The sequence below is a fragment of the Chryseobacterium sp. CFS15 genome (assembly GCF_031118795.1).
In the GTDB taxonomy this organism is placed as follows: domain Bacteria; phylum Bacteroidota; class Bacteroidia; order Flavobacteriales; family Weeksellaceae; genus Chryseobacterium; species Chryseobacterium indoltheticum.
The window spans coordinates 1-115,343 of sequence record NZ_JAVHYL010000013.1; the positions used below are offsets into that span (position 1 = coordinate 1).

General features: G+C 34.6%; 103 protein-coding genes (1 of these 103 running past the window's edge). 40 read left to right on the forward strand and 63 right to left on the reverse strand.

What is annotated here, in order from left to right:
• Positions 1 to 64: 64 nt before the first annotated feature.
• The 4 genes from OH814_RS17635 to OH814_RS17650 all read right to left on the reverse strand — a co-directional run bounded on the left by OH814_RS17635 (position 65) and on the right by OH814_RS17650 (position 4,212).
• Entirely contained in the window at positions 65 to 778 is a 714-nt protein-coding gene (locus tag OH814_RS17635; protein ID WP_308829069.1) for a hypothetical protein, read from the reverse strand.
• A 151-nt stretch (positions 779 to 929) separates the two neighbouring features.
• Complete coding sequence (locus tag OH814_RS17640) at positions 930 to 2,459, reverse strand: hypothetical protein (RefSeq protein WP_308829070.1); 1,530 nt, start codon at positions 2,457 to 2,459, stop codon at positions 930 to 932.
• An 88-nt stretch (positions 2,460 to 2,547) separates the two neighbouring features.
• Positions 2,548 to 3,048: a M15 family metallopeptidase gene (locus OH814_RS17645; protein ID WP_308829071.1), complete on the reverse strand. Its 501-nt coding sequence runs from the start codon at positions 3,046 to 3,048 to the stop codon at positions 2,548 to 2,550.
• A 402-nt stretch (positions 3,049 to 3,450) separates the two neighbouring features.
• Positions 3,451 to 4,212, reverse strand: coding sequence for a LexA family transcriptional regulator (locus tag OH814_RS17650; RefSeq protein ID WP_279195628.1), 762 nt, complete (start codon positions 4,210 to 4,212; stop codon positions 3,451 to 3,453).
• Between the two features lie 61 nt (positions 4,213 to 4,273).
• Here OH814_RS17650 and dinB point away from each other — a divergent pair, with 61 nt between their 5' ends.
• The gene (dinB, locus tag OH814_RS17655) at positions 4,274 to 5,422 is read left to right on the forward strand and encodes a DNA polymerase IV (RefSeq protein WP_076561324.1); all 1,149 of its coding nucleotides are present in this window, start codon (positions 4,274 to 4,276) and stop codon (positions 5,420 to 5,422) included.
• 16 nt (positions 5,423 to 5,438) lie between these two features.
• Entirely contained in the window at positions 5,439 to 8,507 is a 3,069-nt protein-coding gene (locus OH814_RS17660) for a DNA polymerase III subunit alpha (RefSeq protein WP_308829072.1), read from the forward strand.
• Here OH814_RS17660 and OH814_RS17665 read toward each other — a convergent pair.
• The 4 genes from OH814_RS17665 to OH814_RS17680 form a co-directional block, all read right to left on the reverse strand.
• A complete protein-coding gene (locus OH814_RS17665; RefSeq protein ID WP_308829073.1) occupies positions 8,504 to 9,121 on the reverse strand; it encodes a YdeI/OmpD-associated family protein in 618 nt (205 codons plus the stop codon). The genes OH814_RS17660 and OH814_RS17665 overlap by 4 nt on opposite strands.
• A 152-nt stretch (positions 9,122 to 9,273) precedes the next feature.
• Positions 9,274 to 10,407: a serine hydrolase gene (locus tag OH814_RS17670; RefSeq protein WP_308829074.1), complete on the reverse strand. Its 1,134-nt coding sequence runs from the start codon at positions 10,405 to 10,407 to the stop codon at positions 9,274 to 9,276.
• Positions 10,408 to 10,487: 80 nt separating this feature from the next.
• Positions 10,488 to 12,029, reverse strand: a complete 1,542-nt coding sequence (locus OH814_RS17675) for a glycine--tRNA ligase (protein WP_279195621.1) — start codon at positions 12,027 to 12,029, stop codon at positions 10,488 to 10,490.
• A 97-nt stretch (positions 12,030 to 12,126) separates the two neighbouring features.
• Positions 12,127 to 12,639: a hypothetical protein gene (locus tag OH814_RS17680; RefSeq protein WP_123886324.1), complete on the reverse strand. Its 513-nt coding sequence runs from the start codon at positions 12,637 to 12,639 to the stop codon at positions 12,127 to 12,129.
• Between the two features lie 340 nt (positions 12,640 to 12,979).
• Here OH814_RS17680 and OH814_RS17685 point away from each other — a divergent pair, with 340 nt between their 5' ends.
• The 3 genes from OH814_RS17685 to OH814_RS17695 all read left to right on the forward strand — a co-directional run bounded on the left by OH814_RS17685 (position 12,980) and on the right by OH814_RS17695 (position 15,721).
• Positions 12,980 to 13,675, forward strand: coding sequence for a pseudouridine synthase (locus OH814_RS17685; RefSeq protein ID WP_308829075.1), 696 nt, complete (start codon positions 12,980 to 12,982; stop codon positions 13,673 to 13,675).
• A 331-nt stretch (positions 13,676 to 14,006) separates the two neighbouring features.
• Complete coding sequence (locus OH814_RS17690; protein WP_308829076.1) at positions 14,007 to 15,044, forward strand: quinone-dependent dihydroorotate dehydrogenase; 1,038 nt, start codon at positions 14,007 to 14,009, stop codon at positions 15,042 to 15,044.
• 29 nt (positions 15,045 to 15,073) lie between these two features.
• The gene (locus OH814_RS17695) at positions 15,074 to 15,721 is read left to right on the forward strand and encodes a DUF4253 domain-containing protein (protein ID WP_308829077.1); all 648 of its coding nucleotides are present in this window, start codon (positions 15,074 to 15,076) and stop codon (positions 15,719 to 15,721) included.
• Here the strand turns inward: OH814_RS17695 and OH814_RS17700 are convergent, their stop codons facing one another.
• Together OH814_RS17700 and OH814_RS17705 are read right to left on the reverse strand one after the other, a co-directional pair.
• On the reverse strand, positions 15,722 to 16,966 hold the full coding sequence (locus OH814_RS17700; RefSeq protein WP_201132662.1) for a DUF445 domain-containing protein: 1,245 nt from the start codon (positions 16,964 to 16,966) through the stop codon (positions 15,722 to 15,724).
• Positions 16,967 to 17,080: 114 nt separating this feature from the next.
• Entirely contained in the window at positions 17,081 to 18,817 is a 1,737-nt protein-coding gene (locus OH814_RS17705) for an APC family permease (protein ID WP_308829078.1), read from the reverse strand.
• Positions 18,818 to 19,103: 286 nt separating this feature from the next.
• Here OH814_RS17705 and msrB point away from each other — a divergent pair, with 286 nt between their 5' ends.
• Together msrB and OH814_RS17715 are read left to right on the forward strand one after the other, a co-directional pair.
• Complete coding sequence (msrB, locus tag OH814_RS17710; RefSeq protein WP_076557163.1) at positions 19,104 to 19,547, forward strand: peptide-methionine (R)-S-oxide reductase MsrB; 444 nt, start codon at positions 19,104 to 19,106, stop codon at positions 19,545 to 19,547.
• A gap of 111 nt (positions 19,548 to 19,658) precedes the next feature.
• Positions 19,659 to 20,420, forward strand: coding sequence for a murein L,D-transpeptidase catalytic domain family protein (locus OH814_RS17715; RefSeq protein WP_201132659.1), 762 nt, complete (start codon positions 19,659 to 19,661; stop codon positions 20,418 to 20,420).
• 139 nt (positions 20,421 to 20,559) lie between these two features.
• Here OH814_RS17715 and fabF read toward each other — a convergent pair whose 3' ends face one another.
• The 9 genes from fabF to OH814_RS17760 form a co-directional block, all read right to left on the reverse strand.
• Positions 20,560 to 21,801, reverse strand: coding sequence for a beta-ketoacyl-ACP synthase II (gene fabF, locus OH814_RS17720; RefSeq protein ID WP_308829079.1), 1,242 nt, complete (start codon positions 21,799 to 21,801; stop codon positions 20,560 to 20,562).
• Between the two features lie 88 nt (positions 21,802 to 21,889).
• A complete protein-coding gene (locus tag OH814_RS17725) occupies positions 21,890 to 22,315 on the reverse strand; it encodes a PaaI family thioesterase (protein ID WP_123886315.1) in 426 nt (141 codons plus the stop codon).
• 10 nt (positions 22,316 to 22,325) lie between these two features.
• Entirely contained in the window at positions 22,326 to 22,931 is a 606-nt protein-coding gene (locus OH814_RS17730; RefSeq protein WP_115620561.1) for a TetR/AcrR family transcriptional regulator, read from the reverse strand.
• Between the two features lie 181 nt (positions 22,932 to 23,112).
• Positions 23,113 to 23,532 (reverse strand): OsmC family protein, encoded by a 420-nt coding sequence (locus OH814_RS17735; RefSeq protein ID WP_076557172.1) that lies wholly within the window; start codon positions 23,530 to 23,532, stop codon positions 23,113 to 23,115.
• A 146-nt stretch (positions 23,533 to 23,678) separates the two neighbouring features.
• On the reverse strand, positions 23,679 to 26,372 hold the full coding sequence (locus OH814_RS17740; RefSeq protein ID WP_308829080.1) for a TonB-dependent receptor domain-containing protein: 2,694 nt from the start codon (positions 26,370 to 26,372) through the stop codon (positions 23,679 to 23,681).
• A 106-nt stretch (positions 26,373 to 26,478) separates the two neighbouring features.
• Positions 26,479 to 26,805, reverse strand: coding sequence for a hypothetical protein (locus tag OH814_RS17745; RefSeq protein ID WP_308829081.1), 327 nt, complete (start codon positions 26,803 to 26,805; stop codon positions 26,479 to 26,481).
• Between the two features lie 58 nt (positions 26,806 to 26,863).
• Positions 26,864 to 27,502 (reverse strand): hypothetical protein, encoded by a 639-nt coding sequence (locus OH814_RS17750; RefSeq protein WP_308829082.1) that lies wholly within the window; start codon positions 27,500 to 27,502, stop codon positions 26,864 to 26,866.
• A 158-nt stretch (positions 27,503 to 27,660) separates the two neighbouring features.
• A complete protein-coding gene (locus OH814_RS17755) occupies positions 27,661 to 28,347 on the reverse strand; it encodes a response regulator transcription factor (RefSeq protein WP_074230805.1) in 687 nt (228 codons plus the stop codon).
• Positions 28,348 to 28,382: 35 nt separating this feature from the next.
• Complete coding sequence (locus tag OH814_RS17760; RefSeq protein ID WP_115620557.1) at positions 28,383 to 29,927, reverse strand: sensor histidine kinase KdpD; 1,545 nt, start codon at positions 29,925 to 29,927, stop codon at positions 28,383 to 28,385.
• A 181-nt stretch (positions 29,928 to 30,108) separates the two neighbouring features.
• On the opposite strand from OH814_RS17760, the gene OH814_RS17765 reads away from it, so the two are divergent.
• Positions 30,109 to 30,609 (forward strand): SRPBCC domain-containing protein, encoded by a 501-nt coding sequence (locus OH814_RS17765; protein ID WP_279195610.1) that lies wholly within the window; start codon positions 30,109 to 30,111, stop codon positions 30,607 to 30,609.
• Between the two features lie 90 nt (positions 30,610 to 30,699).
• On the opposite strand, the gene OH814_RS17770 is transcribed toward OH814_RS17765, so the two are convergent.
• The 5 genes from OH814_RS17770 to OH814_RS17790 all read right to left on the reverse strand — a co-directional run bounded on the left by OH814_RS17770 (position 30,700) and on the right by OH814_RS17790 (position 35,009).
• On the reverse strand, positions 30,700 to 31,041 hold the full coding sequence (locus tag OH814_RS17770) for a hypothetical protein (RefSeq protein ID WP_066676445.1): 342 nt from the start codon (positions 31,039 to 31,041) through the stop codon (positions 30,700 to 30,702).
• Positions 31,042 to 31,081: 40 nt separating this feature from the next.
• The gene (locus tag OH814_RS17775; RefSeq protein WP_308829083.1) at positions 31,082 to 31,441 is read right to left on the reverse strand and encodes a four helix bundle protein; all 360 of its coding nucleotides are present in this window, start codon (positions 31,439 to 31,441) and stop codon (positions 31,082 to 31,084) included.
• A gap of 10 nt (positions 31,442 to 31,451) precedes the next feature.
• Positions 31,452 to 33,497, reverse strand: a complete 2,046-nt coding sequence (locus OH814_RS17780; RefSeq protein ID WP_308829084.1) for a S9 family peptidase — start codon at positions 33,495 to 33,497, stop codon at positions 31,452 to 31,454.
• 90 nt (positions 33,498 to 33,587) lie between these two features.
• Positions 33,588 to 34,328 (reverse strand): uroporphyrinogen-III synthase, encoded by a 741-nt coding sequence (locus tag OH814_RS17785; RefSeq protein ID WP_076558022.1) that lies wholly within the window; start codon positions 34,326 to 34,328, stop codon positions 33,588 to 33,590.
• 12 nt (positions 34,329 to 34,340) lie between these two features.
• Positions 34,341 to 35,009: a DUF4271 domain-containing protein gene (locus OH814_RS17790; protein ID WP_076558023.1), complete on the reverse strand. Its 669-nt coding sequence runs from the start codon at positions 35,007 to 35,009 to the stop codon at positions 34,341 to 34,343.
• 76 nt (positions 35,010 to 35,085) lie between these two features.
• On the opposite strand from OH814_RS17790, the gene OH814_RS17795 reads away from it, so the two are divergent.
• From OH814_RS17795 to OH814_RS17810, 4 genes are all read left to right on the forward strand, one after another.
• Complete coding sequence (locus OH814_RS17795) at positions 35,086 to 35,802, forward strand: polyprenol monophosphomannose synthase (RefSeq protein ID WP_115620554.1); 717 nt, start codon at positions 35,086 to 35,088, stop codon at positions 35,800 to 35,802.
• On the forward strand, positions 35,799 to 36,173 hold the full coding sequence (locus OH814_RS17800) for a DUF4296 domain-containing protein (protein ID WP_123886307.1): 375 nt from the start codon (positions 35,799 to 35,801) through the stop codon (positions 36,171 to 36,173). The genes OH814_RS17795 and OH814_RS17800 overlap by 4 nt, the downstream gene beginning before the upstream one ends.
• 41 nt (positions 36,174 to 36,214) lie before the next feature.
• Entirely contained in the window at positions 36,215 to 37,345 is a 1,131-nt protein-coding gene (gene tgt, locus OH814_RS17805) for a tRNA guanosine(34) transglycosylase Tgt (protein WP_308829085.1), read from the forward strand.
• Between the two features lie 72 nt (positions 37,346 to 37,417).
• Positions 37,418 to 38,530 carry an LptF/LptG family permease gene (locus tag OH814_RS17810; protein WP_308829086.1) on the forward strand — a complete coding sequence of 371 codons (1,113 nt, stop codon included), beginning with the start codon at positions 37,418 to 37,420 and terminating at the stop codon, positions 38,528 to 38,530.
• Here the strand turns inward: OH814_RS17810 and OH814_RS17815 are convergent.
• The gene (locus OH814_RS17815) at positions 38,524 to 39,237 is read right to left on the reverse strand and encodes a biotin--[acetyl-CoA-carboxylase] ligase (protein WP_308829087.1); all 714 of its coding nucleotides are present in this window, start codon (positions 39,235 to 39,237) and stop codon (positions 38,524 to 38,526) included. The genes OH814_RS17810 and OH814_RS17815 overlap by 7 nt on opposite strands.
• 86 nt (positions 39,238 to 39,323) lie before the next feature.
• On the opposite strand from OH814_RS17815, the gene rsfS reads away from it, so the two are divergent.
• The 5 genes from rsfS to OH814_RS17840 all read left to right on the forward strand — a co-directional run bounded on the left by rsfS (position 39,324) and on the right by OH814_RS17840 (position 44,056).
• The gene (gene rsfS / locus OH814_RS17820; protein ID WP_076557194.1) at positions 39,324 to 39,692 is read left to right on the forward strand and encodes a ribosome silencing factor; all 369 of its coding nucleotides are present in this window, start codon (positions 39,324 to 39,326) and stop codon (positions 39,690 to 39,692) included.
• A 16-nt stretch (positions 39,693 to 39,708) separates the two neighbouring features.
• Positions 39,709 to 41,724, forward strand: a complete 2,016-nt coding sequence (ftsH, locus tag OH814_RS17825; RefSeq protein ID WP_279196567.1) for an ATP-dependent zinc metalloprotease FtsH — start codon at positions 39,709 to 39,711, stop codon at positions 41,722 to 41,724.
• 137 nt (positions 41,725 to 41,861) lie between these two features.
• The gene (locus OH814_RS17830; protein WP_076557197.1) at positions 41,862 to 42,443 is read left to right on the forward strand and encodes an LUD domain-containing protein; all 582 of its coding nucleotides are present in this window, start codon (positions 41,862 to 41,864) and stop codon (positions 42,441 to 42,443) included.
• A gap of 23 nt (positions 42,444 to 42,466) precedes the next feature.
• Positions 42,467 to 43,339 carry a phosphatidate cytidylyltransferase gene (locus OH814_RS17835; protein WP_123886304.1) on the forward strand — a complete coding sequence of 291 codons (873 nt, stop codon included), beginning with the start codon at positions 42,467 to 42,469 and terminating at the stop codon, positions 43,337 to 43,339.
• Between the two features lie 63 nt (positions 43,340 to 43,402).
• Positions 43,403 to 44,056: a phosphatidylserine decarboxylase family protein gene (locus tag OH814_RS17840; RefSeq protein ID WP_308829088.1), complete on the forward strand. Its 654-nt coding sequence runs from the start codon at positions 43,403 to 43,405 to the stop codon at positions 44,054 to 44,056.
• 112 nt (positions 44,057 to 44,168) lie between these two features.
• On the opposite strand, the gene OH814_RS17845 is transcribed toward OH814_RS17840, so the two are convergent.
• The 4 genes from OH814_RS17845 to OH814_RS17860 all read right to left on the reverse strand — a co-directional run bounded on the left by OH814_RS17845 (position 44,169) and on the right by OH814_RS17860 (position 48,035).
• Positions 44,169 to 44,516, reverse strand: a complete 348-nt coding sequence (locus OH814_RS17845) for a DUF1801 domain-containing protein (RefSeq protein WP_308829089.1) — start codon at positions 44,514 to 44,516, stop codon at positions 44,169 to 44,171.
• Between the two features lie 22 nt (positions 44,517 to 44,538).
• Positions 44,539 to 46,377: an ABC transporter ATP-binding protein gene (locus tag OH814_RS17850; protein ID WP_076557204.1), complete on the reverse strand. Its 1,839-nt coding sequence runs from the start codon at positions 46,375 to 46,377 to the stop codon at positions 44,539 to 44,541.
• Between the two features lie 50 nt (positions 46,378 to 46,427).
• A complete protein-coding gene (locus tag OH814_RS17855) occupies positions 46,428 to 47,351 on the reverse strand; it encodes a M28 family peptidase (RefSeq protein ID WP_115620541.1) in 924 nt (307 codons plus the stop codon).
• 294 nt (positions 47,352 to 47,645) lie between these two features.
• Positions 47,646 to 48,035: a DUF4293 family protein gene (locus tag OH814_RS17860; RefSeq protein WP_308829090.1), complete on the reverse strand. Its 390-nt coding sequence runs from the start codon at positions 48,033 to 48,035 to the stop codon at positions 47,646 to 47,648.
• Positions 48,036 to 48,179: 144 nt separating this feature from the next.
• Between OH814_RS17860 and rho the strand changes: the two genes are divergently transcribed.
• Together rho and OH814_RS17870 are read left to right on the forward strand one after the other, a co-directional pair.
• The gene (rho, locus tag OH814_RS17865; RefSeq protein ID WP_308829091.1) at positions 48,180 to 50,060 is read left to right on the forward strand and encodes a transcription termination factor Rho; all 1,881 of its coding nucleotides are present in this window, start codon (positions 48,180 to 48,182) and stop codon (positions 50,058 to 50,060) included.
• A 259-nt stretch (positions 50,061 to 50,319) separates the two neighbouring features.
• Entirely contained in the window at positions 50,320 to 50,916 is a 597-nt protein-coding gene (locus OH814_RS17870; protein ID WP_066676498.1) for a superoxide dismutase, read from the forward strand.
• Between the two features lie 54 nt (positions 50,917 to 50,970).
• On the opposite strand, the gene OH814_RS17875 is transcribed toward OH814_RS17870, so the two are convergent.
• Positions 50,971 to 51,390: a DUF6146 family protein gene (locus OH814_RS17875; RefSeq protein ID WP_308829092.1), complete on the reverse strand. Its 420-nt coding sequence runs from the start codon at positions 51,388 to 51,390 to the stop codon at positions 50,971 to 50,973.
• A 48-nt stretch (positions 51,391 to 51,438) separates the two neighbouring features.
• On the reverse strand, positions 51,439 to 52,638 hold the full coding sequence (locus OH814_RS17880; RefSeq protein ID WP_308829093.1) for an endonuclease: 1,200 nt from the start codon (positions 52,636 to 52,638) through the stop codon (positions 51,439 to 51,441).
• 242 nt (positions 52,639 to 52,880) lie between these two features.
• On the opposite strand from OH814_RS17880, the gene OH814_RS17885 reads away from it, so the two are divergent.
• The 9 genes from OH814_RS17885 (at position 52,881) to OH814_RS17925 (ending at position 66,632) form a co-directional block, all read left to right on the forward strand.
• Positions 52,881 to 55,619 carry a TonB-dependent receptor gene (locus OH814_RS17885; RefSeq protein WP_308829094.1) on the forward strand — a complete coding sequence of 913 codons (2,739 nt, stop codon included), beginning with the start codon at positions 52,881 to 52,883 and terminating at the stop codon, positions 55,617 to 55,619.
• Between the two features lie 12 nt (positions 55,620 to 55,631).
• Positions 55,632 to 57,710 carry a DUF5689 domain-containing protein gene (locus OH814_RS17890; RefSeq protein ID WP_308829095.1) on the forward strand — a complete coding sequence of 693 codons (2,079 nt, stop codon included), beginning with the start codon at positions 55,632 to 55,634 and terminating at the stop codon, positions 57,708 to 57,710.
• Positions 57,711 to 57,841: 131 nt separating this feature from the next.
• Positions 57,842 to 58,471: an NAD(P)H-dependent oxidoreductase gene (locus OH814_RS17895; protein WP_115620533.1), complete on the forward strand. Its 630-nt coding sequence runs from the start codon at positions 57,842 to 57,844 to the stop codon at positions 58,469 to 58,471.
• 29 nt (positions 58,472 to 58,500) lie between these two features.
• Positions 58,501 to 60,078, forward strand: a complete 1,578-nt coding sequence (gene nadB, locus OH814_RS17900) for an L-aspartate oxidase (protein ID WP_308829096.1) — start codon at positions 58,501 to 58,503, stop codon at positions 60,076 to 60,078.
• 20 nt (positions 60,079 to 60,098) lie between these two features.
• Positions 60,099 to 60,959: a carboxylating nicotinate-nucleotide diphosphorylase gene (nadC, locus tag OH814_RS17905; protein ID WP_308829097.1), complete on the forward strand. Its 861-nt coding sequence runs from the start codon at positions 60,099 to 60,101 to the stop codon at positions 60,957 to 60,959.
• A gap of 212 nt (positions 60,960 to 61,171) precedes the next feature.
• The gene (locus tag OH814_RS17910; protein WP_308829098.1) at positions 61,172 to 63,820 is read left to right on the forward strand and encodes a TonB-dependent receptor domain-containing protein; all 2,649 of its coding nucleotides are present in this window, start codon (positions 61,172 to 61,174) and stop codon (positions 63,818 to 63,820) included.
• A 90-nt stretch (positions 63,821 to 63,910) separates the two neighbouring features.
• On the forward strand, positions 63,911 to 64,342 hold the full coding sequence (locus tag OH814_RS17915) for a hypothetical protein (protein WP_076557229.1): 432 nt from the start codon (positions 63,911 to 63,913) through the stop codon (positions 64,340 to 64,342).
• 78 nt (positions 64,343 to 64,420) lie between these two features.
• On the forward strand, positions 64,421 to 65,413 hold the full coding sequence (locus OH814_RS17920) for an aspartate-semialdehyde dehydrogenase (protein ID WP_115620530.1): 993 nt from the start codon (positions 64,421 to 64,423) through the stop codon (positions 65,411 to 65,413).
• A 223-nt stretch (positions 65,414 to 65,636) separates the two neighbouring features.
• Entirely contained in the window at positions 65,637 to 66,632 is a 996-nt protein-coding gene (locus tag OH814_RS17925) for a cation diffusion facilitator family transporter (RefSeq protein ID WP_308829099.1), read from the forward strand.
• A gap of 362 nt (positions 66,633 to 66,994) precedes the next feature.
• On the opposite strand, the gene OH814_RS17930 is transcribed toward OH814_RS17925, so the two are convergent.
• Together OH814_RS17930 and xrtF are read right to left on the reverse strand one after the other, a co-directional pair.
• Positions 66,995 to 67,444, reverse strand: coding sequence for an exosortase F system-associated protein (locus OH814_RS17930; protein WP_115620529.1), 450 nt, complete (start codon positions 67,442 to 67,444; stop codon positions 66,995 to 66,997).
• Entirely contained in the window at positions 67,431 to 67,961 is a 531-nt protein-coding gene (gene xrtF / locus OH814_RS17935) for an exosortase family protein XrtF (protein WP_279196597.1), read from the reverse strand. The genes OH814_RS17930 and xrtF overlap by 14 nt, the downstream gene beginning before the upstream one ends.
• A gap of 50 nt (positions 67,962 to 68,011) precedes the next feature.
• Here xrtF and OH814_RS17940 point away from each other — a divergent pair, with 50 nt between their 5' ends.
• From OH814_RS17940 to OH814_RS17960, 5 genes are all read left to right on the forward strand, one after another.
• A complete protein-coding gene (locus OH814_RS17940; RefSeq protein ID WP_308829100.1) occupies positions 68,012 to 69,034 on the forward strand; it encodes a phosphotransferase in 1,023 nt (340 codons plus the stop codon).
• A 179-nt stretch (positions 69,035 to 69,213) separates the two neighbouring features.
• The gene (locus tag OH814_RS17945; protein WP_115620526.1) at positions 69,214 to 69,624 is read left to right on the forward strand and encodes an RNase adapter RapZ; all 411 of its coding nucleotides are present in this window, start codon (positions 69,214 to 69,216) and stop codon (positions 69,622 to 69,624) included.
• Between the two features lie 82 nt (positions 69,625 to 69,706).
• Positions 69,707 to 70,420 carry a nucleotidyltransferase family protein gene (locus OH814_RS17950; protein ID WP_308829101.1) on the forward strand — a complete coding sequence of 238 codons (714 nt, stop codon included), beginning with the start codon at positions 69,707 to 69,709 and terminating at the stop codon, positions 70,418 to 70,420.
• Positions 70,421 to 70,425: 5 nt separating this feature from the next.
• Entirely contained in the window at positions 70,426 to 71,178 is a 753-nt protein-coding gene (locus OH814_RS17955) for a TIGR00730 family Rossman fold protein (protein ID WP_181898871.1), read from the forward strand.
• 57 nt (positions 71,179 to 71,235) lie between these two features.
• The gene (locus OH814_RS17960; protein ID WP_076557244.1) at positions 71,236 to 71,706 is read left to right on the forward strand and encodes a DUF6702 family protein; all 471 of its coding nucleotides are present in this window, start codon (positions 71,236 to 71,238) and stop codon (positions 71,704 to 71,706) included.
• Between the two features lie 301 nt (positions 71,707 to 72,007).
• On the opposite strand, the gene OH814_RS17965 is transcribed toward OH814_RS17960, so the two are convergent.
• The 12 genes from OH814_RS17965 to OH814_RS18020 form a co-directional block, all read right to left on the reverse strand.
• The gene (locus OH814_RS17965; RefSeq protein ID WP_308829102.1) at positions 72,008 to 74,278 is read right to left on the reverse strand and encodes a T9SS type B sorting domain-containing protein; all 2,271 of its coding nucleotides are present in this window, start codon (positions 74,276 to 74,278) and stop codon (positions 72,008 to 72,010) included.
• 183 nt (positions 74,279 to 74,461) lie between these two features.
• Complete coding sequence (locus OH814_RS17970) at positions 74,462 to 76,717, reverse strand: T9SS type B sorting domain-containing protein (protein WP_308829103.1); 2,256 nt, start codon at positions 76,715 to 76,717, stop codon at positions 74,462 to 74,464.
• Positions 76,718 to 76,873: 156 nt separating this feature from the next.
• Positions 76,874 to 77,350: a ribonuclease HI gene (gene rnhA, locus OH814_RS17975; RefSeq protein WP_308829104.1), complete on the reverse strand. Its 477-nt coding sequence runs from the start codon at positions 77,348 to 77,350 to the stop codon at positions 76,874 to 76,876.
• Positions 77,351 to 77,428: 78 nt separating this feature from the next.
• On the reverse strand, positions 77,429 to 79,006 hold the full coding sequence (gene dnaB, locus OH814_RS17980; protein ID WP_123886282.1) for a replicative DNA helicase: 1,578 nt from the start codon (positions 79,004 to 79,006) through the stop codon (positions 77,429 to 77,431).
• 155 nt (positions 79,007 to 79,161) lie between these two features.
• Positions 79,162 to 81,234, reverse strand: coding sequence for a gliding motility-associated C-terminal domain-containing protein (locus tag OH814_RS17985; RefSeq protein ID WP_308829105.1), 2,073 nt, complete (start codon positions 81,232 to 81,234; stop codon positions 79,162 to 79,164).
• Between the two features lie 111 nt (positions 81,235 to 81,345).
• Entirely contained in the window at positions 81,346 to 83,424 is a 2,079-nt protein-coding gene (locus OH814_RS17990) for a gliding motility-associated C-terminal domain-containing protein (RefSeq protein WP_308829106.1), read from the reverse strand.
• A gap of 91 nt (positions 83,425 to 83,515) precedes the next feature.
• On the reverse strand, positions 83,516 to 84,751 hold the full coding sequence (locus OH814_RS17995) for an MFS transporter (protein ID WP_308829107.1): 1,236 nt from the start codon (positions 84,749 to 84,751) through the stop codon (positions 83,516 to 83,518).
• A 94-nt stretch (positions 84,752 to 84,845) separates the two neighbouring features.
• Positions 84,846 to 85,208, reverse strand: a complete 363-nt coding sequence (locus tag OH814_RS18000) for a hypothetical protein (protein ID WP_201132618.1) — start codon at positions 85,206 to 85,208, stop codon at positions 84,846 to 84,848.
• 113 nt (positions 85,209 to 85,321) lie between these two features.
• Complete coding sequence (locus tag OH814_RS18005; RefSeq protein ID WP_308829108.1) at positions 85,322 to 85,621, reverse strand: hypothetical protein; 300 nt, start codon at positions 85,619 to 85,621, stop codon at positions 85,322 to 85,324.
• Complete coding sequence (locus OH814_RS18010; protein ID WP_308829109.1) at positions 85,599 to 87,101, reverse strand: GH3 auxin-responsive promoter family protein; 1,503 nt, start codon at positions 87,099 to 87,101, stop codon at positions 85,599 to 85,601. The genes OH814_RS18005 and OH814_RS18010 overlap by 23 nt, the downstream gene beginning before the upstream one ends.
• A gap of 125 nt (positions 87,102 to 87,226) precedes the next feature.
• Positions 87,227 to 87,484 carry a hypothetical protein gene (locus OH814_RS18015; protein WP_076557265.1) on the reverse strand — a complete coding sequence of 86 codons (258 nt, stop codon included), beginning with the start codon at positions 87,482 to 87,484 and terminating at the stop codon, positions 87,227 to 87,229.
• A gap of 147 nt (positions 87,485 to 87,631) precedes the next feature.
• A complete protein-coding gene (locus OH814_RS18020; protein ID WP_076557267.1) occupies positions 87,632 to 88,021 on the reverse strand; it encodes a hypothetical protein in 390 nt (129 codons plus the stop codon).
• Positions 88,022 to 88,264: 243 nt separating this feature from the next.
• Between OH814_RS18020 and mfd the strand changes: the two genes are divergently transcribed.
• The 4 genes from mfd (at position 88,265) to pth (ending at position 94,343) form a co-directional block, all read left to right on the forward strand.
• Entirely contained in the window at positions 88,265 to 91,627 is a 3,363-nt protein-coding gene (gene mfd / locus OH814_RS18025; RefSeq protein ID WP_308829110.1) for a transcription-repair coupling factor, read from the forward strand.
• Between the two features lie 125 nt (positions 91,628 to 91,752).
• A complete protein-coding gene (locus OH814_RS18030) occupies positions 91,753 to 92,664 on the forward strand; it encodes a hypothetical protein (RefSeq protein ID WP_123886276.1) in 912 nt (303 codons plus the stop codon).
• A gap of 100 nt (positions 92,665 to 92,764) precedes the next feature.
• Positions 92,765 to 93,691: a hypothetical protein gene (locus tag OH814_RS18035; RefSeq protein WP_308829111.1), complete on the forward strand. Its 927-nt coding sequence runs from the start codon at positions 92,765 to 92,767 to the stop codon at positions 93,689 to 93,691.
• An 88-nt stretch (positions 93,692 to 93,779) separates the two neighbouring features.
• Complete coding sequence (gene pth, locus OH814_RS18040) at positions 93,780 to 94,343, forward strand: aminoacyl-tRNA hydrolase (protein WP_115620516.1); 564 nt, start codon at positions 93,780 to 93,782, stop codon at positions 94,341 to 94,343.
• A 61-nt stretch (positions 94,344 to 94,404) separates the two neighbouring features.
• Here the strand turns inward: pth and OH814_RS18045 are convergent, their stop codons facing one another.
• The 11 genes from OH814_RS18045 to OH814_RS18095 form a co-directional block, all read right to left on the reverse strand.
• Positions 94,405 to 95,040, reverse strand: a complete 636-nt coding sequence (locus OH814_RS18045) for a carbonic anhydrase family protein (protein WP_115620515.1) — start codon at positions 95,038 to 95,040, stop codon at positions 94,405 to 94,407.
• A 62-nt stretch (positions 95,041 to 95,102) separates the two neighbouring features.
• Entirely contained in the window at positions 95,103 to 96,698 is a 1,596-nt protein-coding gene (locus OH814_RS18050; protein WP_115620514.1) for a SulP family inorganic anion transporter, read from the reverse strand.
• A gap of 147 nt (positions 96,699 to 96,845) precedes the next feature.
• Entirely contained in the window at positions 96,846 to 97,145 is a 300-nt protein-coding gene (locus OH814_RS18055; RefSeq protein WP_076557280.1) for a hypothetical protein, read from the reverse strand.
• Positions 97,146 to 97,167: 22 nt separating this feature from the next.
• Entirely contained in the window at positions 97,168 to 97,836 is a 669-nt protein-coding gene (locus OH814_RS18060; protein ID WP_115620512.1) for a carbonic anhydrase, read from the reverse strand.
• A gap of 154 nt (positions 97,837 to 97,990) precedes the next feature.
• The gene (locus OH814_RS18065; protein ID WP_308829112.1) at positions 97,991 to 98,545 is read right to left on the reverse strand and encodes a serine acetyltransferase; all 555 of its coding nucleotides are present in this window, start codon (positions 98,543 to 98,545) and stop codon (positions 97,991 to 97,993) included.
• Between the two features lie 54 nt (positions 98,546 to 98,599).
• A complete protein-coding gene (locus OH814_RS18070; protein WP_308829113.1) occupies positions 98,600 to 99,745 on the reverse strand; it encodes a glycosyltransferase in 1,146 nt (381 codons plus the stop codon).
• Positions 99,745 to 100,752: an acyltransferase gene (locus tag OH814_RS18075; RefSeq protein WP_308829114.1), complete on the reverse strand. Its 1,008-nt coding sequence runs from the start codon at positions 100,750 to 100,752 to the stop codon at positions 99,745 to 99,747. The genes OH814_RS18070 and OH814_RS18075 overlap by 1 nt, the downstream gene beginning before the upstream one ends.
• A 13-nt stretch (positions 100,753 to 100,765) precedes the next feature.
• Entirely contained in the window at positions 100,766 to 101,737 is a 972-nt protein-coding gene (locus tag OH814_RS18080) for a glycosyltransferase family 2 protein (RefSeq protein ID WP_308829115.1), read from the reverse strand.
• Between the two features lies 1 nt (position 101,738).
• Positions 101,739 to 102,878, reverse strand: coding sequence for a glycosyltransferase (locus OH814_RS18085; RefSeq protein WP_308829116.1), 1,140 nt, complete (start codon positions 102,876 to 102,878; stop codon positions 101,739 to 101,741).
• A gap of 2 nt (positions 102,879 to 102,880) precedes the next feature.
• Positions 102,881 to 103,777 carry a glycosyltransferase family A protein gene (locus tag OH814_RS18090; protein WP_308829117.1) on the reverse strand — a complete coding sequence of 299 codons (897 nt, stop codon included), beginning with the start codon at positions 103,775 to 103,777 and terminating at the stop codon, positions 102,881 to 102,883.
• The gene (locus OH814_RS18095; RefSeq protein WP_308829118.1) at positions 103,774 to 104,928 is read right to left on the reverse strand and encodes a glycosyltransferase; all 1,155 of its coding nucleotides are present in this window, start codon (positions 104,926 to 104,928) and stop codon (positions 103,774 to 103,776) included. Before OH814_RS18095 ends, OH814_RS18090 begins: the two co-directional genes overlap by 4 nt.
• Before the next feature lie 93 nt (positions 104,929 to 105,021).
• Between OH814_RS18095 and OH814_RS18100 the strand changes: the two genes are divergently transcribed.
• Positions 105,022 to 105,798, forward strand: a complete 777-nt coding sequence (locus OH814_RS18100; RefSeq protein ID WP_308829119.1) for a class I SAM-dependent methyltransferase — start codon at positions 105,022 to 105,024, stop codon at positions 105,796 to 105,798.
• Between the two features lie 33 nt (positions 105,799 to 105,831).
• Here the strand turns inward: OH814_RS18100 and OH814_RS18105 are convergent, their stop codons facing one another.
• The gene (locus OH814_RS18105) at positions 105,832 to 106,638 is read right to left on the reverse strand and encodes a glycosyltransferase family 2 protein (RefSeq protein WP_308829120.1); all 807 of its coding nucleotides are present in this window, start codon (positions 106,636 to 106,638) and stop codon (positions 105,832 to 105,834) included.
• Between the two features lie 323 nt (positions 106,639 to 106,961).
• Between OH814_RS18105 and OH814_RS18110 the strand changes: the two genes are divergently transcribed.
• Positions 106,962 to 107,960, forward strand: a complete 999-nt coding sequence (locus OH814_RS18110; protein ID WP_308829121.1) for a glycosyltransferase — start codon at positions 106,962 to 106,964, stop codon at positions 107,958 to 107,960.
• Position 107,961: 1 nt separating this feature from the next.
• Here OH814_RS18110 and OH814_RS18115 read toward each other — a convergent pair whose 3' ends face one another.
• Positions 107,962 to 108,972 carry a glycosyltransferase family 2 protein gene (locus tag OH814_RS18115; RefSeq protein ID WP_308829122.1) on the reverse strand — a complete coding sequence of 337 codons (1,011 nt, stop codon included), beginning with the start codon at positions 108,970 to 108,972 and terminating at the stop codon, positions 107,962 to 107,964.
• A 128-nt stretch (positions 108,973 to 109,100) separates the two neighbouring features.
• On the opposite strand from OH814_RS18115, the gene asnB reads away from it, so the two are divergent.
• Positions 109,101 to 110,924, forward strand: coding sequence for an asparagine synthase (glutamine-hydrolyzing) (gene asnB / locus OH814_RS18120; RefSeq protein ID WP_308829123.1), 1,824 nt, complete (start codon positions 109,101 to 109,103; stop codon positions 110,922 to 110,924).
• 1 nt (position 110,925) lies between these two features.
• Here the strand turns inward: asnB and OH814_RS18125 are convergent, their stop codons facing one another.
• The 5 genes from OH814_RS18125 to OH814_RS18145 all read right to left on the reverse strand — a co-directional run.
• Positions 110,926 to 111,831 carry a glycosyltransferase gene (locus OH814_RS18125; protein ID WP_308829124.1) on the reverse strand — a complete coding sequence of 302 codons (906 nt, stop codon included), beginning with the start codon at positions 111,829 to 111,831 and terminating at the stop codon, positions 110,926 to 110,928.
• A 56-nt stretch (positions 111,832 to 111,887) separates the two neighbouring features.
• On the reverse strand, positions 111,888 to 112,568 hold the full coding sequence (locus OH814_RS18130; RefSeq protein WP_308829125.1) for an NAD-dependent epimerase/dehydratase family protein: 681 nt from the start codon (positions 112,566 to 112,568) through the stop codon (positions 111,888 to 111,890).
• Positions 112,565 to 113,644 (reverse strand): non-hydrolyzing UDP-N-acetylglucosamine 2-epimerase, encoded by a 1,080-nt coding sequence (wecB, locus tag OH814_RS18135; RefSeq protein WP_308829126.1) that lies wholly within the window; start codon positions 113,642 to 113,644, stop codon positions 112,565 to 112,567. The genes OH814_RS18130 and wecB overlap by 4 nt, the downstream gene beginning before the upstream one ends.
• A gap of 97 nt (positions 113,645 to 113,741) precedes the next feature.
• Positions 113,742 to 114,521, reverse strand: a complete 780-nt coding sequence (locus OH814_RS18140) for a glycosyltransferase (protein WP_374990587.1) — start codon at positions 114,519 to 114,521, stop codon at positions 113,742 to 113,744.
• 175 nt (positions 114,522 to 114,696) lie between these two features.
• A protein-coding gene (locus tag OH814_RS18145) for a glycosyltransferase (protein WP_308829127.1) crosses the window boundary here: on the reverse strand, positions 114,697 to 115,343 show its 3' portion. 142 nt of this gene lie beyond the right edge of the window; the window shows 647 of its 789 coding nt (coding positions 143-789); the start codon falls outside the window, past its right edge — the gene reads right to left on this strand; it ends in the stop codon at positions 114,697 to 114,699.

The window sequence follows — 115,343 nt, forward strand, 5'->3', positions numbered from 1 at the left end:
GAAAATAATAAACTAAAAAAAAATATCGAGATAAATGGTGCTATTGTTTTCATATCGTAAGCAATTATTTCGACTGATTCTCATTTCTATATTCTGTTATTTGCAGCGTATCATCAAAAATCACAATGCGGTAGTCATTTTTCTCATCTTTTTTATCTAAAACATAGATGTCATAATAAACCTGCGTTGGATCTTCGTATCTATGGTTTACTCTTCTTGCAATGGCTTGTCGGGTATCATAGATGTCTATTCCTTTGGTTTTTAACAGAAACTCTCTAATGTCTGCAAAGCTGTGCTTGAATTTTTCTTCATAGTTGGTTATTTTAATAATCTTTCCACTCTCATCATATTCATAGCTTTTGTTTATAGATTCTTGCCGAAATGTGGTAGACCATCTTCTGAGCTGTCCCTTATAATCATATTTTTTTCTGATTACAAAAGGGCTCCATTTTTTTGAAATTTCTTCTGCATATTCTTGTGTGTCTTCTTTTTCTTGTTCAGGAAAAACAGTCCATTGTCGAACGGTTCTGTCATCAGCTATCTCTTCTTCGTATTGAGCATCAAACCCTGATTTTTTAAAATTTTCTTTAAATAATTTTTGTTTGTATGCATTTGCCTCAAACTTCTTTATATCAAAACGAGAACTATCTAGTGCAGGTTTTTCTTCTACTATTATTTTTGCATTTTTACTTTCTGGTTTTTCTACCGTTTTCGCGATACAGGAAGATAATAAAAAGCTGTAAATAATTAACGAAATGAATGGTGCTATTGTTTTCATATTGTATTTTATACTTTCAAAAGTAATTAAAAAAAATATACATTTATTATATTTCAACATCTGAAAATTTATTGATGAAAATGCGCTCAATATAATAAACAAGCATGAGTTGTCATATTGAAAGGATCTTGATGAGATGCGGTAAATGCTTCTATTTCGGATCACTTTCTATTTCTGGAATATTCTTATTGGCAATTTTCCATTGCCATCTCCAGAGAGTCTCTCTTTCTCCTCCTTTTACTGTGCCGTCTGGATCTACTGCTCTGTAAGACATGTAATTATCTGTTGATTTTTCCTCGAAAGTACACAAGATTTTTGATGTAGGAATTGGGTTTTCGTCTATATGAGTATGATAGATCCCTAATCCGTGCAAAACTTCATGAGCCAGAGAAGTATCATTTGCTCTTTTGGCGCTATTCAGGCTGTTGAAGAGCATTGCCGTATTTTCGCCGATGTTTTTTACCTCTCCTTCTACAGCATGATTATCAAAAAAATAAGAGGAACGATAGGTCTGAAATGAATCTTCCCGAAAGGCAAATACCGTAAAAATATTATCAGTAAGATACTGCTCATCAACTGTTTCTTTGGAATTTTTATAGAAAGTCCTTTTTAAAAGATTTTGGTTTTTTGAGATATAAAGTTTTTTCACATAATCGTGGCAGTCGCTATAGGTATAGCTGTGGAATATCCCGCCATCTGTCCATTTAACAGTCGGAATGGTTTTATGAAAAATATACTTTCCGTATTGATCATTACCAAAATTATTTTTTATAATTTTAAAGTTATCATTATCCGATAAATCTAATAATGGAGCCTCTAAAATATTTGGAAGTATCAAGCATTGATACATTGCTTTTCTTAAGGCATCAATTTCTGTGGGCTCTATTTTACCTGTAACATCTTCATCTCTTATTTTAGTCCTTATATTTACCAACGCAAAATTCACATTTTTTCTTACTTTTTCGTTGTTTTGCAATACTGTAATTTTTCCTGCAAGAGATCTCTTGTACTTTCTATCCTGTGGATAGGCGTAGATTTTAATTTCCTTATTGCTGTCCAGATCTTTTTTGCAGATAATGGTAATTTCTTTTGTTTTAGAGTGATGTATTCCTCTATCTGCAGATTTATCGGCAAGTATTTGCGGTGTAATGTCGAAAAGAGTGGTGTCATATTCAAACTTTAGAATAGAGTTCCTTGCAATTTCCACTATAGCAGAAAGTGTAATACTAAACTGGGGTTGTACAAAATCTTTTGGAAGTTTCATCGCTTCTACTGTTTCTTTTGAAAACATAGAGAGATACGGAACCTGATAATTTTTTTCTTCCCTTTCTTTTTGGCTTTTCCTGGATGACAGATTAATTGAGATCTCTTCATACATATCTAAAAATCGGTTTATTGCTTCATCAGGCTTTAAGTTTGTTTTTCCGTCTTTGTACCCGCTTTCAATAAAAGATTTATACATTCCGCCATAAGATTGCCCATTATCATTTTTCCGATACCAATCGTACCCAAAACTTCCGTCGTATGTTTTATATACGGTTCTGAATTCTACGACCGCATGCAGAAAAGGCTTTTCTTCCGCTGCGTTTTCTAATAAACTTTTTCCGATTGTACTTGTTCCTGTGGGGTTATTAAGTGATAGTGCTTTCACAAAAGTAAAGCCGTTGTAAATATTATTCATTTGTGTTTATTTTATTTATTTGTTCTTAAATATTACTTTTGTTATAAAGAAATTATACTAACACGCCAAAACTCGACGTATAAAAACTTTAAAAAATAACATAGTTTTCTTCATCTCTTTTCAGCTTTGCAAGCACTCTCCAGGTCGTTTTTACCAAACCTTTCTTAGTTGGGAAATTTTTCTTTTCAAAGTGGGGAAGGTCTTTAAAGGTTTTCCAGTTTCCACCCCAATCCCAGCCGTATTTTGCGAAAATTTTTACACATTCGTACCAGTCGGCAACTCGATCATTATCCCAGTCTTTTACAGTATCCCAACTTGCTGTTTTTCTGTCAATAATCAAACAGATATCAACGGCTAATCCGTAATTGTGAATGCTTTGTCCGGCTTTGGCGTTCGTCACTTTTTTGCCATTTGTGATTCTTCCGATCGCATACAATTTTTCCTGTTCTTCAAAACTTCTTAACCCTTGAGTAATTCTGATTTTTGCTTTTCCGGTTAATGCTTCATCACATTCTTTAATGATTTGTTTTACTTCCTCTCTCACAGATGGATGTAGTTTTTCTATTCTCTGTAAAGTAATTTTATCCATGGTTTTTTTAATTTTAATTTCTTAGGAAAAACAAATATAAAACCGAGATACGACAAAACTTGACGTTTGTTTAAATATTTAAAATATTGATTTTTAGTTGATTGTGTAGATTATTGGAAATTTAATTAAATAATTAATCTGTCTTGAAAAATGATTGTTTGATCTTCAAGAATGAATATTTTTCATGTAAATGATGATAAAAAAAGAGCACAAATAAAAAAGGATTAACTATTATTAATCCCAATTGAAGCAGATGTGAAAATGAAAGAATATTCTTTATTTATTGGTAATTAGTAATGTGATTTTACAAAAGAAGTAATGTAACAAGAGAAGAGATCTTTCTGACTATTTAAGTCAAAATATTTCATTTATTGTTGCTGAATAGTTTTTAAAATTAAGAATTTACAGCTTACTGTTCAATACTTTAATGTCTTTTCTTAATTCCTGTATTATTTGGTGAAGATCGACTTCATTTGAGTAACCAAGATTATAATCTTTGGGCAAAATTCCGTTAATATACTTCCATATTTCTAAGATATTTTCGGAAGCAATATCATAAGGTTCATAAAAAGAATTGTCGGCAGAAACGGTAATTGTATTTCCTTTTTTCTCAACAAAGGTTTTAAACGTAATGCCTTCTAGTGTAACAAATATATATTTATTTCCTTTTTTTAGATCCTCAAGTTTTTCCACATATTCACCTATAACTTTAGTTTTATCAACAAAAGGCGGCATCGAATCTCCGTCAGCCACAAACGCTCTATATTTACCATGCCCTAAGAAAGGCAGCGACATCCGAGAAAGACCTTCAATATATTCTGGATCACTAAAGCCTTTTAAATAGCCCATTGAAGCTGTTTGAGTTACAATTTCGATATAATTATTTCCTTGTTGATCGACAACGATCGGCAAGATAATTCTGTTATTTGGAAGATTAATCATTTCTTCTAACGGGTACTTCCCAATGTCGACAGTGAGCAAAAGATCTATGCTGATGTTAAAATATTTTGACATTTTAATTAAAATATCCGGTCCAGGTTGAATCCTTCCGCTTTCGTATGCAGCATATGCCGAACGAGTAATAATTAATTTGGCGGCCAACTCTGCTTGACTAATTTTTTTCTTCCCTCTTAAAAGCCTGATGTTATCTGCAAAAAATGACATTGTTTCAATTTGTAACAACAAATATATAGATTTTGTTTCAAATTGTATCTAATTTTGTAACGTGAACCGATCAATTGTACATATGGATTTGGATGCGTTTTTCGTGTCGTGCGAAAGGCGTCAGAATAGAGAGCTCAAAGATATCCCGCTTATCATAGGCGGCGGCGACCGTGGAGTCGTTGCATCATGTTCTTATGAAGCAAGAAAGTTCGGCGTGCGTTCTGCAATGCCTATTCGGATGGCATTAAGGCTTTGCCCCGATGCGAAAGTCATTAAAGGAGATTACGAATTGTACTCTCAATTATCCCATACCGTTACAGAAATAATTCAGGAAAAGGTTCCGGTAATGGAAAAAGCAAGCATTGATGAGTTTTATCTGGATCTTTCCGGGATGGATAAGTTTTTTGGATGTTTTCAGTGGACGCAGGAAATAGTTTCGGCGGTTACCAAAGAAACAGGGCTTCCTATAAGTTTTGCATTATCAGGTAATAAAACAGTTTCAAAAATAGGAACGGGAGAATCAAAACCCGAAGGAAACCGCCACATTATAGAGTCGGAAGTAAGACCATTTCTGAATCCATTATCGGTAAAAAAAATTCCGATGGTGGGTGATAAAACCTTTCAGCTACTTTCAAGAATAGGCATCCGCACTATTCATACTTTATCCGAAATGCCGGTTTTGGTTCTTCAGCAGATGATTGGGGCAAATGGTAAAGAGCTCTGGAAAAAAGCAAATGGCATTGATGAAAACCCTGTAATTCCTTATTCCGAAAAGAAGTCAATTTCTACAGAAAAAACGTTTGCTGTTGATACAATTGATGTTCATGAGCTCAAAAGAATTCTGAGCGGGATGGCAGAAAAGTTAGCTTATCAACTCAGACAGGAACAATGGCTTACTTCAACGGTTGTCGTGAAGATTCGCTACGCCAATTTCGATACGGAAACAAAACAAATGAGAATTGCCTATAATTCGGCAGATCATACGTTATCAAGGGTTGCGCTGGAGCTTTTCAATAAATTATATACCCGTAGAATGAGAATCAGGCTCATTGGGTTGCGATTTACGGATCTCGTTCATGGGAATCATCAAATGAACTTGTTTGAAGATACAGAAGAGCAAATGAGTCTGTATCAAACGATGGATTATCTGAAAAATCGATTTGGAGCCGATGCGGTAGGAAGAGCTGTCGGTTTTGATTTTGGTAAATAAAATTAAACTTTTCAGCATGTTTTTAAATTGTCATTCTTTTCACAGCCTCCGTTATGGAACTTTAAAAATTAAAGAATTGGTAGCACAAGCTAAATGCTCGGGAGCTAAAAATTTGGTTTTAACAGATATCAATACCGTTACAGCTATTTATGACTTCAAAAAAGAATGCGAAAATGAAGGAATAAAGCCTCTTGCCGGTATGGAAATCAGAAAAGAAAATAGGCTTTTATACATTGCAATTGCCAAAGAATTTTCGGGAATTGGTGAGGTTAACAAAATGATTACTGCACACAACTGCGATGGGGAAGAGCTTTCTGAAACCGCCCCGGAATTTAAAAAGGTATTTATTATTTATCCGATCGATAATATTCCGTCGACACTTAAAGAAAACGAATTTGTAGGAATCCGGGAGGAAGATTTGAGCCTTTTGGTGCGTCCTGAATTTCATGAGCTGATTCCGAAAATGGTAATTCTTCATCCGATCACATTCAGTACAAAAAAAGAATATAACCTGCACAGAATTTTAAGGGCAATTGATAACAATACCATTCTGTCAAAACTCACCGAAGAAGATATTTGCCGAAAATCGGAATATTTTAAACCTGAAAAAGATATTATAAAATCATTTCAGCAATATCCCGAAATTATTAAAAATACAAAGAATATTCTTGATGAGTGTACTTTTGAATTTGATTATAAAGAACGTGGAAGCACCGAAAACAAAAACAAAAAATATTATAAAGAATCTCAGGAAGAAGATATAAAGCTTTTGACCAAATTGGCTTATGAAGGCTTAAAAAAAAGATATGGTGAAAACGAAACTGCCCGGATGAGAGTAGAAAAAGAGTTAAACGTTATTGAGGAACTCAAATTTTCTGCCTATTTTCTTATTACTTGGGACATCGTTCAGTACAGCAACAAAATGGGATTTATGCATGTAGGAAGGGGAAGCGGGGCCAATAGTATTGTAAGCTACTGTTTGGGGATCACAGATATTTGCCCGTTGGAACTTGATCTCTATTTTGAACGGTTTTTAAATCTTAACCGGACTTCTCCACCCGATTTTGATCTCGACTGGAGCTGGCAAAATCGCGATGCCATTCTTGAGTATGTTTTTGAACTTTACGGAAAAGATCATGTCGCTTTCTGTGGAACCAATGTTGAATTTAAGTACAAATCGATTTTCCGTGAAGTAGGAAAGGTGTTTGGTTTGCCTAAAGAAGAGCTAGACGACCTTTCCGGAAGTCCTATAAAAAATCACGACAGAAATTCTGTTGTAAAACTGGTTCATGAATACGGAAAATTGATGGAAAAATTTCCGAATCAGAGAAGTATGCACGCTTGTGGAATTCTGATTTCTGAAGAGCCTATTTATAACTATTCAGCACTCGAGATGCCGCCAAAAGGATTTCCTATCGTTCAGTTTGATATGAATGTAGCAGAAGATATAGGGCTTGAAAAATTTGATATCCTTTCCCAAAGAGGGCTCGGAACTATTAATGATACAGTAAAGCTCATCAAAAAAACCAGAGGAATTGACGTTGATATTCGTGATACCTCAATCTCGAAAGATGAAAAAATTTGCAATGAATATTTATCTGTCGGAAAAACAATCGGCTGTTTTTACATAGAATCTCCTGCCATGCGAGGCTTGTTGAGAAGACTTAAATGTGATAATTATAAAATTCTGGTGGCTGCTTCCTCCATTATCAGACCGGGAGTTGCCCAAAGCGGTATGATGCGGGAATATATTTTCAGGCACAATCACCCCAATCAGTTTGAATATTTTCATCCGGTATTTGAAGAAAATCTGAAAGAAACTTACGGAATCATGGTGTATCAGGAGGATGTCATTAAAATAGCACAGTATTTTGGCGGTCTTAGCCATGCCGATGGTGATATTCTGAGACGTGCCATGAGCGGAAAAGAGAGATCTATTCAAAAGCTGAATGAAGTAAAAGCCAATTTTTTTAAATCTTGTATGGAAGATCAAGGGCATTCTCATGAGCTTACTGCAGAAGCGTTCAGGCAAATAGAATCTTTTGCGGGATATTCTTTCTGTAAAGCGCACTCGGCTTCTTATGCAGTAGAAAGTTATCAAAGCTTATATTTAAAAGTGTATTATCCTTTAGAATTCATGGTTTCGGTAATCAATAATCAGGGTGGTTTTTACCGTACAGAGGTTTATATTCATGAAGCGAGAATGTCGGGAGCAATTGTGCAGAATCCCTGTGTGAATACAAGTGAATTTCAAACAATTTTAAAAGGAAAAGAAATTTATCTGGGATTCATGGTTTTGCAGTCACTCGAAACCAAAATTGCCCAGATTATTTCTGAAGAACGGGAAAATAATGGAGACTACAAATCTTTGGAAGACTTTATCAGACGTATTCCGATCGGCATTGAAACCATTCAGATTCTTATTTTCATTGGCGCTTTTAGATTTACAGGAAAACAGAAAAATGAATTGCTGGTAGAAGCGAGATTGATGTTGATTAATTTTAAACCTGAAAACCGGAACTTAATGCTTATTGAAGAGCCCGTGCAGGATTACAAGCTTCCTGAGCTCAAAAGAGAATACTTTGAAGACGCCTTTGATGAATTGGAGATTATTGGATTTCCCGTTTCCTGCAGTCCGTTTGATTTGTTAGAAACAAAATACAGAGGTTCTGTATTTGTAAAAGATTTGTTGAAATTTCACAAAAGACAGGTGAAAATGTTGGCCTATCTTATTTCAAGAAAACATGTTCCCACCAAGAAAGGAGCGATGTTTTTCGGAACGTGGATCGACGTCAACGGAGATTATTTCGATACCGCTCATTTTCCGGATAGCCTGAAAGAGTATGATTTTCAGGGTGGCGGATGTTATCTTCTGTTGGGGACTGTGGAGGTAGATTATCATTTTCCGACGCTTACAATTCATAAAATGGCAAAAATGCCGATGATTGCTGACCCACGTTACGCTTATGACGAGCAGAAAAGGTATGATGCACATCGTCTGGTTCGCGAAGATGTAAGCATGACTTCAAGAAAGCCGTATCCACAAGCACATGAGATTGGTTTGCCAAGACAGAAATTTAGTTAATTACTTCTTTTCTCGTACTTCCAGTTTCTGCCTTTTCCTTCTGAGATCCATTCTATGGCTTGTTCTATTCTTTTATTTCGGGTTGCTTCTGTTTTAGCTTCTGTGATCCAATTGATATATTCTTTTCGGAACGAAGGTGATGCTTTTTCAAAAATATCTAAAGCTTTTTTATTTTCTTTTAATGCTTTTTGAAAATAATCAGGAATTGCAATTTCAGTTTTAGAAGGAGCTGCTTTTTTCAATGTAACGCCCATGTCGGTTAATTCCATTGCCTCAAGAATAATTTTCTTAAGCTGAGGTTTCGTAGGAAGATCTTCGAGTTTGGTGATTTTTCCTAAACTGAACATATTAGTTTTCTCTACGTCCGTTTCGAGATTTTTTATCGTCTGCATTTCACCGTGCAGCCAAAATCCCATGCTGCAATATTGTTTAAATGAAACCATTGAACAAAGAATTTTTCCTTTGTACATAAACGTCGGAAATTTCCATTTGATCGTTTCTTCTGCAGCGGGGGAAAACTCGTGAACAATCTCTCGAATGTAATTTAAAATTGGCTTGGCAAAATCAGCTGATTTATCAATATATTCATCAACCAAAGGATTGTATTTTATCATAATTCAATTTAAAAATGAAATTTTAAAGATTTAGTTTAAGAAATCTGAGTTAGTATCAAGCTAAATAAAAATCTTTGACATTTCTTTAATTTTATCAACTTAATTGATCGGTTAAAAAAAAATATTTTCAACCTCAATCTTAGTCTCAACCTTTAAGCAAAATGCTTAACCGTTTCATTCACCAAAAATTTCACCTGATCTGGTCTTCCTCGGTCGGTTTTTGGTAAATTGTTGTAGCTTCCGGTTCTTACAATCACCATTTTATGTTCCGGAATCATAATGATATATTGACCTTGAAGACCCAGGAAATAATAATGTTTAATAGGATTGTCATGGTTAATCCAAAAGCCCATGCCGTAGATCTCATCAGACTTTTTGGTGGGTGTTCTCATCTGTTCGATAAAATCTAAATTCAGGATTTGCTGATCACCAACTTTTCCGTCGTCTAAAAATAATTGTCCAAGTTTTGCAAAATCCCGTGAATTGGAGTGAATACAGCAATATGTTTTTTCCATTCCGCTTTCATCAACGCTCCAATCTGCGTTTTGTTCCATTCCCAACGGAATCCAGAATTTTTCAGATAAATAACTTGATAAAGATTGATTGACTGCTTTTTTTACCGCAAATCCTAAAAGTTGGGTAGAGCCGCTTTGGTATTCAAATCTTTCACCCGGTTTTCCCTTAAATCTTCTTGAAAAAGTTGCTTTTATCAAGCTTCTTCCGTAATACGCTCGAGCGTTTGGAAGAAAAGGATTTTTGTAATTTTCATCCCAATTTAAACCAGATTCCATCTGAGCCAGATGTTTTAAAGTTAAATCTTTACCGAAAGGTTTTAATTTAAATTCATCATAAAATTCAGAAAATTTTTGGTCAGCATTATTAATTTTTCCTTCTTCCAAAGCTTTTCCAAAAAGCATAACCGTTACTGCTTTTGCCATAGAAAAAGAATTGGTTTTTGAAAGCTCATTGTAACCGTTCCAATATTGCTGATGAAGTAATTTTCCATCTTTTATCACCAGAAATGATGCTGTGTTTGATTGAGTTAAATCATCGACTATATTTTTAGGTAAATCTTTTTTGTTGTAATCAGGATGTTCATCCCAAAGAACAGGATTCGTTGTATGAATGATATTACTAGTGAAAAATTTGCCGTCATCGATATTGGCGCTCGATTTTCCACGCAGGTAGGTTTTAGAAATTCCGCTGAAGAGATAAGCATATCCGAAAATATAGAATAAAATCGCTACCGTAATTAGAAACAGGGAAATGTAAAAAAGAATAATCATAAGAATTTGGTCTTAAACAAATTTAGAATAAATTTAAAACCAAGCATCAAAAAAGCCCTGAAAAAATCAGGGCTCTTTAATTATATCTTAGAAAGTAAATTTCTGAAGTTTGTTTTCTCGTCGATAATTCGTCTCAACTCAGAAACAGGAACTCTTTCCTGCTGCATCGTGTCTCTGTCTCTTATCGTTACAGTGTGATCTGTTAGAGAATCGTGATCGATGGTGATACAGTAAGGTGTTCCGATCGCATCCTGTCTTCTGTAGCGTTTTCCGATCGCATCTTTTTCTTCGTAGAATAAATTGAAATCATATTTCAGATCATTAAAGATATTCTCAGCATATTCGGCTAAACCATCTTTCTTCATTAACGGAAGAATCGCTGCTTTTACTGGTGCTAAAGCGGGAGGTAATGATAAAACTGTTCTTTCTGAACCGTCTTCCAAAACTTCATCTTTTAAACAAGTTGAGAAAATAGAAAGGAATAATCTGTCAAGACCAACCGAAGTTTCTACTACATAAGGAACGTAGTTTTCATTTCTTTCAGGATCAAAAAACTGAAGCTTTCTTCCTGAATGCTTTTCATGCGCTTTCAAGTCGAAATCTGTTCTTGAATGAATTCCTTCCAATTCTTTAAATCCAAATGGGAAATTAAATTCAATATCAGCTGCAGCATTTGCATAATGCGCTAATTTCTCATGATCGTGGAATCTGTAATTGTCATTTCCTAAACCTAAAGCCAAATGCCAGTTTAGACGTTTTGTTTTCCATTGTTCGTAGAATTCAAGTTCAGTTCCCGGAGCAACGAAGAATTGCATTTCCATCTGTTCAAATTCACGCATTCTGAAGATGAATTGTCTTGCAACGATTTCATTTCTAAATGCTTTACCAATCTGAGCGATACCAAACGGAAGTCTATGACGTGAAGTTTTCTGTACATTCAGGAAATTAACGAAAATACCTTGCGCGGTTTCTGGTCTTAAATAAAGATCCATTGCAGAATCTGCAGAAGCTCCCAATTTAGTTCCGAACATCAGGTTGAATTGTCTTACTTCCGTCCAGTTTTTAGAACCAGTATCGGGATCGGCAATTTCCAACTCTTCAATTAAAGCTTTTACATCAGCAAGATCTTCATTTTCTAAAGATTTAGCTAATCTTGAAAGAATTTGCTCTCTCTTTGCTCTGTATTCTAAAATTTTAGGATTGGTTGCTTCAAACTGCGCTTTATCGAAAGACTCACCGAATCTTTTCGCAGCTTTTTCAATTTCCTTATTTTCTTTATCTTCAATTTTCAAACAATAATCTTCTACCAAAACATCTGCTCTGAAACGTTTTTTAGAATCTTTATTGTCGATCAAAGGATCATTAAATGCATCAACGTGGCCTGAAGCTTTCCAAGTAGTCGGGTGCATCAGAATCGCCGAATCAATACCCACAATATTTTCGTTAAGCTGTACCATCGCTTTCCACCAGTATTGTTTGATATTGTTTTTTAATTCTGCACCATTCTGTCCATAATCATAAACAGCGGATAAACCGTCATAGATCTCACTTGAAGGGAAAATAAAACCATATTCTTTAGCGTGAGAAATCACTTTCTTGAAAACATCTTCTTGCTTTGCCATAATTTTTTTACGTCTGAACTGCAAAAATATGAAAATGGAATCCAAAATCAGGGAATTCAATAAAAAAAGCAGTTAAAAAACTGCTTTTCAATATTTTTTAGAAATTATAACTTAATCCGACTCCGTTTCCGCGGATATCTAATCTATATGAAGTGGTTTTTGATGCTTCATTAGAATCTGCTTGATTTTGAGTTTTAATTGCTTTCTTAAGATTTTTTCCGCTGCTTACTGCAAATGGAATTCCGATTCCGACTGCTCCCAAGCCGAGTCCTATAAATCCCCAACCGCCAGCTTCTTTCTTCTTAATAGTGACACCATTGTAATACACTGTTTTATTCCGTGTAACTTCTTTTACCAATCCATAACCGATTAACCCGCCACCGATGGCTGCGAAAATCTGAGAAACCGTACTATTGGTGTTTGCTTTTTTCATGTAATTCAAAGCTTCAGTATTGGTAAAAACCTTCTTGTATTCTGAGAATTTAAATTTTTGGTCGCCTTTAATAAAAAATTCCCGGTTAGATTTCCCCAACGTCAGAGAATCAGAATTCTGAGCAAAAGAAATTAATGGAATAATGCTTAAAATTAACGAAAATAATAGTTTTTTCATATTTGTAAATTTTCACTAAAATAAGAAATAAAGTTTTTTGAGCAATATTTAATATGTTAAAATTTTTAGGAGCCGGGAACCTGCTTTCCGCTATATCTTTTTCGCCTCCGCTTTTAATCCCTCGCAAGAAAAAGGATGCCGCTCCAATCAGGGCTATGAACAAAAGTACTTTTATAAATATACAAACCTCATAAGTTTCAAAAACCTATGAGGTTTAGCAATAATCACAAAAGGCAGCCACAAAATTTTTTTATCTGCACTATGACAAAACCCGTTAAGTTTACATTTCCGCGTCATCAAAATACATTAAAACTCAGTCAGAATTCTCTACTTTTGTCCCATGTTAGAAATTCTTTATCACGACGAAAATCTTATTGCCATCAATAAACCAAGCGGCTTATTGGTTCACAAATCTTTCTACTCCGGAGAAGCAGATACGTATGCAATTCAGGAACTGAGAAAACAGATTGGGCAAAAAGTGTATCCTGTGCATCGTTTAGATCGAAAAACTTCGGGTGTTTTGTTGTTTACTTTAGATAAGGAAACCTTGAGAATGATGAGTGAACAGTTTGCGACACGACAGGTCGAAAAAAAGTACATCGCAATTCTACGAGGCTGGGCGAAAGATGAAGAAACGATTGACTACGATTTGATCAACGAAAACGAAGTCAAACAAAATGCAGTTACTTATTATCAACGTTTGCAGACTTCGGAAATAGATCTGCCTTTTTTAAAGCATCAAACTTCGAGATATTGTTTGGTAGAAGCCATTCCGGAAACAGGAAGATTTCATCAGCTGAGAAAACATTTTAAACATATTTTGCATCCGATTTTGGGATGTCGTAAACATGGCTGCAACAAGCAAAATAAATTGTGGCTTCAAACATTTGGGATCAACAAAATGACGCTTCACGCCCATCAATTGATTTTTAATCATCCTGTTTCTCATGAAAGAATTACGGTAAATGCTACGATAGATGATGAGTTCAAAAGAGTAGGGGATATTTTAAGTTTTGACTTGAGTTTGTATAGTTGATTTTTTAAACGCAAAGATTTATTTAGCATACTTCTCATTTTTAGAGGCAAAGGCAAATAAATTTGCTTCGCGAAGCGTGAACATGAGCTTCATCAAATCGACTTGTCGATTACTCTTTGCTCCTTAAAATTCTACATTAAGAATATAAATCTTTGCGTCAAAAAAACTCTCGCAGATTTAGATAATTAAGCAGATTTTAAATTCCTTGTGCTCATTCGTGAAATTATTGATTTAAAAATTAATTGCAACAATCGTCCTCATTTAAATAAAATATCACACATCAAGAATTCATTCAATTTAAAATGATTATTTTTGTAAAACTTTTTTTTCAATGTACAAATCGCTCATTCGTCCGATTCTTTTTAAATTCGATCCTGAAGAAGTGCACCATTTTACTTTTTCAATGCTGAAAAATTTTGGTTTTCTTACCAAACTATTTTTACCAAAACCAATTGTAGACAAACGTCTTGAAAGAGAAGTTTTCGGACTGAAATTCAAAAATCCGGTAGGTTTAGCAGCAGGTTTCGATAAAAATGCAGTTTTGTTTAATGAGTTGGGAGATCTAGGTTTCGGATTTGTAGAAATCGGAACGGTAACGCCAAAAGCACAAGCTGGAAATCCCAAGAAAAGATTGTTTCGTTTAATTGAAGATGGCGGAATTATCAATAGAATGGGTTTCAATAATGACGGACTGGAGGCTGCCATCCAAAAACTGAAAGGCAACAAAGGAAAAATCATCATCGGCGGAAACATCGGAAAAAATACCAATACAACGCCTGAAAATTATACCCAAGATTATCTAGACTGTTTCGAAGGTCTGCATCCTTACGTAGACTATTTTGTACTGAATGTAAGTTGTCCGAACGTTGGAAGTCATGCGAAGCTGGAAGATGTAGAATATCTGAGAGAATTGATTACAGCCGTGAAGGAAATCAATCAAACTAAAGTAAATCCAAAACCTATTCTTCTAAAAATTGCTCCGGATTTGAACAATCAGCAATTGGACGAGATTATCGAATTGATTGCAGAAACAAAAATCGACGGAATTGTGGTTTCAAATACATCAGTCAACAGAGAAGGTTTAAAAACTTCACCTGAAGTTTTAGCCGAAATCGGAAACGGTGGTTTAAGCGGAAAACCGATTCGTGAACGAAGCACAAAAATGATCAAATATCTTTCAGATAAAAGTAACAGAGATTTCCCCATTATCGGAGTTGGCGGAATTCACTCGGCAAAAGATGCTATTGAAAAACTGGATGCCGGAGCAAGTTTGGTTCAGCTGTACACCGGATTTATTTATGAAGGTCCACAGTTGATTAACGATATTAATCAGGAACTTTTAACAAGAGCGGGGAGAATTGCGAGATAAGTTATTGATTCATTTTTATTCTTTTCTGAATGGAAAATTCTGACAAATACAATCATATTTATTCAATTTCCTTAAAAACAGGAATCGAGATTGAAATCATTAAAAAACTTCAATCTGAAACTCATTCTGATCCTAAAAGACTAAAACGAGAATTCATTCCTACTATTTTAAGCCATGAAAGTTTTGATTTTAATATGATTCCGCAGGGAAAGATTGTTGAACTTCCTGGAATAAGTTTTACGCTCCCTTCAAGGGAAAACGGATATGGAATTATTTCTAAGCTGAGGAATGAATTAGAGGACAAGAATTACAGAATATTTCTTGACATTTATTGTAGTGATGATATTAACGAGATTATTGATTTGTCGGTTTTGTCGTGTAGCAATGAGTTTGAACCACTAATTTATATGCAGACAAATGGAATAAATTATGGAGTTACAAATCAAAAACTTATCAATGAATTAAGAATATTAGATGAAGAGTTAAGACTGAAGATTTTAGGTGCTGGAAATGATTGGTGCGAATTTGAAATTACTCAGGAACCTGACAACATGAGCAGTGTCATCAAACAATTCTTTGAATTATGTCCCGATATTGCAGATAAATATAATTATTCTGTGAATAATTTTGAGAATTATTTGAGAGAAAACAAAAGATTGTATTTGTGGTTTGATTAATTATATAAAAAAATGCGATATCGTATAAATAATCAATCCTACTAATCCACCAACTAAAGTTCCGTTGACACGAATAAACTGAAGATCTTTTCCAACTTCAAGTTCCATTTTTTCGCTCAACTCTTTTCCTTGCCAGTTTCCGACAGTTGAACTGATGAGGTTTCCGGCTTGATGGGTGTTTTTCAGAATATATTTGTAAGCAGTTACTCTCACCCAATGATCGATTTTATTCTGAAGTTTTTCGTCGGTTTTTAAATTTTGAGAAAACTCATTCAGGTTTTTGGTGATGTATTTTTTTAATGAAGATTCTTCTTCCTGCAATTCAGTGCTCAAAGTTTTTTTGATGGAAAGCCAAATGTCATTAGAATATTCTTCAAGCTTATCATTTTTAAGAAAATCATTCTTGATGGTTTTAAATTCGTCATTCCATTTTGGGTCTTCTTTTAAATCATTAGAAAATTCGTAGATTTTTTTTGTTATTAAACCTCTGATCTCATGATTGGTATCTTCTTCCACTTCTCTGAAAAAATCTGAGAGTCCGCTCGCAATTTTCTCGGCAATTTTATTATCAACAAACGAAGGAATAAAAGAGTAACTCCCTTTTTTTACCCTTTCCTGAATCATGCTGTCATTTTCAATAAGATATTCTTTGATCTGTTTTGATAGATTAGTAACTATTTTCTGATGATCATTTTTGTCTAAAAGGTAGATAATCCCATTTCCCAAAATTTTATTAAGCTGAATATCATCAGTCATCTCGCTAACTTTTTTGCTGATAAAACTGCTTACTTCAGAATCATCCAGCTTGTTTAGAATATCCAGAATGATGTCTGAAAGGTTTTTAATTAATGCTTCCTGATTTCTTTCTTTTGTGAGCCATTCACCAACAAAATTTGAAATTTTAATTTTCTGAATATAAGGACGAATTGTTTTTGGAGAAAGAAAATTAGAAACCACAAAACTTCCCAGATTGTCACCCAACTTTTCCTTGCTGTTTTCAATCAGATTGGTATGCGGAATCGGCAAGCCCAACGGATGACGGAAAAGCGCCGTCACAGCGAACCAGTCTGCTAAAGCACCCACCATTGCTGCTTCGGAAAATGCACGAACATAACCAATCCAGTGAGAATCGTGGGTCTTTTGTAAAATTGTGGTAATAATGAAAATAATCGCCATCAAAACAAAAAGTCCTGTAGCAAAGGCTTTATATTTTCTGAGCTGTTTTCGTTTGGCTTCATCGTTCATATTCTCAAAAATTATGGGTAAAACTGGTGTAGTTTGTATAACATCAAAAAACAATCCACACTTGTTGCAAAATATTATGTAAAATCATATAGGGTAAAATAGTCAATATATAATTTACAGAATAAGTCTTACGCCGCCCAAATCTTCAACTCTGTGGCTGAATCGTTCGCCTGGTGAAGAAATAAACATAAAGTTTTTCGGTATGCACCATCGGTTGCTGAGCTCATCTACTTTCTCTGGTGTAAACTGTCCTTGTTCGATAATATATTCCATGTCTACTTCCGGATAAGCTCTGTCTAGCGCATCAAAATCTGAAAGAAACTGATCCGTAGGTTTTTGATATTCTTCCAATACAGATACTATTTTTATCCGGTTGGTAACTTCGTTCTCATTAAGATACATCATTACTTTATTTAATGTAGAAATATCATCGCCTTTAGAGAAAAATACAAACTGCTGCTCGGTAAGTCTTTTAATGGAACTGTTTAGGGATCTTTCGCTTTTAATAATATGTTTTCTGTAGTGTCTATTGGTAGATTTAAAAGTCTTTACGATAAAAAACATAATATCTTTCCTTGCCAGCATTGCCGAAACGACCAATACAGAAGGAAGAAAATAGGTAAGAAAAGTAAGTAGATATTCGGGTTTGGTTTTTATATTTCCGTAGATGGCGACCACGACAGCAATTAAGGCGATTAACACCGAAATTGGCGATGCATATTCTGGTCTCGGAAGTCTGGCACGGCGAATTTTCAGCAAAATGTTTCCAATCGCAAAAAACGCCATTACGGTAAGAAATGATAAGGCATAGACACCTGCTAAAGGACCAATTTCGCCTTTTGTAACGAAAAGAACCGATATGCAAAGTAAAAAGAATAATATTAAAATTCTGTACGTACTTCCTTTTTTGTTTTCTTTTAAAAAATAGTTGGGTAAAATTCTGTCAAGTGTCATTCTTTTGATTAATCCGTTTACGCCGACAAAAGAGGTGAGAACAGCTCCGCTTAAAACCAGAACGGCATTTACGGATATAATAGTGGCGAGTGTTTTTCCGCCGGTAAGCTCGGCCATGTGCGAAAGAAATGAGTTTTTATATTCATTGACTTCAGAAAGCGGCATTATTCCTATTGCTAAAATAGCCATCAAAGGATTGAGCACCGAAACGGCAATCCACATATTTTTTAAAGTTTTCGGGAAAACGCCGGCTTTTTGCTCTTCCACAAAGTTGGCAGAGCTTTCAAAACCTGAAATTCCTAGCATTGCAGCACTGAATCCTAAAATTAAAGCTTTAAAAATTCCTCCACCTTCTAAAGGGGAATGCCAGTTTTCAATAAAAAAACTTATACCGTGCTGAAATATAAAAATGCTGCAGAATATTACCAAGATCAACATGCAGGCTATGTGTAGTATAAAGATAATTAAGGCTACAATTGCACTTTCTGAAATTCCCTGAATGGTAAGAAATAAGAAAAGAAGCAAAAGTCCGAATGTCGCAATTACCACATTAAAGCTTGGGAAAATATGATGCAGATAATGCATTCCTTCGGATGCTGATATCACAGCGGTCGCCATATAAGATAATATGGTGAGTGTAGCGGCAATAGCGGCGTTGTTTTTTGATGATGAATTGAGTAATACATTGTAAGCTCCTCCATTTAAGGGAAGTGCGCCTACAACTTCACTGTATATTTTCCGGAACAGAAAAAGAGTTCCTGCCACCATTAGCAGTGAGATCCAGGCGTATTGTCCGGCAACGCCGATTGTAAGAGCAGATACATATAAAACAGATGAAGTAATATCATTTCCGCAAATTGCGGTAGCGTACCATTCGCCAAGTTTTTTTTGAGACATTAGATGTGTTTTTAATTATTGATTTAATCAGGGTACTAAAATATAGTATATTGTATAAAAAGCCTTATAAAATCAAGTTGTTTTTCACATCAGAATATAGGTTTTAATAGATTTTTTCTAAAATAGGAATGAATTCACGTAAAAAATTCCTAAATTGAATTAAAGTCTTTTGATTTTAATAGTTTTTAATTTTGATTCTTATCTATCAACTAAAAAATTATTATCACTTTAAAATCAGGTATTATCATAACTTTTGTGACGTATTATTAATTTAAAATAAAAACTTATGCAAAACGAAACAGAAAACAATCCATATTACTCAAGAACAGATAAAGAGAAACTCAATGTTTCTAATGATGAATGGCGTAAAATTCTTTCGCCGGATCTGTATGCAATTGCAAGAGAAGCAGCAACAGAAAGACCTTTCACCGGAAAATATAACGAGTTTGATGAATTGGGAGAATACTATTGTGCGGTATGTGGAAATCATTTATTCAGATCTAATTCTAAATTTTCTAGCAGTTGTGGCTGGCCAAGTTTTTTTGAGGCCGATAAAAGTGGAGTAAGCTATAACCGCGATTCTTCCCATGGGATGGAACGAATTGAAGTAGTTTGTAAAAGATGCGATTCTCATTTGGGGCACGTTTTTAATGACGGACCGCCACCAACAGGTACAAGATATTGCATGAATTCTGTAAGTTTGGAGTTTGTTCCAGATTCTGAAAAATGATTATTGTGAGTTAAAGTTTCTTAAATTGCGTTAAACTTTTTTCATTTTAACTCATTGATAATTATGATTTTATAAATTTGTACCCGGAATTTTAATTTAACATAATATTGAATGAAAGGATTTTATAGCGTATTGGGCATTGTGTACATGGTAACCACTTCTTTTTATCTTTCTCCAAAAAACGAGAATGTAAAGAATGAAAATACCAGCACAAAAAAAATAGAAACTGCTGTTGAAATTAAATCTGAAAAAAGCAAAAATGAAATGAGTTCTTCCGAAGAACTTTACAATTCTATCTTATTCGACACTGATCATAAACTAAACTTTGATGTTTTCTCTAAGGCAATATTGGGTTTTAATAATCTTAAAAAAGCCGGAAAGCTTGATGAAAATGCACATTTATTGACTATCTGCGATTTTTCGATGTCATCAAACACCAAAAGACTTTGGGTAATCGATATGGACGAGAAAAAAGTTCTTTTCAATTCTCTGGTAGCTCACGGTAAAAATACAGGCGAAGAATTTGCAATGAATTTTTCTAATACCGAAAGTTCTTACCAAAGCAGTCTTGGTTTTTATGTTACAGATGCTACTTATGAAGGCGGAAATGGATATTCACTGAAGCTTCTGGGCATGGATAAAGGGTATAATGATGCCGCTTTGCAAAGAGCCGTCGTGATGCATGGAGCAGATTATGTAAGTGAAGAGTTTGCTGCAACGCACAAAAGAATAGGAAGAAGCTGGGGTTGTCCTGCAATTCCGAGAGATTTAACAAAACCGATTATCAATACAATAAAGGGAAAAAATTGTCTTTTTATTTATTATCCCGATCAGAACTATCTTTCTTCATCTGAATGGTTGAAAGAAGCTTAAAACAAAAAACCGCCTCACAACTGAGGCGGTTTTTTTTGTTTCAATTTAATAATTTTAAATAATTAGCTAAACCGAATTTAAACATTTATGACAAAGTAAGATCTTAAACTCAACTAAATCTTAATGGTTTAGATTAAGTCTATGAAAATTTCTTAAACACCAAAGTAGCATTATGTCCTCCAAAACCGAAGGCATTGCTTAATGCAAATTGAATATTCTTTTCTTTTGCTTCACCAAAAATAATATTTACATCTTTTGGAATATTTTCATCGATCTTATGAAGATTGATCGTTGGCGGGATGATTCCTTTTTCGATCGCTTTAATTGAAAGAATAGCTTCTGCAGCACCTGCAGCTCCCAACAAGTGACCTGTCATCGATTTGGTCGCACTTACGTCAAGATTTTTACTTCCTTTAAATAATTTGCTTATTCCTTTTAATTCTACCAAATCTCCAAGTGGAGTAGAGGTTGCATGAGGATTTAGGTAATCAATATCTTCAACGTTTGCTCCGGCTTCTTTTAATGCCAATTCCATTGCTTTTATGGCTCCAACTCCATCCGGATGCGGTGCCGTCATATGATATGCATCGGCAGTCATCGCGGCTCCTACCAACTCTGCATAGATTTTTGCGCCTCTTGCTTTTGCATGTTCGTATTCTTCCAAAACCAAAGCTCCGGCTCCTTCACCCATTACAAAACCGTCCCGGCTTTCATCGTAAGGGCGGCTTGCTGTAGCAAAATCATCATTTCTTGTAGACATTGCTTTCATTACAGAAAACCCACCAACTGAAGCGGGCGTAATTGCTGCTTCCGAGCCACCGCTGATAATTACTTTGGCTTTTCCTAAACGGATATAGTTGAACGCATCCATCAAGGCGGTATTTCCTGTTGCGCAAGCTGAAATCGTTGTATAATTAATTCCCTGAAGACCAAACTTCATAGAAATCATTCCTGAAGCCATATTGGCGATAAATTTAGGGACGAAAAATGGGTTGAATCTAGGATTTTGATCTGTTGCTGCAAAATTCATGACTTCACTTTCAAAGGTCCACATTCCGCCTTGTCCGGTTCCCCAGATTACTCCGGTGTCAAACGGATCCATTTTTTCAAGTTCAAGCCCTGAATCGTTTATCGCTTCTGCGGATGAATACATTGCGTATTGTGAAAACAGGTCGCTTCTTTTTATTTCGTTGTGGTTTAAATATACCTTTGGGTCAAAGTTTTTTACTTCACATGCAAAATGTACTTTAAATTTTTTGGTATCGAAATGAGTGATTTTATTTGCTCCACTCACCCCATTGATGCTGTTTTGCCAGAATTCTTCAACATTGTTTCCTAAAGGCGTTACTGCGCCCAATCCTGTAATGACAACTCTTTTCATAGGTGGCTGTATATATTTTTAAGTCATTAAAATCAAAATTTTTACTGTTTTTACTTATCAAAGATATTCAGTAACGGTGATTTTATATTTAGTTATTAATTTTGAATAAATTGGAGGTTCCTCTTGCGATGAGTCTTGTTTTGTCTGCATTCCAAATCTCACATTGTGCATTCACAAACTGCTTTCCTCTTTTGATGATCTTCGTTTCCGCGACAATTTTATCATTTTCTTTTGCCGTTGAAAAATAATCAATGCTGTTATTTACGGTTACAATAAAGTTTTTTTCGTTTAACGAGAACATCGTTGCCCCAATAATGTCATCTATAATTGCTGCCGTTACGCCGCCATGCATATTTCCCATCGGGTTTAGCCATTCTTCTCTTACGGTATACTGAAATTCAATTTGACCTTCTTCAGCCGATACGACCACCGGATTCAACCATCTCATAAAAGGAGAGGGTGATGCGGTAAATTCTTTTCCGACAAATGATTTTAATGCCTGCAGTTTATCCATACCATTTATATTATAAAGGATTTTTTTTAATTTCTTTGTTGATGAGTAATAGAATTCTATCTAAAGCAAGATTTAAGTGTTTCTCATCTTTTGTTGTTTTAGAAAGCAAAATTCCGCCTTCAATAAGGATGATGAAAAGAGAAGCATATTGCTCGGGATCTATTTCCTGAATGAATTCATTATTAACCTGTCCGGTCTTGATGATTTTCGAAATGGTTTTTGTCCAGTCTTCAAAAGATAATTTTACCTGATTGTTTAATGCAGGAAAAGTATCGTCAGATTCTGTTGCAGCATTCATCAATGGGCAACCGCCATGTAGAAACACCAATTGCCAGTTTTTTCTGTAGAAAGACACGAAAGCATACAGTTTATCAGACATTGTAGGAAACTCTTCGCTGAATGATCTCATCAAACTTTTTTTCAGAATTCCCGAATTGTATTTGTAAACCTCAAGAGATACTTCGTCTTTGTTTTCAAAATTTCCGTAGATACTGCCTTTCGTGAGGCCGGTTGCTTCTGTAATATCAGACAAAGACGTAGCGGTATAACCTTTGGTATTAAACAAAGTGGCCGTTTTCTCAATAATGAATTGTTTTGTCTTTTCTGCTTTTGACATCTTCAATAATCAACATACAAATATACATAAATATACCGATTGGTATATTTTTTATTTTTAAATTAAATATATTGTTGATTATTCTTGATTTTAAGCTAAAATAATTTGAATTAAATTTAAAAATAAAAAAACGGGCTTTAACCCGTTTCTATTGATGCTGTAATTAAGTTTTATCGTATGCTTAGTTTGCTAAAGTAGCATTCAAGCTAATCTCAAAACTGAAAGCCTGGCTTACAGGACAACCTTCTTCAGCAATCTTCGCATATTTTTGAAAATCTTCTTCAGAGATTCCAGGGATTTTAGCGGTTAATGTCAATTCAGATTTAGTGATTTTTCCAGCTGCAGGATCTAGCGTGATTACTGATTTTGTGGTAAGCTCTTCAGGAGTGAAGCCTGCTTGAGTCAATTCTGCGCTTAGTTTCATGGTGAAACATCCTGCGTGAGCTGCAGCCAATAACTCTTCAGGATTGGTTCCGACCCCATCTTCGAAACGGCTTCCGAAAGAATATTGAGTTTGGTTTAAAGTTGTGCTTTGTGTTGTTAAGTGCCCTTTCCCTTCTTTTACGGTGCCGTTCCAAACGGCTGTTGCATTACGTTTCATATTGAATATTTGATTTTTAAATTTAAAATTAAAGATACAAAAAAGCATGATTTGATAATCATTAAATTATCGAAACCATGCCTTTTTTATTTGTGAATTTGAAAATGAGTTAATTTGAAAATTATTCAAATCTCTCAATCTCAATCTTAAAATGTTACGTCAAAACCAACATAAAAATTAGCTTTCATAATTGGAGCGTAAACCATTCCGCCATCAAAATAGTTTCCGAAAGGATTTCTAAAATCCATAATCGCATTTTTTTGATGATAAGAAGTTAGGTTTTCTCCACCCAAATAAGCTCTTAATTTTTTATTGAAATTTCTAGAAACCTGTGCATTCAAAACTGCATAAGATTCAGAATACATAGGTAATTGAAATTCTGCAGGGTTAGTTGAAGTATTGGGAAGTCTTTGTTTTCCAACCCAATTCAATGTTGTATCAAAACTCCAGAATCCTTCGTTTTTATTTTTGTTGGTAGCATAAGCAAGGTTCACAAAACCTCTGTGTTTTGCCATGAAAGGAACTTCACGTCTTCCATCCAAATAATCTGCCTGAACATCATAATATTTGTAAGCCAATCTTACATCAAAATTTTTGAAAGGAGTAAAATCCCACTGCGTTTGGAATGAGTTGGCAAAAGATTTTCCATCAAGATTATAAAACGTTAATTGCTGAGGTGAGCGGTCAAGATCTACCAAAACCTGATCCTGGAAGTCTGTTCTGAAAAAGTCTGCAACAATAGTTGATTTTTTACCAAAAATTTTAAATTCCTGCTGTAAGCTCACGCCATAATTCCAAGCAATTTCTGGTCTTAAACCATAAATGTCTCCACCGTTTTGTAAAATCTGAATGTTTCTGTTGGATGCAAAATACTGTTGACTTTCTGCAAAAACATTAGCTGTTCTGAAACCTCTTCCTGCAGAAATTCTAAAAATAGTTTGCGGAGTAAAGTCATATTTAAAATTCAATCTCGGTGTGAACTGTGTTCCTGCCAAGTTGTGAAAGTCTGCTCTTGCTCCTGCAACCAAAGTATATTTTAAGCCTGTTAAAGTATATTCAGCAAAAATTCCCGGAACAATTTCGTTTCTTTTAAAGTTATCAACTAAATAATTTTCTTCATAACCATCGTATAAGAAACTCGCTCCAGCTTTATATTTATGATTGGTATTTCCTAAAATACTTTCAAAAATCAAATTAGAATAATAAGTGTGTTGCTGTCCTGAATAATTTCTCAAACCGAAAAAGCTGTCTTGTTGATGATACACATATTGATTCATCCAGCCTAAGCTTTGATAAGGTTTTCCTTTAAAAACATAACCCGTTTTGTTCCAAACCTGAAATCTTGAAATGTCAATTCCAACACCGTAAAGTGACTGCTCACTTTGAGGAAGTTTTTTATCAAATCCTATTTGTCCTGCAGTTCTTTCATCTTTTATAAAATTAATTCCGAAATGTGATCCAAAACCTGAACGCTCCAAATCATTATAATTCAATAGATAAGCCGCATTGATCTGTGTTCCTTTTGGACGGTCAAGAAAATTGTCGTCATTCATATCGGTGTCTCCGAAAGTTCCGTTTCCGTGAAGGAGAAAAGTTTGCGACCATTTATCATTAATCGCCGCTACGTGCGTAACGTTTGCTTCAGCTCTTCCGTTGAAATCAGCAAAAAGGTTTAATGAGGTTTCAGGTGTTTTAGAATTCTTAATAAGCTCTGTGTTGATTTGTCCTGTAATACTTTCATAACCGTTTGTTACAGTACTTCCTCCTTTTGTCAGCTGAATACTTTCGATCCATCTTCCGGGAATAAAATTTAATCCATAAGCGGAAGCCAAACCTCTGATTTCCGGTAATAATTCTTTCGTTAAGCTTGTGTATTTTTGATCTAAACCTAACATTTTAAGCTGTTTAGTTCCTGTAACAGCATTGCTGAAAGAAACATCAACAGTTGCGTTGGTTTCAAAGCTTTCAGATAAATTACAACATGCTGCTTTTAAAAGTTCTTTAGAATCGATATTAAAAACCAAACCAGCTTCTTTTTTACTGATAGAAGTTGCTGCTTTTGATGCTGTAATCGTTACCCCTTCAATGCTTTTTTCACCAGTTGAATGAGAATTGTGGTTAGAAGCTTCTGTATTGGCTTGTCTTTCTGCAAATTCCTTTTCTGTTTCGTTAGAATGAACTTTTTCGTTTTTTTCTCCAAACTCGATATCACGGTCGTAAAGACAACATCCCGGAAGCTGCTTGTACACATCATCCGTTGTTTTATACTTTTCATTATCATGACCTACTTCTGCAATTTTTTTAAGAATTTGATCGGCAGATGTTTTAGATGAGTCAAAGTTTAACGTTACTGTTTGCTTTTCAGCGCTCCATTCTGCAGAGTTTGCTCCGGCAGATTTTGCTGCTTTTTCTATTCGGGCTTTACAAGATTCGCAATTTCCTTTCACAAAAAATTCATTTTCACCTTTAGAGTGATTGTGATTTTCTATGTTTGAGTTTTCTGTTTTTAAATCTCTGTCGTAATGGCAACATCCCGGAAGTTTTTCATAAGTTTCATCAGAAGCTTTGAATTTTTCGTTGTCGTGACCGGCTTCTGCAACTTTTTTTAGAATGTCTTCAGGTGAAACTTTTTCTGACATTTCTAGTGTAAGAGTTTGTAGGTCTATAGAATATCGAGCAGATTGTGCGCCTGCTTTTTTTGCTGTTGTTTCTATTCTTTCTTTACACATCTCACAGTTTCCTTTTACCTTAAACTGGCTTTTAGAAAGATTTTGAGCTGAAATGAAGGTTGTAAATAATAAGAATGCGCCAAGAATTACCTTGGTAAAATATAATTTCATTTTGTTTAAAATTTAGATTAATTGAATTAATGTAATGTTTTAACAATGCTATAGCGTAACAATCATGGTAGATTGGTAAACTGATACATCGTTAAATTAATTTTAATTAACCTAGTTTAGGCGGTTGCCAGATTTCTTTTAAACCGTTTGAAATATAAGGATCAGCATACTGAACCTGAATTTTTGAGATTGTTTTGAACGTAGGAATTCCCCAAGTATTGTTTTTCGCAAAATTATTTTCTACGAATGTATTGCAGGTCATGCAAGACGAACAACAATCATCATTACATGATTTATGGTTGTTTTTACTGTCTTTAGAATTATGGTTGTCATGGCTTTTTTCACAACACGACATTTTAGATTCAGATTTGCAACAATTTTCCTTTGAAGCCTTAGCATAAAAATTATCTTTAGGAATTAAAAAAATTCCCAAATAAAAGATAATTAATAATAGCTGAATCGGTTTCACAGTGCAAATCTAAGAAAAATAATTAAAGTGGAGCACCAACTTGTTTTGCACAGTCATGCCAAGGTTGACCATGAGCAGGATTATTCTTTGGCTTTGGGCCTGTATTGGCAACTGCAGCTTGTGGGGCTTGAACTTGCTGTGGAGCCTGCATAGGAGTACTATTCGTTTGAACAGCAGGTGATGCCGGTTTACTGTTTAAAGGTTGTCCAACCGGAATTTCGCATCTGTGACCAGGTTCTCCGTGTGGAGGATTCATTCCCGGAGCAGTTTTCACGGGTTGACCATTTTGATTTGGTGTTATTTTCGTTGGATTTGCAGCATTTGGATCAATTTGAACCGTATTGTTACCATTCACCTGAATATTTTGAGAAGCAGTATTTTGCGCTGCTGGAGCGCCATTCAAAGGCTGTCCAACTGGGATATCACATCTGTGACCTGGCTGCCCATGTGGAGGATTCATTCCTGATGCGGTAACCATTGTCGCACCCGTTGACGTTTTTATTCCTGCCTGATCGATTAGAGAAGGTTTCGGAGCTGTGTTCATAGCAGTATTAGGTTGCTGATTTCCGCTGCTGTCTTGTAAATATGTTGGTTTTTCGTCTTTTTTACATGAAACTGCAACAAGCGAAGTTGCTAAAAGTCCAAAAAGTAGATTTTTCATAAATAGATTTTATTTCTTGGCAATAATGATTTGTTTTGCCTTTACTTTTATTAAAAGTTTAGAATTTAGCATCAAAAATTGCCTTGAAAAACAAAATTAGCAAAACATTTTGAATTGTTTTGCTAATTTTAATTTTATGTCGCTATTTTAACGTTCGTTTAGTTCTTAACCAAAAGTCTGAAACCTTCACCGTGTACGTTGATGATTTCTAAACCTTCATCGTCTTTCAGAAGTTTTCTAAGTTTAGCAATATAAACATCCATACTTCTTGCTGTAAAATAGTTTTCTTTTTTCCAGATTTTTCTTAATGCTAAATCTCTAGGCATAAAGTCGTTTCTGTGAAGACAAAGCAATTTTAAAAGTTCATTTTCTTTAGGTGAAAGCTTGTATTCGTTATCACCCACTCTCAATTGTCTCAGCATAGAATCAAAGAAAATATTGCTGATTTTAAACTGTTCCTGTTCTTCGTTTTCCAAAGTAGAACTTCTCTGAAGAATAGCTTTAATTTTATATAAAAGCAATTCGGTATCAAATGGTTTTGTGATATAATCATCTGCTCCCAACTGATATCCTTTCAAAATATCTTCTCTCATATTTCTGGCAGTCAAAAATATGATTGGTGTATTTTTATCGATTTTTTTTACATCTTCAGCTAATGAAAAACCGTCTTTTTTCGGCATCATTACGTCAAAAATACAGATGTCAAATTCGCTCTCTGTAAACTCTTTCAATCCCTGTTCTCCATCTACGGCAAGGGTAACTTCAAAATTGTTTATCGTAAGATAATCTTTCAGTACCGCCCCGAAACTCTGATCGTCTTCTACTAATAATATCCTGTTGCTCATATGTTTTATATTTTCTTATTTGTTTAAAATTATTTTTATGCCATCGGAAGTTTGATGATAAATTTACTTCCCAGCTCTTTTTCTGATTCTACAATGATTACTCCTTTATGAAGTTCAACTATTTTTTTAACGTAAGAAAGTCCTAACCCTTGTCCTTTTACATTATGAATGTTTCCGGTTTCTTCTCTGAAGAATTTTTCGAAAATTTTAGTCTTGTTTTGGGTTTCCATGCCCATTCCTTTATCTGAAATTTCTAAAACGTACCAAATACCTTCATTATGGGTTTTAATACTGATTTCAGGTGGTTCCGGTGAATATTTATTGGCATTATCCAAAAGATTGACCAGCATATTTGAGATATGAAACTCATCAATTCTAAAAGTATAATGAGTAGCATTAAACTCCTGAATAAGCTTTCCGTTTCTCTGCTGAATAATCAGATTAAATGATTCTGTGGTTTTCTTAATCAATTCTCTTACGTTGGTTTCTCTTAAGAATAATTTCACTTCATTTCGTTCCAGTTTAGACATATTCAGAACGTTTTCTACCTGCTTTTTCATCCTGAGATTTTCCTGCTTAATAAGGTTTGAATAATATTTTACCTTATCAGGATTCGTTGCAATTTTGTCATTGGCCAAAGAATCTGTCGCTACGGAAATTGTTGCAAGCGGCGTTTTAAATTCGTGCGACATATTGTTGATGAAATCAGTCTTCACTTCTGCCAGTTTTTTCTGTCTCATCATATAATTAATAGAAATAATGTAAATTCCTAAAATAGTCAATAATGAAAGAAAAGTTCCCAAAAGCATTGGCCAGTTATTCATCGCCAAAGAGTATTCTTTTTTAGGGAAAACCAAAGCTAATGTATATAAAGTACGGTCTTTTGTGTCTGTAAATAAAGGATATGAATAAGAATTATCGTCTTTTTTCTCTTTAAAGATTTTATTGACAATATTAGTTAGCTTATTATTTTTGTCTGAAACTCCGTATCCGAAATCAGCGGTAATTCCTTTCATTCTAAGCTCTTTGGTAATGACAGAATCTAGAATTTTAGGATCAACTCTTTTGCTGATTGGGATATTTCCGTTTACCTTTAAGAATTCTTTAAAATTATAATCACCACTTGCAATATCCTGGTTGATTTCTGAAGTCAACAGTTCACGCTGTGATGTATCTCTTTTAACTGTATATGCTGCATCATCGGTGTACATTTTTGTAAGAAGAAGTGAATCTCCTCTTTTTGGAAGTGGAAGTTGCTGAGTCTCGATAATATTTCTGTAATAAATAATCGATTTCTTAGTTCCCGAATCCTGAGTTTGCTGAATCGTTGTAAGAGACGGCTTTTTGCTGTTTGCTTTTACATTATCTCGTAAATTTGCATAATTCTCATTAAAAAGCTTATCTACTTCAATTTCTGCTATGTTTTTTGAAGTATTTTCTAAAGCGGAATAAACTTTGTTAGAAAATTCTTGTTCCAATGCCACATAGTAATTTTTGAGCCAATAAAACTGCAGCGTGACAAATACGATCAGAGAAATTGTCATAAAAACCGAGATTATCGGGATGAATTTGTTATTCATTACATTGGATAATTAAAATTGTGAATGTTAAAATTAATCATTTTAAGATTTAGTAAACAAAAAATGCGCCAAAATATTGTTTATTTTTTCTTAAAAAACAGTATTTTAACATTTTATTATAAACTTAAGCCAGATTTCTTAAAGAAACTTGTGATAATTTTTTAACCAAACCAAAATAACTATGAGCTCAACAATTGTTTTTAATCAGGATTTTCGCGCAAAAAGTATTTATGTGATGAAAATCTATCATGCAAAATCCGCAGAAGTGTGGGATTATTTTACGAAACCCGAACTCCTCGACCAGTGGTGGGCACCAAAACCGTGGGTGTGTGAAACTGATACTTTAAATTTTGAAGAAGGTGGCGTATGGCTGTACTCTATGAACGGACCAGAAGGCGAGAAGATATTTTCGCTTGTAAAATATGGAGAAATCAATGAGCATAGAAGTTTCGATGGGGTTGATGCTTTCTGTGATGCGGATGGAAATGTAGATATGAAATTTCCACAGACTCAATGGCTGATTGGTTTTACGGGAACTGAAGAAGGTACAAAAGTTTCGGTCAATATACATTTTCAATCAGAAGATGATATGAAAAAACAATTGGAAATGGGTTTTGAAGAAGGTTTTAAAATGGGTCTGAATCAGTTGGAAGATATCTTTAATAATCTAAAAGTTGAATAAATGATTGTATTCTTTATCAGATAAATTAACCCAAAAATAAAAAATGGAAAGTAAATTACTCTCCATTTTTTTTATCTATTATTGATTAATTTAAATCAATTCTTCATCCTGAAAATACTGAATGATCGCTTTTTTCATCAGGATTTGTTGCTCGTTCGGTTTGAGCTCCGGAAGTTTTTCCGTTTCCTCGAAATGAGGATAACCGTCGTCGTCGTAATGTGAAAATTTAAAATATCCGAATGGTTCCAATAAACGGCAAACTGCGATGTGAAGTATATTCAGCTTGTCGTCTTTGGTATATTTCTGCTGCCCGCTCCCCAATTCCTGAATGCCTATTAAGAATAAATAAGTTTCAATAGGAGCGTTTTTTTCAGTATCAAAATTTTCAATGAAAAATTGTTCTATTTTTTGCCAAATTTCACTTTCTGTCATAATATATAAATGATAAATAATAGTTGATCAATGATAAAGATTATTCCTTTAGCATTTTACGATAGGAAGAAGTAGTTTTTAGAACTTCCTCTGTTTTGATTTTTAAATCTAATAAGATTTCTCTTTGAACATAGTCTAATTCTTCAAGCATTTCAAGCCAAAATAAAGTTTCGTCGGTTTCTTCAATCACGATAGATAATTTTGAATAGCGTTCAGCTTTTGATCTTGCTCTGCACATTGCTCTATAATTTGCAGCCATTGATGTAGATGATCTATATACTTGCTTTCTTATTACAGAAAAGGCTTCATTATAAGGAAGTTGTGAAAATTCCTTAATAATACTTATCGCAATTTGTTTTGTTTTTGTTGCGAAAACCTTATTGTAATCTAGATTATCCATCATTTATAAATTATCGCTTACCATCTATCTTTAAAAGGAATGCGTATTCCAATGCGTCTTCCTTTAATGATTCAAATCTTCCGCTTGCGCCGCCGTGTCCTGAGCTCATGTCAGTCTTGAAAATCAGAATATTATTATCCGTTTTTAATTCTCTCAGTTTTGCGGTCCATTTTGCGGGCTCCCAATATTGTACCTGAGAATCGTGAAAACCAGTTGTAATTAATGTATGTGGATAATCTTTTGCCTCTACATTATCGTATGGTGAATATTCTTTCATGTAATGATAATACTCTTCGTCATTAGGATTTCCCCATTCATCATATTCTCCCGTTGTTAAAGGAATGGTTTCGTCCAGCATTGTTGAAACTACGTCTACAAAAGGAACTTGTGCTACAATTCCGTTGAATAGAGTAGGTTCGTAATTCATCACGGCTCCCACCAATAATCCGCCTGCGCTTCCGCCCATTGCGTACAAATGCTTTGAAGAGGTATAGTTTTCCTGAATTAAATATTTTCCGGCATCAATAAAATCAAAGAACGTATTTTTCTTAAACAACATTTTTCCGTCTTCATACCATTCTCTTCCCAGATATTCGCCGCCTCGGATGTGAGCAATTGCATAAATAAATCCGCGGTCTAAAATTGATAATCTTACATTAGAAAAACTTGCATCGACGGTGTGGCCATAACTTCCGTACCCATATAAAAGAAGCGGAGTGTCTGCAGATTTTTTCGTGTCTTTGTGATAAACTAAAGAAATAGGTATTTTTTCTTCTCCATCTCTAGAATCTGCCCAGATTCTTTCAGAAATATAATTTTCAGGTAAAAATTTCCCGCCCAAAACTTCCTGTTGCTTCAGTAGTTTGGTGGTTTTTTCTTTCATATTATATTCATATGTCGAGTTTGGCTGCGTCAAAGAAGTATATCCAAAGCGTAATATTTCGGTGTCAAATTCTAAATTGATGCTGATGTACGTCGTGTATGTGGGATCTGAAAATATCAAATAATAAGATTCCTGTGTTTTTTCTTCAATGATTTTGATCTGTAAAAGGCCCTTTTCTCTTTCCTCGAGAACAAGATAATCTTTAAAAATTTCAAAACCTTCCAATAAAACCTCGTCACGATGCGGAATGACATCTACCCAGAATTCCATGCCACAATTTTCTATTTTTGTTTTTACAATTTTAAAATTGGTAGCATCGTCAATATTGGTAATGATATAAAATTCATCTCCGTAATGTTCTACAGAATATTCCAGATCATCGATTCTTGGCTGAATAACTTTCCATTCTGCAAAAACATTGTCTGCAGGGATAAAATGATGCTCATCTGAAATGGTGCTCGAACTCGCCATGAAAATATATTCCATAGACTTTGTCTTAAAAACATTTACATCAAAAGTCTCATCTTCTTCATGGAAGATTAAAACATCTTCAGAAGTGTCGGTTCCCAATTTATGTCTGTACACTTTATATGCACGTAAGCTTTCATCTTTTATAATGTAGAAAACGTGTTGGTTATCATTTGCCCAAACCGCCTTTCCCGTGGTGTTTTCAATGGTGTCAGAAATAATCTCGCCGGTTTTTAAATCTTTAAAATTTAAAGTATAGATTCTTCTTCCTACATTGTCTGATGAGAATGAGGCTAACTCGTTATTGGGGCTTACTGCAACATTGGCTACTTCAAAAAACTCTTCTCCTTCTGCAAGAATATTGACGTCGAGAATGATCTCTTCTTCATTGTCTAGAGTTTTATATTTTCTGCAGAAAATCGGGTATTCTTTCCCTGCTTCATAACGTACCATATACCAATATTCATTAAAGAAATAAGGCAAAGATTCGTCATCTTTTTTATATCTGGCTTTCATTTCCTGATAAAGCTCCTCTTGAAACTCTTCAGAATCTTCCATTACAAAATTAGCGTAGGCGTTTTCTTCTTCAAGATATTGTATAACCTCAGGATTTTCTTTTTCATTCATCCAGAAATAATTGTCAATTCTTCTGTCGCCGTGTATTTCGAGTACCTTTTCTATTTTTTTTGCCGTGGGAGCTTTCATTAATATTAATTCTTGTTCAAATTTAATTAAAAAAAAACCATCTTTTCCTTATATCGAAAAGACGGCTGTTTTGTATCAAATACTTTAAAACTATTTGTGCAGGCTTTTGATATATTTTTCAAGCGCCATAGTCATAGATGGTGTTTCTTTTGTGGGAGCCATAAGATCTATTTTTAAACCTGCATCTTCTGCCGCAGCTGAAGTAGTAGGTCCGAAAACGCCTATTTTTGTATCTTCCTGTTTAAAATCCGGGAAATTTTGTTGCAGAGATTTTATCCCTTGCGGGCTAAAGAAAATCAACATATCGTAATCTTGAATGTTGATATCCGTCAAATCACTGCATACCGTTCTGTACATGATTGCTCTTGTCCATTGGATGTTAGCCGCATCCAAAGTTTTTGGAATATCCGGGCTTAAAACATCTGAAGAAGGCAGCAGGTACTTCTCGGAAGGAAATTTTTTGAAAAGTGGCAAAAGATCCGCAAAGTTTTTTTCACCAAAACTGATCTTTCTTTTTCTGTACACAATGTGCTTCTGAAGGTAATTGGCAATCGCCTCAGACTGACAAATGTATCTCATTGTGTCTGGCACGGTAAACCTTAATTCTTCAGCAAGTCTGAAATAGTGGTCTATCGCATTTTTACTGGTAAAAATAATACCGGTATGCTGCGTAAGATCAATTTTTTGTGTTCTAAGTTCTTTGTTGTCTACTCCTTCGACGTGGATAAAAGGGCGGAAGTCAATCTTTATTTTTTCCTTCTTCGCAATTTCCAGATATGGAGAAGACTCACTAGGTGCTGGTTGAGAAACCAATATTGACTTTATTCTCATCATGTACTTTTATTAAATAAATAATAACTTCCAAAGCATCAACAGTGGTGCAATTTGGAGGGTGCAAATATACAAAAATTTATAATACCATTTTTGGGGTAAGATGTTGTTTCTGTGAAACAAATAGAAAAACACCTTGAAAATGAATACAAAAGAAAAAAAACTGATATAATAAATAAATGCGCTATTTCTGTCTATCGGGAAATAATAGTGGGTTACACATAAAATAATCAGTAAAACTGATAATATAAAGTGAAATTTGGTGGAGGTAAAATAAAAAATAGTCCATTTTTTGCCGTCACCTATCGCTTGATAAAATAAAAAACCCAATGCAGTTCTTATTAAATAAAAAAGCGAAATAATTACAATAGTATATCCTATTTTATTAAGCTGATATCCAAAAGGCTGAAAATCGGCAACATATTTCGGGATAATCGGGACATATTGAGAAATCAGAACGCTCAAACTTAAGGCTGTAACAATTGAAGTAATGATCCAGCTTGGAAGGTTGTTGCTAGAATCATAGTATTTCTGCAAAAGGAAATCTTTAAGATTGGCCTCACGCTCTACTATATTCATCATAAAGATGTATAAAAAAAGACAACCGATAAGGATAAAAACCACCCAATCATTATTTTCGGGTATTCTTACTTCGTTTTTAAAATTTAGTAATATAGGCAACGCAATATTTTTTGCAAAATTATCGATTATTTTGTTTAAAATAAAAAGCTTAAATAAACTATCTTTGCAAATTGAAATGAAAAAACTCGTCATAATTCCGACCTATAACGAAAAGGAGAATATAGAAAATATAATTTCCGCTGTTTTTGCATTGGAAGAAGGGTTTCACATCCTGGTGGTAGACGATTCTTCGCCAGATAAAACGGCCGACCTTGTAAAAGAACTTCAAAAAAAGTTTCCTCACACTCTTCATCTTTCTATAAGACATATAAAAGATGGCTTAGGGAAGGCATATATTCATGGTTTTAAATGGGCGCTTCAAAACAATTATGATTACATTTTTGAGATGGATGCCGATTTTTCTCATGACCCAAAAGATTTGCCAAAACTTTTTGAAGCCTGCAAAAATGCAGATATGGCAGTGGGTTCCCGTTATTCTAAAGGCGTAAATGTTGTCAACTGGCCAATGGGAAGAGTTTTACTTTCTTATTTCGCATCAAAATATGTGAGATTTATTTTAGGTCTTCCAATTCATGATACTACAGCAGGTTTTGTCTGTTTTTCAAGAAAAGTTTTAGACGAAATTGGTTTAGATAATGTAAGGTTGAAAGGGTATGGTTTTCAGATTGAAATGAAATTCAGAGCTTTCAAAAAAGGGTTTAAAATTGTTGAAGTTCCTATTATTTTTACCAATAGAATTTTGGGTGAAAGTAAAATGAATGGCGGAATCATCCATGAAGCCGTATTTGGTGTTTTAAATTTAAAGTGGAAATCAATAATCAACAGGTTATGAAAAAACTGATCTTCATTTTCGTTTTAATGTGTCTGTTTTCATGCAGTGAATATATAGATAAACCAAAAAATCTTATTGATAAAGATAAGATGTCAGAAATTATAGCTGATTTGGCGATTAACGATCAGGTTACCTATTTGTATCCGGGAAGTAATCTGGAAAGCGGGACAAGATTTATTTTAAAAAATCATCAAGTAAAAACCGAAGATTTTGTAGCAAGCTACCGATATTATATTGTTAAGCAGAAAATGACGGGGATTGTAGAAGATGCCCAGAAGATTATTTTAGAAAAAGATCCAAAGTCTGAAAAGATAATAAAAGGCGATACTAGATTAAAAGATATAGAATTGCCAAAATTAGAAAGACGATAATGAAGTAATGCTTTCCTGTAAAGCAGCTAAAATGTATAAGAATGAATTTTTTTAATATAGAAAAAACCTCAGAAAGCAAAGCAAGAGCCGGAGTTTTATCAACCGATCACGGAACGATTCAAACACCGATTTTCATGCCTGTAGGAACTGTTGCAAGTGTAAAAACCGTTCACCAGAGAGAAATAAAAGATGATATTAAAGCTCAGATTATTTTGGGAAATACCTATCATTTATATCTTCGTCCGGGAATGGAAGTGATGCAGGAAGCTGGAGGTTTACATAAATTTATGAATTGGGACCTTCCGATTCTTACCGATTCAGGAGGTTTTCAGGTGTTTTCACTTTCAGGAAGCCGAAAAATGTCTGAGGAAGGGGTGAAATTCAAATCTCACATTGACGGCAGTTATCATTTATTCACTCCGGAAAAATCTATGGAAATCCAGAGACAGATCGGAGCAGATATTTTCATGGCATTTGATGAATGTGTTGCTTATCCAAGTGATTATAATCAGGTGAAGTTATCAATGGAAATGACCCATCGCTGGCTAAAAAGATGCATTGACTGGAACGCAGAAAATCCTGAATTATACGGTCATAAACAAAGGTTTTTCCCGATTGTTCAAGGCTCCACCTATTCAGATTTAAGAAAAATGTCAGCAGAAGTAATCTCAGAAGCGGGTGCAGAAGGAAATGCAATTGGCGGTCTTTCTGTAGGAGAACCTGAAGAAGAGCTATATAGGATTACTGATGAGGTAACCGATATTTTACCAAAAGATAAACCGAGATATTTGATGGGAGTAGGAACTCCGTGGAATATTTTAGAATCAATTGGTTTGGGAATCGATATGATGGATTGCGTAATGCCAACAAGAAATGCAAGAAATGCAATGCTTTTCACTTGGCAAGGGGTGATGAATATGAAAAATGAAAAGTGGAAGAAAGATTTTTCTCCATTAGACGAGTTTGGGACAAGTTTTGTAGATCACGAATACTCTAAAGCGTATGTGCGTCATTTATTTGTGTCTAAAGAATATTTGGCAAAACAAATCGCGTCAATCCATAATCTTGCGTTTTACTTAGATTTGGTGAAAGTTGCAAGAGAACATATATTAGCGGGAGATTTCTATCAATGGAAAGATTCTGTAGTTCCTGTATTGAGACAAAGGCTTTAGAAATAAAAATGAGAAGTCCCGAAAAGACGGCTTAATAAAGATAGGACAAAATCCTATTAAAAATAAATAGAAATGCTTAAAATAGTAGACGGATATATCGTAAAAAAGTACCTTGGAACTTTTAGTTTCATGTTGATATTATTGTCTATTGTAGTTTTGGTTATTGATGTTCAGCAGAAAATTCCTAGAATAGAAAAAGCTACTGAAATTGATCCTAAGCTAGATTTAACGTACTTTCTTATTCACTTTTATCCTTATTGGATTATCAATCTGGTGATAACATTCTTGGCGATTCTCGTTTTTATATCGGTGATTTATTTTACCTCAAGAATGGCAAATAATACCGAGATTGTTGCTATTATAAGCAGTGGTGCGAGTTTTCACAGATTTGCAAGACCATATTTGCTGACTTCTTTATTTATTGCTTTGATTTCTCTGACGGTGAATCATTTCGTTTTGCCTTGGGCAAATGTAAAGAAAAACCAGCTGGAAGCCTATACTTACAACGCAGCTGCTAAAGAGAAAATTCTCGGGACTGCTCCCGTTTCTGCGCAATTAAGCAAGACAGAATATATTTTCGTTAATTCCTGGAACAAAAGAGAAAAAAGAGGCTACGGATTTTTATACCAGAAGTTTGATAAAAACCGGAAGCTCATCTACGAGCTGAAAGCAACCGATGTTGTCTGGCAACAAGATAAAAAAAGCTTTGTGCTAAATAGTTATTTGGAAAAAACAATCAATAATGATGATTCCGAAAAATTAGGGCAGGGTTTTGAGTTGAAAAAAAATTACGGACAAGATCCTGAAGAATTATTTCCAAACGAACTTTTAGGACAAAATAAACCGACTCCTGATCTTATAAAATTCATCCAGCGTGAAAAAGATAAAGGAAACAGTAACCTGAATTCTCACCTGAATGAGTTTCATCAGCGTACTTCGATGCCGGTTTCTATTATTATTCTTACGTTTTTGGCGCTATCTCTTTCGTCACAAAAGAAAAGGGGAGGTTTGGGGATTAATCTTGCGATAGGAATTTCTTTGGCATTCGTATTTGTATTCTCTTTTGAAGCTTTAAAAGTGGTTTCAGAGAACAAAAGTATGTCACCTGCATTGGCAATGTGGTTCCCGAATATTATATTCTTCCCGATTACTTTGTTCTTATATTTAAAACGAGCAAATCAATAAAGAAGTTTGATTTCTTTGTGGTAAAAAGATCGTAATCCAGATTCCAGTTCAATCCATATTTCACCATTTTTGTCTGCATTTTTGATGATGCCATTTTGTCTTACATTCTCAATCTCAAAAACGGAAACTTCGTCTTTTTTGAACAGATTTAAGTTAAATTGGTTTAATACTTCATCGTCGTTCGGAATATTATTTAATTTTTCGATCAAAAATAAATGTAGTTTTTCTGCGAACGGCTTAAGGTTGAATGTTTGCTCAGTTTGCGTCAAAAGCGATCCTGCATTAGAAATTTCATCAAATTTTTCCTGCAAAATATTGATTCCTACTCCGATAATAAAGTAAGTTTCCTGATTGATTTTTTTCTTTTCGATCAGTATTCCTGCAACCTTTTTATTTTTAATGATAATATCATTCGGCCATTTTATTTTAACTATCTTTTCAGTCAGATTGGCAAGATAGCTTTGTACAGCGATTGCGGTATAATAATTGAACAAAAAATCAGAGTGATGAATGCATGAGGTTTTTACTGCCAATGTATAAGCAAGATTTTGTTCGGCTGCTGATGTCCAGGAGTTTCCGTATTGTCCCCGCCCTTTTATTTGATTGAATGTATAAAGACCAATAAAATTTGATTGCGGATAAAGTAAAACGTCAGATATTTCGTCATTAGTAGAAGAACATGCATTGCGGTAAAATAGCTCACTCATTTAAGAAAACTTTAAGACTTTAAAACCCTAAAAGTAAGGCTAAAGTAAAAGAAAAACAATAAATTTGCAGATTATAGTATATTTTAATGAATAAAACAGCAGAAAAGCAAGCGCTAATAGATAAAATTGTAGAGGCAATTCAAGATGTAAAAGGTGAAGACATTATGATCTTTGACCTTACCAAAATCGAAAACTCAGTTGCAGAAACGTTTATAATATGTAGCGGAAACTCAAATACACAAGTTTCTGCATTAGCAGGAAGTGTAGAAAAAAAAGTAAGAAACGATCTTCAAGACAGACCTTGGCATGTAGAGGGTACAGAAAACTCAATGTGGGTTTTGGTAGATTACGTTTCAGTGGTGGTGCATATTTTCCAGAAAGAGACGCGTGAATATTACGATATCGAAGAGCTTTGGGGAGATGCAAAAATCACAAGGATAGAAAGTGAAATATAAATTTTAAAAGTAATAAATGAATAATAAAGGATTTAACTGGTTTTTCCCTGTCATGATTATAGCACTTGTGTTATTTTTTGTTGCAAATTCTATGGGCGGCGACAGTGCAAAATCTATTGATGAAGATTCGTTCTTCAAAGAGATGCAGGCTGGGAAGATTCAAAAAGTGTTGATAGACAAGCAAAAACAAAATGCTGAAGTTTATTTAACAAAAGCTGCTAAAACGGAGACCGTAAAAACTCAGGATAAAAGTTCGAACCCATTCTCATCACTGGGAATGACTCCAAAAGCAGATTATACACTTAAATATGGTGATTTACAGTTGTTTTTATCAAAGTTTGAAACTTTGAAAGCTGAAAATCCCGCTTTAAAAACAACTAAAGATTACGCAGAAGGAGAAAGTCCATTAATGAGTATTCTTATTCAGGCATTAATCTGGATTACCATTTTAGGACTTTTCTATTTCATACTTTTCAGAAAGATGGGCGGCGGTGGCGGTCCTGGCGGACAAATTTTCTCTATCGGAAAATCTAAAGCCAAGCTTTTTGACGAAAAAGAAAGAATTCAGGTGACATTTAAAGATGTTGCAGGATTGGAAGGTGCTAAAGAAGAAGTGCAGGAAGTTGTAGATTTCTTAAAGAACTCAGAAAAATATACCAAATTGGGAGGTAAAATTCCTAAAGGTGTACTTTTGGTAGGCCCTCCGGGAACAGGTAAAACCTTGTTGGCGAAAGCTGTTGCTGGTGAAGCTAAAGTTCCTTTCTTCTCATTGTCTGGTTCAGATTTTGTTGAAATGTTTGTCGGGGTAGGTGCTTCAAGAGTAAGAGATTTGTTTGCTCAGGCTAAAGCTAAATCTCCTGCAATTATCTTCATCGATGAGATTGATGCTATTGGTAGAGCAAGAGGTAAAAATAATTTCTCAGGCGGAAACGACGAAAGAGAAAATACATTAAACCAGCTTTTGACTGAAATGGATGGTTTCGGAACAGATGTTAACGTTATCGTGATGGCTGCTACCAACAGAGCCGATATTTTAGATAAAGCTTTAATGAGAGCGGGTCGTTTTGACCGTTCGATCTATGTAGATCTTCCGGAATTACATGAAAGAAGAGATATTTTTGATGTTCATTTATTGAAAATCAAGTTGGATGAGAATGTTGACAGAGATTTCTTAGCAAAGCAAACTCCTGGATTCAGTGGGGCAGATATTGCTAATGTTTGTAACGAAGCAGCATTAATTGCAGCTAGAAATAGTCATACTTCGGTTACAAAACAAGATTTTCTTGATGCTGTAGACAGAATCATCGGTGGTCTCGAAAAGAAAAATATGGCCATCAAACCTTCAGAGAAGAAGAGAGTTGCTTATCACGAGGCTGGGCACGCTACCATATCTTGGTTGGTAGAACATGCTGCACCGCTTTTAAAAGTGACGATTGTGCCAAGAGGACGTTCCTTAGGAGCAGCCTGGTATCTTCCGGAAGAAAGGCAATTAACGACTACAGAACAAATGTTGGACGAGTTATGTGCAACGTTGGGAGGTAGAGCTGCAGAGCAGGTGATATTTAACAATATTTCGACAGGTGCGCTTTCCGATTTGGAAAGTGTAACGAAAAGAGCTCAGGCTATGGTAACTATCTACGGACTAAGCCCGAATATTGGTAATATTTCTTACTATGACAGTTCAGGACAGTCTGAGTACAGTTTTGGGAAACCTTACTCTGAAGAAACGGCTAAGAAAATTGATGTTGAAATTAAATCAATCATCGAAAACCAATATCAGAGAGCAGTTCAGATTCTTACGGATAATAAAGATAAACTGGATGCTTTGGCGAATAAGCTTTTAGAAAAAGAAGTGATATTCCGTGAAGATCTTGAGGATATATTCGGTAAAAGAGCATGGGATCCTGAATTGACAGAGAGACCTGTAACGAATACAATTCCTGCAGTTGAAGAAATCGGAGAGCCAATTGTGATTAAAGAAAAAGAAGATGGTAGTGAAATTCAGGCTCCTGAAAGCTCCACTCAAATTTAAAATATCCTGATAGGATTTAATATAAACTCCCGGCGAATAATCTATTTGTCGGGTTTTTTGTTATTTAAACTATATTCTTAGACGAATTATAATTATATTTTCTATTTTTGTATTAAGTTGACTAAAAATATACTAAGTTGAGTTTATTTAAAAGAATTGTAAGCAAACTAACCAACCAGCCCGAAGAAGATGAGAAGCAGAGCCTGGAAAAGCTTGGAGATTCGCTGAAAAATGCAGATCTCGATTACAAGTTTGCGCAATTATTTACGCATTCTGGTGGCTTTTTCAACTATTGCGCAGATGAGGCGGAAGCATTGCAGACCTTAAATCAGATTTTGAAAATTGAGGGAATCAACTCTGTTTTTTGCTGTGATAAAGATCTTCAGGGTTTTTTGAATGTAATTAAAATCAATAACACTCCCGAACTGGAATCGCGTAACGATGCCGCTTTTATTTCATGCGAATATCTTATTGCGTACGATGGCAGAATCATGCTTTCTCACAATAATATTCTGCATTATCATTCTTCAAGACTGCCTAGTAAAATTATTATTATGGCAAATGTCTCTCAGATCGTCAATAATCTTAATGACGCAATGGGCAAGATAAAACGCACCGGAAACATCAAAAATCTTACTTCAATCAGCGGAAATCATTCTAAGTTGGATGCTGCTGCAAACAATAATACGAAGCTATTCTTACTCTTGTTGGAAGATTAGCATAGCTTTCTAAATTTTAAATTTTGGACAAAAATCTTATTCAAAGAACAATTTCTGGGCTGGTTTATGTAGCCGTAATATTTCTTTGTGCCACACCTTTTGGTGCGCAGCTTCTAGACTCGGTTTCTCCAGGTCTCGTTCAACAACAGTATTTGTACTATGGCTTGATAAGTCTTCTTTTGTTGGTAGGAACTTGGGAATGTATAAAGATTATGAAATTCGGAGACGGTTACGAAAAGTGGATTGTTTTTCCTCTCGTCCTTTTTATTTTCTATGTTTTCTCTAAAAGATACTTCCAGCACGGTTTTTATTTTGATTTTAGATTGTCGGAGATTTTAGCCATTTCATTAACCGTAATTGCGGTAATTACCTTATTTAAATTTTCAAGTGAACTTTATATAGACAGCGGAAAGCTTATTTTTACAGTAATCTACGTTGCTCTTCCGTTTTCTTTTGCCTTAGGCTTGCCCAAATATTCTTCAATGGAAAATACCTTTTCATTAGAAGTAATTTTCTTATTTATTTTGATTTGGAGCAGTGATACCTTTGCATATCTGGTAGGGAAATTCTTCGGAAAACATAAAATGGCACCAAAGATTTCACCTAAAAAAACCTGGGAAGGTTATATTGGAGGAGTTGTTTTAACGTTGGTTCTGTCTTATTTTGTAGAACAATATCAGCCACAGCTTCGTGGGAACTGGATGGTTGTCGGCTTTCTGATTGCCGCCTTTGCGCCTTTGGGAGATCTGGTAGAAAGCCAGCTAAAAAGAAATTTCGGGGTAAAAGACAGCGGAAACATCATTCCTGGGCATGGTGGCGTATTAGATAGGCTAGACAGTTTTTTAATCTGCGTTCCTGTCGTATATTTGTACTTTATTTTAGAAAAATTTATTTAAACTTATATTACTGTTATACTTCACACACTGCGTTGCTTATAACAAACAACAATTAGTATCATTATGAAATTACATAAAGAGTCGAAAGGCACCATCGCGGTAGCGTCTATACTTTTCGCAATTATTGCGGCGGCATCTATTTATTTTCTTGAAATGTGGTCGCTTTTGATCATCGTACCATTATTGGTTATTTACAGTTTGGTGTTTTGGTTCTTTAGAGTTCCGAACCGTGATATTTTAGATCATGTGGAAAATGTAATTGCTCCTGTTGATGGCAAAGTAGTGATGATTAAAGAAGTAGAAGAAGATGAGTTTATCAAAGGAAAAGCGATTCAGATTTCTATTTTTATGTCTCCGCTGAATGTTCATATTTGTAGATATCCGGTTTCCGGGGATGTAATTTATAAGAAATATCATCCGGGAAAATATCTGGTTGCATGGCACGAAAAATCGTCTACAGAAAACGAAAGAACAACCATTGCGGTAGAGAGTTTAACGAAACATAAAGTGGTCTTCAGACAAATTGCAGGATATGTTGCAAGAAGAATTGTTTTCTATTGCAAAGAAGGTGATAAAGCAAAAGCAGGACATGAATTCGGTTTCATTAAATTCGGTTCAAGAATGGATATTTTTTTACCACTCGATACAGAAATTATCTGTAAAATCGGAGACAAAACCAAAGGCGGAGTCGATGTGATTGCTAAAATGAGAGATTAATATTAAATGAAAATATATAAAGACCGTTTCGAAAGAAGCGGTCTTTTTTTGGCTTATTAATTCTGTAAAATGCTTTTATTAAAAAACTCTTATATAGCGGTTTTTATTTCAACTATTTTATATAATTTTTTACTTCCATAATCAGGCTTAAAATAAAATCCACAGGCAAATCCTCGTTTTCATCAATTAAAAGAATTTTAAACTTCTTTCTGCCTTCGCTGATGAGTTCAGTGTAATCGAGTCGGTCGCCATGATAAAAGCTGATGTAATGTTTTTTATGTTTTTTGCTGTAATAAAGATAGCAGAGCATTTTCTTTTTAAACTTAAAAAACGGCAACCCAAAACTCAGAGTTTCTGTAATGTTTTCGGTATCAGATTCTAAAATCTTTTTTCGTAAAAACAGAAGAGTACTTCTTTCAGGCTCATCGATTCTGTAGAAGTACTCTTGTATAGGATTCATTTTAAATTGAATTTAAAATTGTTTAGTCAAAATTCTGAAGTTCTACCAACTTGTGATAAGTTCCTCTTCTTGCCATTAATTCTTGGTGACTTCCCTGTTCTACGATATCGCCTTTTTCCATAACGACAATCCAGTCTGCTTTCTGAATCGTTGAAAGTCGGTGAGCGATAACCAGTGAAGTTCTGTTTTCCATCATCTTTTCAAGGGCATCCTGCACAAATTTTTCTGATTCTGTATCCAAAGCAGAAGTTGCTTCATCCAAAATCATAATCGGTGGGTTTTTCAGAACAGCTCTTGCGATAGAAACTCTCTGTTTTTGTCCGCCAGAAAGTTTTCCTCCGTCATCACCGATGTTGGTGTCGTAGCCGTTTGGGAGCTGACTAATAAAGTGATCTGCGTTGGCAATTTTTGCTGCAGCAATTACTTCATCCCTTGTTGCTTCAGGTTTACCCATCAAAATATTGTTGTAAACCGTATCGTTGAACAATACAGACTCTTGGGTAACCATTCCTAAAAGCTTTCTGTATTCGGTTAGTTTTAAATGCTTAATATCGGTTTCGTCAATTAAAATCTGACCTTCCGAAACATCATAGAAACGCGCCAAAAGATTGGCAATCGTCGTTTTTCCGCTTCCGCTTTGACCAACTAATGCGACTGTTTTTCCCTTTGGAATAATCAGGTTAAAATTCTTTAAAATCAAATTAGATTTATCGTAATAAAAACCAATATCTTTAAAATGGATGTGTGTATTCAGGTTTGAAATAGAAACAGGTTCTGCAATTTCCTCAATCTTTACGTCAGCGTCAAGAATTTCTAAAACTCTGTGTAAAGAAGCCTCACCTTTCTGAACATTAGAAATAGAAGCAGATAAACTTTTTACCGGCGGTAAAATCTGGAAGAACATTCCTAAAAATACTAAAAAGTCTTCCGGAGCAATACTTTGGTCTACAATAATTTGCTTCCCACCATACCATGCGATAATTAAAAAGGTTACAGATCCCAAAAATTCGCTTATTGGTGATGCCAGTTCCTTTTTTCTGCCTAATCTGATCGAACTGTTGATCCATTTTTGCATAGAACCCATGAAACGGTTGTCCATTATTTTCTCTGCGCTGAAGATTTTGATCACCTTAGAAGATTTCAGAGTTTCATCAACGATAGAGAAGATGGTTCCCATTTCGTTTTGTGCTTCATGAGAATCTTTTTTCAGGCTTTTCCCTATTAAAGCAATCATTGTTCCCATTACCGGTAAAACCAAAAGAGAGAATAAGGTAAGCTCAGAACTTAACCAGAAAAGACTTATCAAAGTACTGATTAACATAAACGGAGCATTGATCAAATCTACCAAGCTTCCCAAAATGTTTCCTTCTACTTCGCCAACGTCGTTTGACATACGAGACATCATATCTCCTTTTCTACTATCTGTAAAAAATGAAACAGGTAAAGATAAAACCTTACGATACATCTCACCTCGAAGATCTTTGGTAACACCAACACGATAATTAATAAGAAGGAAAGATCCCAAATATCTGAAAATGTTTCTTAGTAAAAACATAAATGCAGTGATTACGCAAAGCCAGGCTAAAACATTCAAAGTGCCATAATCATCAACCAAAGTCTGGATGTAATAATTAGAATACTTCTTTAAGTAAGAAAATAAATCTACAAGATCTCCGGAATATACAGGAGCAGCTTTGAAGTTTTCACGTTTGATGGTGCCAAAAAGCATTCCCAAAACGGGTAATATAGTCCCTAAAGATGCAATCTGAAATACGGAATATAAAAGATTGAAGAATAAACTTCCGTAGATGTATTTCTGATGCGGTCGTGCGAATCTGAGTATTTTTTTATATTCGTTCATTCAATAAAATTGGATAGCAAAATTAATTAAAATATAATGATAAGACGTTTTTAATTGAATTTTACTTTATCATTATACTTAGGATTAAAGTTTTTTGGACTTAATTTTTCTAAAGTTTTAGCAAAATTATTGATAATCTGTGTCATATTTTCAGAATTTACAATACTCATGTCGTCATTTGCCTCATGATAATGTTTTATTTTGCTCATGTCTGCGGTAGAAATAGAATGGGCAATAATCTTCTTTTTTACAAAACTTACATTATCTGATCTGTAAAATAGCTGTTGCTTCGCATAAGGATCAGGATGGATTTTTAAACCATTAACCGCATTTTGATTAAACAATTCATCAAGATCAGAAAACTCGTCACCAGTAATGAAAACGGTGTTTTTTCCGAATTCTGCTTCGGTTGCAACCATTTCAAAATTAAATAATGCTGAAAGATTATTATAGATTGGGTCTAAATTTTTATCCTCAGAAATAGCGGTTGAACCTAGCATTCCTTTTTCTTCGCCATTAAATGCCATGAAAACCATTGAGAATTCAGGTTTTTTATTTTTAAAATAATCGGCAATTCCTACCAAAGTGGTAATTCCGCTGGCATCGTCATCTGCGCCGTTGTAGATATTGTCTCCCGATTTATTGCTTACCCCGATATGATCAAAGTGACCCGAGAATCCTAAAAACTTTTCCGATTTTCCTTTCTTGATTCCGCACACATTGTAAGCCGTTTTTCCTTTATAATTAAAAGGAACGAGATAAGAATTTCCTGTACAATATTCTAAATTGTTTTCTTTGAAAAGCTGTGCAATGTATTCTGCAGCTTTATCGTTTTCAGGAGTTCCGATTTCACGACCTTTCATTTCGTCAGAAGCCAGAGTTGAAATGACGGTTCTTACGCTCTCTTCAGAAACATCTTGTGCGAAAGCCGAAGCAGAAAAAAGGGATAGGAAAAGGAAGGTTAGTTTTTTCATATTTAAATTATATTATTTCTTTATACTAATTGAATAAGTAGCTGTTTTATACAAAATGTTGCAAGTAATCTTAATTTATTTACATCCCACAGATTTCACAGACTCTCACAGGTTTTATTATGATTAAATTATATAGATGCTCCCTAAACCTTATAGGTTTTTAAAACCTATAAGGTTTGAACAACAAAAATTTAAATATACTATAACCATCTGCATAAATCTGTGAAATCAATGGGAAATAAAAAAACAGCTCCCAAAAAGGAAGCTGTTCTCACTCAAAAAATCGTTGTAAGGTTATCGTAGTCTGTCTACAGATTTTACGAGCCTCTCATCTCTCTTGATAAAAATATTTGCCAAAAACAAACAAATTACCGCAATCGATGGGAAAACCGGCTCAATACCCTTCTCAGGAAAATCTATTCCTCCGGATAAGTTTTGCATCCAGTACACCAATACACCAATCAACAAAGCGTTTATAATGATGCTGATATTATTCAGCAAGATTTGTCTTTTTCTGTTTTTAAAACTAAACAAACTCAATGCGCCAACCAACACAAGGATAATGCAAGCAATACTAATGATCGGAAGATTCCCGAAAGCATCCACATCTTGCCCCGTTATATATAAGAAAGCTGCTGCTAAAACCGACAGCAAAATCCAAATGGTCTGTATTCTCTGTAACATAGAATTTCAAATTCAGAAGCAAAAATAACATAAATTTTGCACAATTCAAAAATAAGTGTAGATTTGCAACATACAATGTACTTGAAAACAAAAGTCACCCGACTTACTTTTCTTACTCACAACTAATTACATTTTTACATAAATATGTTTAACATAGAAACGTTAAGGTCAAAATCTGTAACGGAATTGACTAAAATCTTAAAAGATTTGGGCGTTAAGGTTGCAAGAACCAGCAATGAAAATGATAAAATTTTTGCTATTCTAGATTTTCAGGCTTCCAACCCTAAAGTTACAAAAGATTATTTCAATACCACAGAAACCCCTGCTGCTGTTACAGAAGAACAACCGGCAGAGAAGGTAGTAAAACCTGCTCCCAAAAAAGCTGCTCCAAAAAGAACGGCAAAGCCTAAAGCGGTAACGGAGCCAAAAGAAACACCGCCTGCAACTGCACCGGAAGAGATAAAAACAGAAGAAGCCCCTGCTGAAGAAGTAAAAGCTGAAGCTGAAACTAAAGAAAGTGCTCCTGAAGAGAAACCAACTTCTTCTAATAACAGGCAAAAAAGAAAAAGAGTTTCGCCTCCTGCACAAAATAGTGAAATTGAAGTAAAAGGAACATTAGAACTTCCTTTAAATATAGATTCTCAGCCAAGTGCACCTGCACAAGCTAAAGAAGAAAGACCTAAAAGACCGCAACAAGCACAACAAGGTCAGCCTCAAAATCAAAAAGGTCAAAATAATCCACAACAAAACAGTGGAAATTCTCAAAATAGAAATCAGAACAATAACCAAAATCAGAATTCTAATCAAAACAACCCTAATCAAAACCAGAATCCTAATCAGAACAGACAGCAACATGCTGAAAGACCTGAAAGACAAGAGGAGCAGCACGAACAGAAAAAAGAGTTCAGCTTCGACGGAATGGTTAGTATTGAAGGGGTTTTGGAAATTTTACCGGATAATTACGGATTTTTGCGTTCATCAGACTTCTCTTATATTTCGTCACCGGATGACGTGTATGTTTCGACAGCACAGATCAGAAATTTTGGTTTGAAAACCGGAGATACGGTAAGAGGAATTGTAAGACTTCCGAAAGAGGGCGAAAAATACTTTTCATTATTAAAGCCTATTGAAGTTAACGGACGTGATTTAGCATATATTAAAGATCGTGTTGCTTTTGAATACCTTACGCCATTATTCCCTGAAGAGAAATTTAATCTGTCGGGAGATAATTCTACGATGTCAACAAGAATTGTAGATCTTTTTGCACCCATCGGGAAAGGGCAAAGAGCAATGATCGTTGCTCAGCCCAAAACCGGTAAAACGATGTTGCTTAAAGATATTGCCAATTCTATCGCAGCCAATCACCCTGAAGTTTATATGATGGTTCTTTTGATCGACGAACGTCCTGAAGAAGTTACCGATATGGAAAGAAGTGTGAATGCAGAAGTAATTGCTTCTACGTTTGATGAAGCTGCAGATAAGCACGTAAAGGTTGCTAATTTAGTTTTAGCGAAAGCCCAGAGAATGGTAGAATGTGGCCATGATGTGGTGATTCTTTTAGATTCAATTACAAGATTGGCAAGAGCTTATAATACGGTGACTCCGGCATCTGGGAAAGTACTTTCAGGTGGTGTTGATGCAAATGCTCTTCACAAACCTAAAAGATTCTTCGGAGCTGCAAGAAAAATTGAAAACGGAGGATCGTTGACGATTATCGCAACCGCTTTAATTGATACAGGTTCTAAAATGGATGAAGTTATTTTTGAGGAATTCAAAGGTACCGGAAACATGGAACTTCAATTAGACAGAAAAATTGCTAACAGAAGAATTTATCCTGCCATCGATTTGGTTTCTTCAAGTACAAGAAGAGACGATTTATTGCTTGACGAAGTAACTTCACAGAGAATGTGGATTTTCAGAAAGTATCTTTCAGAAATGAATCCTATCGAAGCAATGGAATTTGTCAACAAAAACATCAGAGGAACTTTAAATAATGAAGAGTTCTTGATGTCGATGAACAGATAATAAAGTATTTTTACTTTAAAAATATAAAATCAGTCAAATTTTGACTGATTTTTTTTGTGTAAACTTCTTTAAGCTGATATTTGAATTTCTCGAAAACTGACAAGCTTTACTTAATAATAGTAATTTAAAATAATATTTTCGCAATATTTTCCTCTCTTTTTGTTATTATCAATGTTAAAGATTTATTAAAATAATCTTCAATTTTTGATATTGGCTGAAATATTGGCTAACTTTGAGTCATAACATTAAAAATAAATTTATGTCATTTGAATTACCAAAATTAGGATATGCGTACGAAGCTTTAGAGCCAACAATAGATGCAAAAACAATGGAAATCCACCATTCAAAGCATCATCAAGCGTATGTTGACAACTTAAATAAAGCGATTGAAGGAACTGATCTAGACGGATTAACTATTGAAGAAATCTGCCGAACGGGTGTTGAAAAACCAGCGGTAAGAAATAACGGTGGTGGTCACTTCAATCACTCTCTTTTCTGGGAAATCTTAACTCCAGGAGGAAGCAAAGAACCTGTAGGAAGTGTAAAAGCTGCTATTGAAAATTATGGTGGTCTTGAAAAATTCAAAAATGATTTTTCTGAAGCTGCTAAAACAAGATTTGGTTCAGGATGGGCTTGGTTGGTGAAAAATGAAGACGGATCTGTTTCTGTAACTTCTACTCCAAACCAAGACAACCCATTAATGCCTGTTGCTGATGCAAAAGGAACTCCGGTTTTAGGATTGGATGTTTGGGAGCACGCTTATTACTTAAACTATCAAAACAGAAGACCTGATTATGTATCTGCGTTCTTCGATGTTGTAAACTGGGATAAAGTAGAAGAATTATTCAACAAATAATCTTTGGTTATTTTAAATAAAAAAGGTTCAGAAATTTTCTGAACCTTTTTTATGTTATCTGAAAGTGTCGCTTGCACTCAATCCACTCATTCTCAGTTTGTACTTCCAATTTACATAAGCGAAAACCTGATACAGTTTATACTCAAATTTGATTCCGTATTTTTCTCTTGGATCATAATCTATGGAAGATTCGATGATATTTCGATATCTTCCAGACCTGTAATAAGAATTCCATTCGGTAACCAGAATTGTATTTCTACTTTTTAAATTAGCTTCAGAGTATTGATTAATTGGTTTTGCGATGGCATTCATAAAATAATCAAATTGCGTGTCTATTACAATCAAATCCCATTCTCCATCATCATTTTTTGAAGGTTTCATTGCAGATTCTTCTTTTTCGTTTTTCGGGCTGTTCTGTGCCAATGAATGTACGGGAATAAGAACAGCAAATATTATAATGATTAAATTTTTCATAATGAGTAATTTACACAAAAAAAGCACTCCAAATAGAGCGCCTTAATTTTATTTTTTGATGTATTCTTTCTGAAGGATCGAAACAGCTGGAAAGTGGTCACTATAGCCACCGGTGAATCGGTCACCATCCCATGAACGGAGAGGGTAGCCTTTCCATTGTCCTTCTTTATTCACTAAATAAGAAGGCGCATAGATTTCTGCTTTAAAAATGCTGTAAGTAGGTGTAAGTTTTTCCTTTGAATATAAATTCTGAGAAACAATAATCTGATCAAATAAGTTGGGAGCATCTCTGTATGCTAAAGACGCAACTCCCGCTTTATATAATTTGTACATTAAATTATAGTAAGGAGTTTTATCAGATAATTCGTCAGGATTTTCTACAGCACCTAAATGTTTTTTCAAACTAGGGCTTACCGGATCGTCATTGTAATCTCCCATTGAGATTAACTTTATTCCGGGATATTCTGCAGATAATTTATCCATTTCTGCCTTCAAAACGGCTGCAGCTGCATTTCTTCTTGGTTGAGAAGCTGCTTCGCCACCACTTCTTGATGGCCAGTGATTCATGAAAACCGCAATTTTTTCACCATCCAGAAGACCGATCGCTACCAAAACATCTCTTGTGTACTGTCTTCTTCCATCTTCGTTGTAAACTTTTATTTCTTTGGTGTAAGAATTTTGAACTAAAAATCTGTTTTTCTGGTAAATGATTGCAATATCAATTCCTCTGGCATCGTACGAATTGTAGTGTACAATACCATAATTGCTTTTTGCTAAAACGGGCTGTTTAATAAGATCTTCAATTACCTGTCTGTTTTCTACCTCAATCAGGCCACAGATGGCAGGGTTGTCATTGGTATATTGTCTGCCAAGTTCAGAAATAACTTTGGCTTCATTGGCTAATTTTTGATTATAATACTTTGTTCCCCATCTTTTAGGGCTGTTTGCTGTAAAGTCGGTCGCTAAGATCTGATGACGTATCACCTTTTTTCCTACCAAAAGCTCATTACTCCATTCTCCTTTGTAATCTTCTGTAGTTTCTAAAAATTTTAAAGAATCGATGGGTACGCTTCTGTGAAATTTGGGATTAGAAAAAGGGAGGGTTCCGTCAATATAGTCTGCAGATGGTATTGTATCCCAAAGATTTTCTACATTCAGGAAAGCTATGGCTGCTCTTTTAACTTGTTTCTGCTGAGAAGACCCAAAATTAAAAAATAATACAGCCAGAAGAATAATATATTTTTTCATGTTTATGTTATTAAAATATTCAAAAAATAGAGGCGCTAAAATTACAATTTTTTAGATTATACAGACATTAAATTATCGTAACACTATTTTTAGGATTTCTGATCTAAATCTCAGTTTTTTTAGGATCATTACTATTTGTTAAGAATAATTAATAGAATAAAGTACTGTAAATGTTTTAATTGGTGAAAATAATGCTAAATTTGTTGCCCCTTAAATAAAGAAGGTGAAAAAATAAGTTTATTATGATTAAAAAACTATCCCTAATCTCTTTGTTTACATTATTGCCTGCATCCTATTACTATGCGCAAACCACTGTTTTTGCGTATATTAAAGGTCAGGATGGTAAACCGGTAGAGAGAGCAGAGGTTGATCTTGAACAATCTGTTGATGATGTAACTGCAGACAAAATCGGTTACTTTCAGTTTGTAGATTTAAAACCAGGACATTATCTTATTACCGTTACAAAACCAAATTTTGAATCTAAAGTTTTAGAGTTTGATGTGACGGCTGATGAGAAGAGAAAAGACTTAGGTGTTATTGTACTAGACAATAGTTTGGGAACAGATGCCGGAGTTGTTGTGATTGATGATTCTGCAACTGATACTGAAGACGGAGGGTCTGCTATGCAGCCTACAGTAGGACTTTTAAGTTCAGGTAGAGATGCATTTCAGAATGTTTCTGCTTTCGAGCTGGGTGCTTATTGGTTTAGACCGAGAGGGGTAGATAATCGTTTTGAAGATGTGATGTTTAATGGTGTTTCGATGTCAAAAAATGATGACGGAAGAATCGACTTCAATAATTGGGGCGGCTTGAATGATGTAACAAGATATCCATACGAAAATGTAGATAATATTACACCTTCAGAATATGCTTTTGGTAACTTGGGAGGTGTTGCTTATTATAATACAAGAGCTTCTTCTTACAGAAAACAAACTTCATTAGCATATTCATTTACCAACAGAAGTTATTTGCACAGAGCGATGGCCACTTATTCTTCAGGAATGAGCAAAAGTGGCTGGGCATTTACATTCTCTGGAAGCAGAAGATGGGGAGACAATGCAATTATTGATGGTGTTTATCAGGATGCTTATGCTTATTTTGCATCAGTTGAGAAAAAATTCAGCGAAAGACACTCTATTAACTTTACAGGCTTTGGTTCTCCTACTTACAGAGCATCAAACTCTCCAAATACTCAGGAGGTTTATGATATTATGGGTAAAGATTACAACTCATATTGGGGATGGCAAGATGGTGAAAAGAGAAACTCGAGAATCAGAAAAGTATTTGAGCCGATGTTTATGCTTACCGATTATTTAAAAATAGGTAAAAACTCAAACTGGATCAATACTGTTTCTTACCAAATCGGAAGCGATGCAAGAAGCAGACTGGACTGGTTCCACGCAGCAGATCCTAACCCTACTTATTACAGAAAATTACCGAGTTTTGGTAATTACACTGCAGATGAATTCAGAGCGCAGTCACAAATCGACTGGAACAGCCTTTACAGTGCAAACTACCTTAACAATCAAAATATGGATGGCTCTCAAAGAGGTGCTGTTTATACCATTGTGGAAGATGTAAATAGAGATAAAACATTCAATTTTGCCTCTCACTTCGATACAAGATTGAAGGAAAACTGGAAATTAAATATCAATTTTAATTATCAGAATTTAAGATCAGACAATTTCAGAAGAGTTAAAGATTTATTGGGAGCAAATTTTGCATACAATCTTAATGCATTCAACAACGATGTGCAGTACAATACGGATGATGCAAATACAGAAGTAAGAGTAGGCGACAGAACACAGTATTCTTATGAGCTTTTGAAAGATCATTATTCATTAAATGTTTCGTCAGAAGTAGATTTCAATAAATTTAATGTTGTAGCATCTATCTTCAGTTCTTACTCACAATCTCAGAGAGAAGGTGATTACAGAAGTGGGATTATAGCTTTTAAAGATAATTCTAAAGGAAAAAGTAAAGTTTATGATGCTTTAGATGCAGGGATTAAAGGTAAAATTACCTATAAAATCAATGGTAAAAACTTCATCGTTTACAACGGTGCATTTTTTAGTTTAGCTCCGACACTTAATGAATTGTATATCAACCCGAGAGCGGTAGATTATTTGACTCCCGGAGTTAAAAATCAGGTTATAAATTCGAATGACTTGAGCTACATCATGAGAGGGCAAGTTCTGAAACTAAGATTGTCAGCTTATTATACAACAATAAGCAATTCTACAGAAATTTCAAGATATTATGCTGCGGTAAGTAGTGAAACAGGATCTGTAAATACTTTGATTAACGAGGCAATGACGGGTGTTGATAAAAGATACATGGGAGCAGAACTAGGTTTTGATGTTAAAATTACGCCTACATTGAATGCGACTGGAGTTGCAAGTATTGGAGAATATAAGTATACAAATCGTCCCGATGTATATTCTTTTGATGATTTAAATACTGAAAACATATATAGAAGTTATGGTAAAGCAAATATCAAAGATTACAAAGTTGCCGGAACTCCACAAAAAGCATTTTCATTAGGTTTAAAATATAATTCTCCTAAATATTGGTGGGTTGGTGCATCGGCAAATTATTTGATGGATCAGTATCTTGATTTCTCAGCATTAAATAAAACAGCTACTATGTACACTGATCCAGGAACAAACGACCCTTATGCTGGTGTTACTCCTGAACTTATTCAGCAGTTAACAAAGCAAACAAAATTTGATGACCAGTTTATGTTGAATGCCAATGCAGGGAAATCTTTCCTTATTGGTAAGTACAGAATGGGAATCAGTGTATCGGTAAATAATATTTTGAATAACAGAAATTATGTGACTGGAGGTTTTGAGCAGGGTAGAGCTGCGAATTTTACGCAAGTTCTTGAAGAGTCTCAGAGACAAACGCCTTATTTCGGACCAAAACTTTGGTATGATAGAGGAACAACATTCTTTACAAATGTTTATTTAAGATTCTAAAACAAAACAACTATGAAAAAATATAATTCTATTCTAAAATATATTTTCGTGATGATTGCAGCATTGGTAATTACCGGTTGTGTACACGATGATAAATATAATGAGCCCAATCTTGATGGGTATCAATGTGCAGATCTTACTGCAACAATGACGCTTACTCAACTGAGAGCAAAATACGCTTCTACGGCAACTACAGCTTTTGTTTTTCCAGATGATTCAAAAGATGTAATAGAAGGATATGTTTCGTCTACGGATGAAACAGGAAATATTTACAAAACAATTTATATTCAGGATAAACCTGAAAATCCTACACAAGGGTTTGTCATCAGTGTAGATGCTGTAAGTACTTATACACAATATCCTCAGGGTTCTAAAATCTATGTGAAACTTGCAGGATTGGCTTTGGGAACTTATGGTGGTGTTGTGCAATTAGGTGTAAAAACCGGAACTGAAACACAGGCAACTTCAGTATCAAGAATTCCTGAAAAACTTGTTCCGTCTAGGGTTTTTAGGTCTTGCTCTATTAGAGAAAATATTATTCCTAAGATTATGACTTCAGTGCAGATGGTTTCTGCAAACGATCAGTATATCGGATGTTTAATTCAGATGAATAATGCAGAATTTGACAATAGAATCTTATGTACAAACTTTGCTCCGAATGGAGTTACTGTTGATAGAATTATTAGAGATAACAGTACTACAACAGCCAGAGTAGTAAGAAATAGTGGTTATGCATCATTTGCTAATCAGATATTGCCTTCAGGAAATGGTAAATTTGTAGGTATTTATAGCAAATTCAACAGTACTTACCAAATGTACATCAACAAGGTTACAGATCTAGACATGACTAAATTCCCAAGAATCGATGGTATTGCATCAAACCCTTGTGAATACAGTGATAATGGTTTAACTCAAAAAACTGTTGCTGAGGTTAAACAATTGGCGGCGAGTCCTCTTACTTTAATTACAGGTGATTTTGTATTAAAAGCAAAAGTAATCGCTAATGATAAATCTGGAAACCTTTTCAAATATATTTATGTTGAAGATGCTACAGGAGGTATCAGAATTAATATCGACAAAGCTGATATGTACAATGATCCTAGATTTATTTTAGGTAAAGAAGTTTATGTAAAACTTAAAAACTTATATGTAGGAGCTGTTAATGGAGAGATTCAGTTGGGAATTCCATTCAGTGGAGCTGTTGGTAGAATCGCTGAGGCAGATGTTTACAAATATTTCTTCAATTCTAAAAAAGCAATTACTGCAGTTACTGCTACAGAAAAAACAATTACTCAGTTTACGATGGCTGATGTTGGGAGATGGGTTAAGATCAAAGATCTTCAATTTATTGCTGGGGATTTAGAAAAAGTATATGCTTCTGGTGGAGTTACAAACAGAACTTTAGAAGACTGTTCTGGTAATAAAGTTCTACTAAGAACAAGTAATTTCGCAGATTTTGCGGGGCAGGTTATTGAAGCTGGAAAAGGTGATGTATACGGTGTTTTAAGTGTATTTAATGGTACTTACCAGTTATGGATTACCGATATTCTAGGGGCGGATCTTGATAACCCCAGATGTGACGGCTCTGTTTATGTACCACTTCCTGTATTATATAAAGAAGACTTTGCAGCAGGAGGTTTCAGCTCAGATTGGGCAACTGCAAATGTGACCGGACCAAATCAGTTTTGGAAAACTTCAAACCAAGGCAACGGAACCAATTATTATGCGATAATGAATGGTTTTGCTTCTGGAAATAATGTTAACGAAGACTGGCTGATTTCTAAAGCAGTAAGCTTAGTAGGAAAAACCAAAGCAGCAGTAAGTTTTACATCTGACGTAAATTATTCTGGGCCTGCTCTTCAGGTTTACGCTACAGAAAATTATACAGGAGATCCCGCAACAACTAGTTGGGTAGCTTTACCAGCATTGTTAGATACGAATAATAGCGGATTTGGTGACTGGGTAAGCTCAGGAAATGTAGATCTTTCAGCATTCTTAGGTAAAAATGTAAGAATTGCATTCAAATATACTTCAACTACTTCCGCAGCGGCAACGTGGGAAATTGATGACTTCAAAATTAAAGGTCAGTAATTAGCTGATTCATTTAGATTTATAAAAGATCTGTCTCACCATTGAGGCAGATCTTTTTTATTTAGAAAATTTCCAAATAGAATCTTATTTAAAAGAGGCTTTATTCAGCATCAATTCTTAAATTTGTTGTTATGAATTATTTGGAAGCTTTAAGCAGAAGATATTCTGTGAAAAAATTTAATCCCGAAATGATCATTCCGCAGGACACCCTCCTCAATATTCTTGAGTCCGGTAAACTGGCGGCGAGCTCTTTGGGGCTTCAGCCTTATAAGATATTCGTGGTACAGAGCCGGGAAATAAAAGAAAAGTTGATACCAGCTTTCTACAATCCTTCACAAATTTCTACGTGTTCGCACCTCATTGTTTTAGTTTCAAAAAAAAATATAGAGGATACGTATCTTGATGGTTATTTTAAACATATTTCTGAAGTGCGTGATCAACCTGTGGAACATTTAGATTTATTCAGAAAAAGCATTACAGGTCATTTTAGCAGACAGGAACATGACGATATTTTGAACTGGGCAGAAAAACAATCCTATATTGTCTTGGCCAATTTAATGTATGCTGCAGCAATAGAAAATATAGACACCTGCCCGATGGAAGGGTTCAGGCAAGACGAGATTGAACAAATTTTAGATATAGATTCTGAAAAAGAAAAAGTAACGGTTACTTTGGCTTTGGGCTACAGATCGGAAGAAGATCAGTTTCAAAACATGAAAAAAGTAAGGAAACCAAACGAAAAATTGTTTAAATTTATTTAATATTTAGACGATTGTCTTAAAGCAAGAATATGATAAAAGCGGATGTATTAGTAATTGGTTCCGGAATTTCCGGACTTTCTTATGCCATAAAAGTTTCAGAACAGCTTCCCGATGCCAAAATAATCATTGTAACAAAATCAGACGAAGACGAGAGCAATACCAAATACGCTCAGGGTGGTTTGGCGGTGGTTACCGATTCTAAAAATGATAATTTCGAAAAGCATATTGAAGATACAATGAGAGCCGGAGACGGTGAAAATAAGCGTAATGTTGTAGAAATGGTGGTGAGAGAAGCTCCTGCAAGATTTAATGAAATTGTAGAGTGGGGCGCCAATTTTGATAAGAAAAATGGTGAATTTGCTTTAGGACGAGAAGGAGGTCATACCGAAAACAGAATTGTACATCACAAAGATATTACTGGTTTTGAAATTGAAAGAGCATTGCTTCAAACAGTTAAAAACAGTCCGACTATAGAAATTCTCGATCATCATTACGTAATCGATATCATTACACAGCATCATGTTCCCGGAAAAGAATTGAATGAGGGCGAAATCAATTGTTATGGTGCTTATATTTTGGATGAGAAATCAAAATCAATTAAAAAAATCACTTCCAAAATCACTTTAGTTGCCACAGGCGGCGCAGGTCACGTTTATAAAAATACCACAAACCCAACGATTGCAACCGGAGACGGAATCGCTTTCGTAGCCCGTGCAAAAGGAAAAGTGACCAATATGCAATATTATCAGTTCCATCCAACTGCTTTGTACAGCAAGATTGATGGGATGTTATTTTTAATCTCTGAGGCAGTTCGTGGTGACGGCGCAAAACTGAGAACCAAAAGAGGTGAAAAATTCATGCATAAATATGATGCAAGAGAAGAATTGGCCTCCAGAGACATCGTTGCGAGAGCTATCGACGCCGAAATGAAAATTACAGGTGACGAATTTGTTGGTCTAGATTGTCGTGAGATGAGTCAGGAAAAATTTCTGGAACATTTCCCGAATATCTATAAAAAATGTAAAAGTGAAGGAATAGATCCTTTCGTACAGCTTATTCCGGTAGTCCCGGCTTGTCATTATCTGATGGGCGGAATCGACGTTGATAAAGACGGGCAATCTTCAATAAATAATTTATTCGCAGTCGGAGAATGTACCAATTCCGGACTTCATGGGGCAAACAGATTGGCTTCCAACTCATTATTGGAAGGCTTGGTTTTCGGTCATAATGCGGCTATGAAAACGGTAGAATTATTAAAAGAAAACAATTTTAATTTTGATGATCTAAAAGCTGTTCCCGAATGGAATGAAGAGGGAATGAAAATTATTGATGAAATGGTTATTGTTTCTTATCTCAGAAAACAGCTTCAAGAAATGATGAGTAATCTGGTTGGGATCGTAAGAAGCAACAGCAGGCTAAAAATGGCACTACAGAAACATGCCGAAATTGCTGCTGCCGTTGACGAAATTTATCATTACTCTATCCTTTCGCCTCAACTTTCAGAATTAAGAAACCTGACGACAGTTGCACATCTGATTATCAGCGAATCGATGGAAATGACACAAAATAAAGGAGCATTTTACAATAAAGATTTAGTTCAAGCATAATTGATTAGTACATAAGAATCATGAAAAGACCAAGCTACGCTACCGATAAAGTTTTAAAGCAGTTCATAAAAAATGCTTTAGAAGAAGATATTCAGGATGGAGATCACTCTACTTTATCAACAATTCCTAAAGATCTTGAGCAAAGTGCGAAACTTCTGGTAAAAGAAAACTGTATTTTGGCAGGTGTTGAACTGGCCGAAATTATATTTAAAACGTTCGATAAAGATTTAAAAGTTGAAACATACATCAAAGACGGTGAAGTAGCAAAAACAGGTGACATCGCATTTATTGTCACCGGAAGCGCGAGGTCGATTCTTTCCACTGAAAGACTGGTTCTCAATTGTATGCAGAGAATGAGCGGTATCGCTACTTTGACCCACGATTGGGATTCTAGATTAATCGGTACAAAAACAAAACTTTTAGACACCAGAAAAACGACCCCGAACTTTAGAGTTTGTGAAAAATGGGCAGTTGCTATCGGTGGCGGAACCAATCATAGATACGGCTTATACGATATGATTATGTTGAAAGACAACCACATTGATTATAACGGAAGTATTACCAATGCTGTGAAAATGGCCAAAGATTACGTTAAAAAATCGAAGAAAAAACTGAAAATCGAAGTCGAAACCAGAAATCTTGAAGAAGTACAGGAAGCGATTAATGCAAAAGTAGACAGAATCATGCTGGATAATATGGATGTGGCTACAATGAAAAAAGCAGTGAAGCTGATTAATGGGTTATGTGAAAGTGAAGCGTCCGGAGGAATTACGAGAAATCAGCTAAAAGAAATTGCTACCACAGGAGTTACTTATATCTCTGTCGGAGCCCTTACTCATTCAGCAGAAAATATCGATTTAAGTTTAAAAGCTGTTATGTAAAACATTGTATTTTTAATAAAAACAATGGTATTTTGTTAAAAATTAAATAATATGATTTTTTTCACCCCATAATTCAATATTTGTATTTTATTCTGATAATCAATGCTTTATCATTTGTTAAGAATAGTTAAAAATTAACATTAAGTTAATAATAGTTAAATTTAATTTGTCGAATTTTGCATAAAATTTAATTCTAACTATTACTTACGATTATGAAATTAATCAACAAATCGATGCTAACTGTGTTAATTACGCTTTCTACGGCAAGTGTATATTACGCACAAGAAACTCAAGACACGGTAAAAACCAAGTCTAAAGACATTGAGGAAGTTATTTTACAAGGTGTAACTGATATCGCTAAAGATAGAAAAACACCAGTTGCTGCTTCTACTATCAAAGCGGCACAAATCATCGAAAGATTAGGAAATCAGGAACTTACTGAGATTTTAAACACAACACCATCAGTATATGCTACAAAATCAGGAGGTGGTTTTGGAGACGGAGGTATTACCATGAGAGGTTTCGAATCAAGAAACATTGCTGTAATGGTAAACGGTATGCCGGTAAATGATATGGAAGGTGGTTCGGTTTATTTTTCTAACTGGACTGGTCTTGCTGACGTAACAAGCATCATGCAGGTTCAGAGAGGTTTAGGTTCTTCTAAATTAGGAATTGCTTCTGTTGGAGGTACCATGAACTTCATTACTCGTACAGCAGACATGAAAAAAGGTGGTGTAGTGCGATTAGGAGTAGGTAATAATGATTATTTGAAAACTTCATTTGCATATAATACCGGAAAAAGTGATAATGGCTGGGCTTCATCATTCTTAATGAGTAGAACAGCTGGAGGTACTTATATTGAAAACACTGACTTTGAATCTTATGCTTATTATTTTGCATTAGGATGGGAGGCAAGCAAAAAGCATAACTTCCAGTTTACTTTGACATCGTCTCCACAATGGCACGATCAAAGAACATTTGCTCCTACTATCGCAAACTATATAAATTTTAATCCAGATAAGGACGGTTCTCCATACAGACAATACAATTCTGATTTTGGATATAAAACAGGAGCTAATGGTGATAGATATGCCATTGCAAACAGATCAAACTATTATGCGAAACCTGTAATGATGGTTAACTGGGACTGGACAATGAATGAAAAGTCTAAACTAAGTACTGTTTTATATATGTCTAATGGTAGAGGTGGTGGAACTGGTGAACTAGGAAGAGTTGCCAACAAAGGAATTACAGGTTTCTATGACACTACAGGACATTTTGATTATGATGCTATTTTTGCAGCTAACCAAGCTGTTAATCCAAATAGCTCTACTGGCAACAGTACACTTATCCGTAGAGCCAGTATTAATTCTCACAACTGGTATGGTATTTTAGCTAATTTCCAGCATAAAGTAAATGACAACTGGAGCTTCTCAGTTGGAACCGATGATAGATATTATTACGGTTATCATTATCAGGTAGCATCAGATCTTTATGGTGCAACAGGTTATAGAGAAACTAAGAATGCTAATGTGGCTCCTTATGTAGTAAGTAATCTTTATGACTATAAAAAACTTTCTTGGAATCCTTTTGGAGGAAGCACAGCTCCTTTAACTGATCAAGTAGGTTATAGCAATGATGGAGAAGTACTGTGGTACAGTGCTTTTGCACAGGCTGAGTATTCAAAAGATAATTTATCAGCATTTATACAAGGATCGGTATCAAATCAATCTTATCAAAGAATTGATAACTTCGTTAAAGACGGTGTAACTAGACAACCTAATCCAACTACAGGACAGATTGTGAATACTAAAACAGGATTTAAAGATCTATTTGGTTACAACATCAAAGGAGGAGCTAACTATAACATTAATGACTATCACAACGTATTTGCAAACATTGGATATTACAGTAAACAACCGTTTATGAATTCTGTATATCCAAGTAACTATCAGGTATTGAATCCTACTTTGACTAACGAGAAAATCTTCTCAGCAGAAATTGGTTACGGTTTCAGATCACCTAAATTAACAGCAAATGTTAATTTATATAGAACTGAATGGAAAGACAGATGGTTAAGAAGAGGTAACCAAGTGTTTAACGTGGCTGATCCAGCAGCTCCTGGAGGAATTGCGCAGGTTAACGGATATTCTGAAATCAGTGGAATTACTCAACTTCACATGGGGGTAGAAGTAGATGCGGTTTACAAACCATTCCATTTCTTAGAATTCCAAGGTATGTTGTCTTATGGTGATTATCAATATAAAGGGAACGCTACAGGATCTAATTTTGATGACAACAATAACCCAGTTATTGTAGCTGGAAATAGTACAACTAACACTCTATATCTTGATGGTGTAAAAGTTGGTGGAAGTAGTAGTAACAGTATTCCACAAGTTACTGCATCTTTAGGTACTACAGTGAGACCGGTGAAAGACCTTAATATCTATGGTACTTGGAGATATGTTGGTAAATTGTATTCTTCAATCGATGCTGCAACATTTACAACTGTAGCTAATCAGGAAAGAGGATCTCTTCAATTGCCGGATTTCAATCTTTTCGATATAGGAGCGTCATTTAAAATCAGATTAAAAAACACAGCTCAGTACTTTACGGTAGGAGCAAACGTTTACAACTTATTTGACACTACTTACATCGCTGATGGAGCAACAAATAATTTTGTTAAAAATGTGGGAGATTTTACAACATCAACAACAGGTGGTGTAACAACAACAGCACAACAGAAATATGATGCTTACATCAACAATCCAGCTAATTTCTACAAAGGAATTGATACTTCAAACAGAGTATTCTTCGGATTCGGAAGAACTTGGGCAGCCAATTTATCTTTCAACTTCTAATAAATTCAAGTTTATTACATATCAAATCCCAGCTTTATCGCTGGGATTTTTTTATATTTGTACACTTTAAAAATAGAAAAAAATAGAAGTATGGATCTTTACAAAATTTTACTCAATGCACACAAAGGATTTGCTTATCTGGAGCTTGCATTAACCGCTTTATTTATCATCGCTCTCTTAACAGTAATGTTCGGATATAGCGGAAAAGTAAACAAGTTTTTGAAAAAAATCACCCTGTTTACAATGATCTTCTTCCACGTACAATTCTTAATTGGTATTGTAATGCTGATTATGAATTTTACAAAAGGATTAGATATGGGAGCGGTAATGAAAAATGCTGATTTAAGATTTCAATATGTAGAGCATCCGTTTTCTATGTTAATTGCTGCCGTTTTGATGACCATTATCAACAAAAAAGTAAAATCTAATGACACCATTTCTTTAGGAATTGTAATCATGGGATTGATCGCGGTAGGTTTATTTGCATTTGCATTTCCATGGACGAGAGTCTTTGGAGCGTAAATTAATTTTAAGTTTTGAATTATAAACGATGAGTTTATAATTTTTAAATATTTTAATCTTTAAATTTTAATTAAATCAATGAAAGTAGCTGTAGTAGGTTCAACGGGAATGGTTGGCCAAGTGATGCTTAAAGTTCTCGAAGAGAGAAATTTCCCTGTAACAGAGTTAATTCCGGTAGCTTCGGAAAGATCTATTGGTAAACAGGTGAAGTATAAACAGGTAGATTATACTATCGTAAGCATCGATGACGCTATAGCTGCCAAACCTGATATCGCAATTTTCTCAGCAGGAGGTGATACATCTTTAGAATATGCTCCAAAATTTGCAGAAGCAGGAATTACTGTTATCGATAATTCTTCAGCATGGAGAATGGATCCTACTAAAAAATTAGTAGTTCCTGAAATCAATGCTGATGTTCTGACAAAAGAAGACAAGATTATTGCGAATCCAAACTGTTCTACCATTCAGTTGGTAATGGTTTTAGGTCCGTTGAATAAAAAATATGATTTAAAAAGAGTAATTGTTTCTACGTATCAGTCTGTAACAGGTACGGGAAAAGCTGCTGTAGACCAGTTAAACGGAGAGATCAACGGTGACGATTCTGTTGCTAAAGTATATCCTTATCAGATTTTCAAAAATGCATTGCCACACTGCGACGTATTTTCTGATGATGATTATACCAAAGAAGAAATCAAATTAATGAAAGAGCCTAAGAAAATTTTAGGTGACGATACATTCAATTTAACAGCAACTGCAGTAAGAGTTCCGGTACAGGGAGGACATTCTGAAAGCGTAAACATCGAATTTGAAAACGAATTTGAATTGGATGAGGTAAGAAAGATCTTATCAGAAACTCCGGGAGTAGTAGTAATGGATAACGTGAAAAACAACGAATATCCTATGCCGCTTTATTCCGAAGGAAAAGATGAAGTTTTTGTAGGAAGAATCCGAAGAGATCTCTCGCAACCCAAAACGCTCAATCTCTGGATTGTAGCAGACAATCTCCGAAAAGGAGCTGCAACCAACGCAGTACAGATTGCAGAATACTTGGTAGCAAACAACTTAGTATAAACTAACAAAAAAGAAAAGAGTCTCCAAAAGAGATTCTTTTTTTTATCAAATAAAAATAGATTTTAACTTATTACTCATTACCACAAAATTTTGTTTACCCAACCCTAAAGGGAGCAAAATTTCTTCGAAAAAACCTCAAAAATTACACCCTTTAGGGTTAGGGAATACTTTTTGAGAATTTTTAATGGTAAAAATATTGAACAAAGTAATTCAAGATAAAAAAATGATAACAAAGAATATCAACAAAGACAAAATAGGATTTCAAAAATGGATCGCCGCTTTTGGAGTTATTCTATTTATCGGAAAAATTATCGCCTGGAAACTCACCGATTCCGATGCCGTTTTTTCTGATGCTATGGAAAGTATTGTCAATGTTATCAGTGCTTTCATGGGATTGTATTCTTTACATTTAGCTTCCAAACCAAAAGATGAAGACCATCCTTATGGTCACGGTAAGGTAGAATTTGTCACTTCCGGAATTGAAGGTGCATTGATTGCCATCGCCGGAATTATGATTATCTACGAAGGTATCAACAGTTTGGTTACAGGAAAGACACTTAGTGAACTAGATTGGGGGATTGCGATCATTGCAGCAACCGCAATTATCAATTATATTTTAGGGTATATTTCAATTAAAAAAGGGGAGAGAGAAAACTCTTTGGTTCTTATATCGTCAGGAAAACATTTGCAGTCTGACACGGTTACCACATTGGGAGTGGTGATCAGTTTAATAATCGTTTTCTTCACCAAAATTTATTGGATAGACTCTGTTGTAGCTTTATTATTCGGCTTTTACATCATCTATATTGGGTATAAAATTGTACGAAAGTCGCTTCGTGGGATTATGGATGAGCAAGATCCCGAACTGTTAAACAACATTATTGATCTTCTGGAGAAAAACAGACATACGGAATGGATCGACATTCACAATATGAAAATCCAGCAGTTTGGCTCATCACTTCATATCGATGCGCACATCACTTTGCCTTATTATTACAGCCTTCGTGAAGCTCACAAAGAGATGGAGCAGGCCATACTTCTTTTAGCAAACAATACCAAACGTACAGTTGAATTCAACTTCCATATGGATGATTGCAAAACCATTTCTTGCCCGGTTTGCCAGATTATGGATTGCCCTGTACGAAAACAGCCATTCGTAAAAAGAGTAGAGTGGACGGCAGAAAATGTAACAAGAGTCGAAAAACATACCATTGAGTAATTATTTTAGGAGCTGATTCCCGCTCTTCGCTCATACTCCTCACACATCCGCTTTGCTTGGCTGATTCCTTCGCTTTTCCGTTCTTGTTGCGGGGTAACCGCTGCTATCGGGGCTATAAAAAACCAAAACCTCACAGGTTTTTAAAACCTGTGAGGTTTAACTATGTATAAAAATTACGTTACGGTAATGTGGTCAAGAATAGTTGCTGTTTTTTACGAGAATAATTCATTTAATTATTAAATTTATACATAATCATCCGTATTAATTCTACAAAACACTCCGTAGGAGTGACATCTGTGTAGCAATTAGAACAAAAAACAACGACGCGCTCCGGATGAGCGCTATCTTAATATTTTAGATTCTTACAAATTATAATTTGAATTCCTCAACATCATTTGCTTTCTGTAGTAAAACAAAGGAACAATCAAAAGAATAATCAAAGGCTGAATAACAAACCTTCTCATATAGAAAGAGAAAAGATGGCCAATCTCAAACCGGTCTGAAATACAGTAAAGATATATCGGAAAAGTAATGACAAAAAAGATAGAAATTAAAATAGCTCCCTGTATCGTCCAGATTTTATTTTTAAATAAAAAATGAATGATTACGCAAGAGAAAAACAGGTTTAAAAGAAATCTGAATATATGGCTGAGAATCAATTTTCCCCATTCAAACTGAGGAATGGCAATTTGCACATCTGCTTCATGGAAATATTTAAGAAAAGGATCATAGAAAATCTGGTCTTCCAGCATTCTAACACTTATGAGTCCGCAAACTCCTATAATGACTAAAAACCAACTAAGAATTTTCATTTTTTAAAGCAAAAAATTTAATCCAGACAAGCCAAAGCACAACAACACTCCCGTAAATAATTGCAGGAAAAACGTAATCGTGCGACATTTTGCTGTATTGAGGATAATCACTACAAACAATATTAAGACCTGTGATTCTTAAGACATTCATTATATGAAGTAGAATCAGGCTTATCGCTACAAAAAGGAAAGTTTTGGCACCTTTATAAAAGGCAAAAATAAAAGACACAAACAGAATCATCACAGAAATAGCATTGCATCCTTCGACCATTCGGGTGACAAACCTCGTTCTCACATGAAACCAAACCTGCTGTTTGGGGACGTCATCATAAAGAGCAGAAGGAAATCCCATTAAAGTCTGTAAAAACACAACCTGTCTCGTTATCATACGAGAAAAAGGATCTAAACCCTGCTCCTTAAAAGTGGTGAGATAAAACTGGTACGCAAAAAGCAGCACCAAATAAATGATGATAAAGCGCAGCAGAATACCCAAAACAGGCTTAAAGTCTTTTAACATGCTGCAAAGATAGCAATTAGCACGTAAATTAGTATATTTGTTACCATATTATGACTTCTTACAACGCAAAAAGATTTTTTGAAAACCATTTTGGTGAAAAATCAACTCAGTTTGTTACGTTAGCTCAAAGCGGTTCTGCAAGAGTCAATTTTTTGGCTCAAAATAAAATCGGGAAATACATCATTACTTACAATGAGAATATCTCCGAAAATGAAAGTTTCTTATACTTTTCCGAAATTTTTTCTGAATTGAATCTCAATACACCAAAAATATTTTCTGTTTCAGATGACCGGAAAATGTATATTCAGGAATTTTTGGGAGAAAAAACATTTTCAGAAATTATTACTGAAGAAGGTTTATCAGAAAATGTAAAGACCCTGGTAAAGCAAACGCTGAAGGAGCTTTATCAGCTTCAGCAGCAAACCAATGGGAAAATAGACTTTCAAAATACTTTTGAATACGAAAGTTATAATGAGTTTCCTGTAATGCATGATTTGTATTACTTCAAAAATTTTGTTGCGGATGTTTTAGAGGTTGAATATCATAAATCTTCTATACTGAAAGAGTTTAAAGAGATTATCAATCTCATCGAAAATCTTGAGCCGAAAGGCATCATGATCAGAGATTTTCAGGCAAGAAATATTATGGTGAATGATAAAAATAAAGTTGCTTTTATCGATTATCAGTCGGCAATGAAGGGCCCCTTAATGTATGACGTCATTTCTTTTTTGTTTCAGGCTAAAGCCAATTTTCCTGTAGATTTCAAAAACGAAATGCTTGATTTTTACATTCAACAATTTGAGGGTAAAGAAATTCAGTGTCAACTAAGAAACTCGGTAAAGCCAATTCAGATGATGAGGTTTTTGCAGGTTTTGGGCGCTTATGGTTTTCGTGGACTTATTCAAAGAAAGCCACATTTCATTGCAAGTATTGAAAAAGGCATAAACAATATCACTGAATTTTCTCAAAACTGGGATGAGATGAAAAATTATCCTGAGCTGAGAAAAATAATAGAACAACTGAGTTCTGAGAAAACTAAACTTAAAATATTAGAAATATTAAAGGTAAATTAAACCATTAAAGATTAGGATTGTTTAACTCAAGGTTTGTCATTTCGCAGGAATCTTGACTCTTGAATAGAATTAACTTCGCTTAGATTCCTACGGAATGACAAAGAGAATTTAAAACTTTAAAAAAATATTACCCTAATAATCAATTATCATTTATCAACAATCAATTATAAAAAATAAATATGCTACACATAGACATTCACAGTTTTTCATATAAAAAAGGAGGAATTCCTAAAGATGACTCAGGCAACGGTGGCGGTTTTACATTTGACTGCCGAGGAATTTTAAATCCGGGAAGAGTTGAAGAATATAAAATACAAACCGGAAATGACATCGGAGTTCAGGAATATTTAGAGACAAAAACCGATATGCCTCAGTTTTTAGAATTGATTAAAAGCTTAGTTTCAATCAATATAGATAACTATTTGGGAAGAGGTTTTGAAAATCTGCAAATCAACTTCGGATGTACCGGCGGACAGCACAGATCGGTATATTCGGCCATTAAAATTGCTCATTTTATTGAAGAAAAATACGGCGAAAAAGTAGAAATCAGCCTTCACCACGACGAGCAACATCAGCTAAATAATAAATGATGATTGATAATTTATAAATGATTATTTAAAAAACTATTTATTTCTATCAATTATTATTCATCAATTATCAATTATCAAAAAAATGAAGGCATTAATTTTTGCAGCAGGAAAAGGGACACGGCTGAAACCTTTTACAGATCATCATCCTAAAGCTTTGGCCAAAGTAAACGGCGTTCCGCTTTTAGAAAGAAATATAAAATATCTCAAAGATTTTGGAATTACTGATTTTGTGATCAATATTCATCATTTTGGGGATCAAATTGTTGCATTTTTAAAAGAAAACGATAATTTCGGCTGTAAAATTGAGATCTCCGACGAATCTAACGAACTTTTAGAAACCGGCGGTGGTTTGATTTTTGCTAAAGAATTCCTCAATCACGGTGAAGATTTCCTGATTATGAACGCCGATATTTTGACAAAGATCAATATTGATGATTTTGTAGGCTATCATAAAGAAATTAAAGATTTTGCTACATTAGCGGTTTCAGACAGAGAAAGTTCGAGAAAACTGTTGTTCAATGATGATCTAGTTTTACGAGGCTGGCTCAATGTGCAGACCGGCGAGCAGCGTCTTGCAGAATTTAACAAGGGATTCAGACCTTTGGCTTTTAGCGGGGTACATTGCATTAATCCGGTGATTTTTGATAAAATAAAAAGAAAAGGAAAGTTTTCTGTGATGGAAGAATATCTGGATCTGATGCAGACCGAAAAAATACACGGTTTTGTACACAACAGCATTTTAATTGACGTTGGGAGACCAGAATCTGTGTTTGAAGCAGAGAAATATTTTAAATAATTTGAATGGGAACTGAAGGAACGAGAGACGAGAGTTTACAGAATACAGAATTAGATATTAACGAATCTATATTACATAATAGTTTACGCGAAAAAACCTGGGACGAAACCATTACCAAAGACAGCTGGATGGTTTTTAAAGTAATGGCAGAATTTGTAGATGGCTACGAAAAGATGGCTAAAATAGGACCTTGTGTATCTATTTTTGGGTCTGCAAGACTAAAACCAGAAAGCAAATATTATGAAATGGCTGTTGAAATTGCCGAAAAAATCACCAAAATAGGTTTCGGAGTGATTACTGGAGGAGGCCCGGGAATCATGGAAGCTGGGAACAAAGGTGCTTTTATTGCAGAAGGGAAATCGATCGGTTTGAATATCGATTTACCATTTGAGCAACACTTTAATCCTTACATCAATAAATTATATTCTCTGAATTTTGACTATTTCTTCGTAAGAAAGGTTATGTTTGTAAAATATTCGCAAGGATTTATCGTAATGCCCGGAGGATTTGGAACATTAGATGAGCTTACAGAAGCAATTACTTTAATTCAGACCAATAAAATAGGTCGTTTTCCAATTGTATTGGTGGGATCTGAATTTTGGAGTGGCTTACTCGATTGGTTTAAAGAAACTCTGCTAAAGGAAGGAATGATTTCTGAAGGCGATCTTGATCTTTACCGTGTGGTAGACAGCGCAGACGAAGCTGTGGCTCATATAAAGGCTTTTTATGATAAGTACTCTGTGAACGTTAACTTTTAATTGGCATTAAATTTGAGCAAACTTATTTAGCAATATGCTGTAAATCTATAAATTGAGATGAAAAAATTTTTATATATATCGAGTGTTTTTACATTGATGATGCTGATGAGTTTTTCGGTGGCAGACTTCTTCTCTTCGATGACTAAAGCAGATTATATCGACGGCAGTAAAACTCTGAAGTTTACTACGAAGATGAATACAAGCCACATTTCTGACGCTATTAAAATCAACAGAAATACCGCAGGGTTCGAAGCTGAAGTAAAAAAATATGTAAACAATAACTTTGATGTATTTGTAAATGGTTCTCCCAAAACTTTAACTTTCACAGGAAGTCAGGTAAGCGGAGAAACGGTTTGGGTATATTTTGAAACAGGAGGTGTTTCTGACATCAATAGTTTAAAGATAAAAAATACGATACTTTTAAGTGCATTTCCAAAGCAAATAAACCTGGTGAATATTGCGTACAAAGGAAATCAGAAAACGATGAATTTTCAGCGCGGAAAAGAGGTAAATGAAGTTTCTTTTTAAAAGAAATCTTTAAATGAATTATTAAACCATTGCATTTGCAGTGGTTTTTTGTTTTAATAGAATCATTTTATAACAAAATAAATGGAAGCTTTTACAGGAAGATTATCTCTACTAATGGATTAAGTTATTTTATATCATTATATGTTTGTTTTTAATAGTTTATTCCATTCAGTATTATAATTGTTTACGACTTAATTTCTGATTAAATGAACAAAATTCTCAGGATTTAGTTCACCTATAAAAAAAGAATCCATCTCACGAATGAGACAGATTCTTAAAATTAAGTATAGTTTGAAAAAAATTATTCTCTGTTTTTTACCATAATCCAACCGGATAATTTTACCGGAGTTTTGGTTTTGTTGTTTTCAGTCCATGTTACAGAATACCAATAGCTTCCTGTAGGAACTTTTCTTCCGCCTGCAGTTCCGTCCCATTTGTAATTATTGGTTTTGTCACCTTGGTGAAGTTTAGCTCCGTATCGGTTATAGATATTAAATGTTAAATCTATTTTGTTTCCCAATGCAGAGTAATCTATAACATCATTGCGGCCGTCTCCATTTGGTGTGATGACGTTAATGATATTAGGAACGGTAACTTCTACTTCCATCGGTTCGCAATCATAAGAGTCTTTCAAGAAAACTTTATGGATTCCTCTCGAAAGCCCTTTGAATATATTGGAAGCCTGCCAGTTTATATTATCTAAAGAATATTGGTAAGCAGGAGTTCCCCCATTGGCATACACGGTAACTGTCATTGCCGATACGTCAATTGACGTAATCACAGGCTGTTCTGATGCAAATACCTTTACATTTTGAGTCGCCGTGCAATCTCCTGTTTTTAGTTTTACCCAATAAGTTCCTACGCCAACATCAGAAATAGTTTGAGTTGTTGCTCCCGTGCTCCATAAGTACGAATCGAAACCTGCACCTGCATCTAAAGTTGTCTTATCTTCGATACAGATGGTCTTGTCTTTTAAAACCTCAGAATATACAGGCGGAATTACAGTTAGGGTCACTTTTGCAATTGCATAGCAACCGTTCGCATTGGTTACTTTAATGTACACAAATCCATTGGGAGCAATATAAGGATTGGTCGTTACAATCTCGTTACTTCCATTAATGGCATCCTGCAATGATGGGTAATATTTTTTTGTTATTCCTGTCTGTGTGGTTACGGTAGCATTGGTTAGATTAAATGATCCCATAGAAACATTGGTTTCTAAAAAACATGATCTTAATGAAGTGTCATTTACCACAACTACCGGGAAATGATTAAGGGTAATAACCGCATTATCAGTACATCCTTGCGGAGTGGTAACTTTTACATGAACTGTTCCTCCGTTTGCTGAAGGGTAATTTGACCAGTTTAAGATCTCATTAGTTCCCGCTGTAAGATTGGCAAGGGTAGGATAATATCTTTTTGTAACGCCGGGTAAAGTAGTTACTGCAGCAGTACTCAGATCGAAATAGGCAACTCCTGCATTGTTATTGTTACAGGCTGTTATCGTGACATCATCAGCCGCAAAAGGACTTGGATTTAAAATAATTCTTGCATCACCATTATCACATAATGTAGAGGAAGGGTCTTTTATGACTACCGAGATCGTTGTGTTTCCTGAGTATTGAAAGTTTGTAGGCACAGCAATTGGCGTAGAGCTTCCCAAGACATAATAAGTAATAATGTAATTTCCAGGATTATTTACAAACTGATTTGCATAAGACGTTAAATCTACAAACCCGTTTCCTGTTGCAGGGTTGGTACACACAAATGGAGTGATGCTGTTTTGTAAAATTGGAACTTTATCAATAAAAATTTTAGCATTTTTAATAGAATGTCTTGCACTTGCAGCTCCTGTTCCTGCAGAAAACCCGAAATAACCCTGCGTCATACCGATTGCACCGCCGGCGGGAGCATAAGAATCGTCTGTAATCAGTACGCCATCTATTCTTATTTGGATTCTCCAGTTATTAATATTTGCAGGATCTACTTCACCATTTACTTCGACATGTTTGTAGCTAGAGCCAACGAAGGGCTGAGTTGGGTTAAGATCCGGAGAGTGAAAAGTACTATTTGCCGTTGTATTATATTCGATATTCGGGTTTCCGGCAGGTACATTATTGGTACCATAAAGAAGGTGTACTTTGCTCATCTGTCCTTCCGTAGAATTGTTGAATATATCAAATGCAACCATCAATCCGTTTGCGTTTGCAGGAATTCCCAGTCCGCCTCCGGTTGTGAATGCTGTTGGGGGATTAGACAGATACCAGAATGTAAGACCATCGCCTCTACCATACGAGGTGGTTCCGTTTCCGTCTATTCGAAAGTCAAATTCTACTTTCCATTTATCACAATATTTAAGGTTGATAGGATTAGAAAGCTTTATGGCGCCAAACTGACTGGTTTGATCTGAGGTAAGCTGTACGAAATCGCCGGTAGCAGATGCCGAGGGAACGATGTCCCATCCTGTAGTATTAATTACAGGTGAGCCTGTAAGTTGATAAGTCTGAGCTCTCAAATTTGAGTTAATGGTTGATAAAACGAACAAAAAACTGAGGAGTAAAATTTTTTTCATTGTTTAACTTTAAGATGTTGTTTGGTAAGATTATCGTTTTTTATTTTAATATATATTTTCCGGGTTGGTAATAGCAGTGAAGTACTTAGTATAGTTGTAATATAAGTCATGCTTTAGTCGGCAAATTTTTTAGATTTTAGATTTAAAAAAGCACCACTTAATGGTAGTGGTGCTTTCTTGGGACTATTCCCTATTTTTTACCAATACCCATCCGTTGTATTTTGTCTGTGTATTGTTTTTGTCATTTTCAGTCCAGCTTATGGAGTACCAATAAGTACCTGTTGACAATTTTTTACCTCCGGAAGTTCCGTCCCAGGTGTAATTTCTTATTTTGTCTGCCTGATACTTCAAGTTTCCATATCTGTCATAAACAGTGAAGACTAGATTTTTCTTATAAGCAAGAGCTGTATAATCGATAAAATCGTTTACATTATCGCCATTAGGCGTTATTGCGTTTATAAGATTAGGAACCGTTACCTGAATATGTGTTGGCTCACAATTATAAAAATCTTTTACAAAAATTTTATTTTCACCTCTCGGAAGGCCGGTGAATATGTTAGAATCTTGCCAGTTGATGCCGTCTAAAGAATATTTGTAGGGAGCAACTCCACCAGAAACATTCACGGTAATGGTGTTGTTGGTAATGTCTATGCTAGAAATAACTGGGCTGGTTGCAAATTTAACATTTACAGCTTGCAGTGTATAACAGTTTCCTGTTTTTAATCTTACCCAATAGGCTCCTACAGCTACATCGGTAATAGATGAAGTTGTAGCTCCTGTGCTCCATTCGTAGCCATCAAATCCCGGTCCTGCATCTAATGTCGTTCTGTCGTCAATACAAATCGTTTTGTCTTTTAAAACAGATGATCTTACAGGAGGAATTACTTTAAGCGTTATTTTTTTAATGATATAACAGCTGTTTGTGCCTGTTATTTTTACATATATATCTGTAGATGAAGAAATATATGCTGTTGGATTTACGATTTCATTGGTTCCGGTTAAAGCGTTTGCCAAAGTTGTATAGAACTTTTTTGTAATACCTGCTTCGGTAGAAACGTTCGCTGTGGTAAGATTAAATAATGCTGTTGTCGGAAACGTTTCAATAAAGCAAGATTCTATCGTAGCATCGGTGGATACAGGCAGAGGATAGAAAACAAGTGTAATCTCTGCGTTTCCTGTACAACCTTGTGGCGTTGTCACTTTTACATACACTTTTCCCGGAGCTGAAACGTAAGCATTCGGGTTTGTAATTTCGTTTGTTCCCGCATTCAGATCTGCTAATGTTTTATAGTATTTTTTAGTTACTCCGGGAACAGCAGTAACATTTGCTGAAGAGAGATCAAAGGTTGCTGTAGTCGCACCATTATTGTTACATGCAGAAAGAGTTCTGTTGTTTGCCGTAAATGGTGAAAGGGTAAGGATAATTTTCCCATCCGGGTTATCACAAAGAACAGCTGCATTGTCTCTTACGATAACATTTACTGTAGTATTGGCATTAAATTGATAATTCGTAGGCGTCGTAATAGGTGTACCGCCAACAGAATAAGTAAAAGTGTAGTTGGCAGGGTTGGCGACAAACTGAGAATTAAATGATGTTAAATTCACTGTTCCGAAACCTGTTGAAGGGTTTGGGCAAAAAGTTTGTGTTGCAGTCGGTTGCAGTAAACTTACTTTGTCGGTATATATTTTTACATTTTTAATAGAATGTCTCGATCTGTTTCCTCCTGTAGAGGCAGAAAACCCGAAATATCCCTGAGTCATTGTAGCGGCTGCTCCAGATGCGGTAAATGGTTGATTGCAGATCTGAGTTCCGTCAATCATTATTTTTATATTCCAGGTATTAGGGATAGATGTATTTACTTCAGCAGTTACCTCAACATGTTTGTAAGTTGTTCCCTGAAAAGGAAGAGTCGTATTCATGTCGGGCGAGTGAAAAGAGCTTCCTGCGGTGTTAAAAAATTCTACATTGTTGTTGTCTGTAGTGTTTGCAACTTGTCCGTAGGCAACATGCACTTTACTCATTACAGCAGTAGTTGTATTGTTGTAAGTATCAAACCCTACAATAAGACCTACGGCATTTTGTGAAACCCCAAGGCCTGATCCCAGCACGCTTGCTACCGGCGGATTTGCCAGATACCAAAATGCAAGACCGTCACCATTTGCGGTTTGGTTAGAATCCATTCTGAAATCGAATTCTACCCGCCATTTATCACAATATTTAAGGTTTATAGGATCATTTAGCCTGATCGACCCCGATTGATTATTTGTGTCCGGTGTCAGTTGAATAAAATCACCACCTGTTCCTAAAGCTGTTGGCGAAACCATCGTCCACCCTGTTGTGTTAATAGGAACTCCTGTAAGCTGATAAGTTTGGGAAGAAAAATTTCCGGAGATACAAAGTAAAAGAAGGGTAAAATAAAACAGTAATTTTTTATTCATTTATTGGGATACTTTTATTAGACGTGTAAAGATATTGAATCTTTGCTAATAAATGTATATATGCTGTTAAATTTGTAAAAAAAATTGATTATTTTGTAATAAAAAATATTAATGATAACGAAAAGTTGAATATGATAAGCGCTATCTTAGTTTAATTCAAAATAGAGAATTACTTTCTAAACCTTCAAAATAAGTGTCTACTTCAAGATTTGGTGAATTTGCTGCAGCTACGGCAAGTTTATCGCAAAGTTCATTCTCAAAATGTCCTGCGTGGCCTTTTACCCAATGCATTTTTGGAGTGTACTGATTATAAAGTACAACAAATCTCTTCCACAGATCGGGGTTTTTTACGTTTTTCCAACCTCTTTTGATCCAGCCGGAAATCCAGTTTTGGTTAATGGCATCAGAAACATATTTGCTATCGGTAAAAACATGAATATCGTTTTCTGTAGATTTCAGTTTTTCCAGCGCAGTGATTACAGCCAAAAGTTCCATTCTGTTATTGGTCGTTTTTCTGAAGCCTTTAGAAAATGTTTTTTGATAATTTTTTTCGGGAACACGCATCAAAATGCCGTAACCTCCTTTTCCGGGGTTTCCGCTGCAGGCTCCGTCAGTATATATTTCAATTCTCATTTAAGATAAGTTGCCACGAATACACGAATTTCTTTTTAACATTCGTGCGTTCGCGGTATTGATTTATTGAATTAGTTTTTAAAACGGAAAATCTTCTTCATCATCAAGATCGTTCATCGATGACCCCGAAAGTTTAGAACTATCCGGAAGGTCAAATGCTGCTCCTGGTTGAATGGTAGTCTTAATTTTTTCAAAACCACTTGGCTCGCCATGATTATTGGAGTAGCCCATTCCGTTGGTAGCCTCTTCGATATTCCCGAATTTTGCAAAATGTTTCAGGAAAGATAATCTTACATCGGCAGTGGCACCGTTTCTGTGTTTTGCAATAATCAATTCTGCCTGGTTTTCGGTAGGTGTTTCTGCACCATCCTCGTCATTATCCCAAACGGTAATTTTGTAATATTCAGGTCTGAAAATAAAAGATACAATATCGGCATCCTGCTCAATTGCTCCCGATTCTCTAAGGTCAGACAGCTGAGGTCGTTTTCCGGGACGGGTTTCCACACTTCTCGAAAGCTGAGAAAGTGCAATTACAGGCACATTTAATTCTTTTGCAATCGCTTTTAATGAACGCGAAATCATCGAAATTTCCTGCTCACGGTTTCCACCACCTTTTCCGCCACCTCCTGCAGTCATCAGCTGAAGGTAGTCGACCATTATTAGTCTTACTCCGTGCTGCATTACCAGTCTTCGGCATTTTGCTCTGAAGTCAAATATGGACAGGGAAGGTGTTTCGTCAATATATAAAGGTGCGTTTTCTAATTCTGAGACATTTGAAAATAGTCTTTGCCATTCTTCATCATCCAACGTTCCTTTTCTTAATTTTTCTGATGAGATTTTTGTTTCGGAAGCAATCATCCTTGTGATGAGCTGTACCGATGCCATCTCTAATGAAAACAATGCCATCGGGATTTTGTATTCCACGGCAATATTTCTCGCCATTGATAGGATAAATGCTGTTTTTCCCATCGCCGGACGCGCAGCGATAATAATAAGGTCAGAATTTTGCCAGCCCCCGGTTTCTTTATCGACATCTCTGAATCCCGAAGGTACACCGGAGATTCCTTCTTTATCTTTTAAAGATTTAATAGTGTCAATGGCTTGCTTTACCAAAGTGTTGGCGGTGTCAAACCCTTTTTTGATGGTACCGTTTGTGATTTCAAAAAATGATTGTTCAGCTTTATCCAGAAGTTCGAATACGTCGGTAGACTCTTTATACGAAGTGTCTATAACATTAGCTGAAACATTGATTAAACTTCTTAAAATATATTTTTCAAGAATGACACGTACGTGATATTCGATATGGGCTGATGAACTTACTCCCATCGTAAGCTCTATTATATAATGATCGCCGCCTGCAGAACTGAGTTTGTCTGTCTTTTTCATTTCCTGAATAACAGTCATGATGTCTACGGGGTGATTTCCTTCGTACAGTTTCAGAATAACAGAAAATATAACCTGATGTCTCGGATCATAAAAAACTTCCGGAGTAAGTAGGTCAATAGAATGATCTAGCCCCTTTTTGTCAATTAAAAAAGTACCTATTACCAATCTTTCAAAATCTATTGCATTGGGAGGCATTTTTCCATCTGCAATCGACAGTTCCCTAGCAAAGTTCCCCTGTGTAAGAGAAGAGAGTGTTTCTTTCTGCGCCATGGTGCAAAGATAGTTTTTTTAAAAAATATTTTTAAAATAGTAACTAACAATTCTGATGAAAACATAACCCAACTATGGTAAACAGGTGAGCTTTAGTGTTAATAAAAAAATCACCCCATTGCTGAGGTGATTTTATTATGATTAAAGAAAAATTATTATTCTCTGTTTTTTACCAATACCCATCCGTCATATTTGGTTGGTGTACTGTTTTTGTCGTTTTCGTTCCAGGTAATTGTGTACCAATATGTTCCTGTAGGAATTTTTTTGTTTCCAGAGGTGCCGTTCCACTTGTAGTTTCTTACTTTGTCAGCTTCATAGATTTTGTTTCCGTATCTGTTGTAAACAACGAATATCAAATTCTTTTTGTAAGCTAAAGCAGAGTAGTCTATTTCGTCGTTAACGTTGTCTCCATTTGGAGTAATTGCGTTCACAAGATTCGGAACAGTAACTTGTATTTGGATAGGGTTACAATCGAATGAGTCTTTTACGAAAATTTTGTTTTCTCCTCTCGGCAAACCAGTAAACACGTTAGAATCTTGCCAATTGATACCGTCTAATGAATATTGATAAGGTGCAGATCCTCCCGATGCATTTACTGTAATTGTATTGTTCGTAATGTCGATACTTGCAATCACAGGTTGCTGCGAAGGATAAACATGTACTTGCTGAAGGGTAAAACACTTACCAGTTTTTAATTTTACCCAATAAGCACCCACTCCAACGTTTGAGATTGACTGGGTTGTAGCACCAGTGCTCCATTCGTATCCGTCAAATCCTGATCCCGCATCAAGAGTCGTTTTATCTTCTAAACAAATAGTTTTGTCTTTAAGAACTGATGATTTTACAGGAGGTAAAACTTTTAATGTGATTTTTGTGATAGCATAACATCCATCAGTATTTGTTACTCTCACATAGACATCAGTACTTGTCGTGATATAATTTGTAGCCGGAATAATTTCGTTAGTTCCTGCTAAGGCATTTGCTTGAGAAGTGAAAAATCTTTTTGTAATACCTGTTTGAGACGTTACGTTTGCTTGTGTAAGATCGAAAGAAGCAGTTGTAATTGCAGCTTCAATAAAACATGACTCCAAAGTTGCAGGTGTTACCACCACAACAGGGAAAAAGCTTAAAGTAATCGTAGAATTAGCAGTACAGCCTTCTACCGAAGTTACTTTTACATAAATTGTTTTAGGAGCAGATACATAGGCTGTAGGATTTGTAATTTCGTTGGTTCCTGCATTAAGGTCTGCTAATGTCGGATAGTATTTTTTTGTTGCAGTTGGGTCATCAAAAACATTTGCTGTTGTAAGGTTGAATGTCCCTGTTCCTGCGCCATTGTTATTACATGCCTGAAGTGTTGCATTCTTCGCAACAATGTTTCCTTGCTTGAATTTAAACTTTCCTGTTTGAAAACACCCATTGGCTGGATTAGTTGGATTAGTTGGATCGGTGTATTTTATTCTATAATAATAAAGTGTTGTGCCATTTATAGTAGTTGTAGTTAATGGGTTCGATCCCGTAATTGCATCATTATTAGCATCATGATATGTTATAGTGAAGTTTGGATTACCATTTAATATACCGGATGTTAAAGTTGTGAAATCAAACTGCATTGGAAGCGCACATTTCAAAATTTCATTAGGAAGAGCAGGGTTTGTTGCATTCGGTACTCCAGGAGTAATAAATGGGTTAGGCGTTAATGCTGGGTCGTTAAAAGCAGACGTTAGCGCTGCTGTACCACCCCATGTTAGAGAAAATCCTAAATTACTTGCCGGAATATAATTGTCTATAAGAACATAATAGACTTCTCCAGCAATTACTTGAAGCGGAGCGTTCCACTGGCTTCCTGTTTGAGTAGAACTTAATCCTGTAGGACCACTTGTCCCAGAATAATTACAGCTGACAGCATTTCCGAAATCCCAGGTTGCGCAATCTATATTGGGTCCATAAACCGCAAAATCGTAATCATAGTGAGTAACACCAGGAATAGTATCAGGATTTATTGTAAATTCTATTGTTCCTGTTGTTGCAGCGGTAAAAACGTACCAAACAGAATGGTTTTCCAGGCCTAGGCAGCTTCCTGAAGTTTGTTCAATAATACTGCCATTAGTATCAGAGTTATAAGATATATCAGAATTACCACATACAGGTATCGCAGTGATACAATCTGACTGGGAATAATATAGCTGTGAAGTGATTAAAATAAAAAAAAGTAGTAGTTTTCTCATTTCCAAATGATTTTAATTACAAATTTAACAAAAATTTAATTAATTAAGCGTTATGTTACCTTAAATAAAAAAAGCCGTTTATATGACGGCTTTTTTGTTGTTTTTTTATTATTATTCCCTGTTTTTCAATAATACCCATCCAGAGAATTTGATTGGTGTACTTTGTTTATTGTTTTCGTTCCAGGTTACTGAATACCAATAGTTTCCTGTAGGTGCTTTCTTGCTTCCATTTGCTGTGCCATCCCATTTATAACCATTAGTTTTATCGGCCTGATAGATTTTAGATCCATATCTATCAAAAATACTTAGAACTAAGTTTTGTTTTCCGGATAATGCAGAGTAGTCTATTACATCATTTACACCATCTCCATTTGGAGTGATCACGTTTGTAATATTTGGAACCACGACATTTACCTGAATAGGCACACAATCGTAGTTGTCTTTAACAAAAACAGTGTGATCACCTCTGGATATATTGGTGAAGACATTAGAATCCTGCCAGTTTATATTATCAATTGAGTATTGGTAAGGAGGCGTTCCACCAATTACGTGTACGGTAATTGTGCTGTTTGAGATTTCAATATTTGATATAACAGGTTGCTCTGAAGCGTACACTTTTACATCTTGTCTAGCGATACAGTCACCCGTTTTCAATTTTACCCAATACGTACCTACTCCTACATCTGAAATAGTTTGAGTAGTTTCACCGGTGCTCCATAGATAACCGTCAAATCCTGCACCTGCATCTAAAGTGGTTTTGTCTTCTGCACAAATAATTTTATCTACTAGAACTGTAGAATAAACAGGCGGAATAACAACCAGATTTACTTTGGCTACATTGTAACATCCTTCACCATTAGAAACTCTCACATAAGCATATCCCGTCGGAGCAATGTAAGTATTTGCAGTCACTATTTCATTAGTTTCGTTTACGGCATCAGCCATTGAAGGATAATACTTCTTAGTCATCCCCGTCTGTCCGTTAACCGTTGCGTCTGTTAGATCAAACTGTCCTAATGTTGGAGTAGTTTCTATAAAACATGATCTCAACGTAGCTTCAGTAACAATGATCTCCGGATAGAAATTCAACTTGATTTCTGCTATATCTGTACATCCGTATTGTGAAGTAACCAAAACAAAAACAGATCCTACTGCAGATACATATTGGTAAGGATTGCTGATTTGTCCGGTTCCGTTATTTAGGTCAGAAAGTGAAGGGTAAAACTTCTTTGTAACCGTAGGGTCATTTATAACATTTGCTGTAGTTAAATCATACATTGCGGTTCCTGCGTTATTATTGTTACAGCTCGTTAAAGTAGCATCAACAACATTAATGGCGCGTTGTACAAATTTAAATGTGCCGGGTAGCCTACATCTGCTGATGGCTCCTCCAGGTGCGCTTGGATCAGAATATGTAATGACATAATAGTAAACATCTGTCGTATTTACCGGGATAGGACCCAAAATAGGATTGTTTCCACTAATTGCATCATTAGAATTCTTATAATATGAAACTATAAAGTTTGGGTTACCGTTTATAATTCCTGCCGATAATGTGCTGAAATCAAAGACAGGAGGCTCAGTACAAACAATCACTTCGTTAGGATCTGTTGGTGCTGCTCCCGGATCTCCAGGTGGAATAAATGGATTTGGCTGGAACGCTGAATTAAATGGTGATACTAAAGTTGCTGTTCCACCCCAGTTTAATACAAATCCACTAGCAGATTGTGAGAAATTATCAACAACGATGTAGTAAGTTTCTCCTGCCACAACATTCAAAAATGAACAAAATGGTGATTGTGTAGCATCAGATGTAGTATTAGTATTCGTGAAATTTAACCCTGTATTACCTGAGGTTCCGGAATAGTTACATCGTATCGGGGTTCCTAAGCTACCGCACGATACATTGGGTCCGTATAATGCCCAATCATAGTCATTAGACAAGGTGTTGGGTGCAATAGTAAAGGTTAACGTTCCTGATGTAGCAATGGTAAACGTATACCAGATAGAAAAGTGCTCATCAGAAGTCATGCATCCACCCAAATCTTCTTTAATATCTCCGGGTCCGGTAGGAGTAAAAGAAATAGGCGTATTTCCGCAGACTTGCACAGTTCCGCCACAGTCAGAGCTGGATTGTGCAAAAATTATCTGGGATGTAATCAGTAAAAAAAAGAGTAGAGTTTTTTTCATTTTTTGAAAAATTTGTAAATACAAATATAGAGAAATTATTAATCTTACATTTAAGTTTTATTATATATCGAAGTAAAACGACATAATTCATTTAATATTGCATTTTTCTCAATTTGGAGTTCGTTAAACCAACAATTATTGCTATCAATACGGTCATGCTTCCTCCAAAAATTACTGATCTTACAACACCCAAAAGCTTCGCCATTAAGCCACTTTCAAACTGCCCCATTTCATTGCTCGACATGATGAAAATTGAGTTCACGCTTAGTACTCTTCCTCGAATATGATCAGGTGTTTTGAGCTGTACAATAGTTCCTCGTATAACAACAGAAATGCCATCAAGCATGCCGCTCAGTACCAAAAACATAAATGAAAGCCAATAGTAATGCGACAATCCAAAACCGATAATACATAACCCAAACCCTGCAACGACCACCAACAGAATTTTCCCTTGATTTTTTCTTAAAGGAACCAGTGATAATATAGTAATGATAATCATTGAACCGATGTCTGACGCTGCATTGAGCAATCCAAAACCTTCTGCTCCAGTTTTTAAAATATCTGTTGCAAATACAGGAATCATAGCAACGGCACCCCCAAATAGTACAGCAAACATATCTAAACAAAGGGCTCCTAAAATTTCTTTAGTTTTAAAAATATACGAAATGCCCTCACGCATGCTTTCCATAACTTTTATTTCCTCTTTTTTATGCTCAGAAAATTGTTTGTTCAGCTGCCAGAAAAAAAGTGAAGCGATTAAAAGCAGAGAGACGATAACCAATAAAGTCCATTTTACACCAAAAAAACCGATAAGAAATCCTCCGGCGGCGTGACCGCAGACAGAAGAAATCAAGAATGTCGCCTGGTTTAAGGTAATCGCACTCGGAAGATTCACTTTCTTCACGATTTTAGGAATCATAGACGGTACAATGGGTCCGATAAAAGCTCGTGCAATTCCGGTGAAAAATATAACCCCATAAATGAAGTAGGTGATTTCGTGCCCTGTAAAATGAAGTTCCACGTCAAAAAATGCAGGAATCATCAGTAAGCTGATCAGAAAAACGTATACATAATTACAAATTAATAGCAGTCTTTTCTTTTCATTCATATCGATGACGTGTCCGGCATACAATGCGCAGCTTACTGCGGGAATTACCTCCGATAGCCCGATAAGCCCGATCGAAAAAGGATCTTTTGTTAACTGATACACCCACCATCCAAGTAAAGTTGCGAGCATTCTGAAGGCTAAAACAACAAAAAATCTCCCGGTAAGAAGATTTCTGAATTCTACATTTTGCAATGTTTTGAGCGGTAATAGTGAAATCATGCTACAAAAATAGCCCTAAAAATTTATTTAGGGCTATCTGTATTTTCGATTTTCAAATGATAAATAAAATACCTTTTGAAAGATAGTGTCTATCTTAGTCGGCTCTTAGAGAACTTACAACAATGGCAGCGGCAGCAGCGGCACCAATGACAACAGCACCTCCGGCAACTCTCGCTCTTGATCTGTCTTTTACAGCAGCAACATTAGATTTAGGAATGATCACTTCAGTACTGTCTTTTTTTCCGGTTGTGCCGATGATGTTATCTCCATCAACGTTACGGAATAAAAATTTCTGCTTCTTGGTACCGTCTTTGTGAGTAACGATGTATATTTTACCAGCCTCAAGGTTAGAATAATTGTTTTGTGCAATATCTTCGCTGTACTTTGTTGTTGCACAAGATGAGATTACAAATAAAGACGTTAATAATGATGATTTTAAAAGTACAGATGCTTTCATTATAATTTTTTAGTTTTCCAAATTTATAATTTTTTTTGAATATACGTTTTCATTAAAAAATAAAATCTCACTTTTTTTGTAATATTAAACTGAATAATGGAGAAAATTTGTGTTTAAAAATTTTTTAGCGTCGATTGATTTAAACCACTTCCAAACGCTTCTGCTGTATCTGCTAAATCATCTGTCGCTTTTGAAATTCCCACAATTAGTACTGTCGCAGCGGCTATTCCTCCACTCGTTGCGATGACGGCAATTGCTGTTTTATCTTTTCTTATTTCTTTAATATCTGTCTTTGCAATAGAAATTCTTTCTTTTTTTCTGAAGAACAGGAAACTATTGAGATAAGTACTACAAGAGAAAAAAATATTTTCATAGAATAGGATTTTTGAGTTAATATTTTTTATAAACTTCAAGTATTGCTGCTATTTTTCTGTCGTTGGCCAATCTTGGTATTTTATTTTGACCTCCCAATTTTCCTTCAGATTTTGCATATTCCTGAAAGGCATTTTTTTTAAGCGTAGAAATGTGAAGTTTTTGCAGAATATTTCCTGAAATAAGATCATCATAATATGTATTGCGTTTTCTCAACTGATCATCAAGTTCATTCTTAAAAAGGTCTAAATTCTCCGGTTCTTTTTCAAACTCAATAAACCATTCATGATACGGTAAACCCTCTTCCGGATTTACTTGCGGAGCCAAATGGAATTCGGTAATCTGTGCTGATAATTTTTCTACAGTAGCTTTTATAGCCTCTTCCACTTCAAAAGCAATCACGTGTTCGCCAAAGGCTGAAGTAAAATGTTTAGTTCTTCCGCTTACCAAAATTCTGTGCGGATTTTTATCAATAAAACGTACAACATCGCCAATAGAATATGCCCACAAACCGGAGTTCGTTGTCAAAATCAGGGCGTAATCCTTGTTGAGTTCAATATCTTTTAACGTTAATCTTTGGGCGTCAGGTTTTCCATACTGCTCCAACGGAATAAATTCATAGAAAATTCCATGATTGGTTAAAAGCAATAAGCCTTCTTTGGTATAATCATCCTGAAAAGCAAAAAATCCTTCCGAAGCCGGAAAAGTTTGTACAATATCTACTTTGTCACCTAAAAGTTCCTCCATTTTTTCGCGGTATGGCTCATAATTGACACCGCCTGTGACAATTAGTTGTAGATTGGGAAATATCTGCTTTATTTTTTTACCGTTTTTCTCAATGAGTTTTTCGAAATACATGATCAGCCATGGCGGTATCCCCGAAATCAAAGTCATGTTCTCTTTCTCGGTTTCTTCTACAATTTTATCAACCTTTGTTTCCCAATCATCAATCAGATTGGTTTCCCAGCTTGGTAATCGGTTTTTTTGCAGATAATTGGGGATATGATGCGCTACAATTCCTGATAACCTTCCGGTTTTTATCCCGAAAACTTCTTCAAGCTCAGGGCTTCCCTGTAGAAAAATCATTTTTCCGCCTACAAAATCGGCATTATTTTTTTTAGCAATATAATGGAAAAGTGCACTTTGAGCACCTTTTACCTGAAACGGCATGCCTTCTTTAGAAATTGGAATGTATTTGGAACCCGAGGTCGTACCAGAAGTTTTAGCAAAATATTCCGGAGTTTCGGTCCACAAAATATCACGTTGCCCACGTTTTACTTTTTCTATATAAGGTTTCAGATCTTCATAATCCGCAACAGGAACTTTTGCCTGAAAATCTTCTACAGACCTGATGTTTTCAAAATCGTATGTTCTTCCAAAAAGAGTTTTCTTGGCCGTGTCAATAAGCGATAATAACAGTTTCGCCTGATTTTCTTCAGCATTTTTTTTAAATTCTTCAGTTTTTTGAACATGTTTTTTTGCCCAAATCAGCGCTGCATTTTTCTTTAGAAAGTTTAACATAGTTCAAATTTATAAATAAGTATATAATTCGATGAATTTTTTTAAGATTTAAAACAAAAAAACCGATGATCTAGGCATCGGTTAATTGAAAATTTGATTATGAAATTACAACTATACGTTGTTTTTTACTTGTTTACTTTGTACCTCTTGTCTGGAGTTCCGTCTTTTTTCAACTTCTGATTTTCTTTATACCGCTTATCCGGAGTTCCGTCTTTTTTGAGTTTTGTCGCTGATTTTGCAGTGTTGGTTTCAGCAGCTTTTATGGGTTTTACAGTTTTTGTCGTTGTCGATTTTACTGCTGTTTTTGTTGCGGGAACAGTTTGCTGAGCGGTCGCAAATCCTAGTCCCAAAATAACAGACATTGCGGTAAGAAATTTTTTCATATCTATTTGATTGCTTTTTGTTTACATAAAGTTAAGTAAAATATTAAAATGAAAAGCGGTTTTTAATAATTAATTTGATATTTATAAAAATAAAGCCCGCTTCCAAATTTGGAAACGGGCAAACATATGAATGAATAGTTGTTAGATTTATCTTGTACAATTGGCTCTCCAAGTTTTACCGTCTACGGTGTAAAGCATCTTAAGCTCGTTGTTATCAATTCTTACATAAACAAGGGCATTAGAATTCACCATTACCAAAGTGTTGTCACCTTGTTTTTCAAATTCCAACCCGTTAAGATCAGGAATTCCGCTAGAAAATCTAAAGTTATATTTAGTTCCGCTTGCAATCTTTGTAACGAATACTTCACCATTGTCGGTAGAAATGTTATTACTGCCATCAGTATACCCTACACTTCCTTTGTAAGTTCCTGCGAAGAAATCGTTGTCAGCCGGGTCATCGTCATCTCGGCACGACGATAGTGAAAAGGCGGTAAATAGAAGTACGAAAACTCCTAAAATCTTGAATACATTTTTCATAATATTTTATTTTTTGGTTTACTTGAATAACAATTTTCAAAGATTGTGCCCAAAATGAAGTGATTAAAAATTTTAACTTTTTTTAGAATATTTTGTGTTGATATTAAGAAATCGATTCTTTTGGATTGAAATTTGACTACGTTCTGTAAATCTTAAAAATAAAAAATAACGTACCTTTGAGGAAATAAAACGGTTTCGGAGCTCTCCCGAAATCGATTTTGTCGTTTTATACCTACATTATTTATGCAGTTAAAAAATATCAGCGAAAAATTTCTTCCCGATTTACTAAAGAATGAATTCGGAAAGGAAATTTTCACACAAATTGATACACAGCCGCATCTTTCTGTAAGAGGAAGTGCCGGTTCTTCAGCTTCGGTTTTTGCAGCCGAGCTATTTCTTACTCACAAAAAAACGGTTCTTTTTCTTGTTGATGACAAAGAAGAAGCGTTGTACATCAACAGCGAAATGGAAGATTTGCTGGGAAAAGAAAGTGTACTTTATTTTCCGGCCACTCACATGGAGCCTTATCAGGTTGAAAAAACTCAGAATGCCAATTTGGTATTGCGAACAGAAGTTTTAAATAAAATAAATTCAGAAAAATCTCCAAAAGTTATTGTGGCTTATATTGGTGCTTTGTCTGAAAAAGTATTGAAGAAGGAAGATTTTAAAGCTATTTCTCATCACATTAAAACCGGCGATCAGCTCGACTTTGATTTTGTGGACGAATTGCTGAATCATTATCAATTTAATCAAACCGATTTCGTTTCTGAGCCAGGCGAATTTTCTGTACGTGGTGGAATTGTCGACGTCTTTTCTTACTCCAACGAAAAACCTTATCGTATTACTTTCTTCGGAAACGAAGTGGAGAATATTAAAACTTTTGATATAGAAACTCAGCTTTCGGTTGATAAAGTAGAAGGTTTTCAATTGGTGTCTAATATGAATTTTTCTGTTTCGGGGACAAGGGTTTCGTTTCTGGAAATCTTGCCTAAAGACAGTTTGGTTATTTCAAGAAACGGAATTGTTGGTCTTCAGAAGCTTAGAACATTTTACGAAAAATCTATAGAGAAATTTGACAATCTAAATAAGGATATTGCGCACAGAAGTCCACAAGAATTATTTATTTCGGATCAGGAATTTTTATTTGATTATAAAAAATTTAAAACCATAGATTTTAGCAGTGTCGGAATCGAAGAAATAAAATCTCTTGAAATAAAGCTTAGCCAAACTGCTCAACCTTCGTTTCACAAGAATTTTCAGTTGTTGATTGAAGATTTGCAGGAGAAAAAAGAAGAAGGTTTTGATATCTGGATATCTTTTTCCACAGAAAAACAAAAAGACAGATTGGTGTCTATTTTTGATGAATTAGGACATCAGCTGGCTTTTAAAAGTTTTAAATCTGAACTTCATGAAGGTTTCGTAGATCCTGATCATAAAATTTTGGTGTATACCGATCATCAGATTTTTGACCGTTATCAAAGATATAAATCTAAAAATACATTCGCTAAATCTGAGCAGCTCACGCTGAAAGATCTGATGTCGCTGAAAGTCGGAGATTATATTGCCCACATCGATCACGGGATAGGAAAATTTATGGGATTGGTAAAAGTAAACAATGATGGAAAGATTCAGGAATGTTTTAAATTGACGTATAAAAACGGAGACTTATTGTATGTAAGTATTCATTCTCTACATAAAATTTCGAAATACAATGGCCCCGACGGAAAAGAGATCGTCTTAAGCAAACTCGGTTCTCCTGCCTGGAAATCACTAAAACAAAAAACCAAAGCGAGAGTTAAGCAAATTGCTTTTGACTTAATCAAATTATATGCGGAAAGAAAAACCGCAAAAGGATTCCAATATTCACCAGATTCTTATCTTCAAAATGAGTTGGAAGCAAGTTTTGCTTATGAAGACACGCCAGATCAGGAAAAAGCAACGTTGGATGTCAAAAAAGATATGGAAGATGAAGGAGTGATGGATCGCTTGATTTGTGGTGATGTTGGTTTCGGAAAAACAGAAGTTGCCATTCGTGCTGCGTTTAAAGCGGCTACAGATGGTAAGCAGGTTGCGATTTTGGTTCCGACGACCATTCTGGCTTTTCAACATTACAGAAGTTTCAAAGAAAGATTGAAAGATTTTCCGGTGAATATTTCGTACTTAAACCGTTTCAGAACGGCGAAACAAAAAAATGAAACTTTACAAGGATTAGACGATGGGAAAATTGACATCGTTATCGGGACACATCAGTTGGCTGCAGATAAAGTTAAATTTAAAAATTTAGGTTTACTGATTATTGATGAAGAACATAAATTTGGAGTTTCGGTAAAAGATAAGCTCAAAACGATGAAAACCAATGTTGATACCTTGACATTGACTGCAACGCCAATTCCGAGAACGTTGCAATTTTCTCTGATGGCTGCACGAGATCTTTCGGTGATCAAAACACCACCGCCAAACAGACAGCCGGTTGATACAAATATTATTGGGTTTAGCGAAGAAATTATTCGCGATGCGGTTTCTTATGAATTGCAGCGTGACGGGCAGGTTTATTTCATCAATAACAGAATTGAAAACTTGAAAGATATTGCAGGCTTGATCCAAAGATTGGTTCCCGACGCTAGAGTTATTACTGCACACGGACAAATGGAAGGGAAGCAAATGGAACAGAATGTCCTCGATTTTATGGATGGAAAATATGATGTTCTGGTTGCAACCACGATTATTGAAAGTGGAGTAGATGTTCCGAATGCGAATACAATTTTCATTAATGATGCGCAACGTTTCGGAATGGCAGACCTTCATCAGATGAGAGGAAGAGTTGGGCGAAGCAACAGAAAAGCATTTTGTTACCTGATTACGCCACCTTTTGATATGATGACCTCTGATGCCAGAAAAAGACTGGAAGCAATTGAACAGTTTTCAGATCTGGGAAGTGGTTTTCAGATTGCGATGAAAGATTTGGAAATTCGTGGTGCCGGAGATTTATTGGGTGGTGAACAAAGCGGCTTTATCAATGAAATGGGATTCGAAACCTATCAGAAGATGATGCAGGAAGCACTTGAAGAACTGAAAGATGATGAAGATTTTGAAAATCTTTTTGAAAATGAAGAAGACCGAAATAAACTTTTCAAATCGGTAAAAGAGGTCAATATCGATACAGATCTGGAGCTGATGCTTCCGGATTCTTATGTTTCGAGTACCGAAGAAAGACTTTTGTTGTATCAGAAATTAGCTGATATAGATAATGAAAAAGATCTTCAGAAATTTGAATCTGAGCTGAAAGACCGTTTTGGGAATTTGCCAAGTGAAGCTATCAATCTACTGAAAAGTGTAGCTCTGAAGTGGTTGGCCGCCGAAATTGGTTTCGAAAAAATTGTAATGAAAAACGGAATTTTCTTAGGCTACTTCCCAGGAAATCCGCAGGATAAATTTTATCAGACCGATAAATTCAGGCATATTATTTCTTACCTCACGCAAAATCCTGCGCAAGCTCAGCTAAAAGAAAAAGCAGGGAAAGAAGGAAATAATCTGATGATGCGAAAAGATAAAGTAAAGAATGTAGATGAGGTGAATGTTTTGCTGAAATCTATTTTAGGAATTTAATACCATAAAATATCAATTGTGAAAGTCTAAAAGAAATTTTAGACTTTTTTTTATTAAAGTTTTAAAATAAATCCTGTATTAATGAAAATAAATTATATTTGCGAGACTAAAAAACTAAAAACTTTATGACCAAAAACAACTTTCTTACAGGAGTAGCAACTCTGCTTCTTGGCTTTCTTCTTTCTTGCGACAATACAACGGCTGATCCTATTAATAATACACTCAATGGTCCCAATAATCCCGGAAGTAGTGGTGGAAGCACGCCTACAATTACCGGACCTCGAATTTTGCACAAGATTGTAGTGAACAATGTAACAAATCAGGAATTTGTAACGACCGGAAATGTTTTGGAAAAAGCTATTTTTAAAGAAGCAAGCGGCCCCACTTCTTTCTTCGTTGGGACAGCAACATATACTTCAGGGAAAATTACAAGAGTAAAATTTGCTCAGGAAGTAAACGGAGCTCCGGCCAATACTTTAAGCTACGACTTCAATATCACGTACGATTCGGGTGGAAAGATCAATTATACAACCGGTGCTACGATGATTGGCAGTATACCAAACTTCAACAGTGAATACACCTACACGTATGATAGCGCGGGGAAGATGACAAAGATCGTCGAAAAGAAGAAGTCTGGCTCAACGTACACTCAATTTACCAACTATAATTTTACCAATACCGGAGATAATATAACAAAAATGGTAACAGAAGCTGGGATTACCAATGCAGCAGGTGTCCCCGATTTGTCTGCAACAGTTTTAACGACAACATATACTTATAGTGCCTACGATAATAAAATTAATCCTTACAACACATTGCCAAGAACATTTTTTGTAATGTGGAGCCTGGTGCATCCTATTAATTTCCCTGCATTATCTGCTAATAACCTGAAGAGCTTCAATATTGTATTTCCTTCTCCTGTTCCCGGTACGGCTGGTCCTGTAATACCTGGTGATTATACGTATCTTTATGATTCTATGAATTATCCAACATCAGATCAGACTCAGGCTCAGAAGTATATTTATAAGGCTTTATAATCCTGATTTCGTTATTAGTTTTGTGATAATATAAACAAAAATGTGATTTTTATACAAAAAAAAATTATATTTGTGAAAAAATAAATAATCCCATTACATAATGAAAAGACTTTTCTATTTTATTTTGCTAATAGCAGGTTTTTCTTCAATACATTCTTGTAAAGATTTGACTGATGAAGAAGGAAATCCACTTTTGGATTTGAATGACAATACAGGTTTAATTGGCCCAAGAGCTTTATCAAGAGAGGTGACAGATTTTGGTCTGATTGCGCAGTATGAGTATAATGGTTTGCTTCTTTCAAAAGTTATTACAGAAAAAGCTTCTATAAAAAATATAGAATGGAGTGGTAACAATATCAGCAAAATAACCTTCAAAGGCTTTCTGGATTTGGATAGTGACGGTACAATAGATACAGACAGTGTTTCTTATACTCAACAATATACTTATGGTAATTTGGGTAAATTAACAATGATTTCTGAGAACAGAACGGTATACAGAAAAGCGGCTCCTGTACCTCCTTCTACGGTGCCTGGTCCTTATGCTGTTTTTGCCAAAACAAAAGCACTTTATAAGTTAACCTATAGCTCAACAACTGCTAAACTTACATCTATTGTAATGCAGAGAGGTAACGATATTACTCCTTTTGATTATACAGATTATACCAAAGCTACTTACAGTTATTTGGGAGATAATGTTTCTTCGGTAACTAAAGAGGTTGGTAAATTGACGGGATCTGTTTTTGAACCGGCTGATCAGAAGTATGCATTCGATTTTAGCAGTTATGATTCTCAGATTAGCGGGTATACTTTGCTGCCATTTGGATATACAGTTTCGGTACTTATTTCTACAGATATTAACGATGACAGAAGTTTGATGCTGTCACCAAACAGTCCTAGAAGAGTTTCTGTTACAGATATGATGGAGCCTGTTCCTACACCAATTGTAGTTTCTACCAATTATAAGTATGATCCACAGACTTATATGACTCAGGGATTTGGAATTAATTATTTCTACAAACCTTTGTAATAAGTAATTTAAAGAAAATATTTAAACTCAATCCTTTTTAGGGTTGAGTTTTTTATTTTAGAACCCTTAATTTTGCAAAAAATTTCTCATGAAATATTTAATTGTCGGTCTTGGAAATAAAGGCCCGGAATACGAAAATACACGTCACAATATAGGTTTTAAGGTTGCAGAAAAAATTGCTGAAACGTTAGAATCACCATTCAACAGTACCAATTTTGGATGGATGGCAGAAGGGAAGTATAAAGGAAGAAAAGTATTTGTCTTAAAACCCGATACTTATATGAATCTTTCAGGAAATGCCGTAAAATACTGGATGCAGAAAGAAAATATTCCTTTAGAAAACGTGATGATTATCACCGATGATCTGGCTTTGCCGTTCGGAACATTAAGAATGAAAATGAAAGGTTCTGATGCCGGTCACAACGGACTAAAAAATATTCAGGAGGTGTTACAGACTCAGAATTACGCAAGACTTCGTTTTGGAATTTCGGCCGAATTTTCTGAAGGTAGGCAGGTAGATTATGTATTAGGAACCTGGAATCAGGAGGAAAACGAAAAACTTCAGGAAAGAATAGAGAAGTTTTCAAAAGCATGTCTGTCTTTCGTTTTTGCAGGAATTAACAATACAATGTCTGCTTTTAACGGAAAATAAAAAACAAATTCGGTCGGAAGCAAAGCTTCCGACCGAATTATTAATGAAAGATGAATGTTTATTATAACCAGGTTACAACGCCGGTTTCAACGTCATAATTAGCTCCGACTATTTTAATTTTACCTTCTTCCTCAAGTCTCTTTAAAGTAGAGCTTTGCTTGCGGATATCATCAATCGCATTTTTTACGTTATGCTGATTCAGTCTTTCAAGAAGATCTGCGTTTGCTGAAGAGCGTTCTTCGTCATCTTTGATGATTGTTTTGATAATTGGGTCAAAATGGTCGATCAGATGGTTCAGGTTATCCATTCCCATTCCTTCGATTTTAGCTGCGTCTAATCCGCCTTTTAAAGCGCCACATTTTGTGTGACCTAAAACAACCACAAGCTTAGAACCTGCGACATTACAGCCAAATTCCATAGATCCTAAAATATCCTGATTAACAAAATTTCCTGCTATTCTGATACTGAAAACATCACCCAATCCCTGATCAAAGATTAATTCTGCAGAAGTACGGCTGTCTATACAGCTTAGCACAACTGCAAAAGGCCATTGCCCTTCTCTGGTAGCATTTACCTGCTCCAAAAGATCTCTGTTTGCCTTTAAGTTACCTACAAATCTTTGGTTTCCTTCTTTTAAAAAGTTTAATGCTTTTTCAGGAGTAATTGTAGATTGAGTTTCAGATGTATGTGCTTTCATATGATTTATTATTTGTTGAATTATTATTAAAAATTAAAGTTAAAAAAATATTTTTGATGAGCTTACATTGCTCTTTTATGGGTAATGACGATGTGAGAGTCTTCATCGGTTTCGTAGTCTCTGTACGAAGTTTTGAAGCCTAATAGTTCCACATTAATATCTTCTTCTTTCGCTCTGATGTTGGCAAAATCCTGAATCATTTCCAGTACATCTGTTGCGATATATGATGTTCCTCTCGCATCAATCGTTACCGTAGAATTTGATTTAATGTTTTTCAATGTCTTTTTAATGGCAGCTTTATTAAGGAAAGAAACCTCTTCTGCAAGTTTCATCGTAATGCCATCTGCATCGATCAGTTTTTCACGGCTTAGATAATAAGCACGTTTCATATTTCCTTGTAGAATATAGAAAACTGAAATGGCCAGACCAATACCAACTCCTTTCAGTAAATCTGTCGCTACAATCGCAACTACAGTCGCTACAAACGGTATAAACTGGAATTTCCCTAAATGCCAGAAATGTTTGAATGTAGCTGGTTTTGCCAATTTATATCCTACTAAAAGTAAAACCGCTGCAAGCGTTGATAATGGAATTAAGTTTAAGATAAAAGGAATGCTCAGTACACAAACCAACAACAAAACTCCGTGAATCATCGCTGAAACCTTCGAAGTAGCTCCTGCATTGGCGTTTGCCGAACTTCTTACCACAACTGATGTCATTGGTAATCCACCAATAAATGAGCTGATAAGATTCCCGATTCCCTGTGCTTTAAGCTCAAGATTGGTGTCGGTAATTCTTCTCTGAACATCTAATCGGTCTGAAGCTTCAATACATAGTAAGGTTTCAATAGACGCTACAATGGCAATGGTTGCCCCTACAATCCACACTTTAGGGTTAAGAAAACCATTAAAATCGGGAAGTATTATCAAATTTTTAAAATCATCAAGACTCTGAGGAACGGGTAAAGAAACCAAATGTTCTGTACCGATCGCTAACGAACTTCCTGACATTTTAAATGCTTCGTTCAATAAAATTCCGACAACAACGGCAACTAATGCGCCGGGTAGTATTTTCATTCTTTTAAGAGCAGGAATTTGATCCCAAGCTAAAAGAACGCCTACCGAAACCAAAGTTACGATAATGGCTCCAGGATGTACAGCACCCGCTAATTCGCTGAAATAATTGAAATTGATTCCGTTGGTAAATAATGTTTCATTTCCTTCATAGTCATTATCAAAACCTAATGCATGCGGAATCTGTTTGATAATGATAATAATTCCTATCGCAGCAAGCATTCCCTCAATAACATTATTTGGAAAATAATTGGATATGCTCCCTGCTCTTGCGAAACCTAAAACCAGCTGTATAAGACCGGCGATGATACCGGCGCAAAGAAATAGCTCGAAAGCTCCAAGATCAGTAATTGCAGTTAAAACAATTGCGGTAAGACCAGCTGCAGGTCCTGAAACCGAAATATTAGAATTACTGAGTGCTCCAACGACAAGGCCTCCTACAATACCGGCAATAATACCGGATAATGGTGGTGCGCCAGATGCCAAAGCAATTCCTAAACATAGCGGAAGCGCTACTAAAAATACAACAAGGCCGGAAGGAAAATTCTCTTTTATTCCTCCAAATAATGACTTAGATTTTTTCATGATATTGAAAAATGATAAATGTAACCGATTGATCTTTAACTATAAAAATATAATTAAGAACATCAGTAATGAAAAATTGAAATTAATTTAAAAAGACATCTATTCAACATCAAATCTGATATGAATATATGTAAAAAACGATTTCAATTATGCTTCCGGGGGAGGGGAGAATATGGTGAGAAGTGGTGATAGATGATAAGAATCGTCAATCAGCACAAAAGATCTGCGCTCGAGATCAGGCTCGAAAAACTTCAGAAAATCATGTACGTTTAAAGTCTTAGGTAAAGTCTTTTCGTAAACCGTAAATGATGAATAATGAGAGTGGGTTTCTTCTTCGTTTAAAATAACATTCGTTCTCTGTATCTCCCAACCAAAAACCGCAGCAATGCTCGGCAAGGCTGTGAAGTTTAGGATAAACAGTAATGTAATGATACTCCAGAATTTCATTTACTCAATTTTAAAAGAAAGATTATTTCGTCTTTCTGCTCATAACCCAATCTGAGCTTGTAAGATTGTAGATCTTCTGAATGTCTTTCAAGATTTCCTCAAAATCAATTTCAAGATCAATAATTTTACCTGTTCGAAGGTCAAAAACCCAGCCGTGAACAATAGGATATTCTTCTAAAATATACCTTTCCTGTACACAGGCCATTTTGATTACGTTGATACATTGCTCCTGAACATTGAGTTCTACAAGCCTGTCATAACGTTTACTCTCATCTTCGATAGAATCTAGTTCTGCCTGGTGCAATCTGTAAACATCACGAATATTTCTCAGCCAAGGATTCAAAAGTCCTAAATCCTCAGGCGTCATCGCTGCTTTTACACCGCCACAATTGTAATGTCCGCAAACTATAATGTGTTTTACCTTCAAATGCTCTACTGCATATTGTATAACAGCTGTGGAGCTCATGTCTAGGGTATTCACAACATTTGCAATATTTCTGTGGACAAAAACTTCTCCGGGTTTTGCTCCCATGAGTTCTTCTGCGGTTGCTCTGCTGTCTGAACATCCTATGTAAAGGTATTCAGGATTCTGAGTTTTTGCAAGATCCTCAAAGAAGTGGGGGTTGTCTGCTACTTTAGATTCTACCCATTTTCTGTTGTTTTCAAAAATAACTTCGTACGAATTCTTCATTAATTAAATTTTAAAGATTATAATTATTTATTTCGTTTAAATTATTTCCGAATTCAATAGACTGAATCAATTATGCAAAAATATTAATTTTATAGTATTATCAATCATTTTTAACAAAGTTTAATATAGATAAAAATATGATAAAATTCAGGTTTTATACCTTATTATTGATGTATCCATCCGTTGCATTATCATTAGAATAAATCTTTGCAGGATTGCCTGTAACGACCGAATTGTCCGGAACATCTAAATTCACATACGCATTCGGAGCGATCAGAACATTGTTACCGATATTTATATTTCCTACAATAACAGCGTTCGGGCCAATCCAAACCTCATCGCCAATCACTGGATAGCCTTCATTTTTACCTCTGTTTTGCTGTCCGATCGTTACACCTTGAGCAATATTGCAGTTTTTACCTATTTTACTCTTGGGATTGATCACCAAGCTTCCCCAATGTCCGAGGTAGAAACCTTCTCCAATCTGAGTTTCAGGATAAATCTGAAAGCCATATTTTATTTGGAAATGCCGTAAAACAACTTTCCAAAAAAGTCCTAAAACAGGCGTCTTGCTAAACTTCTGACTTTTTCTTAAAATATAAACAAAATGTAAATTCGGATTGACACACTTTGCCAAAATTTTGAAGGTTGAAAGCCATTTTCCGCTTTCCCGATAAAAATCTTTCTGTATAGTAGAATAGCCTGCCATGTAACAAATTTAAAAAATCTAAATGGTCTTCAACAATAAAGAATAAAAATTAATCTAGACGTTGTCAAGAATTGAAATGATTTTCTGTACAGAATTTTTAAGGTTAAAAGGCATTTCGTAGTCTTTAAGGTTATCCGTATACTTTTCAAAATCCTGAGAATTCACCAAAGCTTTTTTCATTCCGGAATAAATGCCTTCTTCAGAATTTTTAACAATTAAGCCTAATTCACCATCATTCAGCATTTCTCTAACTCCGGAAACTTCTGTCGCAATAATTTTCTTTTTTAAAGTAATAGCCTCAAACAAAACGGTTGGAAAACCTTCATATCTTGAACTTAAAATATAAAAATCTGCATTTTTGAAATAGGGATAAGGATTATCTGAAAAGCCCAGCATTGTTGCAGTTTGATCAAGATTAAGTTCACTTTTTAGCTTTCTGATGTTTTCAAAATCATATCCGTCACCAACGATCAGGATTTTGTGTTTAAAACCTTCATCCAAAATTTTTTTATGGACTTTCAAAAGTCTGTCAAAACCTTTTTGTGGAAAAACGGTTCCTACAGAAATAAAAGTGGGAACTTTTTCGTCAAATTCATAATTATTGAATGGCTTGTCTGCTTTAGACAAAATTTCTTCGGTATCTAAAGGATTGTAGATTTTGACAATTTTTTGTTTCTGGGTTTCGTTTTCAGCTAGATCAAGAAAAAGCTTTTCTATTTTCTCTGAAATCACCATAATTTTATCAAAACCGAAGAATTTTTTAATTTCAATTTCTGTATACTCTTTCAATTGGGAAAGATCATTATGAATCCAGACTATTTTTTTTGAAGACTGAAGCGGAGAATTAAGGATTTCATCACGCATTCCATGAATGGCTGCAAACTCAATATCGTATTTTTTTCCTTTCAGTTTCCCTTTATAAAGAAGAGAAGGGCGTTTTTTCAATAGATTTTGATAAATAACTCTCGTCGCTTTCTTCGGAATATCCTGAATTCTGTTGGTGGTAATCATCTCACCTTTGTTCAGATAAATGATATTGATCCACTTCGGAACCTCGCTCAGATATTTCCCGGAATACAAATTTAAAAGCAAATCGATCTCATATTTATCCTGTGGAAGATTTTTAAGAAAAGTAACCAATACTTTTTCTGCGCCACCATGACGAAGTGAACCAATACGAATGAGGATTTTCTTTTTCATTAAAATCTTAAATATTGAATGATTTTTTTCTCGAAGAACTGATGAAGTAAATAACTAAACCCAAAGATTATAGAAAGCATAAAGATATAAAACAATAAATTATAAACCGGATTCTCTAAAAAACCTGGTTTTAGATTAAGATATGCCATCAAAAATTTGTGTACAAACGGATGGAATAAGTATAAAGAAAACGAAATGTTTCCTAAAAAATAAAGAGGTTTAATAACCTTATCTTCTGCCTGAAGGTCGTAAGCAAATATTATAAAACAGCAAATTCCTATAATTATCATCTGGAGATAAAAATTTGGAATCTTAAAAATCTCTAGCTGAATGAGTAAAAGTATAATAAAACCTAATATTCTTAAATATGGATGTACCGCGAAAATCTTGAAAGAATTTAAAAGAAGGCCAATGAGTACCCCAACAAAAAAATAAGAAATAATAGGACTTGCAATAAGTTTTATGTAAGAATGATCAAAACTTAAATGATGGAGGGTGATTTGAATAACAAAAAATAAGCATAATGCCCAATATCTATATTTCTTAAAGAAAAAGCATAAGGCAAAAACGAGATAAAAAAACATTTCAAAATTTAATGTCCATCCCAGGTAGAGAATAGGTAAATTTCCAAAAGGAATAAAAAGTAGAGATTTAATAATTTTTATACAACTTACATAATTAATAGAGTAGAGAGGGTAAATAAAAAGAAAAAACCAGGCTAATGTAAGAGCAGTATAAAGCGGTGAGATCCTTATAATTCTTTTTTTCAGGAAAGAAACGACGTTTTTAAATGGGTTTTCAATATTTAAATTTTGGGTTGTATAGACCATAATAAATCCACTGATAACAAAAAAAAATTGCACTCCATATTCACCAGATGGAAAAAGCATCTCCCCAAAATTGCTTGTAATCGTATTGTCTAGCCAGCCTTTTGTATGGAAACCGCAAACCATAAATGCGGCAATTCCTCTTAGGTATTGAATATTGAGTAGTTTTTTGTTATTCATCGATAGTATGTTTTCAGATGGCTTTTCTTAGTTTACTTAATTTGAGTAAAAAAGACTTGTACATTTTTAAGATAAGTAAATTGTTGGTTTTGATGAAAAAATACAGAATTTTTTGTTTTTTATTGCCATACTTATAGTGAAGTGAGGTAATCGATTTTTCTAAATTGAAAAAGTCTTCTTTCTGGTTTTTAAGATTTTTGTGGATGTTTTGATCTATTCCGGCTTCTAAAATATCCCAGTCGATAGCGTAGAAGTATTTTAACGTAGAGTCTTTTGTAATTTTTGCCCAATTTATGAATTGAGATATTGCATGATGTACTTCAATGTAATTTTTTACAGGATAATTTCTTTTAGTACTTAAAGATCCTTCTGTAAGTCTGTAATGGTACTTCGCATCGGGTAAAAATCGAATAAAATCTGAATGTTTTATGTATTCAAGAAAAAAGATAAGATCTTCACCATAGGTTACATTTTTAGCAAAAAGAATATTGTTTTTCTGAATGACAGATTGATCATAGAACTTGGCCATTGGCCCGCCACAATATAATAAATCATTATCAGTAAAAAGAGGATCTATATCTGTTTTTATGCTATAGCTTTTGTAATTATAAATGTTTTTTAAAGTGCCGTTTCTATTCAGACTTTGAATAAGCAAAGTATTATTGTTTTCAAAATTGGATGTAAAAATCTCTAAGTAATCAGAATCTACCCAATCGTCAGAATCTATAAAGCAAATCATCTGACCGGAAGAAGCTTTAATACCTGTATTTCTAGAATCGCTTACTCCGGTATTAATTTTATTGATTAAAACAATCCTGGCGTCTGATTTTTTATAGGTTTCCATTATTTCTCTAGAACTGTCGGTTGATCCATCATTAATTAAGATTAATTCAAGATTGCTGTAGGTCTGAGATAATATAGAATCAATACATTTCTCTAAATATAAAGCACTATTATAAACAGGAACAATTATTGAAATGAGCATATTAAAAATTTAAAATTGTTTTCCATTCCTTCAAAGCTGTATCTTTTTTCCATTTTTCCGAGTCTTTAAAGCTTGTTTTTATTAAATCGTTGAGTCTTATCTTGTTTTCAATTACAGAGGATAATTTTTCAATAAAAAGCGATTGATTATTTAGCGGAATTAAAAAGCCGTTGTTTTGATTAATAATATCTGATGGGCCATAATTACAATCGTAAGAAATAAGTGCATTACCACAGAACATGGCCTCTAGTAATACCATTCCGAAAGCTTCATTCACACTTGTAAATAGGAAAATTTTACTTTTTAAGAGCTCATTTTTGATTTCGTTAATTGGCAAACGACCTGTAAAAGTAATTTTTGATGCTAACCTTTTTTCTTCAACTTGTTTTTTCAGATTTTCCATTTCAGAGCCTTCACCAATAATTTTAAGATGAAAGTCATTTAAATTTATTTGTGAAATTATAGTAATGATCGCACTCACATTTTTTTCTTGATCCAATCTTCCCACATAAATCAACTGGTTTATTTTACTTTCAAAATCGACATTTTTGGTGCTTTCAAATGGTTCACCTATGATATTCGGAATTAAATAGGAATTGGGATTGAGTGTTTTGTAATAATTAAAAGATGCTTTATTAATGCAGATAATTCCAGCTAAGTTTTTATATTTTGGACGTAAAAGATTACCCCAAATTTTACCACCCACTTCGAAATTAGAATGCTCCCAAGCGAGTGTTTTTGATGCGATTGTTTTATTTACAGAAATTTGTGCAGATAATTTGTACCAGCAAGAAATGATGGTATCAAATTGAGAGTGATTTTTTTTCAGCCATTCATTCATCATATCCCATTGCCCAAAATCATACACATATTTTTTAAGACTGTATCTGTACCTGAATTTTTTTAAATATTTATCGAGTACGGGATTGACTTTATTAAAACCCCAATGACCAAAAGAATCAACGGTATGAATTTTTATCTTTGGGTTGATCTTATAAAATGTATGCTCGCCTTCCATCAAAAATAAGATACTTATATCATATCCGTTTTCACAAAGTTCATTTGCAAGGTTTATCATCACCCTTGCAACGCCGCCTGGTTTAAGATTTTGATAATAGATGAAAAGAATTTTTTTTGGCATTTCTAAATGAATTTTGAGAATGGATAAAGTAGATTTGCCAATACTTTCATTTCAGTTGATTTTAATTCTGAAGTGATTTTCCCTAAAGATCTGCCGTCAATTTTTGAAAATTTCAGATAACCGCCCAAATTTCTAAGAACCGGCATCGGATTGCTCCAAATTTTTGAACTATACGCATTAAGAAATGCTTTGTAGTTTTCGGCAAGACCAAATGCATTTTTTTTATCGTAAAACTGATTGGCAAGAGATTGCTCATCATCTTTGTCCCGAAAATAGATTCTCGTTACCTTATTGATGCAGTAATGAAGACCAAGCTTATCAAACTGAAACTGAAAAACACCTTCCGGAATAAACCCTTTTCCGGCAAGATCACCGAAATTCAGCTTCATTTTTTTATAAATTTCAGTTTTGCCCATTCCCCATTTATCACCTTTAATTTTGTATTTATAACGCATATCAAAAATACTGCAAATGAACGGGTCTTTCGGGAAATGATCTCCCACAATCTTTCCAAACTGATCTTCACAAAGTGTTGATACAAATACAATATTTTTATTATCATTAATCTGTTCCCATGTATTGACAAGGATTTCCATAGAATCCTTTGGCAATGCATCATCAGAATCTAAAGGCGAAAAATATTTACCTTCTGCAAGGTCAATTCCACGAAAAAAAGTTAAAAACTTATGTTGGTTTTCCTGATGATAGTATCTAATTTTAAAATCAGATATTTTCTGAAATTCTTCAACGAGTTCTTTAGTTTTGTCGGTAGAGCCATCGTCTATAACCAGCCATTCGAAATCTTTAAACGTCTGATTTTGTAGCGACTCAAAAACCCGAGGCAAAGTATGTGCTCGATTGTAAGTGGGCGTAAGAATGGTGACTAATGGGTTTTTCATTCTTTCAATTGATATTGTTTTTGAAAAACAGAAGTTACCTGATTATAAATCTTTTCATTATCAAATTTCTCTACAGATTGCACCATGTTTTTCTTAAATTTCTCTGTAATTTCAGTGTTTGTGAGGAATAATTTCATCCCTTCATAAATGGCATCTTCATTTGGTTCTACGAGATAACCATCAAAATTATGCTCAATCATTTCCGGAATTCCGCCCACGTTTGTACTTATAACTGGTATATTTAATCCCATTACTTCTCCGATTGTTAAAGGATAAGATTCAGATTCAGAAGGTAGTATAAAATAATCTGAGTTTTTTATATAAGGATATGGGTTTATCTGGCTGTCAAGAAGTAGAAAAGTGTTTTCTATCTTTAATTCTTTAGTTTGCCTGTGTAAGTTTTCCATCTCCGAACCGCCACCAATCACCGCAATTGAGTGGAGAAATCCTTCATCTAAAAGTCTTTTGTGAACTTTCATCAAAGTGTGATAATTTTTACGGCTGTGTAATCTTCCCATAGATGAAAATACAGGGGTGATGTCGTAATGAACAGGAAATTCTAACGCTTTTACCTTGACTTCATCTATTTTTATAGAATTATAAATGACAGAACTTTTAGGATATTCAATTTGATATAAATCTTTAATAATGTCTCTTGTTTGCTTAGAACCAAAAATTACCCAATCAAATTTTTTGAGGGCATTTACTCTGCTTAAAACCCTTTTTTCATTTGGATCATAACTTACATCGGTATGAAACCATGCTATTTTTCTGGAATTTAAAGGGCTTGATAGGATGTTGTCAAACTCTGAATACGTTGGAGCTATTTCAAGGTCAAAATCTTTTTTAATGATTTTACGGTATAATATTTTCGGATTATTTCTGTAAAAAGTAAGAATTATGTTTCTTTTAATAAGCTGTAAAGTTCTGAGAAACTTATTACTGCTCATATCTTCTCTTCCTTTTTGCAGAGTAATCAGCTCAATATCTTTAGGAATATTTTTTCTAAGCTCTCCCTGATTCATTGTCAGAAAGAAAGTAATGTCAAACAGTTCCCTTGGCAGATTTTCCAACAAATCAAGAAGAACCCTTTCAACTCCTCCCATTTCCATGGAACGATGACGAAACAGAACTTTTATTTTTTGAGACATTTGTATTTTTAAAAAAAAATTAATCCTTAGTGAAACAAATATAAGACTGTTTGGGCAATTCTTTTGTATTTTTACCCCTCAAAACATAACTGTATGAGTAAAGTTTCAGAAATCGCAACTACATTTGTCGCTTATCTAAAGCGTCCGGATCTCTATCCTGAACTACGACGTAAGATATGGAAAAACATATTTAACCGTTCATCTGGTCTACGAGGTAAAGAAGAAGCGGAAAAATGGTGTAAAAGCATCGCAGTCTCTGAAAAAGATTTCATAGAGAATATTTTGAAAATGAATTTTGTTCCTTTCGAAGAAATTTTTCCTCAAGAATACAAAAATGCATTGCAGGTACAGGAAAAAGCACCTGTAAAAATGGGTGGTGCCGGCTCTTTAAGTGTTATTTATTACATTAATGAATTTGCAAAGGCTCAAAATTCTATTGAGACCGGAGTTGCTTATGGCTGGTCTTCATTTGCGGCTTTAGCATCTTTAGTTTCTAGAAACGGAACGCTTTACAGTTCAGATATGCCATATATTCTTCAAAATCAAAGTGAAGATTTTGTAGGATGTGTAATTCCAGAAAAATACAAAAGTAATTGGGATCTTTATAGATTTGCCGATAAAGAATCTCTTCCAAAAATTTTTGAAAAAACAAAAATTTTTGACGTAGTACATTACGATAGTGACAAAACGTATGACGGAAGAATGTGGGCTTATAAAATTCTGTGGGAGAGACTGAGAAAGGGTGGTGTTTTTATGAGTGATGATGTAGGAGACAATGCCGCATTTAAAGATTATTGTGAACAGAATAATCACAAACCATATATTATTGAGTTTGATGGCAAGTATGCCGGAGTTATTATAAAAGAATAAAGAAAACCACAGACTATTCTGTGGTTTTCTGGTTTATAAAAATTTTCGTTGGATTTTTTTGAAAATATTATTTTGTTTTATTTTCAAAAATCCTGGGAGATTCTCAATATCGGTTATTTTTTTACCGTAGAGATAATCAATATTTCTTCTTTTGGCACTATCTAAAATAGTCTGATGCCAGTTTTTGTGCAGCTTTTCTTTCTTGGAAGATTCCTGCGACACCCCTTTTTCATGGATGCGGTAGTAATAAAGCGGAACTTTTACAAATTTAAAATCACCTTTTTCATAAAGCTTTAAATACAAATCCTGATCGACTGCTGAAGTAAGTTTATCATTGATTCCGGAAGTTTTTTTATAAGCCTCTTTTTTAAATGTGAAAAAGTGAGTTGCTTCAAAAAAAACATTAAAAAACATTTTATCGCCGTTTTTAATGGCGCGAGAATGTGGAAATATTTTAATAGGTTTGAGATTGGCATCACACTCGTAGAATTGAGAATACACTACAATAATATTTTTAGTGTAATTTTCGATAATAATCTGTAATGCATTCTCTGCTAAAGTATCATCGGGATCAACAAAGCCGCAGATTTCTCCCGAAGCTAAGTTAACACATCTTTTTTTTGTAAGACCTACACCGCTGTTTTCTTCATTTCTATAAACTTTAACTTTTGGATTATCTTTCGTAAGTTCTATGATCTTTTGATAAGAATCATCCGAAGAGCAGTCATCTACAAGCACAATTTCGTAGTTTTGGTAAGTCTGTTTCAGAATACTTTCGTAGCATTCTGTAAAGTAATGGTAATTGTTGTAGTGGGCGATAAGAATGGAAAATTTAAGCATAGATATTAGGAGCGCAAATGTTGAATAAATTTATGGAATTAGGATTTTTTTATAATAATCACATTACAATAAAAGAGTATTGTTTCAGAATATTTAATCCATTATAATTATTAAACTTTGAAAAAATTGCATTATTCTATAACAAATGAATTTTAATCCCTGACTATAAAACTACAATAATTTATTAAATTAACAAGTCACAGTGAATGTACTACAAATATCTGCAGGTCAACTTTGGAATTCAGAAGTTTTAATGTTTATATCTGTCTTACAATATTTAATTCTATATTTTTGCAGGATACAATTTATTTAATTTCCGCTCGATGAATCCATTAGTAACTATTTCTATTCCCATTTTTAAATGTGAGAAGTTTATCATCAGATGTCTGGAATCTGTCAAAAATCAAACATATAAAAATTTAGAAATTGTTCTTGTTAATGATTGCACTCCTGACAATAGCATGTTGCTTGTCAAAAATTTTATGGATGCCAATCTGGATCTTACTATCAAAATTATAGAACATCAGGAAAATTCGGGACTCTCTGTTGTAAGAAACAACGGCATAAAAGCATCTACCGGAAAATATCTGTTTTTTTTGGATAGTGACGACGAAATTACAACAGATTGCATAGAATTATTGGTTAAAAAAGCTGAAAAAACAGATGCTCAAATCATTATAGCGCAAAATCGATGGATCAACACTTTTGATAATACCACGAAAGATTTCGGATTTCCCACCATCACAGAAAAAAAATATTACGATAATAATCTTGAAATATTTTCCGTGTATAGCAAAGGCGGATTTCCTTCATCATCGTGGAATAAATTATTTAAGAAGGACTTTATTGTTGATAATCAAATTTATTTTGTACCGGGATTATTTGCTCAGGATGAGTTGTGGTTTTTTCATTTGTTGTTAAAAACAGACACTTTAGCAATTATTGATGACATTACATATCTGTATTATCTTCATGGTGAATCAGTTATTTTCAACAGGAAAAAGAAAAATTTTGAGAACTATCTAACAATTCTTGAGTATCTAACCAAATCTTATAAAGAGGAAAAAAACTCTGAATTGAAAATGCTTATCAAAAATAAAATTATTCTCTTCAAGGAAATGGTTTTGGTGATGCAATGGAAAGCATTGAAAGATAAAGAATATCTAAAAACTAATATTTCAAGAATGCAGAAATTAGTCCGATTAAATCTTTCAGACTATTTCAGTTCAAAATATTCTTTAGATGTCAAAAAGAAAAATTTCTTTCACAATATTCCTGCCGGTTTGGCTGTGAAACTTTTTATCTGGCGCTTTGAGAGATAATTTATTTCTTGTATTTATAAAAAATTGACATTAAAGAAAAATCAGATAATAAAAAAGCATTATAAAATTTTGCAAATCCTGCAAACTGAGAAATGACAACTTTTTTGTCTAATTCATTATACGATTCCCGAAGTCTTTTGCTTTGTTTAGAATATTCTTCCGCAGTCATATCTTTAGAAAAATGATGAAAAATTTTAATGGCATTGACCAGATTTTTGTAGGCTATAAATTCGAAGATTGCCCGACGGTTCTCGTAAATTCCTTTTTCTTTAAATATCTTTCTCAGTACATAATCTGTTCTTGCAAAATCTATTCTTTTGGGAGAAAGCAACTTTGCTGATGAATCCGGATGAATATAGTGGGTGTAAACTGCGTCACAGTTTCCTACAAATCTCGCTTCTTCATATATAAGTCTCTCCACAATTTCATCAGCATTCAAAAGAGGTTCTGTAAAACGGAAAGAATGAGATTTGAAGACTTCTTTTCTGTACAATCCTCGGATGTGGTTATCATATTTGCCTACAGTATCTTTAATAATTTGTGATCCCGTAAATTTTTTAAATTCAAAAATTGCTGAATCAGAAACATAAATATTGTGTATATTTTTAATTTTTCCGTCAGTGAATTTTGTAATAACAATCGGGGTTACAATATCAAGCTCAGGATGTCTTAAAAATGTCTGGTAACATTTTTCTATTGTATCGAAATCAATAAGATCATCATGATCAAAAAGAAAAATAAATTCTCCCGAAGCCTTTTCCTGTCCGTATGCCTTAGAATATTGCGCATACTTCTGATTTTCTTTGGTGTAAACTTTAATTCTCGAATCTTGTTTTGCGAAACTTTCTAATTCATTTAATGTAGAATCGGTAGAGCCATCATTCACACATATTAATTCTAGATTTTGATACGTCTGGTTTTGCAGACATTTCATAGATGACTTTACAAAATCTCCTAACTGTACAGAGTTATAATACGTTGTAATAATAGAAATCAGAGGTTGTGTTTGCATATCGTTGCAAATATCTGAATTTAATTTTTATTAAATTGATTGAAACTTTAAGATCTAACTTGTGTAAAACTTTGACGCTCACAAATGTTCAATAAATAAGTTTTAAATTTGTCATATATTAATGATCTATGTGCGGAATTGCAGGTATTGTAAAAAAAAATATTTTAAACGATGATTTTTATAAAAGAAGTCTGAAAAACATGACCGATTCTATTATTCATCGCGGTCCGGATGATGAAGGTCATGAGTATTTTCAAAACTGTTTTTTAGGTTTCAGACGTTTAGCGATTGTTGATCTTTCTCAGGACGGCCATCAGCCGATGTATTCAGACACGAAGAATGAATGCATCGTTTTCAACGGAGAAATTTACGGTTATCGTGATTTAAAAAAAGAATTTTCTGAATATTCTTTCAAAAGCAATACAGACACAGAAGTTATTCTTGCATTGTATCAAAAATATGGTTCTGAACTTCCAAAACATTTAAACGGAATGTTTTCTGTTGCAATTTGGGATGAAGAAAAACAACAGCTTTTTTGTGTAAGAGATCGCTTTGGAGAAAAACCATTTTATTTTGCAACAGGAAAAAACGGTGAATTTATTTTTGCCTCAGAGATTAAGGCTATTCTGGCAACAGGTTTAGTAGATAAAGAGCTGAATGACGAAGCTGTTTCTCATTTTTTGCGCCATTCATACATAAACAGTCATCAAAGTATTTATAAAAATATTAAAGTTTTGCCACCGGCTTCACAATTAGTCTATAAAAATGGGGAAATAAAAATTTCTCAATATTGGAATTTGCCCGAAGAAGAATTAACTATTTCAGAAAATGATGCAATACAAAAATTTAAAAGTCTAGTAGATAAATCGGTTGAAAAGCAATTGATTGCTGATGTAAAAGTAGGCGCTTTTTTAAGTGGTGGATTAGATTCCGGAACTTTGGTTGCACTGTCATCCAGGTATAATTTAAATCTTACCACATTGGGATTTGAGTATCAAGGTGAATGGAATGAAATGCCGGAAGCGAGAAGCATATCCCAAAAGTACAATACCAATCACAAAGAAGTTTCTCTTAAAGATGAAGAAATCCCAAACTTATTGGTACAGGTTTTAAAAAAACTAGATGAGCCGCTTGCAGATACTGCAATTTTGGCAACATATACCATTTGTGAGGAAGCTGCAAAAAACATGACTGTTGTAATTACCGGAAATGCAGGTGACGAGCTTTTTGGCGGATACAAATGGTACCAGAAAGAAAAAGAAATTCTTGACAAAGGAAGGGCGAATCCAAATTTTCTGACTTTTTATAAAATAGGGTCTACTGTTAGTGAAAAAATAGGTTTTAGAAAAGGACAGGATTATTTTCTGGATAAAGTTTTCAGGGCAAAATTTCCGGATATTGTTTCTTATCAAAAAGAAAAAGTACATAGTAATTTTACCAAAAAAGAAACAGCTTTACTTTTAAAATCAAATGTAGAACATGAACATTTATATAATTTCCCATTAGATAAAACCAATCTTAATACTCCTATGAAAATGGATCTCACCAATATTATTCCGGGAGATTATATGGTGAAAGATGACCGGATTGCGATGATGCATTCGATCGAATTGCGAACTCCTTTTTTAGATAAAGATTTGGTCGAATTTTGTTCTGCTCTTCCTGCAAAATATAAAGTAAATACTGAACAGACCAAAATTATCCTAAGGAAAGCTTTTGGTGAATTATTAACAGATAATATTCTAAGTAAGCGAAAGCAGGGGTTTGGTGCGCCTGTAGAAAAATGGTTGAAAATTCCTGCTATGGAAGAGCTTTCAGCAAAAATTTTAAAAAATCCGTCCTCAAAAATTTTTCTCAAACTAGATTTTCAGCAGGTTCAGAAAAATCTAAATTATAATTATAAGCATTGGTCTCTTTTGGTATTGGGAATTTGGATGGAAGAACATCACTAAATTATTTCTCGAATTTCCATTTAATTTCTCGAAGAATATAAAAGAGTTTTGCCTTTACACCTCCGTATTTACCGTATAGATAAAAGATTGACGATGGAAGTTTGTTTTTTAGTTTGTAATAATGAAGAACTGCATGGTATTTTTTTAACAAAAATAAACGTTGTGCATCATTGAATTTATCATAATAATCTGAAAAAACAATTTCATATACCATGGCTTCCCCAACATCTTTCTGGTCTCTAAAAGAATTAACTCTGGTGAGGTTGATTTCCGAAGATCTTACACACATTTGTGTATTATTCATACCATAAATAAGACCTCCCTCTGTATAATCCATCCAGGCTACCAAAGGGGTTCCCCAAGCCAAAGGGAAACCTCTGAAACCAATTTTTTCATAACAACTTCTTCTAAATATATTCTCACTTATACTTGTATGCGTCTGGTTATTTCGGTCTCTCCAAAATGTATTGATAGAGGTCTCATATTCCGGATGAAGGAGATCTGCACCTCTCAGATTCGAGTGAGAATCTATTGAAGTTATTGCTGCTTTGATGACATTAATGCCTTTTTCATCGACTGTAGGCAGAATATTATAAAATTCTTCAACAAAATTTTCCTTCGGACAGTCATCGTCTCCCAAAATACATATCCATTCCTCATTTTTTGATAAATCAATGCACCTGATCCATTGCCCTTCCAGATCTTTAGTACCCAGATTAGAATCAAAAGCTTTATAGGTAATATTCAGATGTGCATATCGGGAAATAATATCAGCAGGATCATTCGGGCTTTTGTCATTACCGATATAAATATTAAATTTTTTATTGGTCTGATTCTCTAGCGATTGTAAAGTTTCTTCAAAAAAATCTATTTTATAATACGGAATTACGAAGGCCAGTTTGTTCATTTTTTGTATGATTTTGTGTTTGATCTTAATTCTAAATACAGTTGAATATAAAAAACTTAATAAAAATGTTTTTGAAGAATATTATAAAGATAAATATCTTTTCCTACTTGATTAGTTTCTATAAAATATTGCTCTATTTCGGGAATATTAATGTCATATCCAGATCCGCTTTTTAAAAGATTGATGTTTATCTTTTTATGATAAAACTTTTCTACAACCTCTACAATCTCAAGAATTGAATAGTTTTTACTATAAGCAATATTGATAATTTTATTTAAAGATTGTTGTTTAAGAAGATCAAAGGTAACATTTCTTATATCATCAACGTCGATGAGGTTGCGCGTCGCTTGAGTGTGAACATTAATAGTTTCATTATTTTTCACAGCTTTCACAATATAATTCATCAGAAGATTTGGGTTTCCGCCTTTGCCGACAGCATTGCTTACTCTCAAAATAAGAAATTGTGGGCACGATTTTTTTATCAGCTGTTCCATTTTTAGTTTGTGAAGAACGTAATCGCTGCCAGTCTTTGAAGAATCATAAATACTGCAGGTAGAGAAATATACAAATACCTTGTCGGTATTTTCTGAAATGGTATTCTTGATCAGGTTTTCCTCACGTAAAAATTCTTCAACTCTTGTTTCTAAAGAATTGGAGACTCCCGACGCAAAAAAAATTACATTTTCATCGTCATTATCCACAAATAGTGAAGCGATCAGACCATTGCCTACAATCATACCAATATTTCTTTTACGATTTTTTCTGAAGCTTTGCCGTCTCCAAAAGGATTATTATCACTTTCAAATATATATTCCTGCTGATTATGATATATTAAATTAAAATGAGTTTTAATTTTTTCAATATCAGACCCTACCAAAATACCGCAATTACAGGTAACTACTTCCGGCCTTTCGGTTTCTTCTCTTAAAATTAATATTCTTTTCTGTAAACTTGGTGCTTCTTCCTGTATTCCGCCGGAATCTGAAATTATAAGTTTGGCTTTAGCCATTTTTCTAAGTGCGTCAAGATAAGAAAGAGGCTCAGTAAAGTTGATGTTTTTGGGTATTTGCTTATCAAATATATCCAAAATAATTCTTCGGGTATTGGGATTTGGGTGCAATGCCCAGTCAAATTGAGTCTCCGGATTTTCTTCAGCGAGCTCTTTGATTGCCTGAGCAATATTTTTCAAAGGTTGGCCAATGTTTTCTCGCCTGTGAGCCGTAATAAAAACAAAATCCTGATATTCTACCAAAATATTTTCTTTTTCGATCACATATTCGATCATATCAACAATGGTATTGCCAACCAAAGAGATGTTTTTCTCTGAAATGTTTTCTTTCAAAAGGTTATGCTTAGCTAAATCTGTTGGAGCAAAATTTACATTCGCTGTTAATGAAACAACGCGTCTGTTGAATTCTTCAGGAAAAGGAAGTTTGATATCTGATGTTCTCAATCCGGCCTCAATGTGATAAAATTTTCTCTGCTCAAGAAAAGCAACCATGGATGAGGCTAAAACAGTGAATGTATCACCCTGTGCAATTATTTTCTGAATATTCTCTTTATGGATGAGGTTAGATATTTCGTCGATCAGTTTAGCAATCAGATTAGAGCTGGTAAATGACAACGACTGTACAGAAAGTCTATGATGTGGAATAATGCCGAAGCTGTTTTCCATTTCTGTAAGCAGCGTATCGTGTTGACCTGTATTTACAATGCAGATGTCTTCATTGCGTTTTCTGAATTCATTGATGATAGGGAATGTCTTCAGGAATTCTGGTCTCGTTCCGTATATAATTGCAATTTTCTCGTTCATCATATATGTTTTAAAAATAGTAATAACTTAGGCTATAGCGAAATGATTCATTAAGTGAAGTAGTTTATAATAAAATTGACTGTTTATTATTTAAAAATCAATAAACTAAATGCTTTAATTGATAAATCATCTTTAAACTATTAATAACGCCAAATTTTTTGAGGTTAATATACTTAATTGCAATTTTAAAAGAATCTTTTTGACTGTAGTTAAAATTTTTGAGATAAAAAATAAACTTATAAAAATTTTCCCTTTCTACTTTTTGATCTGTCTTTTGATCTTGAAATGTACCAATAATCTCACGAACTTTTAATATGTTCTCAAACCACTCTTTTGAGAAATTACCGGACGAAAAGTGTTTTATTAATATTTCATTGGTGATATAATTGGTGTATTTTTTTGCTACACTTAATGAAAAAATTAAATCATATCCATGGTAACCTCTTATGTCCTCATTAAATTTAAACTCATCAAAAATATTCTTTTTACATGCTAATAAAACGCCATCAATCCCTTTTACTTTTTTACGCTCACTTTTCTTTCCAAAGTTGCTATGGTATTGCTCAATCTGAGAAACAACCTGTATGAAATTTACAGAATTATATCCTTTATTAGACCAGGTTGCGGGGATGTGTGAATAATAATTTCCTCCTGCAACTCCTACAATTCCACAGTCTGGTATTTGGAGAGTTTCCACTAATTTTTCTCCCCAACCTTTATTTACAAAAAGAATATCTTCATGAATAAATAATAAATTTCTGAATTTTGCCTGTTTTGCTCCCAAATTATAAGCTTGGCAAATTCCCATAGTTCCAGGATTATGTATTTTAATAATTTCATAAGGAATTCCGCAGGTTTCAGCAATGTTAGATTTCAAGTCTGAAAAAAAGTGCGGTTGATATGATGATACAATTATTGACAGCATATAAAAAGATAAGAATTGAGAGGCATATGTTTTTGTAAATTCGTGGTTGAAATTAAATTTCAATATACTTTAGATAAACAACTTGAGTGCTATTTTCACAATTTAAGAATTATTTTTAGTTCAATCATTAAAACTTACGACGTAACCTTTTAATAATATATTTCACCAACATTCTTAATGGAAACTGATCAAGAATCTCATCTGCAGAAATCATTTTCATGTTGTTGATGACGTTATGAATTTCTTTTTTTCCTTCTTTGATTTCAGCTACATTCTTTACATGAAAATAAGCATGTACAAAATCTTTAAAGGGGTTTGGGGTGTCTCTTTCATGCCAGGTTCCAACAAAGTGGTGACTGGCATAATTTTTTGGAAGATCCAGACAAAAATGAGTGGAAGGATAGATCACAATTCCATCTTCCAACTCCTGATATTCGTCTCTTGCTGCATCAATTTTGTATTCTTTCACCAAGAGATCTGATACAAAAACAGTATTGGTAGTAAGGTCAAAATCTGTTTTTTTATTGTAAAAATCTAAAACTTTCTTTGGCCATGGATGTCCTGCTTCTGTACCCCAAAGTGCGGTGAATGGAGATCCTTTAATTTCAAATCCTGAAAACGCGCGGTGAATGAGAAATTCGTCTAAAGAAAATTTTACTTCTACATCAATATCCATGTAGATTCCGCCCTGCTCAAACAAGGCTAAAGCTCTTGAATAATCTGATACAAAAGCCCATTTTTTTTGTTCAGCAGCTAAACGAACATACTCGCAGC

Bases quoted from the DNA above. Each gene is read 5' to 3' on its own strand.
- OH814_RS17635 (WP_308829069.1), bottom strand. From the start codon at position 778: ATGAAAACAATAGCACCATTCATTTCGTTAATTATTTACAGCTTTTTA.
- OH814_RS17640 (WP_308829070.1), bottom strand. From the start codon at position 2,459: ATGAATAATATTTACAACGGCTTTACTTTTGTGAAAGCACTATCACTT.
- OH814_RS17645 (WP_308829071.1), bottom strand. From the start codon at position 3,048: ATGGATAAAATTACTTTACAGAGAATAGAAAAACTACATCCATCTGTG.
- OH814_RS17650 (WP_279195628.1), bottom strand. From the start codon at position 4,212: ATGTCATTTTTTGCAGATAACATCAGGCTTTTAAGAGGGAAGAAAAAA.
- OH814_RS17660 (WP_308829072.1), top strand. From the start codon at position 5,439: ATGTTTTTAAATTGTCATTCTTTTCACAGCCTCCGTTATGGAACTTTA.
- OH814_RS17665 (WP_308829073.1), bottom strand. From the start codon at position 9,121: ATGATAAAATACAATCCTTTGGTTGATGAATATATTGATAAATCAGCT.
- OH814_RS17670 (WP_308829074.1), bottom strand. From the start codon at position 10,407: ATGATTATTCTTTTTTACATTTCCCTGTTTCTAATTACGGTAGCGATT.
- OH814_RS17675 (WP_279195621.1), bottom strand. From the start codon at position 12,029: ATGGCAAAGCAAGAAGATGTTTTCAAGAAAGTGATTTCTCACGCTAAA.
- OH814_RS17680 (WP_123886324.1), bottom strand. From the start codon at position 12,639: ATGAAAAAACTATTATTTTCGTTAATTTTAAGCATTATTCCATTAATT.
- OH814_RS17685 (WP_308829075.1), top strand. From the start codon at position 12,980: ATGTTAGAAATTCTTTATCACGACGAAAATCTTATTGCCATCAATAAA.
- OH814_RS17690 (WP_308829076.1), top strand. From the start codon at position 14,007: ATGTACAAATCGCTCATTCGTCCGATTCTTTTTAAATTCGATCCTGAA.
- OH814_RS17695 (WP_308829077.1), top strand. From the start codon at position 15,074: ATGGAAAATTCTGACAAATACAATCATATTTATTCAATTTCCTTAAAA.
- OH814_RS17700 (WP_201132662.1), bottom strand. From the start codon at position 16,966: ATGAACGATGAAGCCAAACGAAAACAGCTCAGAAAATATAAAGCCTTT.
- OH814_RS17705 (WP_308829078.1), bottom strand. From the start codon at position 18,817: ATGTCTCAAAAAAAACTTGGCGAATGGTACGCTACCGCAATTTGCGGA.
- msrB (WP_076557163.1), top strand. From the start codon at position 19,104: ATGCAAAACGAAACAGAAAACAATCCATATTACTCAAGAACAGATAAA.
- OH814_RS17715 (WP_201132659.1), top strand. From the start codon at position 19,659: ATGAAAGGATTTTATAGCGTATTGGGCATTGTGTACATGGTAACCACT.
- fabF (WP_308829079.1), bottom strand. From the start codon at position 21,801: ATGAAAAGAGTTGTCATTACAGGATTGGGCGCAGTAACGCCTTTAGGA.
- OH814_RS17725 (WP_123886315.1), bottom strand. From the start codon at position 22,315: ATGGATAAACTGCAGGCATTAAAATCATTTGTCGGAAAAGAATTTACC.
- OH814_RS17730 (WP_115620561.1), bottom strand. From the start codon at position 22,931: ATGTCAAAAGCAGAAAAGACAAAACAATTCATTATTGAGAAAACGGCC.
- OH814_RS17735 (WP_076557172.1), bottom strand. From the start codon at position 23,532: ATGAAACGTAATGCAACAGCCGTTTGGAACGGCACCGTAAAAGAAGGG.
- OH814_RS17740 (WP_308829080.1), bottom strand. From the start codon at position 26,372: ATGAAATTATATTTTACCAAGGTAATTCTTGGCGCATTCTTATTATTT.
- OH814_RS17750 (WP_308829082.1), bottom strand. From the start codon at position 27,502: ATGAAAAATCTACTTTTTGGACTTTTAGCAACTTCGCTTGTTGCAGTT.
- OH814_RS17755 (WP_074230805.1), bottom strand. From the start codon at position 28,347: ATGAGCAACAGGATATTATTAGTAGAAGACGATCAGAGTTTCGGGGCG.
- OH814_RS17760 (WP_115620557.1), bottom strand. From the start codon at position 29,927: ATGAATAACAAATTCATCCCGATAATCTCGGTTTTTATGACAATTTCT.
- OH814_RS17765 (WP_279195610.1), top strand. From the start codon at position 30,109: ATGAGCTCAACAATTGTTTTTAATCAGGATTTTCGCGCAAAAAGTATT.
- OH814_RS17770 (WP_066676445.1), bottom strand. From the start codon at position 31,041: ATGACAGAAAGTGAAATTTGGCAAAAAATAGAACAATTTTTCATTGAA.
- OH814_RS17775 (WP_308829083.1), bottom strand. From the start codon at position 31,441: ATGGATAATCTAGATTACAATAAGGTTTTCGCAACAAAAACAAAACAA.
- OH814_RS17780 (WP_308829084.1), bottom strand. From the start codon at position 33,497: ATGAAAGCTCCCACGGCAAAAAAAATAGAAAAGGTACTCGAAATACAC.
- OH814_RS17785 (WP_076558022.1), bottom strand. From the start codon at position 34,328: ATGAGAATAAAGTCAATATTGGTTTCTCAACCAGCACCTAGTGAGTCT.
- OH814_RS17795 (WP_115620554.1), top strand. From the start codon at position 35,086: ATGAAAAAACTCGTCATAATTCCGACCTATAACGAAAAGGAGAATATA.
- OH814_RS17800 (WP_123886307.1), top strand. From the start codon at position 35,799: ATGAAAAAACTGATCTTCATTTTCGTTTTAATGTGTCTGTTTTCATGC.
- tgt (WP_308829085.1), top strand. From the start codon at position 36,215: ATGAATTTTTTTAATATAGAAAAAACCTCAGAAAGCAAAGCAAGAGCC.
- OH814_RS17810 (WP_308829086.1), top strand. From the start codon at position 37,418: ATGCTTAAAATAGTAGACGGATATATCGTAAAAAAGTACCTTGGAACT.
- OH814_RS17815 (WP_308829087.1), bottom strand. From the start codon at position 39,237: ATGAGTGAGCTATTTTACCGCAATGCATGTTCTTCTACTAATGACGAA.
- rsfS (WP_076557194.1), top strand. From the start codon at position 39,324: ATGAATAAAACAGCAGAAAAGCAAGCGCTAATAGATAAAATTGTAGAG.
- ftsH (WP_279196567.1), top strand. From the start codon at position 39,709: ATGAATAATAAAGGATTTAACTGGTTTTTCCCTGTCATGATTATAGCA.
- OH814_RS17840 (WP_308829088.1), top strand. From the start codon at position 43,403: ATGAAATTACATAAAGAGTCGAAAGGCACCATCGCGGTAGCGTCTATA.
- OH814_RS17845 (WP_308829089.1), bottom strand. From the start codon at position 44,516: ATGAATCCTATACAAGAGTACTTCTACAGAATCGATGAGCCTGAAAGA.
- OH814_RS17850 (WP_076557204.1), bottom strand. From the start codon at position 46,377: ATGAACGAATATAAAAAAATACTCAGATTCGCACGACCGCATCAGAAA.
- OH814_RS17855 (WP_115620541.1), bottom strand. From the start codon at position 47,351: ATGAAAAAACTAACCTTCCTTTTCCTATCCCTTTTTTCTGCTTCGGCT.
- OH814_RS17860 (WP_308829090.1), bottom strand. From the start codon at position 48,035: ATGTTACAGAGAATACAGACCATTTGGATTTTGCTGTCGGTTTTAGCA.
- rho (WP_308829091.1), top strand. From the start codon at position 48,180: ATGTTTAACATAGAAACGTTAAGGTCAAAATCTGTAACGGAATTGACT.
- OH814_RS17870 (WP_066676498.1), top strand. From the start codon at position 50,320: ATGTCATTTGAATTACCAAAATTAGGATATGCGTACGAAGCTTTAGAG.
- OH814_RS17875 (WP_308829092.1), bottom strand. From the start codon at position 51,390: ATGAAAAATTTAATCATTATAATATTTGCTGTTCTTATTCCCGTACAT.
- OH814_RS17880 (WP_308829093.1), bottom strand. From the start codon at position 52,638: ATGAAAAAATATATTATTCTTCTGGCTGTATTATTTTTTAATTTTGGG.
- OH814_RS17885 (WP_308829094.1), top strand. From the start codon at position 52,881: ATGATTAAAAAACTATCCCTAATCTCTTTGTTTACATTATTGCCTGCA.
- OH814_RS17890 (WP_308829095.1), top strand. From the start codon at position 55,632: ATGAAAAAATATAATTCTATTCTAAAATATATTTTCGTGATGATTGCA.
- OH814_RS17895 (WP_115620533.1), top strand. From the start codon at position 57,842: ATGAATTATTTGGAAGCTTTAAGCAGAAGATATTCTGTGAAAAAATTT.
- nadB (WP_308829096.1), top strand. From the start codon at position 58,501: ATGATAAAAGCGGATGTATTAGTAATTGGTTCCGGAATTTCCGGACTT.
- nadC (WP_308829097.1), top strand. From the start codon at position 60,099: ATGAAAAGACCAAGCTACGCTACCGATAAAGTTTTAAAGCAGTTCATA.
- OH814_RS17910 (WP_308829098.1), top strand. From the start codon at position 61,172: ATGAAATTAATCAACAAATCGATGCTAACTGTGTTAATTACGCTTTCT.
- OH814_RS17915 (WP_076557229.1), top strand. From the start codon at position 63,911: ATGGATCTTTACAAAATTTTACTCAATGCACACAAAGGATTTGCTTAT.
- OH814_RS17920 (WP_115620530.1), top strand. From the start codon at position 64,421: ATGAAAGTAGCTGTAGTAGGTTCAACGGGAATGGTTGGCCAAGTGATG.
- OH814_RS17925 (WP_308829099.1), top strand. From the start codon at position 65,637: ATGATAACAAAGAATATCAACAAAGACAAAATAGGATTTCAAAAATGG.
- OH814_RS17930 (WP_115620529.1), bottom strand. From the start codon at position 67,444: ATGAAAATTCTTAGTTGGTTTTTAGTCATTATAGGAGTTTGCGGACTC.
- xrtF (WP_279196597.1), bottom strand. From the start codon at position 67,961: ATGTTAAAAGACTTTAAGCCTGTTTTGGGTATTCTGCTGCGCTTTATC.
- OH814_RS17940 (WP_308829100.1), top strand. From the start codon at position 68,012: ATGACTTCTTACAACGCAAAAAGATTTTTTGAAAACCATTTTGGTGAA.
- OH814_RS17945 (WP_115620526.1), top strand. From the start codon at position 69,214: ATGCTACACATAGACATTCACAGTTTTTCATATAAAAAAGGAGGAATT.
- OH814_RS17950 (WP_308829101.1), top strand. From the start codon at position 69,707: ATGAAGGCATTAATTTTTGCAGCAGGAAAAGGGACACGGCTGAAACCT.
- OH814_RS17955 (WP_181898871.1), top strand. From the start codon at position 70,426: ATGGGAACTGAAGGAACGAGAGACGAGAGTTTACAGAATACAGAATTA.
- OH814_RS17960 (WP_076557244.1), top strand. From the start codon at position 71,236: ATGAAAAAATTTTTATATATATCGAGTGTTTTTACATTGATGATGCTG.
- OH814_RS17965 (WP_308829102.1), bottom strand. From the start codon at position 74,278: ATGAAAAAAATTTTACTCCTCAGTTTTTTGTTCGTTTTATCAACCATT.
- OH814_RS17970 (WP_308829103.1), bottom strand. From the start codon at position 76,717: ATGAATAAAAAATTACTGTTTTATTTTACCCTTCTTTTACTTTGTATC.
- rnhA (WP_308829104.1), bottom strand. From the start codon at position 77,350: ATGAGAATTGAAATATATACTGACGGAGCCTGCAGCGGAAACCCCGGA.
- dnaB (WP_123886282.1), bottom strand. From the start codon at position 79,006: ATGGCGCAGAAAGAAACACTCTCTTCTCTTACACAGGGGAACTTTGCT.
- OH814_RS17985 (WP_308829105.1), bottom strand. From the start codon at position 81,234: ATGAGAAAACTACTACTTTTTTTTATTTTAATCACTTCACAGCTATAT.
- OH814_RS17990 (WP_308829106.1), bottom strand. From the start codon at position 83,424: ATGAAAAAAACTCTACTCTTTTTTTTACTGATTACATCCCAGATAATT.
- OH814_RS17995 (WP_308829107.1), bottom strand. From the start codon at position 84,751: ATGATTTCACTATTACCGCTCAAAACATTGCAAAATGTAGAATTCAGA.
- OH814_RS18000 (WP_201132618.1), bottom strand. From the start codon at position 85,208: ATGAAAGCATCTGTACTTTTAAAATCATCATTATTAACGTCTTTATTT.
- OH814_RS18010 (WP_308829109.1), bottom strand. From the start codon at position 87,101: ATGTTAAACTTTCTAAAGAAAAATGCAGCGCTGATTTGGGCAAAAAAA.
- OH814_RS18015 (WP_076557265.1), bottom strand. From the start codon at position 87,484: ATGAAAAAATTTCTTACCGCAATGTCTGTTATTTTGGGACTAGGATTT.
- OH814_RS18020 (WP_076557267.1), bottom strand. From the start codon at position 88,021: ATGAAAAATGTATTCAAGATTTTAGGAGTTTTCGTACTTCTATTTACC.
- mfd (WP_308829110.1), top strand. From the start codon at position 88,265: ATGCAGTTAAAAAATATCAGCGAAAAATTTCTTCCCGATTTACTAAAG.
- OH814_RS18030 (WP_123886276.1), top strand. From the start codon at position 91,753: ATGACCAAAAACAACTTTCTTACAGGAGTAGCAACTCTGCTTCTTGGC.
- OH814_RS18035 (WP_308829111.1), top strand. From the start codon at position 92,765: ATGAAAAGACTTTTCTATTTTATTTTGCTAATAGCAGGTTTTTCTTCA.
- pth (WP_115620516.1), top strand. From the start codon at position 93,780: ATGAAATATTTAATTGTCGGTCTTGGAAATAAAGGCCCGGAATACGAA.
- OH814_RS18045 (WP_115620515.1), bottom strand. From the start codon at position 95,040: ATGAAAGCACATACATCTGAAACTCAATCTACAATTACTCCTGAAAAA.
- OH814_RS18050 (WP_115620514.1), bottom strand. From the start codon at position 96,698: ATGAAAAAATCTAAGTCATTATTTGGAGGAATAAAAGAGAATTTTCCT.
- OH814_RS18055 (WP_076557280.1), bottom strand. From the start codon at position 97,145: ATGAAATTCTGGAGTATCATTACATTACTGTTTATCCTAAACTTCACA.
- OH814_RS18060 (WP_115620512.1), bottom strand. From the start codon at position 97,836: ATGAAGAATTCGTACGAAGTTATTTTTGAAAACAACAGAAAATGGGTA.
- OH814_RS18065 (WP_308829112.1), bottom strand. From the start codon at position 98,545: ATGGCAGGCTATTCTACTATACAGAAAGATTTTTATCGGGAAAGCGGA.
- OH814_RS18070 (WP_308829113.1), bottom strand. From the start codon at position 99,745: ATGAAAAAGAAAATCCTCATTCGTATTGGTTCACTTCGTCATGGTGGC.
- OH814_RS18075 (WP_308829114.1), bottom strand. From the start codon at position 100,752: ATGAATAACAAAAAACTACTCAATATTCAATACCTAAGAGGAATTGCC.
- OH814_RS18080 (WP_308829115.1), bottom strand. From the start codon at position 101,737: ATGCTCATTTCAATAATTGTTCCTGTTTATAATAGTGCTTTATATTTA.
- OH814_RS18085 (WP_308829116.1), bottom strand. From the start codon at position 102,878: ATGCCAAAAAAAATTCTTTTCATCTATTATCAAAATCTTAAACCAGGC.
- OH814_RS18090 (WP_308829117.1), bottom strand. From the start codon at position 103,777: ATGAAAAACCCATTAGTCACCATTCTTACGCCCACTTACAATCGAGCA.
- OH814_RS18095 (WP_308829118.1), bottom strand. From the start codon at position 104,928: ATGTCTCAAAAAATAAAAGTTCTGTTTCGTCATCGTTCCATGGAAATG.
- OH814_RS18100 (WP_308829119.1), top strand. From the start codon at position 105,022: ATGAGTAAAGTTTCAGAAATCGCAACTACATTTGTCGCTTATCTAAAG.
- OH814_RS18105 (WP_308829120.1), bottom strand. From the start codon at position 106,638: ATGCTTAAATTTTCCATTCTTATCGCCCACTACAACAATTACCATTAC.
- OH814_RS18110 (WP_308829121.1), top strand. From the start codon at position 106,962: ATGAATCCATTAGTAACTATTTCTATTCCCATTTTTAAATGTGAGAAG.
- OH814_RS18115 (WP_308829122.1), bottom strand. From the start codon at position 108,972: ATGCAAACACAACCTCTGATTTCTATTATTACAACGTATTATAACTCT.
- asnB (WP_308829123.1), top strand. From the start codon at position 109,101: ATGTGCGGAATTGCAGGTATTGTAAAAAAAAATATTTTAAACGATGAT.
- OH814_RS18125 (WP_308829124.1), bottom strand. From the start codon at position 111,831: ATGAACAAACTGGCCTTCGTAATTCCGTATTATAAAATAGATTTTTTT.
- OH814_RS18130 (WP_308829125.1), bottom strand. From the start codon at position 112,568: ATGATTGTAGGCAATGGTCTGATCGCTTCACTATTTGTGGATAATGAC.
- wecB (WP_308829126.1), bottom strand. From the start codon at position 113,644: ATGAACGAGAAAATTGCAATTATATACGGAACGAGACCAGAATTCCTG.